The organism is Trinickia dinghuensis (genome assembly GCF_003367175.1).
GTDB lineage: Bacteria > Pseudomonadota > Gammaproteobacteria > Burkholderiales > Burkholderiaceae > Trinickia > Trinickia dinghuensis.
This window is the reverse complement of the sequence record NZ_QRGA01000019.1, coordinates 1-112738: the sequence shown is the minus strand read 5'-3', so window position 1 is coordinate 112738 and position 112738 is coordinate 1. Positions and strand designations below refer to the sequence as shown.

The 112738-nt window shown below is 63.6% G+C and carries 111 protein-coding genes, 1 tRNA gene and 2 pseudogenes (1 of these 114 cut by a window edge); 57 read left to right on the top strand and 57 right to left on the bottom strand.

The annotated features are described in order from the left end of the window. The 14 genes from hisD to tatC all read left to right on the top strand — a co-directional run. A protein-coding gene (hisD, locus tag DWV00_RS28500) for a histidinol dehydrogenase (RefSeq protein ID WP_115536973.1) crosses the window boundary here: on the top strand, nt 1-695 show its 3' portion. It extends 628 nt beyond the left edge of the window; 695 of the gene's 1323 nt are visible here — the last part of the coding sequence; its start codon lies beyond the left edge, outside the window; its stop codon occupies nt 693-695. A 9-nt stretch (nt 696-704) separates the two neighbouring features. Next, entirely contained in the window at nt 705-1775 is a 1071-nt protein-coding gene (hisC, locus tag DWV00_RS28495) for a histidinol-phosphate transaminase (RefSeq protein ID WP_115536972.1), read from the top strand. A 20-nt stretch (nt 1776-1795) separates the two neighbouring features. Next, a complete protein-coding gene (gene hisB / locus DWV00_RS28490) occupies nt 1796-2383 on the top strand; it encodes an imidazoleglycerol-phosphate dehydratase HisB (RefSeq protein WP_115536971.1) in 588 nt (195 codons plus the stop codon). A gap of 45 nt (nt 2384-2428) precedes the next feature. Further along, entirely contained in the window at nt 2429-3049 is a 621-nt protein-coding gene (locus DWV00_RS28485) for a MarC family protein (protein ID WP_115536970.1), read from the top strand. Between the two features lie 15 nt (nt 3050-3064). Then, nucleotides 3065-3703, top strand: coding sequence for an imidazole glycerol phosphate synthase subunit HisH (gene hisH / locus DWV00_RS28480; RefSeq protein WP_115536969.1), 639 nt, complete (start codon nt 3065-3067; stop codon nt 3701-3703). A gap of 167 nt (nt 3704-3870) precedes the next feature. After that, nucleotides 3871-4623 (top strand): 1-(5-phosphoribosyl)-5-[(5-phosphoribosylamino)methylideneamino]imidazole-4-carboxamide isomerase, encoded by a 753-nt coding sequence (hisA, locus tag DWV00_RS28475; protein ID WP_115536968.1) that lies wholly within the window; start codon nt 3871-3873, stop codon nt 4621-4623. A gap of 149 nt (nt 4624-4772) precedes the next feature. Then, nucleotides 4773-5546 carry an imidazole glycerol phosphate synthase subunit HisF gene (gene hisF / locus DWV00_RS28470; RefSeq protein WP_115536967.1) on the top strand — a complete coding sequence of 258 codons (774 nt, stop codon included), beginning with the start codon at nt 4773-4775 and terminating at the stop codon, nt 5544-5546. A gap of 82 nt (nt 5547-5628) precedes the next feature. After that, on the top strand, nt 5629-6039 hold the full coding sequence (hisI, locus tag DWV00_RS28465; RefSeq protein WP_115536966.1) for a phosphoribosyl-AMP cyclohydrolase: 411 nt from the start codon (nt 5629-5631) through the stop codon (nt 6037-6039). After that, a complete protein-coding gene (locus DWV00_RS28460; protein WP_115536965.1) occupies nt 6036-6401 on the top strand; it encodes a phosphoribosyl-ATP diphosphatase in 366 nt (121 codons plus the stop codon). The genes hisI and DWV00_RS28460 overlap by 4 nt, the downstream gene beginning before the upstream one ends. A gap of 57 nt (nt 6402-6458) precedes the next feature. Then, nucleotides 6459-6836: a DUF4870 family protein gene (locus tag DWV00_RS28455; RefSeq protein WP_115536964.1), complete on the top strand. Its 378-nt coding sequence runs from the start codon at nt 6459-6461 to the stop codon at nt 6834-6836. A gap of 43 nt (nt 6837-6879) precedes the next feature. Next, complete coding sequence (locus tag DWV00_RS28450; RefSeq protein WP_115536963.1) at nt 6880-7242, top strand: histidine triad nucleotide-binding protein; 363 nt, start codon at nt 6880-6882, stop codon at nt 7240-7242. A 117-nt stretch (nt 7243-7359) separates the two neighbouring features. Continuing rightward, a complete protein-coding gene (gene tatA, locus DWV00_RS28445; protein WP_115536962.1) occupies nt 7360-7608 on the top strand; it encodes a Sec-independent protein translocase subunit TatA in 249 nt (82 codons plus the stop codon). A 94-nt stretch (nt 7609-7702) separates the two neighbouring features. Then, the gene (gene tatB / locus DWV00_RS28440; protein WP_115536961.1) at nt 7703-8233 is read left to right on the top strand and encodes a Sec-independent protein translocase protein TatB; all 531 of its coding nucleotides are present in this window, start codon (nt 7703-7705) and stop codon (nt 8231-8233) included. A 99-nt stretch (nt 8234-8332) separates the two neighbouring features. Beyond that, nucleotides 8333-9115, top strand: coding sequence for a twin-arginine translocase subunit TatC (tatC, locus tag DWV00_RS28435; RefSeq protein WP_115536960.1), 783 nt, complete (start codon nt 8333-8335; stop codon nt 9113-9115). A 61-nt stretch (nt 9116-9176) separates the two neighbouring features. Here tatC and DWV00_RS28430 read toward each other — a convergent pair whose 3' ends face one another. Beyond that, nucleotides 9177-10406, bottom strand: coding sequence for a S1C family serine protease (locus DWV00_RS28430; RefSeq protein ID WP_115536959.1), 1230 nt, complete (start codon nt 10404-10406; stop codon nt 9177-9179). Nucleotides 10407-10425: 19 nt separating this feature from the next. Here DWV00_RS28430 and DWV00_RS28425 point away from each other — a divergent pair, with 19 nt between their 5' ends. From DWV00_RS28425 to DWV00_RS28385, 9 genes are all read left to right on the top strand, one after another. Further along, a complete protein-coding gene (locus tag DWV00_RS28425; RefSeq protein WP_115536958.1) occupies nt 10426-11172 on the top strand; it encodes a Nif3-like dinuclear metal center hexameric protein in 747 nt (248 codons plus the stop codon). Nucleotides 11173-11491: 319 nt separating this feature from the next. Beyond that, nucleotides 11492-12112: a ubiquinol-cytochrome c reductase iron-sulfur subunit gene (gene petA / locus DWV00_RS28420; RefSeq protein WP_115536957.1), complete on the top strand. Its 621-nt coding sequence runs from the start codon at nt 11492-11494 to the stop codon at nt 12110-12112. Further along, the gene (locus DWV00_RS28415) at nt 12113-13495 is read left to right on the top strand and encodes a cytochrome b (RefSeq protein WP_115536956.1); all 1383 of its coding nucleotides are present in this window, start codon (nt 12113-12115) and stop codon (nt 13493-13495) included. Nucleotides 13496-13517: 22 nt separating this feature from the next. Next, on the top strand, nt 13518-14285 hold the full coding sequence (locus tag DWV00_RS28410; RefSeq protein WP_115536955.1) for a cytochrome c1: 768 nt from the start codon (nt 13518-13520) through the stop codon (nt 14283-14285). 101 nt (nt 14286-14386) lie between these two features. Beyond that, nucleotides 14387-14998: a glutathione S-transferase N-terminal domain-containing protein gene (locus DWV00_RS28405; RefSeq protein WP_006052302.1), complete on the top strand. Its 612-nt coding sequence runs from the start codon at nt 14387-14389 to the stop codon at nt 14996-14998. A gap of 87 nt (nt 14999-15085) precedes the next feature. Continuing rightward, on the top strand, nt 15086-15595 hold the full coding sequence (locus DWV00_RS28400; protein ID WP_115536954.1) for a ClpXP protease specificity-enhancing factor: 510 nt from the start codon (nt 15086-15088) through the stop codon (nt 15593-15595). A 19-nt stretch (nt 15596-15614) separates the two neighbouring features. Further along, a tRNA-Thr gene (locus DWV00_RS28395) sits at nt 15615-15690 on the top strand. Nucleotides 15691-16286: 596 nt separating this feature from the next. Continuing rightward, nucleotides 16287-16556 carry an NHLP leader peptide family RiPP precursor gene (locus DWV00_RS28390; RefSeq protein ID WP_115536953.1) on the top strand — a complete coding sequence of 90 codons (270 nt, stop codon included), beginning with the start codon at nt 16287-16289 and terminating at the stop codon, nt 16554-16556. A gap of 78 nt (nt 16557-16634) precedes the next feature. Then, on the top strand, nt 16635-18890 hold the full coding sequence (locus DWV00_RS28385; RefSeq protein WP_115536952.1) for a TOMM precursor leader peptide-binding protein: 2256 nt from the start codon (nt 16635-16637) through the stop codon (nt 18888-18890). Nucleotides 18891-18905: 15 nt separating this feature from the next. Here the strand turns inward: DWV00_RS28385 and DWV00_RS28380 are convergent, their stop codons facing one another. From DWV00_RS28380 to DWV00_RS28355, 6 genes are read right to left on the bottom strand one after another with little or no spacing between them, the layout of a single operon-like run. Continuing rightward, a complete protein-coding gene (locus tag DWV00_RS28380; RefSeq protein ID WP_115536951.1) occupies nt 18906-19286 on the bottom strand; it encodes a zf-HC2 domain-containing protein in 381 nt (126 codons plus the stop codon). After that, entirely contained in the window at nt 19283-21532 is a 2250-nt protein-coding gene (locus DWV00_RS28375; RefSeq protein WP_115536950.1) for an NHLP bacteriocin export ABC transporter permease/ATPase subunit, read from the bottom strand. Before DWV00_RS28375 ends, DWV00_RS28380 begins: the two co-directional genes overlap by 4 nt. Next, a complete protein-coding gene (locus DWV00_RS28370; protein ID WP_115536949.1) occupies nt 21532-23760 on the bottom strand; it encodes an NHLP family bacteriocin export ABC transporter peptidase/permease/ATPase subunit in 2229 nt (742 codons plus the stop codon). Before DWV00_RS28370 ends, DWV00_RS28375 begins: the two co-directional genes overlap by 1 nt. Nucleotides 23761-23800: 40 nt before the next feature. Further along, nucleotides 23801-24799, bottom strand: a complete 999-nt coding sequence (locus DWV00_RS28365; protein WP_115536948.1) for an NHLP bacteriocin system secretion protein — start codon at nt 24797-24799, stop codon at nt 23801-23803. 60 nt (nt 24800-24859) lie between these two features. Further along, nucleotides 24860-25525 (bottom strand): RNA polymerase sigma factor, encoded by a 666-nt coding sequence (locus DWV00_RS28360; RefSeq protein ID WP_115536947.1) that lies wholly within the window; start codon nt 25523-25525, stop codon nt 24860-24862. A 15-nt stretch (nt 25526-25540) separates the two neighbouring features. Further along, nucleotides 25541-26956 (bottom strand): SagB family peptide dehydrogenase, encoded by a 1416-nt coding sequence (locus DWV00_RS28355; RefSeq protein ID WP_115536946.1) that lies wholly within the window; start codon nt 26954-26956, stop codon nt 25541-25543. 637 nt (nt 26957-27593) lie between these two features. Between DWV00_RS28355 and DWV00_RS28350 the strand changes: the two genes are divergently transcribed. Further along, nucleotides 27594-28052: a hypothetical protein gene (locus DWV00_RS28350; RefSeq protein WP_115536945.1), complete on the top strand. Its 459-nt coding sequence runs from the start codon at nt 27594-27596 to the stop codon at nt 28050-28052. Between the two features lie 423 nt (nt 28053-28475). Here DWV00_RS28350 and DWV00_RS28340 read toward each other — a convergent pair whose 3' ends face one another. Together DWV00_RS28340 and DWV00_RS28335 are read right to left on the bottom strand one after the other, a co-directional pair. Beyond that, on the bottom strand, nt 28476-28841 hold the full coding sequence (locus tag DWV00_RS28340; protein ID WP_115536944.1) for a helix-turn-helix domain-containing protein: 366 nt from the start codon (nt 28839-28841) through the stop codon (nt 28476-28478). Beyond that, complete coding sequence (locus DWV00_RS28335) at nt 28822-29223, bottom strand: type II toxin-antitoxin system RelE/ParE family toxin (RefSeq protein WP_115536943.1); 402 nt, start codon at nt 29221-29223, stop codon at nt 28822-28824. The genes DWV00_RS28340 and DWV00_RS28335 overlap by 20 nt, the downstream gene beginning before the upstream one ends. Nucleotides 29224-29955: 732 nt before the next feature. On the opposite strand from DWV00_RS28335, the pseudogene DWV00_RS28325 reads away from it, so the two are divergent. Further along, a pseudogene (locus DWV00_RS28325) lies at nt 29956-30248 on the top strand (addiction module antidote protein). Nucleotides 30249-30250: 2 nt separating this feature from the next. Here the strand turns inward: DWV00_RS28325 and DWV00_RS28320 are convergent. Beyond that, entirely contained in the window at nt 30251-32227 is a 1977-nt protein-coding gene (locus DWV00_RS28320) for a sensor histidine kinase (protein WP_115536942.1), read from the bottom strand. A gap of 86 nt (nt 32228-32313) precedes the next feature. Then, a complete protein-coding gene (gene trhA / locus DWV00_RS28315; RefSeq protein ID WP_115536941.1) occupies nt 32314-32934 on the bottom strand; it encodes a PAQR family membrane homeostasis protein TrhA in 621 nt (206 codons plus the stop codon). 119 nt (nt 32935-33053) lie between these two features. Here trhA and DWV00_RS28310 point away from each other — a divergent pair, with 119 nt between their 5' ends. Then, on the top strand, nt 33054-33470 hold the full coding sequence (locus DWV00_RS28310; RefSeq protein ID WP_147297996.1) for a hypothetical protein: 417 nt from the start codon (nt 33054-33056) through the stop codon (nt 33468-33470). Nucleotides 33471-33993: 523 nt separating this feature from the next. Here DWV00_RS28310 and DWV00_RS28305 read toward each other — a convergent pair. Then, nucleotides 33994-34449: a hypothetical protein gene (locus tag DWV00_RS28305; RefSeq protein WP_147297995.1), complete on the bottom strand. Its 456-nt coding sequence runs from the start codon at nt 34447-34449 to the stop codon at nt 33994-33996. Nucleotides 34450-34962: 513 nt separating this feature from the next. Here DWV00_RS28305 and DWV00_RS28300 point away from each other — a divergent pair. From DWV00_RS28300 to DWV00_RS28290, 3 genes are all read left to right on the top strand, one after another. Beyond that, a complete protein-coding gene (locus DWV00_RS28300) occupies nt 34963-35274 on the top strand; it encodes a hypothetical protein (RefSeq protein ID WP_147297994.1) in 312 nt (103 codons plus the stop codon). Between the two features lie 308 nt (nt 35275-35582). Beyond that, nucleotides 35583-35861, top strand: a complete 279-nt coding sequence (locus DWV00_RS35140; protein ID WP_115536937.1) for a Tox-REase-5 domain-containing protein — start codon at nt 35583-35585, stop codon at nt 35859-35861. Further along, nucleotides 35797-36576 (top strand): Imm52 family immunity protein, encoded by a 780-nt coding sequence (locus DWV00_RS28290; RefSeq protein WP_245965072.1) that lies wholly within the window; start codon nt 35797-35799, stop codon nt 36574-36576. Before DWV00_RS35140 ends, DWV00_RS28290 begins: the two co-directional genes overlap by 65 nt. Before the next feature lie 56 nt (nt 36577-36632). Here the strand turns inward: DWV00_RS28290 and DWV00_RS28285 are convergent, their stop codons facing one another. The 7 genes and pseudogenes from DWV00_RS28285 to DWV00_RS28255 form a co-directional block, all read right to left on the bottom strand. After that, entirely contained in the window at nt 36633-37631 is a 999-nt protein-coding gene (locus DWV00_RS28285; protein ID WP_181885614.1) for an autotransporter outer membrane beta-barrel domain-containing protein, read from the bottom strand. Then, nucleotides 37630-37845 (bottom strand): annotated as a pseudogene (locus DWV00_RS35135) (hypothetical protein); the annotation flags it as partial. The gene DWV00_RS28285 and the pseudogene DWV00_RS35135, both read right to left, overlap by 2 nt. A 75-nt stretch (nt 37846-37920) precedes the next feature. Beyond that, nucleotides 37921-38052, bottom strand: coding sequence for a hypothetical protein (locus DWV00_RS35130; protein WP_115536934.1), 132 nt, complete (start codon nt 38050-38052; stop codon nt 37921-37923). A 102-nt stretch (nt 38053-38154) separates the two neighbouring features. Beyond that, complete coding sequence (locus tag DWV00_RS28270) at nt 38155-39153, bottom strand: alpha/beta fold hydrolase (protein ID WP_115536933.1); 999 nt, start codon at nt 39151-39153, stop codon at nt 38155-38157. A gap of 46 nt (nt 39154-39199) precedes the next feature. Then, nucleotides 39200-40546 (bottom strand): MFS transporter, encoded by a 1347-nt coding sequence (locus tag DWV00_RS28265; protein ID WP_115536932.1) that lies wholly within the window; start codon nt 40544-40546, stop codon nt 39200-39202. Beyond that, nucleotides 40534-41586, bottom strand: a complete 1053-nt coding sequence (locus tag DWV00_RS28260; RefSeq protein WP_115537039.1) for an alpha/beta hydrolase — start codon at nt 41584-41586, stop codon at nt 40534-40536. Before DWV00_RS28260 ends, DWV00_RS28265 begins: the two co-directional genes overlap by 13 nt. A gap of 121 nt (nt 41587-41707) precedes the next feature. Continuing rightward, nucleotides 41708-42763, bottom strand: a complete 1056-nt coding sequence (locus DWV00_RS28255) for a porin (protein ID WP_115536931.1) — start codon at nt 42761-42763, stop codon at nt 41708-41710. A gap of 209 nt (nt 42764-42972) precedes the next feature. Here DWV00_RS28255 and DWV00_RS28250 point away from each other — a divergent pair, with 209 nt between their 5' ends. Beyond that, nucleotides 42973-43890 carry a LysR family transcriptional regulator gene (locus DWV00_RS28250; RefSeq protein ID WP_115536930.1) on the top strand — a complete coding sequence of 306 codons (918 nt, stop codon included), beginning with the start codon at nt 42973-42975 and terminating at the stop codon, nt 43888-43890. 148 nt (nt 43891-44038) lie between these two features. Here the strand turns inward: DWV00_RS28250 and DWV00_RS33810 are convergent, their stop codons facing one another. Both DWV00_RS33810 and DWV00_RS28240 read right to left on the bottom strand, forming a co-directional pair. Next, nucleotides 44039-44242 carry a hypothetical protein gene (locus tag DWV00_RS33810; protein ID WP_147297993.1) on the bottom strand — a complete coding sequence of 68 codons (204 nt, stop codon included), beginning with the start codon at nt 44240-44242 and terminating at the stop codon, nt 44039-44041. A 763-nt stretch (nt 44243-45005) separates the two neighbouring features. After that, nucleotides 45006-45983, bottom strand: a complete 978-nt coding sequence (locus tag DWV00_RS28240; protein WP_115536928.1) for an NAD-dependent epimerase/dehydratase family protein — start codon at nt 45981-45983, stop codon at nt 45006-45008. Between the two features lie 101 nt (nt 45984-46084). Here DWV00_RS28240 and DWV00_RS28235 point away from each other — a divergent pair, with 101 nt between their 5' ends. Further along, nucleotides 46085-46975, top strand: coding sequence for a LysR family transcriptional regulator (locus tag DWV00_RS28235; RefSeq protein WP_115536927.1), 891 nt, complete (start codon nt 46085-46087; stop codon nt 46973-46975). A 39-nt stretch (nt 46976-47014) separates the two neighbouring features. Here DWV00_RS28235 and DWV00_RS28230 read toward each other — a convergent pair whose 3' ends face one another. From DWV00_RS28230 to flhD, 3 genes are all read right to left on the bottom strand, one after another. Continuing rightward, nucleotides 47015-47821: an alpha/beta fold hydrolase gene (locus tag DWV00_RS28230; RefSeq protein WP_115536926.1), complete on the bottom strand. Its 807-nt coding sequence runs from the start codon at nt 47819-47821 to the stop codon at nt 47015-47017. A gap of 223 nt (nt 47822-48044) precedes the next feature. Then, a complete protein-coding gene (gene flhC, locus DWV00_RS28225) occupies nt 48045-48578 on the bottom strand; it encodes a flagellar transcriptional regulator FlhC (protein ID WP_115536925.1) in 534 nt (177 codons plus the stop codon). 16 nt (nt 48579-48594) lie between these two features. After that, entirely contained in the window at nt 48595-48912 is a 318-nt protein-coding gene (flhD, locus tag DWV00_RS28220; protein WP_115537038.1) for a flagellar transcriptional regulator FlhD, read from the bottom strand. Nucleotides 48913-49278: 366 nt separating this feature from the next. On the opposite strand from flhD, the gene DWV00_RS28210 reads away from it, so the two are divergent. From DWV00_RS28210 to DWV00_RS28195, 4 genes are all read left to right on the top strand, one after another. Beyond that, a complete protein-coding gene (locus DWV00_RS28210) occupies nt 49279-50277 on the top strand; it encodes a phosphoribosyltransferase (RefSeq protein ID WP_115536923.1) in 999 nt (332 codons plus the stop codon). Between the two features lie 205 nt (nt 50278-50482). Further along, a complete protein-coding gene (locus DWV00_RS28205; protein ID WP_115536922.1) occupies nt 50483-50890 on the top strand; it encodes a heme-binding protein in 408 nt (135 codons plus the stop codon). Between the two features lie 43 nt (nt 50891-50933). After that, on the top strand, nt 50934-53111 hold the full coding sequence (locus DWV00_RS28200) for a malate synthase G (RefSeq protein WP_115537037.1): 2178 nt from the start codon (nt 50934-50936) through the stop codon (nt 53109-53111). Between the two features lie 193 nt (nt 53112-53304). Further along, nucleotides 53305-54957 (top strand): L-lactate permease, encoded by a 1653-nt coding sequence (locus DWV00_RS28195; RefSeq protein ID WP_115536921.1) that lies wholly within the window; start codon nt 53305-53307, stop codon nt 54955-54957. Nucleotides 54958-55041: 84 nt separating this feature from the next. Here the strand turns inward: DWV00_RS28195 and DWV00_RS28190 are convergent, their stop codons facing one another. Together DWV00_RS28190 and DWV00_RS28185 are read right to left on the bottom strand one after the other, a co-directional pair. Further along, nucleotides 55042-55575, bottom strand: a complete 534-nt coding sequence (locus tag DWV00_RS28190; protein ID WP_115536920.1) for a DUF1566 domain-containing protein — start codon at nt 55573-55575, stop codon at nt 55042-55044. Nucleotides 55576-55728: 153 nt separating this feature from the next. Next, nucleotides 55729-56238 (bottom strand): Lcl C-terminal domain-containing protein, encoded by a 510-nt coding sequence (locus DWV00_RS28185; RefSeq protein ID WP_115536919.1) that lies wholly within the window; start codon nt 56236-56238, stop codon nt 55729-55731. Nucleotides 56239-56696: 458 nt separating this feature from the next. Between DWV00_RS28185 and DWV00_RS28180 the strand changes: the two genes are divergently transcribed. Both DWV00_RS28180 and DWV00_RS28175 read left to right on the top strand, forming a co-directional pair. After that, a complete protein-coding gene (locus DWV00_RS28180) occupies nt 56697-58550 on the top strand; it encodes a putative bifunctional diguanylate cyclase/phosphodiesterase (protein WP_181885613.1) in 1854 nt (617 codons plus the stop codon). 227 nt (nt 58551-58777) lie between these two features. Further along, nucleotides 58778-59917: a methyltransferase gene (locus DWV00_RS28175; protein ID WP_115536917.1), complete on the top strand. Its 1140-nt coding sequence runs from the start codon at nt 58778-58780 to the stop codon at nt 59915-59917. A 106-nt stretch (nt 59918-60023) separates the two neighbouring features. On the opposite strand, the gene DWV00_RS28170 is transcribed toward DWV00_RS28175, so the two are convergent. Further along, complete coding sequence (locus DWV00_RS28170; protein ID WP_115536916.1) at nt 60024-60347, bottom strand: DNA-binding protein; 324 nt, start codon at nt 60345-60347, stop codon at nt 60024-60026. Between the two features lie 344 nt (nt 60348-60691). On the opposite strand from DWV00_RS28170, the gene DWV00_RS28165 reads away from it, so the two are divergent. After that, nucleotides 60692-61528 (top strand): class I SAM-dependent methyltransferase, encoded by an 837-nt coding sequence (locus tag DWV00_RS28165; protein WP_115536915.1) that lies wholly within the window; start codon nt 60692-60694, stop codon nt 61526-61528. On the opposite strand, the gene DWV00_RS28160 is transcribed toward DWV00_RS28165, so the two are convergent. Both DWV00_RS28160 and DWV00_RS28155 read right to left on the bottom strand, forming a co-directional pair. Then, on the bottom strand, nt 61525-62157 hold the full coding sequence (locus tag DWV00_RS28160) for a DUF1415 domain-containing protein (RefSeq protein ID WP_115536914.1): 633 nt from the start codon (nt 62155-62157) through the stop codon (nt 61525-61527). The genes DWV00_RS28165 and DWV00_RS28160 overlap by 4 nt on opposite strands. 80 nt (nt 62158-62237) lie before the next feature. Continuing rightward, the gene (locus DWV00_RS28155) at nt 62238-62900 is read right to left on the bottom strand and encodes a TetR/AcrR family transcriptional regulator (RefSeq protein WP_115536913.1); all 663 of its coding nucleotides are present in this window, start codon (nt 62898-62900) and stop codon (nt 62238-62240) included. Nucleotides 62901-63168: 268 nt separating this feature from the next. Between DWV00_RS28155 and DWV00_RS28150 the strand changes: the two genes are divergently transcribed. Beyond that, nucleotides 63169-64458 carry an MFS transporter gene (locus DWV00_RS28150; protein ID WP_115537036.1) on the top strand — a complete coding sequence of 430 codons (1290 nt, stop codon included), beginning with the start codon at nt 63169-63171 and terminating at the stop codon, nt 64456-64458. 72 nt (nt 64459-64530) lie between these two features. Here DWV00_RS28150 and DWV00_RS28145 read toward each other — a convergent pair whose 3' ends face one another. Next, the gene (locus DWV00_RS28145; protein WP_115536912.1) at nt 64531-66003 is read right to left on the bottom strand and encodes an MFS transporter; all 1473 of its coding nucleotides are present in this window, start codon (nt 66001-66003) and stop codon (nt 64531-64533) included. A gap of 192 nt (nt 66004-66195) precedes the next feature. Between DWV00_RS28145 and DWV00_RS28140 the strand changes: the two genes are divergently transcribed. Continuing rightward, a complete protein-coding gene (locus DWV00_RS28140; protein WP_115537035.1) occupies nt 66196-67446 on the top strand; it encodes an Hsp70 family protein in 1251 nt (416 codons plus the stop codon). A 190-nt stretch (nt 67447-67636) separates the two neighbouring features. On the opposite strand, the gene DWV00_RS28135 is transcribed toward DWV00_RS28140, so the two are convergent. Then, a complete protein-coding gene (locus DWV00_RS28135; protein ID WP_102610995.1) occupies nt 67637-67840 on the bottom strand; it encodes a cold-shock protein in 204 nt (67 codons plus the stop codon). Nucleotides 67841-68283: 443 nt separating this feature from the next. On the opposite strand from DWV00_RS28135, the gene DWV00_RS28130 reads away from it, so the two are divergent. Beyond that, nucleotides 68284-69876, top strand: a complete 1593-nt coding sequence (locus DWV00_RS28130) for an APC family permease (protein ID WP_115536911.1) — start codon at nt 68284-68286, stop codon at nt 69874-69876. Between the two features lie 169 nt (nt 69877-70045). Here DWV00_RS28130 and DWV00_RS28125 read toward each other — a convergent pair whose 3' ends face one another. The 9 genes from DWV00_RS28125 to hemA form a co-directional block, all read right to left on the bottom strand. Beyond that, nucleotides 70046-70372 carry a hypothetical protein gene (locus DWV00_RS28125; RefSeq protein WP_115536910.1) on the bottom strand — a complete coding sequence of 109 codons (327 nt, stop codon included), beginning with the start codon at nt 70370-70372 and terminating at the stop codon, nt 70046-70048. Between the two features lie 49 nt (nt 70373-70421). Continuing rightward, complete coding sequence (locus DWV00_RS28120) at nt 70422-71456, bottom strand: lipid II-degrading bacteriocin (RefSeq protein ID WP_181885612.1); 1035 nt, start codon at nt 71454-71456, stop codon at nt 70422-70424. A gap of 347 nt (nt 71457-71803) precedes the next feature. Then, nucleotides 71804-72586 (bottom strand): DODA-type extradiol aromatic ring-opening family dioxygenase, encoded by a 783-nt coding sequence (locus DWV00_RS28115; RefSeq protein ID WP_115536908.1) that lies wholly within the window; start codon nt 72584-72586, stop codon nt 71804-71806. Between the two features lie 154 nt (nt 72587-72740). Further along, nucleotides 72741-73337 (bottom strand): UbiX family flavin prenyltransferase, encoded by a 597-nt coding sequence (locus DWV00_RS28110; RefSeq protein WP_115536907.1) that lies wholly within the window; start codon nt 73335-73337, stop codon nt 72741-72743. Nucleotides 73338-73398: 61 nt separating this feature from the next. Further along, nucleotides 73399-73710, bottom strand: a complete 312-nt coding sequence (grxD, locus tag DWV00_RS28105; protein WP_115536906.1) for a Grx4 family monothiol glutaredoxin — start codon at nt 73708-73710, stop codon at nt 73399-73401. An 85-nt stretch (nt 73711-73795) separates the two neighbouring features. Next, the gene (locus DWV00_RS28100) at nt 73796-75883 is read right to left on the bottom strand and encodes a hybrid sensor histidine kinase/response regulator (RefSeq protein WP_181885611.1); all 2088 of its coding nucleotides are present in this window, start codon (nt 75881-75883) and stop codon (nt 73796-73798) included. 168 nt (nt 75884-76051) lie between these two features. After that, nucleotides 76052-76921, bottom strand: a complete 870-nt coding sequence (prmC, locus tag DWV00_RS28095) for a peptide chain release factor N(5)-glutamine methyltransferase (RefSeq protein WP_115536904.1) — start codon at nt 76919-76921, stop codon at nt 76052-76054. An 82-nt stretch (nt 76922-77003) separates the two neighbouring features. Then, nucleotides 77004-78086: a peptide chain release factor 1 gene (gene prfA, locus DWV00_RS28090; RefSeq protein ID WP_115536903.1), complete on the bottom strand. Its 1083-nt coding sequence runs from the start codon at nt 78084-78086 to the stop codon at nt 77004-77006. A gap of 83 nt (nt 78087-78169) precedes the next feature. After that, on the bottom strand, nt 78170-79465 hold the full coding sequence (gene hemA, locus DWV00_RS28085) for a glutamyl-tRNA reductase (protein ID WP_115536902.1): 1296 nt from the start codon (nt 79463-79465) through the stop codon (nt 78170-78172). Nucleotides 79466-79845: 380 nt separating this feature from the next. Between hemA and DWV00_RS28080 the strand changes: the two genes are divergently transcribed. The 3 genes from DWV00_RS28080 to DWV00_RS28070 are packed head-to-tail and all read left to right on the top strand — an operon-like array spanning nt 79846 to nt 82632. Continuing rightward, nucleotides 79846-80100, top strand: coding sequence for a hypothetical protein (locus tag DWV00_RS28080; RefSeq protein ID WP_115537034.1), 255 nt, complete (start codon nt 79846-79848; stop codon nt 80098-80100). 15 nt (nt 80101-80115) lie between these two features. Continuing rightward, on the top strand, nt 80116-81954 hold the full coding sequence (locus tag DWV00_RS28075; protein ID WP_115536901.1) for an aminopeptidase P family protein: 1839 nt from the start codon (nt 80116-80118) through the stop codon (nt 81952-81954). 48 nt (nt 81955-82002) lie between these two features. Continuing rightward, nucleotides 82003-82632 carry an HAD family hydrolase gene (locus DWV00_RS28070; protein ID WP_115536900.1) on the top strand — a complete coding sequence of 210 codons (630 nt, stop codon included), beginning with the start codon at nt 82003-82005 and terminating at the stop codon, nt 82630-82632. 166 nt (nt 82633-82798) lie between these two features. Here the strand turns inward: DWV00_RS28070 and ettA are convergent, their stop codons facing one another. Next, nucleotides 82799-84466, bottom strand: coding sequence for an energy-dependent translational throttle protein EttA (gene ettA / locus DWV00_RS28065; protein ID WP_115536899.1), 1668 nt, complete (start codon nt 84464-84466; stop codon nt 82799-82801). A 234-nt stretch (nt 84467-84700) separates the two neighbouring features. Between ettA and DWV00_RS28060 the strand changes: the two genes are divergently transcribed. Genes DWV00_RS28060 through DWV00_RS35005 form a run of 3 tightly spaced genes read left to right on the top strand, consistent with a single transcriptional unit; the run spans nt 84701 to nt 85856 of the window. Then, nucleotides 84701-85192, top strand: a complete 492-nt coding sequence (locus DWV00_RS28060; RefSeq protein ID WP_245965070.1) for a hypothetical protein — start codon at nt 84701-84703, stop codon at nt 85190-85192. Between the two features lie 2 nt (nt 85193-85194). After that, nucleotides 85195-85413, top strand: a complete 219-nt coding sequence (locus DWV00_RS28055) for a hypothetical protein (protein ID WP_115536897.1) — start codon at nt 85195-85197, stop codon at nt 85411-85413. Further along, nucleotides 85332-85856 (top strand): lysozyme inhibitor LprI family protein, encoded by a 525-nt coding sequence (locus tag DWV00_RS35005; protein WP_425452849.1) that lies wholly within the window; start codon nt 85332-85334, stop codon nt 85854-85856. Before DWV00_RS28055 ends, DWV00_RS35005 begins: the two co-directional genes overlap by 82 nt. Before the next feature lie 105 nt (nt 85857-85961). On the opposite strand, the gene DWV00_RS28045 is transcribed toward DWV00_RS35005, so the two are convergent. Continuing rightward, entirely contained in the window at nt 85962-86588 is a 627-nt protein-coding gene (locus DWV00_RS28045; protein WP_115536895.1) for a TetR/AcrR family transcriptional regulator, read from the bottom strand. Nucleotides 86589-86687: 99 nt separating this feature from the next. Between DWV00_RS28045 and DWV00_RS28040 the strand changes: the two genes are divergently transcribed. Continuing rightward, nucleotides 86688-87977 carry a glycosyltransferase gene (locus DWV00_RS28040; protein WP_115536894.1) on the top strand — a complete coding sequence of 430 codons (1290 nt, stop codon included), beginning with the start codon at nt 86688-86690 and terminating at the stop codon, nt 87975-87977. Here the strand turns inward: DWV00_RS28040 and DWV00_RS35125 are convergent. Further along, nucleotides 87937-88188 carry a type II toxin-antitoxin system PrlF family antitoxin gene (locus DWV00_RS35125; RefSeq protein WP_181885610.1) on the bottom strand — a complete coding sequence of 84 codons (252 nt, stop codon included), beginning with the start codon at nt 88186-88188 and terminating at the stop codon, nt 87937-87939. The two genes, DWV00_RS28040 and DWV00_RS35125, sit on opposite strands and share 41 nt — an antisense overlap. Before the next feature lie 26 nt (nt 88189-88214). After that, entirely contained in the window at nt 88215-89309 is a 1095-nt protein-coding gene (ychF, locus tag DWV00_RS28030) for a redox-regulated ATPase YchF (RefSeq protein ID WP_115536892.1), read from the bottom strand. Nucleotides 89310-89539: 230 nt separating this feature from the next. Here ychF and DWV00_RS28025 point away from each other — a divergent pair, with 230 nt between their 5' ends. The 6 genes from DWV00_RS28025 to DWV00_RS28000 all read left to right on the top strand — a co-directional run bounded on the left by DWV00_RS28025 (nt 89540) and on the right by DWV00_RS28000 (nt 96333). Further along, a complete protein-coding gene (locus tag DWV00_RS28025) occupies nt 89540-91114 on the top strand; it encodes a sensor domain-containing diguanylate cyclase (RefSeq protein ID WP_115536891.1) in 1575 nt (524 codons plus the stop codon). 187 nt (nt 91115-91301) lie between these two features. Then, on the top strand, nt 91302-91613 hold the full coding sequence (locus DWV00_RS28020) for a cupin domain-containing protein (RefSeq protein ID WP_115536890.1): 312 nt from the start codon (nt 91302-91304) through the stop codon (nt 91611-91613). A gap of 49 nt (nt 91614-91662) precedes the next feature. Further along, complete coding sequence (locus tag DWV00_RS28015) at nt 91663-92835, top strand: UbiH/UbiF family hydroxylase (RefSeq protein ID WP_115536889.1); 1173 nt, start codon at nt 91663-91665, stop codon at nt 92833-92835. Nucleotides 92836-92893: 58 nt separating this feature from the next. Next, a complete protein-coding gene (locus DWV00_RS28010) occupies nt 92894-93622 on the top strand; it encodes a DsbC family protein (RefSeq protein WP_115536888.1) in 729 nt (242 codons plus the stop codon). A gap of 56 nt (nt 93623-93678) precedes the next feature. After that, nucleotides 93679-95520 (top strand): M61 family metallopeptidase, encoded by a 1842-nt coding sequence (locus tag DWV00_RS28005; RefSeq protein ID WP_115536887.1) that lies wholly within the window; start codon nt 93679-93681, stop codon nt 95518-95520. Between the two features lie 213 nt (nt 95521-95733). Then, nucleotides 95734-96333, top strand: a complete 600-nt coding sequence (locus tag DWV00_RS28000; protein WP_115536886.1) for an FMN-dependent NADH-azoreductase — start codon at nt 95734-95736, stop codon at nt 96331-96333. Nucleotides 96334-96419: 86 nt separating this feature from the next. Here the strand turns inward: DWV00_RS28000 and DWV00_RS27995 are convergent, their stop codons facing one another. The 8 genes from DWV00_RS27995 to rpe form a co-directional block, all read right to left on the bottom strand. Then, on the bottom strand, nt 96420-97283 hold the full coding sequence (locus tag DWV00_RS27995) for a uracil-DNA glycosylase (RefSeq protein ID WP_115536885.1): 864 nt from the start codon (nt 97281-97283) through the stop codon (nt 96420-96422). Between the two features lie 53 nt (nt 97284-97336). After that, a complete protein-coding gene (locus tag DWV00_RS27990; RefSeq protein WP_115536884.1) occupies nt 97337-97963 on the bottom strand; it encodes a CYTH domain-containing protein in 627 nt (208 codons plus the stop codon). 54 nt (nt 97964-98017) lie between these two features. Further along, nucleotides 98018-98803, bottom strand: a complete 786-nt coding sequence (gene trpC / locus DWV00_RS27985) for an indole-3-glycerol phosphate synthase TrpC (protein ID WP_115536883.1) — start codon at nt 98801-98803, stop codon at nt 98018-98020. A gap of 80 nt (nt 98804-98883) precedes the next feature. Continuing rightward, nucleotides 98884-99915 (bottom strand): anthranilate phosphoribosyltransferase, encoded by a 1032-nt coding sequence (gene trpD / locus DWV00_RS27980; protein ID WP_115536882.1) that lies wholly within the window; start codon nt 99913-99915, stop codon nt 98884-98886. A 19-nt stretch (nt 99916-99934) separates the two neighbouring features. Further along, complete coding sequence (locus tag DWV00_RS27975) at nt 99935-100519, bottom strand: aminodeoxychorismate/anthranilate synthase component II (RefSeq protein ID WP_115536881.1); 585 nt, start codon at nt 100517-100519, stop codon at nt 99935-99937. A 13-nt stretch (nt 100520-100532) separates the two neighbouring features. Next, complete coding sequence (trpE, locus tag DWV00_RS27970) at nt 100533-102026, bottom strand: anthranilate synthase component I (protein WP_115536880.1); 1494 nt, start codon at nt 102024-102026, stop codon at nt 100533-100535. Between the two features lie 303 nt (nt 102027-102329). Then, complete coding sequence (locus DWV00_RS27965) at nt 102330-103106, bottom strand: phosphoglycolate phosphatase (RefSeq protein ID WP_115536879.1); 777 nt, start codon at nt 103104-103106, stop codon at nt 102330-102332. Continuing rightward, entirely contained in the window at nt 103103-103798 is a 696-nt protein-coding gene (gene rpe, locus DWV00_RS27960) for a ribulose-phosphate 3-epimerase (RefSeq protein WP_115536878.1), read from the bottom strand. Before rpe ends, DWV00_RS27965 begins: the two co-directional genes overlap by 4 nt. A gap of 196 nt (nt 103799-103994) precedes the next feature. Between rpe and apaG the strand changes: the two genes are divergently transcribed. Then, nucleotides 103995-104369, top strand: coding sequence for a Co2+/Mg2+ efflux protein ApaG (apaG, locus tag DWV00_RS27955; protein ID WP_115536877.1), 375 nt, complete (start codon nt 103995-103997; stop codon nt 104367-104369). A gap of 171 nt (nt 104370-104540) precedes the next feature. Continuing rightward, nucleotides 104541-105767, top strand: a complete 1227-nt coding sequence (mltA, locus tag DWV00_RS27950) for a murein transglycosylase A (RefSeq protein ID WP_115536876.1) — start codon at nt 104541-104543, stop codon at nt 105765-105767. Between the two features lie 148 nt (nt 105768-105915). Here the strand turns inward: mltA and paaK are convergent, their stop codons facing one another. The 5 genes from paaK to paaN form a co-directional block, all read right to left on the bottom strand. Next, nucleotides 105916-107214: a phenylacetate--CoA ligase PaaK gene (gene paaK / locus DWV00_RS27945; RefSeq protein WP_115536875.1), complete on the bottom strand. Its 1299-nt coding sequence runs from the start codon at nt 107212-107214 to the stop codon at nt 105916-105918. Between the two features lie 134 nt (nt 107215-107348). Then, nucleotides 107349-107828, bottom strand: coding sequence for a hydroxyphenylacetyl-CoA thioesterase PaaI (gene paaI, locus DWV00_RS27940; RefSeq protein WP_115536874.1), 480 nt, complete (start codon nt 107826-107828; stop codon nt 107349-107351). Nucleotide 107829: 1 nt separating this feature from the next. After that, nucleotides 107830-108624, bottom strand: a complete 795-nt coding sequence (gene paaG, locus DWV00_RS27935; protein WP_115536873.1) for a 2-(1,2-epoxy-1,2-dihydrophenyl)acetyl-CoA isomerase PaaG — start codon at nt 108622-108624, stop codon at nt 107830-107832. Between the two features lie 65 nt (nt 108625-108689). Continuing rightward, nucleotides 108690-109892, bottom strand: coding sequence for a 3-oxoadipyl-CoA thiolase (pcaF, locus tag DWV00_RS27930; RefSeq protein WP_115536872.1), 1203 nt, complete (start codon nt 109890-109892; stop codon nt 108690-108692). Between the two features lie 115 nt (nt 109893-110007). Beyond that, on the bottom strand, nt 110008-111699 hold the full coding sequence (gene paaN / locus DWV00_RS27925) for a phenylacetic acid degradation protein PaaN (protein ID WP_115536871.1): 1692 nt from the start codon (nt 111697-111699) through the stop codon (nt 110008-110010). Nucleotides 111700-111861: 162 nt separating this feature from the next. Between paaN and DWV00_RS27920 the strand changes: the two genes are divergently transcribed. Continuing rightward, nucleotides 111862-112638, top strand: coding sequence for an enoyl-CoA hydratase (locus DWV00_RS27920; RefSeq protein ID WP_115536870.1), 777 nt, complete (start codon nt 111862-111864; stop codon nt 112636-112638). The last annotated feature ends 100 nt before the right edge of the window (nt 112639-112738 follow it).

The window sequence follows — 112738 nt, the reverse complement described above, 5'->3', positions numbered from 1 at the left end:
CGCTGCCGGCCGTGGACAAGATCTGCGGCCCCGGCAACGCCTACGTGGCGGCGGCCAAGCGGCGCGTGTTCGGCACGGTCGGCATCGACATGATCGCCGGCCCGTCGGAGATACTCGTGCTTTGCGACGGCACGACGGACCCGCGCTGGGTCGCGATGGATCTGTTCTCGCAGGCCGAGCACGACGAACTGGCCCAGTCGATCCTGCTGTGCCCCGACCAAGCGTTCATCTCCCGCGTGGAAGACGCGATCAAAGACCTGCTGCCGACGATGCCGCGCCGCGATGTCATCGAGCGCTCGCTCGTCGATCGCGGGGCGCTGATCAAGGTCCGCGACATGGCTGAAGCCTGCGCGATCGCCAATCAGATCGCGCCCGAACACTTGGAGATTTCCGCGCTCGATCCGCATCAGTGGGCGAAGGAGATTCGCCATGCCGGTGCCATCTTCCTGGGCCGCTACACGAGCGAGAGCCTCGGCGATTACTGCGCCGGGCCGAACCACGTCTTGCCGACATCGCGCACGGCGCGCTTCTCGTCGCCGCTCGGCGTGTACGATTTCTTCAAGCGTTCCAGCGTGATCGAAGTGAGCGCGGAAGGCGCGCAGACGCTCGGCGAGATCGCGGCCGAACTCGCTTACGGCGAAGGGCTGCCCGCGCACGCGCGCAGTGCCGAATATCGGATGAAGCAGGGTAACTGAGGCTTGGCGATGACGAAACCCGCAGACATCATTCGTCCCGACGTGCTGTCGATGACGACCTACGCCGTCCCCGACGCGACGGGCTTCGTGAAGCTCGACGCGATGGAGAACCCGTACACGCTGCCCGAGCCGCTCGCTGCCCGGCTGGGCGAGGTGCTGGCCGGCGTCGCGCTCAACCGCTACCCGCTGCCGCGGCCGGCCGCGCTCGGCGACAAGCTGAAGGCGGTCATGGGCGCGCCGAGCGGGGCCGACGTGTTGCTCGGCAACGGCTCGGACGAGCTCATCAGCATGATCGCCGTCGCCTGCGCGAAGCCGGGCGCCAAGCTGCTCGCGCCGACGCCGGGCTTCGTCATGTACCAGATGTCGGCAAAATTCGCCCAGCTCGAGTTCGTCGGCGTCCCGCATCGCGCCGATCTGACGCTCGACGTCGAGGCGATGCTCGCCGCGATCGCCGAGCACAAGCCGGCCATCGTCTACCTGCCTTACCCGAACAATCCCACGGGGACGCTGTACTCGGATGCCGACATCGAGCGCGTCGTCGCTGCCGCGACGGGAAGTCTCGTCGTCATCGACGAGGCCTATCAGCCGTTCGCCCAGAAGAGCTGGATCGGCCGCGTGCTCGACTACGACAACGTCGTCGTCATGCGTACGGTGTCGAAGCTGGGGCTGGCCGGGATCCGGCTCGGCTACCTCGTCGGCGCGCGAGCCTGGCTCGACGAGTTCGATAAAGTGCGCCCACCGTACAACGTGAACGTGCTGACGCAGGCGGCGGCCGAATTCATCCTCGACCACGTCGACGTGCTCGAGGCGCAAGCCGCCGAGTTGCGCGCCGAGCGGGCGAAATTGGCGCAAGCGGTAGGGGCGTTGCCGGGTGCGACGGTGTTCCCGAGCGCGGCCAACTTCCTGCTCGTGCGCGTGCCCGATGCCGATGCCGCGTTCCGCGCGCTGCTAAATGCCAAGGTTTTGGTCAAAAACGTGGGTAAAATGCACCCATTGCTGTCTAATTGCTTGCGTTTGACTGTCGGCGCGCCCGGCGAAAACGCACAAATGCTGGCGGTGCTCCAGCAGGCGCTGAATTAAAAGTCATTTTGAGGAATTCCATGCGTGTAGCGGAAGTGTTTCGCGATACCAGCGAGACGAAGATCCGTGTGAAGATCGATCTCGACGGCACCGGCCGGCAAAAGCTGGCGACGGGCGTGCCGTTTCTCGACCACATGCTCGATCAGATTGCCCGTCACGGGCTGATCGACCTCGACATCGAGGCGCATGGCGATTTGCACATCGACGATCACCATACCGTCGAGGATACGGGCATCACGCTCGGGATGGCGGTCGCGAAGGCGATCGGCGACAAAAAAGGCATTCGCCGCTACGGCCATGCCTATGTGCCGCTCGACGAAGCGCTCTCGCGCGTCGTCATCGATTTTTCGGGCCGTCCGGGGCTCGAGTTCCACGTCCCGTTCACGCGGGCACGGATCGGCACGTTCGACGTCGATTTGTCGATCGAGTTTTTCCGCGGCTTCGTCAATCACGCGGGCGTGACGCTGCACATCGATAATTTGCGCGGCATCAACGCGCACCATCAGATGGAAACGGTGTTCAAGGCGTTCGGCCGCGCGCTGCGCATGGCCGTCGAGCTCGACGAGCGTGCGGCGGGGCAGATTCCGTCGACGAAGGGAAGTCTCTAAGCCCCTAGAACGGACCGGCGCGCCCACGGTGGGTGCCGGCTTGCGATGGATCTTCTCAAATCGTTCATTTCACTGCTGGCGCTGATCAATCCCGTCGGCGCGGTGCCGTTCTTCCTGAGTCTCACGTCGGAGCATTCCGACGCGGAGCGGCGGCGCACGATCCGGATCGCCTCGATTTCGGTGTTTTGCGTGATCGCGATCACGACGCTGTTCGGCCAGCAGATCATCAGCTTTTTTGGGATTTCGGTCGGTTCGCTCGAGGTCGGCGGCGGCATCATCATGCTGCTGATGGCCGTGAACATGCTGAACGCGCAGGTTGGCAACACGCGCTCGACGGCAGAGGAGCGCGACGAGGCCGAATCGAAGAACAGCATCGCGGTCGTGCCGCTCGCGATTCCGCTGCTGACGGGCCCCGGCACGATCAGCACGGTGATCGTCTATTCGGCGAGCGCGCCGCACTGGTTCGACCGGATCTGGCTCGTCGTGATCGGCGCGGCGATCGCGGTCATCTGTTTCGGCGCGCTCAGGCTGGCCGATCCGATCGCCCGCTGGGTGGGCCAGACGGGGATCAACATCGGCACGCGGCTCATGGGTTTGATGTTGTCGGCGCTGGCGGTGGAGTTCATCGTCGACGGATTGAAGGCGTTGCTGCCTAACTTGCGCTGAAAAGCGCTGCTTGAGATGAAAAAGATTGCGATTGTGGATTACGGGATGGGCAACCTGCGCTCGGTGTATCAAGCGCTGAAGAAGGCCGCACCCGAAGTGGACGTGGCGATCGTCGATCGTCCCGAAGGGATTCGCGAGGCCGAGCGCGTCGTGCTGCCGGGGCAGGGGGCGATGCCCGACTGCATGCGCTGCCTCGGCGAATCGGGCTTGCAGGAAGCGGTGCTCGAAGCGTCGCGCGCGAAGCCTTTGATGGGCGTGTGCGTCGGCGAGCAGATGCTGTTCGACTGGAGCGAAGAGGGTTCGACGCCGGGTCTCGGCCTGCTGCCGGGCAAGGTCTTGCGCTTCGAGCTCGAAGGCAAGCTCCAGGACGACGGCTCGCGCTTCAAGGTGCCGCAGATGGGCTGGAACCGCGTGCGGCAAACGCGCGCCCACCCGCTGTGGTCCGGCGTGCCGGACGGCGCGTTCTTCTACTTCGTCCACAGCTACTATGTCGCGCCTGAAAACCGTGAACACACGGCCGGCGAGACCGACTACGGCACGACGTTTACATCGGCCGTGGCACGCGAGAATATCTTCGCAACCCAGTTTCACCCGGAAAAGAGCGCTGACACCGGGCTGCGCGTGTACCGCAATTTCGTCGATTGGAACCCCTGAACGAGATGCGGGCCGCCTGCGCATCGGTCCTATCCGGACGGTAAGCGGGCGGAGCACTGTAAGACTTGTACTAAACTAAGCGACACGGCTATTCGGCGTCGGGTGCCATGGTGTGCCCGGAGCCGGCGGCTACCGACTTTCAACCTCCCAGATTTCACGCGATTGCTATGCTGCTGATTCCCGCCATCGACCTCAAGGACGGTCAGTGTGTGCGCCTTAAACAAGGCGATATGGACCAGGCGACGATATTTTCCGAGGATCCCGCGGCAATGGCCCGCCATTGGGTCGATCGGGGCGCACGACGGCTGCATCTCGTCGACCTGAACGGCGCGTTTGCGGGCAAGCCGAAGAACGAAGAGGCGATCCGCGCCATCATCGACGAAGTCGGGCGCGAGATCCCGGTCCAGCTCGGCGGCGGTATCCGCGATCTGGAGACGATCGAGCGTTATCTGGACGACGGCCTGTCCTACGTCATCATCGGCACGGCCGCGGTGAAGAACCCGGGCTTCCTGCAGGATGCCTGCACCGCGTTCGGCGGCCATATCATCGTCGGCCTCGATGCCAAGGACGGCAAGGTCGCAACCGACGGCTGGAGCAAGCTTACGGGCCATGAAGTCGTCGACCTGGCGCAAAAGTTCGAGGACTACGGCTGCGAGTCGATCATCTATACGGACATCGGCCGCGACGGGATGCTGCAGGGCGTCAATATCGAGGCGACGGTGCGGCTTGCCCGTGCCGTGAAGATTCCCGTGATCGCGAGCGGCGGGCTGTCGAATCTGGCCGACATCGAGGCGCTTTGCGAAGTCGAGAACGACGGCGTCGAGGGCGTCATTTGCGGGCGCGCGATCTATTCGGGCGATCTCGATTTCACCGCGGCGCAAACGCGGGCGGACGCGCTGCGCGAATCGGACGACGCCTGAAAGCCGCGGCGCGCCCGTGCCGCGGCGCACGGGCGGCCCGGTCCGTCGGCAAGGGACGGCGCGGCCATGCGGCCACGGCGTCTCCTCCGTCACGACATTACGCCGTCTGCTTTGCGGCAGGCGGCCCATTTAGCGGCATTTGCACCACCATGGCTCTAGCTAAACGCATCATCCCCTGCCTGGACGTGACCGCCGGCCGCGTCGTCAAAGGCGTCAATTTCGTGGAGCTGCGCGATGCCGGCGATCCCGTCGAAATCGCGCGCCGCTACGACGAGCAAGGCGCCGACGAGCTGACGTTCCTCGACATCACGGCCACGTCCGATCAACGCGACCTGATCCTGCCGATCATCGAGGCGGTGGCGGCGCAAGTGTTCATCCCGCTGACGGTGGGCGGCGGCGTGCGCGCGGTCGAAGACGTGCGGCGGCTGCTGAACGCGGGCGCGGACAAGATCAGCATGAACTCGTCCGCCGTCGCGCGGCCGGAGCTCGTGCGCGAGGCCGCGCAGAAATACGGCTCGCAGTGCATCGTCGTCGCGATCGATGCCAAGCGCGTCTCGGGCGAAGGCGAGCCGGCGCGCTGGGAGGTCTTCACGCACGGCGGCCGCAAGGCGACGGGGCTCGATGCCGTGGCCTGGGCCAAGCAGATGGCCGAATACGGCGCCGGCGAAATTCTGCTGACCAGCATGGATCGCGACGGCACGAAAAGCGGGTTCGATCTCGCGCTCACGCGCGCCGTGTCGGACGCCGTGCCCGTGCCCGTGATCGCGTCGGGCGGTGTCGGGTCGCTGAAGGATCTGGCCGACGGCATCCTCGACGGCCATGCCGATGCCGTGCTGGCCGCGAGCATCTTCCACTACGGCGAACATACGGTCGGCGAAGCGAAGCGCTTCATGGCCGATCGTGGTATCTCAGTGAGGCAGTGATGAAACGACCCCCACGGTCACTTCGTTCTCTGCCCCCCGGGGGGGCTCAGCCTCCCTTGGGGCGGCCCGGCGGGAGGCTGCGATGAACGCACCCGCCGAAAAACCTTGGCTCGACAAAGTCCAATGGGACGCCAACGGGCTCGTGCCGGTCATCGCGCAGGAAGCGACGACGGGCGACGTGCTCATGTTCGCGTGGATGAATCGCGAGGCGCTGGCCAAGACGATCGAGACGGGCCGCGCCGTCTACTTTTCGCGCTCGCGCCAGCGCTTGTGGTTCAAGGGCGAGGAATCCGGCCACGTGCAGCACGTGCGCGAAGTGCGGCTCGACTGCGACGAAGACGTCGTCTTGCTCAAGATCGAGCAGGTGTCGGGCATCGCCTGCCACACCGGGCGGCATTCCTGCTTTTTCCAGAAATTCGAAGGCACGGCCGACGAAGGCGACTGGATCGCCGTCGATCCCGTGCTGAAAGACCCTGAACAGATCTACCGATGACTCAACCCACGCAAGACACGCTGCTGCGGCTCGCCGCCATCATCGACAGCCGCAAGGGCGGCGATCCCGAGGTTTCGTACGTTTCGCGCCTGTTTCACAAGGGTGACGACGCCGTGCTGAAGAAGATCGGCGAGGAAGCGACGGAGGTCGTGCTCGCCGCGAAGGACGTGCGCCAGGGCGGCGCGCCGGCCGCGCTGGTCGGCGAAGTGGCCGATCTCTGGTTTCACTGCCTGGTTATGCTGTCGCACTACGATCTGAGCCCCGCGGACGTCATCGCCGAACTCGAGCGGCGCGAAGGGATGTCGGGCATCGAGGAAAAGGCGCTGCGCAAGCGTCGCGAGCGTGAGGAAAACGGCGGCTGAGCCGTAGCGGCCCCTGAGCGGGCCGCATTCATATTGCCTAACGCATAGAGGGTGAAGATGAACCAGCGACCGGATAACCCCGTCACCTACCCGACGCCCCGCGCCGGCGGCGATATCCGCACGCTCACGCATATTCTCTACGGGCTCTATGCGCTGCAGTGGTTCACGGGCGGCATCACGATCGTCGTCGCGATCATCATCGCCTACTTGAAGCGCGACGATGCCGCGGGCACGCCGTATGAAGCGCACCTGACGTGGCTGATCCGCACGTTCTGGATCGGGCTCGCCGGTTATATCATCGGCGGCGTGCTCGTCTTCGTCGTCATCGGCTTCGCGGTGCTCACGGCCGTATCGATCTGGATGCTGTACCGTATCGTCAAGGGCTGGCTGTACTTGTACGAGAACAAGCCGCTCGAGCCGCGGGCGTGGTTTTGACGGCGCCGCGCGGCCGCGTATTCGCTTCGCCACCAGGAAGACCATGAGTCACGACAACTGCCTTTTTTGCAAGATCGCCTCGGGCGAAATCCCGAGCACGAAGGTTCACGAAGACGAAGACTTCGTCGCGTTCAAGGACATCCACCCGGCAGCGGATACGCATGTCCTCGTGATTCCTCGAAAACATGTCGAAACCCTGTCCAATTGCACCCAAAGCGATGCGCCGCTGCTTGGTAAAATGATGATTCTGGTGGCGCGGCTGGCCGATGAACTCGGCTGCGCGTACACCGGCGGCGATACGGGGTTCCGAACGGTCATCAATACGGGGCCGGGAGGCGGGCAGGAGGTCTACCACTTGCATGCGCATATTCTCGCCGGTCCGCGTCCGTGGAAGCGGATGGGTTAAGGCGCGGCGCGCTCCACTGCCGCATCGATCGACAGGGAGCGCAAGCGTTCCGATTACGGTCGCAAGGCCGGTATTTTTGTCGTCGCACCAAGCGACGGCAAGGTTTGGGAGGTTTTCATGGGTTCATTCAGCATTTGGCACTGGTTGATCGTGCTTTTGATCGTGGCACTCGTGTTCGGTACGAAGCGCCTGCGCAGCATCGGCAGCGATTTGGGCAGCGCGGTGAAGGGCTTCAAAGAGGGCATGAAGGACTCGGATAATCCGTCCACGCCGGCTCAGCCCGACGCCGAGCGCCGCGAGCTGCCGCGCTCGAACACGATCGATGTCGAGGCGAAGGAAAAATCGCGCTCGAACGATTACCGCTGAAAGGACGCCGCGCGAGCCGCGGCGCAGGCGTGAATCGACGCAACCGAACATCCGCACAATCGCATAACCGTTAATGGACGACTAGGCCACCTACATGCTCGATCTCGGACTGACGAAGATGGCGCTGATCGGCGTGGTGGCGCTCGTCGTGCTCGGCCCCGAGCGTCTGCCGCGCGTTGCGCGCACGGCGGGCGCGCTGTTCGGCCGCGCTCAGCGGTACATCAACGACGTGAAGGCCGAGGTGACGCGCGAGATCGAACTCGACGCGCTGCGCCAGATGAAGACCGAATTCGAGTCGGCCGCGCGCAATGTCGAGAACTCGATTCACGACAACTTGCGCAAGCACGAAACGGAGTTGAACGAAGCCTTCCGGGGCGGTACGTCGACGTCCCCGAGCATTGCGGGCGGGGCGACCGGGGAGGATTCGGCGGGCGACGGTACTGCGTCTCCATGGCGCACCACGGCACCGCCCACGGTCAAACGCGTCAGCTGGCGCACCAAGCGCTCGGCCGCGCCCGTCTGGTACAAGCGCACCGTCGGCCGCCGCGCGCACGTGCAATCGGGCGCCGCGCGCGTGGCGCGGCATACGCCCGCCAGCCTGCGCAAGCAGCGGCGCTTTCTTTGATCCGCCGATGATCGCGCTGTGTTCGTTCGACGCTAATCGACGGCTTCCCACTTCCGATCTTTCGACGCACCGCGCGTCGATCTCACTAAGAGGGCCGGCGTGAGCGACCCCCAGCACAAGCAGGACGAAGGCACAGAAGAGTCGTTCATCTCGCATCTCGTCGAGCTGCGCGACCGCATCATCAAGGCGGGCGCCGCCGTCATCATCGTCTTTCTCGGGCTCGTCTATTGGGCGACCGACATCTTCAGGCTGCTCGCGCGGCCGTTGATGGAGAACCTGCCGAAGGGCGGGCGGATGATCGTCACCGACGTCACGGGTTCGTTCTTCGTCCCCATCAAGGTGACGATGCTCGTCGCGCTCGTCATCGCACTGCCGATCGTGCTCTACCAGATTTGGGCGTTCGTCGCGCCGGGGCTCTATCAGCACGAAAAGAAGCTCGTCGCGCCGCTCGTCGGCAGCAGCTATCTCTTGTTCCTGTGCGGGATGTCGTTCGCGTACTTCGTCGTGTTTCCGACGATCTTCCGCGTCATGGCGCATTACAACGCGCCACTGAACGTGCAGATGTCGACCGATATCGACAATTACCTGAGTTTCGTGCTGTCGATGTTCTTAGCGTTCGGGGTCACGTTCGAGGTCCCGATCATCGTCGTGCTGCTCGTGCGCATGGGCGTCGTCACGCTCAAGAAGCTGCGCAGCATCCGGCCGTATGTGGTGGTGGGGGCGTTCATCGTTGCCGCTGTGGTTACGCCGCCCGACGTTTTTTCGCAGCTGATCCTCGCGCTGCCGCTGATCATCCTCTACGAAACGGGGATCATTGCCGCCCGGCTGATCGTCGGCAAGGACCGTCCAGTCGCCGAGGAAGAAGAGGGCGCCGCGGGCTAAGGGCACCTGCGCGGGCCGGCCAACGCGGCCCGACCTAGGCTGCCCCACCTACGCGGCCCGCTCATTCCTGCTGCTGCGTGTCGCCGCCCTCGTCCTGATTGTTGTCCGTCCCCTTCGGCGGCGGCGGGCGCTTGCCGATCGTCACGACGAGATCCATTTCCTTCTTCTTGCGCATCAGCTTGACCTTCGCCTGCGTGCCGGGCTTGATCTGCGCGATCACGTTCAAGAGCCGCGTCGTGTCGGTGATTTCCTCGCCGTTCACCTCGAGCAGGACGTCGCCGGGCTTGATGCCCGCCTTGTCGGCCGGGCCGCCCTGGAGCACGCCCGCGACGATCGTGCCGCGCTGCTCGAGCCCGAACGACTCGGCGATCGCCGGCGTGACGTCCTGCGGCTCGACGCCGATCCAGCCGCGCGTGACGGACCCCGTCGTGATGATGCTTTCCAGCACGCTGCGCGCCGTCGAGACCGGAATCGCGAAGCCGATGCCGAGCGAGCCGCCCGAGCGCGAGTAGATCGCCGTGTTGATCCCGAGCAGATTGCCGTGGACGTCGACGAGGGCGCCGCCCGAGTTGCCCGGATTGATCGGCGCGTCGGTCTGAATGAAGTTCTCGAACGTGTTGATGCCGAGGTGATTGCGCCCGAGCGCGCTGATGATGCCCATCGTGACCGTTTGCCCGACGCCGAACGGGTTCCCGATGGCGAGCACGACGTCGCCCACGCGCACTTGATCCATGCGGCCGAGCGTGATCGACGGCAGGTTCGTCATGTTGATTTTGAGCACGGCCAGATCCGTCTCGGGATCGACACCGATCACCTTGGCGTTCGTGCGGCGGCCGTCGGCCAGGGCGACTTCGATTTCATCCGCCCCGTCCACGACATGTTCGTTCGTTAGAATGTAGCCTTCCGAGCTGACGATCACGCCCGAGCCGAGGTTCGTCGCGGTTTCGTCCTCGGGCTGCTCTTGCTGCTGCTGGTTTTTAGGATTGCCGAAGAAATAACGAAACAGCGGATCCTTTGCATGCGGATTCGGCGGCGCCGATCCGGCCTTGCCCGAGAACACGTTGACGACGGCCGGCATGGCTTTTTGCGCGGCATCGGCATAGGAGGCCGTGGCCGGCCCCGAACCGGATCCCGGCGCCACCTCGCGCAGCGCGACGATCGGAGAGGCCAGCTGTTTGCCGAATTGCCCCTGATGCTGCAGCCACTGAGGCTTGAGCGTCGCCACAATGAACAGAACGGCGAGCAGCACCGTCACCGCTTGGGCGAAGAGCATCCAGAAGCGTCTAAGCATTTGAAGAATCGAGGTTTCTATGGATCGGATCGAACTTGAATTGTACTTGAACGACATGCTCGACATCGCTCGTTTCAAGGACTACAGCCCGAACGGCCTGCAAGTGGAAGGCCGGCGCCGCATCGACAAGATCGCGACGGGCGTGACCGCCTCGCTCGCGTTCCTGGAAGCCGCGGCCGATTGGGGGGCGGACGCCGTCCTCGTTCACCACGGCTACTTCTGGCGCAACGAAGCGCCGCAGATCACGGGCCGCAAGTACCGGCGCATCAAGCAGCTGATCGATAACGAGATCAACCTGTTCGCCTATCACCTGCCGCTCGACGATCATCCGGAGCTCGGCAACAACGCTCAACTCGGCGCGCGGCTCGGGCTGATCGGCGAGGCCCGCTTCGGCGCCGATTCCTTGGGCTGGATGACGACGCTGCCGATGCCGGTCACGCTCGCGCACTTCGCCGCCCAGGTCGAGCATACGCTCGGACGCACACCGCTGATGCTCGGCGATCCCGATGTCGAATTGCGCCGCATCGCCTGGTGCACGGGCGGGGCGCAAAGCTACTTCGAGGCGGCCATCGACGCAGGCGCGGACGTCTACCTGACGGGCGAAATCTCGGAGCAGATCACACACATCGCGGCGGAAAGCGGCGTCGCTTTCCTTGCTGCGGGGCATCATGCGACCGAGCGTTACGGGGTGCAGGCGCTCGGTGCACACCTGTCGGAGCGCTTCGATATTGAGCATCTATTTATCGATATCGATAATCCGGTGTGACGCAGTGCCGCAATTCATCGGAATTGCGGGTGATTTTGTGTGTTTTGAATGACACGCATCAATCGACACCGCAATAAGCATGCCGTGTCGGCCGGAGTTAGCGCTTTAGCGCATACTCCGGGCCCATGCAAAACTAAAGGAAACACTTAACGAGAAAGCGACAAAAAGCCGCACCGGTTGGGTCCGGGGAAACCCTTAAGAATCAACGCTTCGCACGGTTTTTGTCGGACGGCTCTTGTAAATGCCGACTCCATTCGAGCAAACTAGCGGCGGTGGTGAAAAGCGGTGACCGAAATCCAACTCAGAAGTGGGGCGTGTGATGCGAGATAAAGAAGATGAACGCGTCGACAGCAGCCGCCGTACCTGGCTGATTACGACGTCCGCAGTAGGCGGCTGTGGAGCGGTTGCCGCCGTAATACCTTTCGTGGACTCCTTAGAGCCATCGGCGAAGGCCAAGGCGGCCGGCGCACCCGTGGAAGTCGACATCTCCAAATTGGAGCCCGGCCAGTTGATGACCGTCGCCTGGCGCGGCAAGCCGGTCTGGATTCTGAACCGCACGCCGGACATGCTGGCCGACGTGAAGAAGGCCGATTCCGAAGTGGTCGATCCGAAGTCCGAGAATCCGTTCTCGATGCCGATGCCGAAGTACGCCCTGAACGAGTACCGGTCGCGCGAGGATCATCAGAACATCCTCGTCGTCGTGGCGGTCTGCACGCACTTGGGCTGCACGCCTACGCCCCGTTTCACCCCCGGCCCTCAGGCCAACCTTCCCGACAACTGGCCCGGCGGCTTCCTGTGCCCCTGCCACGGCTCCACCTACGATCTGGACGGCCGCGTCTTCAAGGACAAACCCGCCCCGCAGAACCTCGACGTTCCCCGCTACATGTTCACGACGCCTACGACGATCGTGATCGGCAAAGACGAAGAAGGAGAGGCGTAAATGGCGACAACGGAAAAGCAGGTGGAAACGACGGGTCTTGCCGGCTGGATCGACCGGCGGTTCCCGATGACGTCGACGTGGAAGGCGCATCTGTCCGAGTACTACGCGCCGAAGAACTTCAACTTCTGGTACTTCTTCGGCTCGCTCGCGCTGCTGGTGCTCGTGAACCAGATCGTCACGGGCATCTTCCTGACGATGAACTACAAGCCCGACTCGCAGCTCGCGTTCGCGTCGGTCGAGTACATCATGCGCGAGGTGCCGTGGGGCTGGCTGATCCGCTACATGCATTCGACGGGCGCGTCGATGTTCTTCGTCGTCGTCTATCTGCACATGTTCCGCGGGCTCATGTACGGCTCGTACCGCAAGCCGCGCGAACTCGTCTGGATCTTCGGCTGCGCGATCTTTCTGTGCCTGATGGCCGAGGCGTTCTTCGGCTACCTGCTGCCTTGGGGCCAGATGTCGTACTGGGGCGCCCAGGTGATCGTGAACTTGTTCTCGGCGATCCCGTTCGTCGGCCCGGATCTGTCGCTCTGGATTCGTGGCGACTACGTCGTGTCCGACATCACGCTGAATCGGTTCTTCGCGTTTCACGTGATCGCCATTCCGCTGGTGTTGCTCGGGCTCGTGTTCGTGCACATCGTCGCGCTGCACGAAGTGGGGTCGAACAACCCCGACGGCATCGAAATCAAGGCCAAGAAGGATGCGAACGGCAAGCCGCTCGACGGCATCCCGTTCCACCCCTTCTACTCGGTGCATGATTTCTTCGGCGTGTGCGTGTTCTTGATGGTCTTCTCGGCGATTCTGTTCTTCGCGCCGGAGATGGGCGGCTACTTCCTCGAATCGAACAACTTCATTCCCGCGAACCCGCTGCAGACCCCTCCCGAGATCGCGCCGGTCTGGTATTTCACGGCGTTCTACGCGATGCTGCGCGCGACGACGGATCCGTTCAAGATCGTGCTGATGATTGTCGTCGGCCTGTTGGGGCTGCTGGCGCTGGCGCGAGCGCGAGGGAAATGGCGCATCGGCCTGCCGGTCCTGGCTGCGCTGCTGATCGTCTTCATGGCGTTCACCGAAGCCAAATTCTGGGGCGTCGTGGTGATGGGCTCGGCGGTGATCTCGCTGTTTTTCCTGCCGTGGCTCGATCGCAGCCCGGTGAAGTCGATCCGCTACCGGCCGTTCTTCCACAAAGTGTTCTATGGGATCTTCGTGCTGGCGTTTCTGACGCTGGCGTTTTTGGGGACGAAACCGCCTTCGCCGGCGGCGACGCTGATCGCCCAGATCTGCGCGCTGGTCTACTTCGCGTTCTTCCTGGGCATGCCGTTCTGGACCCGGCTCGGTACGTTCAAAGAGCCGCCCGAGCGTGTCCGGTTCAAGCCCCATTAACCGCGAGCGAGGACAACACGATATGAACACTTGGCTGACTAAGCTCGCGCGAATCGGCGGGGCGAGCGTGGCACTGGCGTTGGCGGTGGCGATGGCACCGGCCCATGCGGACGAGGATTTTCAGCTCGATCGTGCGCCCAATAACACGCACGATATCGCTTCGTTGCAGCATGGAGCGCAATTGTTTGTAAACTATTGCTTGAACTGCCATAGCGCGAAGCTGATGCGGTACAGCGCGCTGGAGCAGATCGGCATTTCCCAGAAGGAAATCGAGCAGAATCTGTTGTTCACGACCGACAAGGTCGGCAACCCGATGACGGTGGCGATGCGCCCGGACGACGCGAAGACGTGGTTCGGCGTGACGCCGCCCGATTTGTCGGTGGAGGCGCGGGCGCGCGGGAGCGACTGGCTCTACACGTACCTGCGCAGCTTCTACCGCGACGATACGCGGCCGACGGGGTGGAACAACATGGTGTTCAACAACGTCAGCATGCCGAACGTGCTGTGGCAATTGCAGGGCATACGTACGGTCAAATTCGAGGACGTGAAGGATCTGGAAACCGGAGAGAAGACGCATCAGTTCGTCGGCTTCGAAACCGTAAAACCGGGGACGATGTCTCGGGTAGATTATGATGCTGCCGTGGCGGATCTGGTCGCGTACCTGACTTGGATGTCCGAGCCGACCCAGCAGACCCGCCGGCAGCTTGGCGTGTTCGTGCTGATTTTCCTGGGCGTACTGACGTTTTTCGCCTGGAGGCTCAACGCATCGTACTGGAAAGACGTCCAATAAACACGCCGTGACACGGTGTGGGGCCGGCGCAAGGGAGTTCCCGCCAAACGGGCGGGCGCTCCGGCGAGCTGGCCCTTCAGCTTTTTGAGGAAACTTTAGACATGATGGTTTTGTATTCCGGCACAACTTGCCCGTTTTCCCAGCGTTGCCGGCTGGTGTTGTTCGAAAAGGGCATGGACTTCGAGATTCGCGACGTCGACCTGTTCAACAAGCCGGAAGACATCGCCGTGATGAATCCGTACGGTCAGGTGCCGATTCTGGTCGAGCGTGACCTGATCTTGTACGAATCGAACATCATCAACGAGTACATCGACGAGCGCTTCCCGCATCCGCAACTGATGCCGGCCGATCCGGTGCAGCGTGCGCGTGCGCGCTTGTTCCTGCTCAACTTCGAGAAGGAGTTGTTCGTTCACGTCGGCACGCTCGAGAACGAGAAGGGCAAGGCCGCGGAAAAGAATCATGAGAAGGCGCGTCTGGCGATCCGCGATCGGCTGACGCAATTGGCGCCGATCTTCTTGAAGAACAAGTACATGCTCGGCGAAGAGTTCTCGATGCTCGACGTGGCGATCGCCCCGCTGCTGTGGCGCCTCGACCACTACGGGATCGAGTTGTCGAAGAATGCCGCGCCGCTGATGAAGTACGCCGAGCGTATCTTCAGCCGGCCGGCGTATATCGAGGCGCTGACGCCCTCGGAAAAGGTGATGCGCCGGTAAGTCGAGTTCGGAGGCGCCGCTCGTGCTCCATGCGCTTGTTGCAGCATTGCATGGGCGGCGCTGCCGAGCTTCGTATGAGGACAGTTGATGCAAGAAATTTCGACTAAGCCTTATCTGCTGCGTGCGTTGTACGAATGGTGCACGGACAACGGCTATACGCCGCATATCGCGGTGCGCGTGGATAACCAGACACGCGTGCCGCGTCAGTTCGTGCATAACGACGAGATCGTGTTGAACATCAGCTTCGAGGCGACGAGCCAGTTGCAGATGGGCAACGAATGGATCGAGTTCAGCGCGCGGTTTTCGGGCAAGGTGCATAAGATCGAAGTGCAGGTGACGAACGTGCTGGCGATCTATGCGCGCGAGAACGGGCAGGGCATGGCATTTCCCGTCGAGCCCGCGACGGGCGCCGCGCAAAGCGGGCCTGTGGCGAGCAGCGAGGTTCAGGAAGCGGCCGATTCCGAATCCGACGCAACGTTGCCGCGCGAGAGCGCGCCGCGTGCGCCGGAGGGAAGCGGCGATGCTAACCGTCCGCGCACCGACGACGACGGCGGTAAGGGCGGCGGCGGTAAAGGTCACCTCAAAGTCGTGAAATGAAGTAGAATCGCCGACTCACGCCGGCTTAGCTCATCTGGTAGAGCAGTTGATTTGTAATCATCAGGTGGCGGGTTCGAGTCCTGCAGCCGGCACCATATGCGATAAACGGGTTACGCGATGTTTGCGTAGCCCGTTTTTTTTTGCGCGGATGTGACTAGCGCCGGTCGTTGCGAACCTCGGTGAGTCGCGCTTCGTCCTCCTCCTCCAGCATGACCGCATACGTGCTGAATTCCTCGGCTTTCGCCGCGAACGCTTCCCGCAGGTATGTCCTCGCTTCGCGGAGCGTGTCTTTACAACTCACAGCGGATAGCCTCGCTTAGTCGATCCGGCGGTATCGCTCGTGAGGGCGGCCCCAATGATGGAGCGACCGGCCTATGTAGCGCGTTTGTGCTACAGCAAGCCACGCCTCACGTCTCTATACTCGTGCGCGTCTTAAAAATCAAAATCCACGGGGTAGGGAATCATGCACCACGCACATTGCATGGTGGGGAGCCGGCCGCCGCTCGAGTCGAGCATGGCTTCCTAAGTCCTGATAAGAAAACAAAAAATTGACGGACCAAGATCATGTTCAACGCGAAACGCTTCGCCCCCACAGACGTTTTTGCGTAGTTCCAAGATCTTTTTTGCGCCGCCCGTTACTCACGAAACGCCAACCCAAGTTTTACCAACCCAGAAGGAAAAGGAGCACATCATGAATGACCAACGCGCTAAAGAAATGGGAAAGATCATCGCCAAATGCTGGGCGGACGATGCATTCAAACAGAAGCTGCTGGCCGACCCGGTGGCGACGCTTACGGCCGAAGGCGTGGCGGTGCCTGCCGGCGTGACCGTCAAGGCGGTTGAAGATACGGCACAGACTCTCAATCTGGTCATTCCCGCTAGTCCGACGGAACTGAGCGACGAGCAACTGGACGTCGTGGCTGGCGGCGGTTTCTGCTTCGCCACCTTTCCGTGTCGATAAGAGCACGCTGGGCGCATGCGCGTCCAGCATCCTGATTTCCCGCTCAGTGCTAGCCTCGATCGTCTTTTGCGAAGCCTCATGATTAAAGTGCCTACCTACAAAGCCCATCTTCACGCGGCATCCATCTCGGGAGAGGGGGCGCTGATACTCTCGGAAGACAATATCTGGGCCTTGACCGGCACGCCTTACGAAAAAATCGTTCCGTTGATCGACGGCCATCGCAGTACCGATGAGATCGTCGACGCCCTGGCCGGCGCGGTCGATGCGGCCAGGGTGTACTACGCCATCGGCCAATTGCACGAGCAAGGGCATGTGGTGGAAGCCACGCCGGAGATTGAGCCCTCCGTCGCGGCGTTCTGGCAGGCTGCGGGTGTCGACGCCGCTTCGGCGCAGGCGGCGTTGCAGGGGAAATCGGTGGCGCTGCGCAGCCTCGGCATGGCGGATGTCGCCGGCTTGCGCGCCGCGCTCGATGCGATGTCGATTCCCGTGGCGCCGCCCGAGCACGCCGATTTGCTGGTCGTGCTGACGGACGATTATCTTCGCCCCGAACTGGCCGCTATCAATGCCGATGCCTTGCAGGCAAACCAGCCGTGGCTGCTCGCGCGCGTGACGGGGCCGGAATTGTGGCTGGGCCCTTTGTTCGAGCCCGGCCAAGGCGCATGCTGGGCATGCCTGCGCCAGCGTCTGGCGCGCAATCGTATCGGACACGGCTTCGTCGCGCAGAAAGACCCGCTGTCGCTTTTTCCGCTGACCGCGCAAAGCATGCTGCCGACCACCCAGGCCGCCGCGTCGAGCATGGCGGCCACCGCGGCGGCGCAGTTTCTGGCGGGCGTCGCCACCGGATTGCGCGACAGCATGCGCAGTTTGCGTTGGAGCGGGTTCGTCCCGCACGCGCACGCCCTCGTGCGCCATCCGTATTGCCCGGCTTGCGGCTCGGCGGACGAGCCTACCTTGCAGGCTTTGCGACTCAGCCCCGGGACCGCCGGCTTCGTGCGGGATGGCGGCCATCGCAGCGTGGCGCCGGAAGAGACGCTGAAGAAATACGAACACCTGATCAGTCCGATTACCGGTGTGGTGTCGCGATTGGAGCCGGTCTCGAGTGCGGATGGGATCGCCCACGTCTACATGGCGGGCCACAACAGCGCCGTCAAACTCGAACACGTGCAGCAGCTCAAGCAGGGTTTGCGCAGCGCCAGCGCGGGCAAGGGCGTATCGGAAACCCAAGCCAAGACCAGTGCATTGTGCGAGGCCATCGAGCGCTACAGCGGCGAATTCACCGGCACCGAATTGCGCCGTACGTGCGCCTTCAGCGATTGGAAAGAAGGCGAGGCAATTCATCCTCGCGACATCATGTTTTACAGTCAACGCCAGTATGCCGAGCGCGCTGTCTGGAACGCCAAGCACTCGCATTTCAATAACGTTCCCGAGTGGCTGGACGACGATGTGGCCATCGATTGGACGCCGCTGTGGTCGCTCACGGCACAGCGCCACAAGTATGTGCCGACGCAACTGGCCTATTATCAGGCGCCGGCAAAAGACGGTGACCCTCGCTTTTACAGCGCCGGGTGCTCGAACGGGAACGCATCCGGCAATACGCTGGAAGAGGCGATCTTGCAGGGGTTCTTCGAACTGGTGGAACGCGATGCGGTGGCGCTTTGGTGGTACAACCGGCTATCGAGGCCGGGGGTGGACATCGCGTCTTTCCGCGAGCCTTTCTTGCTGCGAATGCAAGAACACTACCGCCAGCGATATCAACGCCGGATCTGGGCCCTGGACGTGACTTCCGACTTGGGGATTCCCGCTTTTGTCGCGGTGTCGAAGTTGGCGGAGGGCGAACCGGAACAGATCCTGTTCGGCCTGGGCTGTCATCTGGATGCGCGCATTGCTTTGCAGCGCGCCTTCGCTGAAATGAATCAGATGATCGGGTTGGCCGACGCCGCCAATGCGATGGAGGGGGCGGCCCTGCACGCGCAGGACACGGATCTCTTGAACTGGCTGAATCACGCCACCACGGCCAATCAGCCGTACATGGCGGCCGACCCCGAGCAACGGCTTAAGTGCCTAGGCGACTATCCAGTGCAGCACAGTGGCGAATTCCTGCAGGACATCCATCATTGCCGCGGCATCGTCGAAAGCAAGGGGATGGAAATGCTGGTCTTGAACCAGACCCGGCCCGATATCGGCATGCCCGTCGCCAAGGTGGTGGTGCCCGGGCTGAGGCATTTCTGGGCGCGCTTCGCGCCGGGTCGCTTGTACGACGTGCCGGTGCGGATGGGGTGGCTCGACAAGCCGCTACCCGAAGAAGCGCTCAATCCGATTCCCATCTTCATTTGAGCGATTGCCGAGGCGCTATTTCTTGGTGACGGGCCAATCCGGCGGTATCGCCGTGCCGGCGGCCGACAACCATTCCAGTTCCTGATCGGTCAAATCGCGGCTGCCGTCGGGGTTCGACGAATAGGTCGGGAGGCCTTGCAGGCGCTCGACGATGCGTTGAATCAGCGGATCATCGAGCGACTGAGACGTTGCCTGCGCCTTCTCCAGCGCCGCCGATTCGGTGTCTCGCAGTGCTTTGAGCAACGCATCGTCCTTCATCAGCTTCGCCGCATCCTCCCGGCATTCACGGCACGCAAGCAGATGGGCTTCCATCGATGCCGGATCCGCAGCAAGCGGTGCGCCGTCGAGTTGATCGCAAACCAGCGCCAGAAATGTCTCGCACGAGATATCGTTCACAGTTGCTGTCTCTTTGCCAGTGCTGCGAAATGGCCGTTCAAGGCGATTAGCGCGTCGTAACTTCCCGTCTCGACCACCTTGCCAGCATCGATGACGACGATACGATCTGCTTGCCGAATAGTCGATAGCCGGTGCGCGATCACGATGCGGGTGGCGCCCAGCCGGCCGATGCTTTCTGTCACGATGGCCTGGGTCTGGTTGTCGAGTGCGCTGGTGGCTTCGTCGAACAGCAGCACGGCGGGCCGGTTGACCAGCGCCCTGGCGATCATCAAGCGCTGACGCTGGCCGCCCGAAATCGTATTCATGCCTTCGGCGATCACCGTATGCATGCCCATGGGCATGGCGCGGATATCCTCATCCATGCCCGCCATGCGCGCCGCTTCCCAGGCTTGGTCCAGGGTTCGGGGCGCGGAACCGACGATGTTCGTGAAAATATCGCCCGGCATCAACTTGCCGTTTTGCAGCACCACGCCGAGTTGCCGGCGCACCGATCCGGCATCCAGCCCCGCGAGGTCCTGCCCGTCGTAATAGACCGCCCCCGATGCCGGCTGTTCGAAACCCAGCAAGAGCCTGAACAGCGTCGACTTACCGGAGCCGGACGGCCCGACCACGGCAACGAATTCGCCCTGGGACACGTGCAGGGAAATGTCATCGAGGACCGGCGGGCCTTCCTTGGCATAACTGAACGTGACTCGGCTGATGTCGATGTTACCTTGCAGCGGGCCGGCTTGCGCTTGCGAGGCTTGTTCTTCGGGCGAGGTGAGGAGGATTGGCCGGGCGCGTTCGTACAACGGTATCGCGCCGAGCGATTCGGTCAGTGCGGCGGCTAGTGCCAGCGTTGCCGTGAGGCATTGGATGAAGGCCGTGTTGAAGGCGACGAACAGACCGGTGGTGACGTCGCCGCGGAACCACGTGATGGCCGCGAACAGCGTGCCGGAGGCGATGACGACGAAGCTGGCATTGAATACTTCAAGGACGTTGCCGAGTGCGCGCACGGCCATGCCGAGCTGTTTTTGGCGGGTGAAGTCCCTTGCCCACAAGACGAAGGCGCGGTTTTCCGCGCCACCGACGCGCAGCTTGCCGATGCCGCCCAAGATCTGCAACACCCGGCTCGCGACGGTACCCTGCAAGGCGAACAGGCGCCGCTCGATCCGCAGCCGCCAGAGATTGAAGCCGACCGTCACCAGCACGACGAGCGCCACCAGTGCGGTCGCGACCAGCCCCAATTGCCAGCTCAACACGAACATGTAGATGAAGCTGAACAAGCCGAACATCCAGCTCAGCACCGCGGACTGGGTGGCATGAGAGATCAGTTGCAAGATGCTGTTGATCGACAGCGCGCGCTGCGCCAGGTCGCCGGCCGCGTAGTTCCGGAAGAACGGCGCGGGCAGGCTGATCAGACGCTCGATGATGGCCGATTCGGCGGCCACGCTCAGACGTCCCTCGATACGGAGGGCAGACCAGCCCCGCACTAGTTCGAACGCGGCCACGCCCAAGGTCGCCGTGATCAGCAACAGCACCAACTGCACCAGTTCGCTGCTGCGCGCATCCGGAACGACGTGGTCCACCAGCACGCCGGTCGCCAATGGCGTGAACAGCGCCAGCAGTCCGCCCAGCAACCCGCAAGCGATCACGGTCAAGCGGTCCTTGCGCGTGCCGACGAGCCCGAAGCGCAACAGATCCAGCAGGCCGACGGCGCGGGCCGGAAACGTGCGGAAGAACATCCAGGCGTGTGGCTCCAGCCCGGCCGCGCTGGTCGCGTCGAGCCGGCTCACTCGGCCGCTTTCCAAATCTTCGATGCGGTAGCCGCCGCCCGATTGCGGCAGCAGCGCGACCGGCCGTCCGCCGTCCTTGAGACTACCCAGCAAGGGGCCGGCATCTTCCTGCCACCAGTGTCCGCCTTCGAGCTTGACCTTGCGTGTGGCGACACGGGCTTGCCGGGCGAGTTGCCGCAAGCTGTCGAATGCGTCGAGCGCGGGATCGACGGCCTTGAAGGTGGTCTGCACGCCGCTTGCCGCCAGCACGCGCGCCAACGTGGCGGCCAATACCGTCTCCGGACCGCCGTCCGCCGACGCAGGCGGGGTACCGGCATCGAGCAGGGCGGCCATCGCGCCCAGTGCGCGGTTCAGATTGCGTTCATCGGTGCGCTGGTGACGTTGCAGGGCCAGCGCATCGGGATCGCCGCCGAGGTCCGCTTCTACCGAGCGTGCGGGTTCGGCTAGGGTGTCCGTGGTGGTATCCGACATCAAGCGCTCCTGATGAGCTTGCTGTATGCACCGTTGCCGGCGAGCAGCGCTTCGTGCGTGCCGCGTTCGACGATACGGCCGTGCTCCATGACGATGATTTCGTCGGCATCGCGCACCGTCGACAATCGATGCGCGATGATGAGGCAAGCGCAGCCGCGCGCGCGGATATTGGCGTCGATCGTCATTTCGGTTAGCGGGTCCAGGGCCGAGGTGGCTTCGTCCAGCACCAGAATGCGGGGCCCCGCCGCCAGCGCTCGCGCGATGTCCAGCCGCTGGATCTGTCCGCCGCTGAATCCGGCGCCGGCCTCGCCGACGCCGCTGTCGTAGCCGTCGGGCCGGCCGACGATCGCGTCGTGGATCAGCGCGTCGCGGGCCGCCTGGATCATGTCGGCTTGTGGCAGCGTCGAATCCCACAGTGTCAGGTTGTCGCGCACACTGCCTTCGAACAGATAGGGTTCCTGCTCGACCCCGGCCAGCGAGCCGACCAGCACCGGCCGCGGCACCTGATGGCGCGGCACGCCGTCGAACAAGACCTCGCCGGACCAAGGGTGATTCAGCCCCAGGACGATGCGGGCCACGGTCGACTTGCCGCTGCCCGAGCCGCCCACCAACGCTACGCGCCGTCCCGGCGCCAGGCTCAGGTTGAAATCCTCGATCAGCGCGGGCTCCAGCCGGCTGTAGCCGAAGCTGATGTTGCGCAGCTCCAGATGGCCCCGCAATTTGGCATGGGCCGTCGCCGTGGTGTCCGTGGCCGGCGTGGCCTGCGTGGGCTCCGCGAAATCGCGATCCATGGGGTAGCGCATGACGTCGCTCAATCTGGCCATGTCGCCCTTGGCTTCCTGGTACTTGCCGGCGAGCGTCATCAACTTGCTCACGGGTGTCGTGAGGCTGGTCATGAGGCTTTGGAATGCCACCAGCGTGCCGATGGACATCGCCCCGGCGATGACCTGCGCGCCGCCCAAACCGAGAACGGCGACGCCGATCAGTGCGTTGAGCAAGCCCGGCAATGCCGACAGCAGGCGGGTGTGGAATTCCAGCCGTTGTTCGGTGTTGTTGACCTTGGCCCGGTAGCCGGTCCAGCGCGCGAAAAAGTCGTTTTCGGCACCGCTGGCCTTGATGGTTTCGATCGTCTGGATGCCACCTATCGTGGCCGCCATGAGTTTGCCGCGATCTTGCAACAACAGCATGTTGCCGTCCGTGCGCAGCCGGTCGATCGCCTTGAGGGCGATCAGGTTGAGCGCCGTCAGTGCCACGCCTACCAATGTCAGGCTCCAGTCGTAAGTCAGCATGACCGCGAGGTAGAAGACCAGCATCACCGTGTTGACGGCGTTGGTGGCCAGCTCGCCCGACAACAGCTGCGCCACGCGGTCGTTGGCTTCGACGCGCTGGCTGATGTCGCCCGCGTGACGCTGCGAGAAGAACTCGAGCGGCAGCCGCAGGATGTGCCAGAAAAAGGTGCTGGAGCCCGTCACCGACAAATGCGTTTCCAGCCGCAGCAGATACTTTTGCTGCAGCCAGGTCAGCACACCGCGCACCGCGGCGGTGCCGGCCATGCCGATCAGCAGCGGTTTGATCCATCCGTTCATGCGGCCGATCAGGTAGTTGTCGACGAAGACTTTCGAAAACACCGGGACGAGCACGCCGGGAACGACCAGCGCCAGGCTGGCCAGCATCACGAACCACAGCGCGCTCTTGACGTGGCTCAGTCGCACGACCAGGGCCTTGAGTATGCCGGGCATGCGTCCGCTGGGCACGAAGTCGGGGCCGCGGTCGAACAGCAACGTCACTCCGGTGAAGGCTTTTTCGAATGCCTCGTAGGTGACTTGGCGCGGGCCGCCGGCCGGGTCGTTGAGGTAGACGCCGCGCTTGCCGAAACCTTCGAGCACGACGAAATGATTGAAATTCCAGAACAGGATCGCGGGAAGTTTTTGCTTGCGCAAATCGGCGATCTCGAGGCGTGCGCCGCGCGCGGTCAGACCGTAGGTGCGCGCGGCCTTGACCACGCTGCTGGCCTTAGCGCCGTCGCGGGACACGCCGCAAGCGATGCGCAGTTCTTCCAGCGGCACGTACTTCTCATGAAAACCCAGCACGATGCCCAGCGCGGCGGCGCCGCATTCCACCGCCTCCATTTGCAGGACGGTGGGCGTACGCACCCGGGCGGCGGCGTCGGCTGTGTTGCCGGGGCCGCGCAAGTTGGCGCACGAGGCGAGGAAGGATCTTAGCGGCATGAGCTTGCGTCGTTTATCGTTTGCGCGGCATGCGCGAGGCTCACAGGCCGCCGGCTCGTTTGAGTAGCGGGATGACCAAGCTGATCGGCTTCTGGACTTCGACGGTGACGCTCGCCGAGGCCAGCGTGCCGCTGTTGAGGTCCAACTCGCTCGCGGCGCGCGACGACCAGCGATATCCGCTTCGGGTCGTGGCGTCCGGGATCAGATCCACCGTGACGGCAACCGGGGGGCCGTCGCTCGACAGTTGGCGCACCAGGCCCGGATTGTCGACGACGGCGAGCATGCCGCGCTCCGTGGAGGGATACTTGGACACCGACCTGACCTTGCCGGCCAGGTAACCGTAGCGCTCCTTGCGCGCCGTGGCCGGCGATAGTTGAACGGCCATGCCGGGGCGGATCGCCGCGGCTTCGCTGCGCGGCGGTACGTAGATCAGCGCTTCGAGTGAACGCTGCGCGCCTTCCACCGACAGCAAGGGCTGATTGGCGGCGACGACGTCGCCCTGATTGGCCAAGACTTCCACCACGACGCCGTCGTACGGGCTGACCACCTTATCGTTCAACGACAACTGGGCCGTCACGTCATCGAGACGATGCCGTGCGCTTAGTATCCGAGCGTCGAATTCAGGGATGAGCGGGTCGGAAGGTTGGCGCTTTTCCATGCCGTCGCGCTCCATTTCAAGTTGTCGCAGCTCCGTGCGCGCGGCATCGCGCTGATGGGTCAAGAGCGGTTGAGCGATGCCGGCGAGCACTTGCCCCTTGTGGACGGCTTGTCCGGGCTGCAAACCGTCGAATGCCGTCAGCACGCCGCCGCCGGTCGCGACGATGTTGTAGGTGCCGCCCTGGCGAATGAGGAGGCCTTGTCCTTGGATCGTGCTGGGCAGGGAGCCGAGCAGGCTCCACGAGAAGACGGCGACGAGCACCAGGCCTAGGATGAGCAGAGCGATCCAGGCGCGCGGCCGGGTGATCCGGATAACCTGGTCCAACTGCTCTGGCGAGGCCAGGTTCTGCAGGGCGGCATCACGAAACAAGGGGCTGGGCATGATGCGGTTACCGGGAAATGGCGTTGGATGAGGGAAGGCCGGATGAGTCTTTACGCATGGCTAATCGATGTGGCCGTGATATTCGAGGGTGCCGCGCAAGAGCCGCCGTGCCCGGTTCAGACGGCTTTTGAGCGTGCCGATGGGGATCGCGAGCAGGACCGCTGCTTGGTCGTAGGGGATGTCGTCCAGTGCGATCAGTGTTAGGGGCAACCGCAACTCGGCGGGCAATTGTCCGAGCGCAACCAGCACGGCGAGATAGCGGCTGCTGTCGGCAAAGGCTCGCTCCGGGTCGAGGCCAATGCCGATGGCCGTGGCTTCGTCCTGCTCGCTAAGTGTGCCGTGGACATGCCGAAGATGCGGACTGCGGTTCGCATGGTTGCGCGCGAGATTGAAGGCGATGCCGATCAACCAAGTCGAGAATTTCGCTTCGGCCCGCCAGCTCGGCAGCTTCAGATAGGCCTGGACAAAGGTCTCCTGCGTCAGGTCGGCCACGTCGTCCGGCTGCTGGGTATGGCGCAGCAAAAAGCGCCTCACCCGGGGCTGGTAGCGGATCACGAGTTCGGTGAACCGGTCCCTGCCGCCATTCAATACTTCGGCGATACAGGCCGAGTCGGCTGCCTCGTCATCAAACGAAGTCGAACCTCGGGCGCTCGCCCCGGACGCTCGCGCAGGGCCATCGGCGGCAACTTCCTCGGTCGTTGCGGGAGAAGCGAGCATGACATTCATTTTTGCCCGGCCCGCTCAGGACAGCTTGCGCGGTTGGCCGGAAAGCATGAATTCGCCGACGGACGACTCCTCGAAAGCGTCGAGACCCGTCGCACGCGCGAATGTGTCCGGGCTGCCGGCGCCCAAGGCGCAGGGGGCCAGCCCGAGCGCCGTGGCGACCAGATACATTTGCTGGTACATCACGCCGACGTGTTTCAGCGTGGCAGCGTAGGCCATGCCCTGGTATTTCCAGGCCATGCGATTGAAGCGGGAGGCCAGGACAATCAAAATGTCGGGCGTGTCTTGCCTGCCGGACGCGATTCTGGCGTGGCCGAGCAGCGTAACCTGCGATTGAGTAGGACTGCTGACGAATTCCAGTTCGTGATCGAGCGGGGCATAACGATACATCGCTGGCGTCAGGCCTTGGCATCGATGCACGATCAAATAGAGCTCCAACTCGTGCATGCCGCCGCCGCCCGCGCAGGGGCGAAGCGTCCTTTCGTATTCTTGCGGGCGGCCGGGGGTGGCCGGGATATGGGACTGGATACGGGCCACATGCCAGAGAAACGCGCTGAGTTGATCGATCTCCAGCGCTTGCTCGCCATTTTCTCTGACCGAACGCCGGCTTTCCAGCACCTCGAAAAAATCGGCATGCCGCGGCTGCACAGGCCCCAGAACGATTCGTTGCCCAACGCCTGCCGGTTTGATGACAGGAGAGCGCGGAGGCGTATCGAAAAAGCGCGGCCTGGCGCCGAAGACCGGGGTGTCGTGAGTACGCGAACGAGTATGGAACAACCGGTCGTGAAAATCCTGGAGCTGAAGTGCCGGATTGCTATCCTCGGCGATCGAGCCGTCGGCATCGCACGGAAAGACCGCACGCACGTGTCTTAGCAACCAGATGAAACTGGCTGCGGTTTGCTGTGTCATGCCAGGCGTGGCGGCTGACAGCGAGTCGATCGTCTGCGGCAGTGCCAACATGCCGATCCAAGCCGTCATGCGGCTATCGAAAAGCGACAAGCTTGCGTGGCCGAGACTGCATTCCAGCAGGGCGCTATCGCCCGCGCGGCGCAGCCAGGCAAATCGTGAAAGGCGAAATGCGGCGGAGCTGTCTTCCGGCGGTAGGAGTTCAAAGCCGGGCGCTGCAGGTTCCAGGCAGGCGAGCGAGGCAGCGCCCGCCGTCAGCGTGAAGGTGAGAAATCCTCTGGCCGCCAGCCGTTCGAGCAATCGCAGCAACCGGGCTTCATCCGCATCGCGATTGCCGGCGACGATCTGAGCGATCAAGCCGTCGCGCGTTCCCCCGCCGTCCGCTAAGGCAGCCAGCAGCGCATCTTGATCGGGTTGAATGGCATGACAGCGTATTGCCGAGCCGTCGGCATTGACGATCAATCGGTCTTGGCCGTCATCACGTGTCTCCACGTGCTGGCGCAGATGAAGGCGGTAGTCGCTCCACATGATTGTCACTACCCCGCCCTTCGAGGCTTGCCGCGAATGTCCATTCCCCGTTCCATCTTGGATTTTTCAGCCCTATTTGTTGACGCGAACGGGCTCTAAATTGAATGTGCGCGAATATATTTCCGCTGGCGGATCTCGTCTGTAGCGCAAACGCGCTACAGACGCTGTTCCCTATCCGTCGTAGTTGCCAAGGCGTCATGCGGCGGCGATCGACCGGCGCCGTCCTGCCGCGGCGAGCGCGTAGATCGCCACGCCCGGCACCATATGCTGTTTCGACGGCTTTCAAAGTCGTCCGAAATCTTCCGGATTGCTGACCATGTACTCAGACAAGTCTGTTCTGTTGCATGGGCATAGCATCGGCCTCTCATCCATTCTCGATGCACGAACGGCCTGCACTTCATAAACTTAGATGGCTGATCGACGTTATGCCGTCGCAGGAATGAGCGACCGGAAGTCGATCTTCATGCCCAGGAACTGAGAGAGCCGACAATGGCAAAAGCAAACGACAAAAAAAGGCAGGTGCAAATGACACAAGGAATCTATCGTCGACGGGGCCGGGCGTCGGGCCCTGGTAGGCCTAATCAGGGATAGTGCTGCGGCGACAGCGTGAATCCGCACCTTTCCAGGGGGCGGGCCAATGACGCGGTACCTGCTTGCAGCGTGCTTGTTTGCCGCTAGTGCTAGCGGGTTTGCCTCACCAACAGCTGGCGCCGCCGCCGGCTTTTACGGGGTGTGGCATGTCGATTCCATTGTTGGGTTCGGCGAAGTGTCCGTCAGCAATGATGAGCTACGCCGTCTTGTCGGGCAGCAGGTCGTCATAACGAAAGACAGCCTGAAAATTGGAGGCGACGACTGCACGGTCGATGAGATGCGGGCTTCCGAGCAGGATACAACCTCATTGCTGCTCCGCGAATACAAAGCGGGACCCAAAGATGCCGGTCTTTCGGCTCGTACGCTTGTGCTCGACGCCGAGCCATGCGGCTATGTGTTCCGTCGCGGCAAGGGCATCGTGGTTTATCAAGATGGGGCCTTTTACCGCGCAAGCCGTACAAAGCAGACGCCTGGACGGGGCTTACTGCAGACACCGATGCGATAGACGGGCCTCGCGATGTTTGCGTGGCTCGTTTGTTTTGGGAGGCCGCGTGGCGCGACATTGTTCGACTTGCCTGCGTAACCGGGACCTTCCGTCAGGCTGATTTCGTCAACGAAATAAAATTTGCTTTGCTTGCGTCGGTAGAGTGCTCGAATTGATTTCTCATGCCCACTAGGCGACATTTGACATGACCGAACTGCGCAAGATCTTCGAAACCGGAGCGTCAGCGATGGCCACGACTATTACGCGGTATGACGTTGCCGACCATTTGCGCAACGACGCTTCGGTTAGGCTGCATCACAGCACGGCGCCGACCACGGCGACTGAGAATCCAGGCGCGAGCTGTACAGGTTGCCGTAAAGATCGGCGCCAGAATGAAGAAAGTTGGGACAATATGCGCGTCCTCGTTCGGCGAGTGTGCCGCGATTACGCTGTCGCTCTGGTTGCCCGGGGTGAACGCCGCGCTCGAGTGGCAGAGCGGGTTGGCGCTTTTTCTTCGGCTAGATGGTCAATGATCACCGGCGGACGATTCGGAAACTGCGCCACCAGTTCCAGTTTTCCACCCATGCCTTCGATGTAGCGCCGTAGGGTCGAAAGCAGCATGTCGCTACGTTGTTCGAGGCGCGAAATGGTGTCCTGCCCGACGCCTAGAGCCTGGGCCAAATCGACCTGGGTTTTCTCGACCGCCTGTCGCAAGTCCTTCAAGGAGGCGAGTTCCTGCGCACGTCGCTCGATTTTCGCGCGACGTGCTGCGGGCAGTGCTGCCATCACCTCATCGAGCTTTTTTGCCATGCTTGCTCTCCGTTCCTTTCTCTGCTGCGAGCGAGGCTAGATGCTCATTGAACCGGCCATCGGCCACGGTAATCAGCCGCTTGTAAAACCGCTTCTGGTCAGCGCCGCCCTTGTCGCCACCTACCAATAAAATCGCCTGTCGTTTGGGGTCGAAAGCGAAGGCAACGCGCCAGACACCGTTATCCCAACCGAAGCGCAGCTCCTTCATGTTGGCGTGTTGAGAGCCTTTGAGGCTATCAACGGTCGGTCGGCCAAGATTCGGGCCAAACTCACCAAGCAACGTCGCGTGCGCTAGCAGTTCATCCTGCAAACCCTCGGGCAGTGCTTGGAACTCTGCGTCGAATGCGTCGTGAAACAGCACCGCCCAGGTCATGTTAGCCATTATGTATCAAAAGCAATATGTATTCAATGTCATATGGCTTAAAAGTCATATGTAATCAGGGCCATATTATGAGAATGAATCCGCAGCCTGCTTCGGCTCGAAGTCGATACCAGCTTCTCTGAGCATCCAGGCCTCGATGCGTGTGTGCCACTTGCGCAGTAAGTCGAGCGGGCGGTGGTGGCAGAGCTTTTCTGCCAGAGCGCTGGGCTTGCGTCCGTGAATTTGGGCGACAACTTCAGCGGGCACTTCTAGCCATTCGGCGAGCGTGCCGAACGAGCGGCATAGCCCTTGGCGGCGCATCACGTGCGGCGGGCTTGCGGCGTCAATAGCCGCTTCATGTGCGAAGCGCGATTCTTCGAAGTGTCCGCTCTCAGATCCGGTTCTAGGGTAACTGTGTCAACGTTGATGGGCACAGTGTTTTCGTGTATCCCTTATGTTCTATGGGTTTGAGGCGGTTTTCGGTATCCGAGTCAACGTCGATAATTATGAGATTTCAATGATTTGTAATCATCGGCTGGCGGGCTCGAGTCCTGCAGCCACCACATGCGATAGACGGCCCGCTCGATGTTTGTGTTGGCCCGTTTGCATTTTGGCGGCAGCGTCGCGGCCTTCCGTCCGGCTGATTTCGTCAACGAAACAGCGTTCGCTTCGCTTGCGTCGGTAGAGTGCTCGAATTGATTGCTGTAGCCACTAGGCTATATTCGACATAACGGAACTGCCGGAGCGTTGATTATGGCCACGACGACTACGCGGTACGACGTTGCCGACCTCTTGCGCAACAAAGAGGAAATGCGCGTGTACATTGAAGCCGCGTTCGAAGAAGCGGGCGACGACGCGGCATTCATTGCTAGGGCGCTTGGTGATGTAGCGCGCGCGGCATGACGCAGATTGCGCGCGATGCGGGGCTTTCGCGAGAGAGTCTGTACAAGGCCTTATCTGGCGAGCGAAGCCTCGACTTTTCCACCATGCTCAAAGTGCTGCGCTCGCTCGGGCTCCGGTTGCATCCTGAGCCGCTGTCCGCTTGATCCTAAACCGCCCGGACCTCGCGCTCCAGCGGCAGCCATAGCGTGAAGCGCGTCCCCCGCGGCCCCGACACCCAATCGACGCTGCCATTGATCGCCTGAGCCCTGCGTCGCTGGTTGTTCAGGCCGTGTCCTTTGCCGGCCGCTAGGGCACTCGCCACGTCGAAGCCGTGTCCGTTGTCCTCGACGATGACCCGCACGCCGTCCGCGAGTTCGGCGGTACTCACGCGGATCTCGCTGGCGCGCGTGTGACGAAGAATGTTGGCGATGCTTTCCTGCACGATCCGCAGGACATGCAGCGCACTGGAAGGATCGAGCCATTTCAGCGGCGGCAGTTTCACCACTTCCCACCGCAAGGCGACGCCCGTGCCGTCCAGACGAGGTTCGAGCCGAAAGCGCAGTGCTGCGAGCAACAGCAGCAGGTCCGACTCTGTCGGCTCCATCGAGTCGATGGTCAGCTTCAGGTCGTCCAGGCAACTCCTGAGAACATGCGAGATTTCGGCGTGGCCCAGTGTTCCATGCTCCACCGAGCGAATTGCACTGATCAGCGATCCGCCGAGTCCGTCGTGCATATCCTGCATCAGGCGTTGCCGCTCTTCGCTGATCGTTTGCTGCCGCTCCGCTTCGCGCAGTCGCTGATGGCTCAACTCGAGTTCGACTTCGCGTTCGTTCAGGCGTTGTGCAAGGTTCGCATTGGCCTCTTCGACTTCGGCGATGGCACGCACATAGCGCCGGTACATCAGGACACCGAAAACGCCAAACGTGATGGCATTGGTGTAGGCCCCGAAATACCATCCCTCCGGGTTGACGAAGTTGTTCTGCAGCAGCCAATCGGACACCCCGAGCAGCGTACAGACGCCGACGCCGATCGCCACGAATACGCCCTCATTGGACCGGCGCCAAGAAATAATGCCCCCCACCAACCCGACGCTCGCGCCCATCAGTGCCGCAATCGGGTAAATCAGCGGGGTGACCTTCGGCGTGTTCGGCAATACCGCCAGCATCGGTAGCGTCAACACGCCGATGCCGGCCGTTACCGCCGTTATGGACCGTGTGAACCACGTGACCGGGCGACCGTGCAATTGGCGCAGGAAGAAGTGCACGACGAGAACGAGCCACAGCAGGGAGTTCACCGTTAGCCAAGCGAACCAGTCGTTGGCGATCGGGACATCCAAGTAAAAGTGCAGACTCCGCAGGAACGAGGTGACGGCGAGGTTGAAAAACAGTAGGTAGCTTGTCTCGCGACTGCGCTGCAGCCAGACGAACAGAGCGAAAATTCCCACTAAGAGAAACGCCGCGCTGAATATCGCCGGCAGTTCCTGCTGCAGCCATCGGCGCACATGGTAGCGACCCTTCAGCGCAGCGACCGGCCCCAGCCAAAGGGACGACACGGCGACCTGCGTGCCGCGCGTGTGTTCAATTCGAACGAGGATCTCTTTCACCGGCGCGTCGGTCGGATGCCGGTGCATCACGACCCACAGGGGAGTACGGGTACTGTTCCACAGCGGACCTTGTTCTTGCGCTTGGAACACCAGCTGGTCGTTGACGTACACCGCGATGGTGCCGTCCGTTTTGATGCGGGCACCGTATATTGCGAGGTGATCGGCCCGGCTGGGCAGTCCGCTTACTGACAGCCTCAGCCAGGTAATGTGACTCGCGGTCGCCTTCGTCGTACGGGCTTGGTGCACCAGAGCGATGGATCGGGCCAGCGGCAGCGTCACGTGCCGCCATTCATTCGGCAGGGAATCGCTGTCGAGCGTGGACGGCGGCGCGCTGAAGCCTGGGGTGTCTTCCACCTGCCAGTCGGCTTGTGTCAGGTGCAGGCTTGCCGTCGGTGGCTGCTCGCTGCTGACCTCCGAGTAGAAGAGGCCCACGATGATCAGCAACACTAACGAAAAGACGAACACCGCGTTGGCGACTAGCGGCACGGGGCGGTACGTCGAGGCTGCCTTCGTTATCGTGGCGGCATACTTGTCATGCATGGTCAAACTCTAGAAGGCAAATGCGGTGGGCGCGATGACACGCCGTCATCCCGATGCAGTCAGGCGCAAGGACTAGCCGCTGTGCCTCAAGCTACATACCGCGCCACGCTCACGAATTGGCATAGGCTGCCGGCCAGCACGAACAGATGCCAGATGCCATGCCCGTGGCGGATGCGTTCGTCGTTGATGAAGAAGTAGATGCCGGCGCTATAGATAACGCCGCCCATCACGAGCCAGGCTGTTCCCGCCGGGGGCAGCGCATGGATCAGCGGGTGAATCGCGACAAGCGCGAGCCAGCCCATCAGCACGTACAACGTCATCGAGAGGATGCGGGTGCGCCGCCCGAGTGTGAGCTCTTGCACGATGCCGAACACGGCAAGTCCCCAGCTCACGCCAAACAGCGACCACCCCCACGGCCCGCGCAGCGTGACGAGCGTGAACGGCGTGTAGCTGCCTGCGATCAGCAAATAGATCGCCGAGTGATCGCATTTCTGAAGAATGGCTTTCAGTCGCGGGCCTCGCACGCTGTGATAAAGCGTCGAGATCCCGTATAGCGCGCACAGCATCGCACCGTATACGCTGAAGCTCACCACCTTGTATGCGTCGCCGTCGAGGGCGCCGATCGTCACTAGCGTGGAAAGCCCTGCTATCGACAGTACTGCACCGACAAGATGGGTAATGCTGTTGAAACGCTCACCGACATGCATGACACGATTCCCCGGCGCGGCCTTTTAAGATAAATAGGAGAGATGATACCGATCCGGAGAGGAATGCTGTGGTTGATCGTAGTTTCGGGGCGGACGGGTTCGGACGAATGGCGCGACGCATGCTTGCGGCGTTCCTTCTCGCCGCTAGTGCTAGCGGGTTTGCCTCGTCGACCGTTGGCACCGCCGCAAGCTTTTACGGAGCGTGGCATGTCGATTCCATTGTTGGGTACGGCGAGGTGTCCGTCAGCGATGATGAACTGCGCCGTCTTGTCGGGCAGCAGGTCGTCATCTCGAAAGACAGCCTGAAGATTGGAAGCGACGACTGTTCGGTTAACGAAATGCAGGCATCCGAGCAGGATATAACCTCGCTGCTGCTCCGCGAATACAAGGCGGGGCGCAAGGATGCGGGCCTTTCGGCCCGTACGCTGGCGCTCAATGCCGAACCATGCGGTTACGTATTCCGTAGCGGCAAGGGCATCGTGGTCTATCAGGACGGAGCCTTTTATCGCGCGAGCCGTGCAAAGCGGGCTTATTGACGCTGGACAAGGTCCGTCGACGCGAAGCTTCTGTTTCGCGGACTAGCGACCGTCCTCTGGCCGAAGCAACGGCGATTTTCGGCGGTATGTTTTTAACCGAATGTGGCGGGGCCGGGGGGGACTGTTCGGAGGTGGCGGCTAACAGTCGATGCTTCAGATACGTTTTTCAGAAAAAGTTCGTGCGCCGAAGTACCCGCTCAAGCAGCTCCGCTTCTCGCTCGGCCGCCGCTTTGCGGGATCGATCCAACGCGTTGGGCATCCGCAAAATTTTTGCACCTTCAGCGCAACAAGCTGGTCGGGTTTCCCCTTCGAGCGTGCCCTCAGTCGCAACAGTGGCAGACTCTTGCGATGGTTCGAAATTCAACGACAGCTGCTTATCTCGATCCCCCGGTTGATGCTCAGTATTCATCAGTCTCGTGGGCTCCGTCTGCTGAGAGCACAGAACTGGCTGACGGCGTCTGCGGCTGGCCGAATTGTAGAGTACGGACCGCCATAGATTCAAGGGTGGGAATCGCTTCCAGTGTTATCGCGGCCACAGGATAAGCGGGTCGCGCCTCATTTTTCCAGTTCTTGCGTCCTTGCGTCCGCCGTCATGGGCTGAGAAGAACTTGAGAAATCGGGACGGGGCTACGCCATCGAATGGAAGAATCCGAAACGCGTTTCCGTGTTTCTGTCGAAGATCGTTTCCTGCTTCGATTAGTTCTTTTGTCGAGCAATTGATTTTTTTGAGATTTGCGATTGATCTGATTTCGTCGCTGAGTCGTATGATGGAGACATGCTGATATTGATAATCAGTGCCCTCGAGAAGTTGCTTGAACGTCTTGGCCACGTCATGCAGTGGAGTACCCATCGGACCGCAAAGTACGATGACAATCTCCGCAGTGCGCGATTTATCTAACGCATGCTGATCGTTAAAGCCAATTTTTCCGCCTTTCGGTTGCGCTGTCGCCTGAACTACTTCCAGATTCGCTTTGGACATGGTCTTCCCCCCCCCCGCATGGGTCTGTGTTTTTACGTATACGATAGTCTTAAACCAACGATATGTCTCGATCAGGAGCGCCCGGAGGCCGGTAGCTCCATCCCTGTCAAAAAGTGCTCGTAGTACGCCGATGCAAGTCGGCCCGGAATTCACAATCTTCTTGGCCGCCGCGAAGGTACGCTGATTTCTGGCAAAAAATCGGACGCAATCACCGTTGAACTTGGCGAGGTACAAGGCTGCGCTGTGTACGTCATCCGCGGCCGATTCAAGCCGGCTGCACTCGAGTAGCCTTCCGTTAGACTGATTTTTTTGGGGAGATGACCTTCACTTTGCTTACTTCGGCAGAATGATCGGCCGACCACAGCAATAGCCGGCCTCGCTGCGGTTGCACGTTTGTCGCGCGGGCGATCCATTGAGTTGTCGCGTATGCGTCGACATCTGCAACTGTGGGAGCGGCTCCCATCTCGATTTATGCTAGAGCACACAGCCCAGCCGCAAGCTGCAGTTTCAACCATGAAAGAGCAAGAGAGTGCTTTTGTCACATCTCTTCGAGATAGGATCGTCTATGCATACCCGAAGCTAGGCGCCGATCCGACATTACTCCATCGTCTCGCGAGAGCATATAGCGAAGCTAAACGTATCGGCCTTACCCAAGATGATGTAATCGGGGATTTCTTGCGGCTCGAGGCGCTGTTACCGAGTTTTTATCGTCGGCCCGAAATCTCTCAGTGGCTCGGGAAGGAGGGCGATTCGGCTGACGACCGTTTCCAAGACATGCTGGAGCTGGCTCTCAAGAGATTCGAACAAGGCCAGGAGGGTAACTGATGACGGAGCTTCGTCCCGTTGGACTCGAATTAGCGGGTGCTCTGATTGCAGTACTGCTCGCTGTTCTTGGTGATGCCGTTCGCGGAGTCCTTGATCGAACGTCAACCAACTCCGACAGCCTCGACGATGAACGTGCGAAGTCGCGATCGACTGGGCGCGTATTACCGATGTCGCGAGAATCCCCAGAACAGTGCCCACCAGCGCGTGGCCACCTAATAACGTGCCGATGGTCCATGTCCCCGATTTCGCGCGACTATCAGTTCAGGGTGACCGGGTTTGCGCCAACTACTGAATGAAAATTCGAAACAATTGAATTTGGTGGATTCCGTCTGAGGGAATGTCGCTTGCAAGAAGCGAAGGCAAGAGACACTCAATTTTTTGATTTGAAAACTAGACAGCCAAAATGGTTTTTTTCGATTTCAGGGCTAGTGGACACAATGAGGCAAGCCCGCAAGCAAAGCGCTGTCGCTCGAGATAATCCACCAACGAAGTTGACGTGGTATTTCATGCAACCCATTCCTCATGAGTATTTCGCTGGCCGTTTTGTGGACGAAGATCTCTCAATCGAATGCGTGTTTTATCCTTGATATGCAAATTACCTTGATTTTTCAACTGCCGCTGAAAGCGACCCTCCCTTCTCAGGAGAAGCATCTTGGCGATCTCTGGAGGGTTGCAAAGCTGTTCGAGCCGCTAGGGTTCCCGATCGAAAAATGGTACCCGTCCGCTTCGACGCCGAAAATTTCTCTTGCGAACCCCGCCTTCGACCAAAGCGGCCCAACTCCGATCGCGCTAGCGATGCTTCGCGCCAAAGATGAAAAGGATAAGACGATCGACTACCGGATAACGGCTGTCTGGAACGGAGCGACGAAGGGGCGCTGTGCGGCGTTCTCCAGTTCATTGTCATCGGACGTCGATCTACCAAGATGCGTATTTAACCTTCAGTTTGAGCGGGTTGCAGAACTTGACGATTCGAAGACGATGCAACAATTTGTGCACGGCCTAGTCGACATCTGGCCCACCGCTTCTCAAATCAGAGTCGGCCCGCTCCGGTACTACACCGCGCACAAGGTATTCGCCAAAAGGCCGGGGGCAGGCTGGATGCTCTATCTCGCAACGGCAATCACGGCTGTGGAGTTGCCGGAAGCAGCAGAACTGGTACCGGTCACGGAAGGTGACAAGCAGAAAGGCACGATCATCATTAGTGTCGCCGACGAGCTTTTCACCGTGGACAACCCGGAGCACGTGAAGATCGCGAATGCGATAGAAGTCCGGTTGGCGGATCAAGATCTACTGCCTCGCTAGCGGTCCGCACGTGCGCGCATTTAGCGCCCAGGTACAACGTGGTGCTCGCGCGCCGTTCAGAACCGGTAATTCAACTGCACATGGACCATCGAGCCCTCACGGAATTGCGTCGAGGCCTCGCCCGAAACGGACCATGACTGGCCGATCTGGGCTCGCACGCCGGTGCCGAGCGACACGATGTCCCGCGCGAGCGGCGCGCCAGGCGCCGCGAACGCAGTGCCGTCTTGGGCGAACACCGTCACTGTCCGCGTCCTACCCGCCAACTCGCGCGCGTAGTCCAAATCCAAGTGTACGTTCACGGGTTTGTCGGCTGTACCGAACGCATGCATGAGCGTCAGCCCAACATAGGGCTGCGCGCTATGAACCGTATCCGCGCCGACGGCAAGATTTTGTCCGCCGCTGCCCGATTCGGTGAAGCCTTGCCCATGCAGCCAGGCCCAATGCAGACCGGCACGCGGCTCCAGGACCGTATTGCCGCCGAGTGGGAGAGGCAGCCCCGCCTGCGCTTTGCCGCTCAACGCTTGCAGCCAATTGCTGCCTTCGGGCGTACTGTTCGAGCCCGCGCCGAACGGCCGCTTTTCGCTGGCCCAGCCGGAGCCATAGCCGAACACGGCCGATGCGTCGATCGGACCGAGCATGCGGCTGCCATAGGCAGCGAAGCGTATGGTGTCGAGCTTGCCTGTGTCCGGCGTCGAGCTTTCGCCGATGTCGTCGTGTTCGTAGCCGATCGCGCCGCCGATGAGCGTGCGATCGCCGACGTGGTGATCGAAGTCGGCGGCAAAGCCGTAGCGATGCGCGCCGAACGCCGAAGCCGTGCCGCTGCCGTCCGCGCGTGCGTAGCCGTCGGTGAGCGTTGCCCACATTCCGTCATGCGCGCCCGCGCCGGCCGAGGCGGGCGCGGTGGCCAGGCGGTCGAGCAGCGCCGCGTCGAATGCCTGCGCGTCCAGCGCCGCGGCCGGGCCAAGTGCCGTGTAGATGCTGGTGTCGACGGGGGCGATCGTCGTTGCGGTACTGGGCGCCTCCGAAGCTGACAGTCGTGCCGTAGGCCGTCCCACCGCTGCTGACGAACTGATCGGTGCCGCTGCCGAGCGTCGTGGCGCTGGCAACACCCGTGGAGAGAACGAACTGAATGCCGCCTACGAGTGTCGTGCTGACGGCCGAGCCCTGATACACGTCCTGTTCGGCGGTGGAGCCGCTCATGACGGTGTTCGTGGCCGATCCGCTGTCGACTTCCTGGAAGCCGGAATTGTTGACGGTGGTGTTGCTGAGCGAGCCGCCGACGGCATATTGGGCGCCCCCGCTGTTGACCGTCGTGACGGCGGCACTACCGCCGGCGTAGACGCCTTACTGCCCGAAGGCGTTGATGGTCGTGGTGCTCGCCGCGCCGCCTGAACTGACGGTTTGCGTCGCACCGTTCAGTGTCGTCGACGTCGCCGTTCCGCCGGCTGTGACCCAGCAGCCTCGACCACGACCCATGGCGTCGGCCGAACCGATGTATGCCGTACTTGCGGCGATGGGTGAGCGGTTTCACGTCTAGGCTGCTCGATGTCGACAAATGCCGGCAATGCCCTTTCCGCTTTAACCGAACAGCACTGCCAAGCCGCACGGCGAGGTAAAGATGCCTTTCCCGTCATGGCCGAAACCGTCGACGATCAACGTCCGGTGATCCAATGACGGATGCCGCATCCGCATATAGCGCTCGTAAGCCAGCCCTCGCTGCAAACGATGGGCTCCCTGGGTCTGTGCAGCGCATGATTTATCGAGCGCGGGATGGGCGGGGTCGCAATCGTCGCTGCCGAGCAGCACGGTGACGCTGCGGCGTGCATACGCATATTCGAGTGCCTGTGCCGAAGTATTGGTCGCCATTTCACGCGCATAAGCGGGCAACCGGTTCAATCCATATTTCCAGTCGTTGAAACCGGGACAACGCGCGGCATCGAATGGCGCGAATTCACCGTCCGCGGTTGGGCGCAATTCGTCGAAATACACATACGATGACGGATTCGCAATGACGTAGCGCAGCGCGATGCCTTGATCCGTCATCCGCGATTCCCCGCGCGTGACGACCGCATAACGCTGCACGACCTGCCCGCCGCCCGAATGCCCCGCGATAACGACCGTCTCGAGCGACGGAAATCGATCGCGCCGAGCGAGCCGCTCCAGGATCGCGTCGAGCACGTCGAACGAACTTAGCGGCGCCGGCCCCAACGCGCCGTCGCCGCCCATCCACCCGATCCACTCCCAGTGCATCGTATCGGGTGCAAGCCCATGCGCCGCGACGTCCGCCGCGGCGAGAAACTGCGGCACGATGAGCAGCGTGTCTTCCGCGTCGCCGCCCGCCGCGGCCCGCGCTTGTCGCGCGAGTTCGAAATACGCGTCGGCGTTGCGCAGGCGGCCGTGAATCACGATCACCACGCGCCGGACCTTAGGCTGCGCGATGCCCCAGTCGCACGAAACATATAGCGGAGCGACGCCGCTGCCCACCGAAGTCGTGACAGCGAGCCGATCGGGGGCGACCGCGGCGACGGGGCGCTCGTTCGGCGCGCGTTCGTCGTCGGGGCGAAATAGCTGGGTCATGCAAGGCCTGTCGAACGTGGATGAATCGTTGCTGTTACTTTTACTGTCACTGCGTCGCGGCCGAGCCTTCCTGCGCGAGCGGCACGGGATCTCGTCCGGACTTCGTGAAGAAGACCATCGCGAGCGAGACGACGCCGGCCACGATCAAATAGAAAGCAGGCGTATAACTGCTGCCGGTCCAATGCGTGAGCGACGTGATCGTGAGCGGCGCGAGGCCGCCGAACAGCGTCACGGCCACGTTGTACGAGAGCGCGACGCCCGTCGAGCGGTTGCGCACGGGGAACAACGTGGCGAGCATGCCCGGATGCGAGCCCGACATGGCGGCAAGAAAGAGCGTGGACACCATCTGCGCGATGAACAAATGCGCAGGCGAGGGCGAGGCGATGACGAAGCCGAACAGCGGGTACGCCACGATGATCCATGCGATCACGACCGGGTAGAAGAGCCGGTAGGCACCGTAGCGGTCGCACAGCTTGCCCGCCAGCGGGAACAATCCCAGATTGAGTACGCCGGAGACGAAGGCCCCGACGAGCGCGGTCGAGAGCGGCAGGTGCAGTTGACGTTCCGCGTAGAGCGGCAAGTACGAATGCCACGCATAGTTCGTTGCCGCGCCGACGATGATGATGCCCATCGCGCAGATGACGGCGTCGGTGTTCTCGCGAAAGAACGCGCGAACGGTCTGCCGTTGGGTTGTGCTGGCATGCTCGCGTAGTTGGGAAAACTCGGGCGATTCCGCAACGCGATGGCGAATATAAAAGCCGATTGGGCCGGCGAGCGAGCCCATCAGAAACGGCACGCGCCAGCCCCAGGCGACGAGCTGGGCATGCGTGAGATGAGTGGTCAGCAGCCAGCCGGTACCCGACGACAGCAGCAGGGCGAAAGATTGCGCCGACATGTTGAAACTGCCGTAGAACATCTTTTTGCCGGGCGGTGCGTACTCGACGAGCATCGCCGAGGCGGTGGCGAATTGACCGCCGACCGACATGCCCTGCAGCAGCCGAGCGAGCACGATGAGCAGTGGCGCGGCGATCCCGATCGTCGCGTACGAGGGCGTCAATCCCATCAGCAGCGTGCTGGCCGCCATCGTGACGATCAGCACCGCCAGCGCACGCCGGCGGCCGGCGCGGTCGGCATAGATGCCCAGCAAGATGCCGCCGATCGGTCGCACGAGGAAGCCGATGGCGAACGTGGCGAGCGTCAGCGAGATGGAGATGAACGGTTTGTCCGCGGGAAAGAACACTTGCGCGATGATCTTCGCGAAGTAGCCGTAGACGAGGAAGTCGAACCATTCGAGGCCGCTGCCGAGCACCGACGCTACGATCGCGCGGCGGACCATGCGCGGGCTCAGCGCGGGCGGGTTGTCGAGCGTGTGTGGCGCATTCATTGTTGGCATGATCCGGTTCCGAACATCGTTGCAAGCGCGCACGACGACGTGAGCATCCGCGCGCCATTGTGGCCTACGCCGGGTACCACGTGAAAATGTTGATTGAAGCCCTCGGGGTGGCGCGCTTGAAGGTAGTGGAAGTAGCTTTCCGCGCGCGCGACGCGTTGCGGCCCCTGTGCCTCGGCGGGACAACTGCGATCGAGTGCGGCTTGATTGGGGGCGTCGTCGTTGCCGCCGACGAGATACGTTACGCGGCGGCTAGCGTATGCGGCTTCCAACTGCTCGGGGCCGCGGTCGTTCACGTAGGGCGGGCGCTTGCGCATTCCGTATTTCCAATCGTCGAAGCTTGCGCATTGCGCTGCATCGAAGGGCGCGAAGCCGCCGTTCGCGCTGGGACGCGTATCGTCGAAATAGACGTACGACGACGGGCTCGAGACCAGATAGCTCACGTCGATGCCCTCTTGTGCGAGCGTCCGCAAGCCGTGCGACGCGACCGCATAGCGCTGCACGACTTGCGCGCCGCCCGAATGGCCGGCGAAGACGATCTGCTTTAGACGGGGGAAAAGATGCCGGTCCGCCAGGCGCGCGACGATCGCATCGAGCACCGCATACGAACTGATCGGTACGCTGCCTTCCGCGGGCTCGCCGCCCATCCAGCCGTTCTCGTTCCAATGCAGCATGTCCGCGGGTAGATCGTGCGCGCTCATATCGAGCGTTGCGAGAAACTGCGGCGCGATCATGAGCGTCGTGGCCGGATCCGCCCCGGCCGCGTCGCGGGCATGCAACGCCGTTCGATAGTAGACGTCCGCATTGCGCAGCTTGCCGTGAATGACGATGACCGCTCGCTCGATGCGCGGCTGCGGGACGTTCCAGTCGGCCGACAGATACAGGGGAAACTGCGCTGCCCCCTGCGGCGTGTCGAGCCGCAAGCGCGTGGGCGCGATCACCGCGACCGGGTGCAGGTGCGGTGCGTACACATGCTGCGCCAGTGCGGTGGTGGGCAGTGCGAGGAACGGCAACGCGACGATCGGTAACGTGCCTCCCGCCATCACGATCGCGGCTGCGCATCGTAGCCTTTTACGCAGCGTGTTGGCGCACGCGCGCCTGATTGGATTCATCGAAGCACTCCCGAGTCGCCCTTGCATGCCGTTGTCCTTCATCATGCGCCGATCAGAATCGATGACGAATACCGACCGTAACGGCGGTCTGGTTCGCCCAGAACGCCGTATCGTCGGTGACGCCGACCGGTGTGAAGGAGCCGTTCCCATTGTGCGTCGCGGCCGCGTATGCGACGGTCGCGTAGACGTCCGTGCGCTTCGAAAGCGCATAGTCGCCGCTGACGACCCCCATGATCGCATTCGACACGCCGCTCGTCTTGTTGCTCTGGTAGTAGGCGGCCGTCGTCAACTGGAATGCCGGCGTGAAGCGATAACGCATCCCGCCGAACCACAGCGCCGCCGAGACCGTCGCGCCCTTGGTCGGATTCTCCAGGAAGTGTTCGTAGCCGCCCATCAAGATGGCGCTGCCGATCTGGTCGCGCACCGACAGGCTCCAATTGCGCGACTTCGTCCATGTGCCCGCCGTCGTGACCGCGCCGTTGCGATAGTCGTAGGCGAGGGCGGCCGACAGGTTGCCGATCGCATACTGCAAGCCGGCGCCGTAGGCCGCGTTGCTCTGGAACGAGCCCGCCGTGCCGCCGAAGCTGTAGTCGGCGATGGCCTTCAGGCCGCCGAATTGACCGACGTACTTCACTGAGTTGTTGAGCCGCGCCTTGTAGGAGATGTCGTCGGAAGAGCCCGTGGTCGGAAACCAGGTGTAGTGCGGCGAATAGCCCATCGGATCGTATTGCTCGAGGATGTCGTACATCGCCGTGTACTGCAGGCCGGCGGAAAGCGATCCGAGCGATGCCTTCGACACGCCGACGGCCGCCGTTCGATTGAACAGCACGCCCGACGTCGTATTGGTGCCGTCGTTGCTGTTGAAGCCCGCCTCCAGTTGGAAGAACGTCGTATAGCCGCCGCCGAGGTCTTCGGTGCCGCGAAAGCCGAAGCGCGAATTGCTGAGGCCGCCCGAGGTCTCGCGCACCAAGGTGCCGCCGCTCGCATTGGCGTGATTGACGAATTCGATGTTCGTGTCGATCAGGCCGTAGAGCGTGACCGACGATTGCGCGTGCGCGGTGAGGCTGGCCGCGCCGACAACGGCAGCGACGACGTATTGCTTTTTCATTAGTGTCTCCGATCCATGCAAGCCGAGGTGTGGTTGTTATCCGTGATGGCCCGCGGCTGGCGGCGGTCGATCCCGGTTTTTATCGCGATGGGCCAGATCGTAGGTTCGAAGGTGGTAAATGTAAAATACCTATTTCAAAAGCTATCCATATTTTATAAATATGGGAAATTCGCATCGAACCGCGCACAGAGTCATCATGGAGACGAACGATGGAATTGCGGCACCTGCGTTACTTCCTGGTCGTTGCCGAGGAGGGGCAGTTCACGCGTGCGGCGTCTCGCCTTGCGATGCAGCAGCCGCCGTTGTCGCAGCAGATTCGCCTGCTCGAGGAGGAGATCGGCTTCGAACTGTTCGAGCGCTTGCCGCGCGGCGTCGTGCTGACCCCAGCCGGCAAGGCGTTCGCGCAGGATGCGCAGCGCATCATCGACGGCCTTCAGCAATCGGTGGAGCGCGCGGCCAGAATCGCGCGCGGCGAACTAGGCACGATCTTGATCGGGCTCACGAGCTCAGCGAGTTTTCATCCGCTGACCACGGAAGCGATTCGCGAATTCCGGCGGTTGCATCCCGACGTCGGCATCGATTTGGTCGAACTGAACGCGGCCGAAATCAACGAGCGGCTCGCGGGGGGGCTCGTTCACGTGGCATTCCTGCGCAAGCCGGTCGAGCTGCCGCCGGGGTTGTCGTTCGAAGTGCTCGAGGAAGAGCCGATGGTTGTCGCCTTGCCTGAGGACCATCCGACATTGGCCGGCAAACAAGGCCGGCAAGCGGATATCGCGCTTCGCGCGCTCGCCGACGAGCCGTTCATCCTCGTGCGCCGCCCGGGCGCACCAGGCATGTACGCGGACATCCTGACCGTGTGCCGCGAGGCGGGGTTCTCGCCGAACGTCGTGCGCGAGGTGCCGCGGATGCTTTCGGGGATCAAGCTCGTGTCGACGGGGATCGGCATTGCGCTCGTGCCTGCGTCGATGCAGCGGTACAACCAAGCGGGCGTGGTGTACCGCCGGCTGAAGAAGCCCCACGTGTTGACGGCACCATTGACGCTGAGCTTTCCCACGACGCAGCAAAATGGCGCCGCTAGCCGCTTCGTCGAATTCGTGTTGGGGCAGTTTCGGCAGCGTCCGAAGTGACAGCGTTGCGCGCGGGGCAGAGCGACTGAGCCGGACGTTTCCGCCTTAGCCACCGTTTCGTAGACTGACGCGTCTGAACCGCACGAATTCGGCAGGTGAATATGGGCTATTTCGTAACTGCAACACCATCTTGCGCGTTGGTCGCGCCTCAATAGCGCAGTGGCCGGAGCGTCTTCGGATCGTTGAAATTGCTGAACTCGACGCCGATCCGGTGCGTCTGGCCGAGCCACAGCGCGGCATACGTCGCACTCGCCGCGTCGTCGTAGTGCATGAACTTGTGTTCACGGCCATCGGCGTCGTAAAGAAATACGCCGTAGCACTCCGCCGCGGCCGCCTCGGAGGTCTTTTTCATGCCATGGACCGCCACACGCCGAACCTCGGATGGCAATGGGTCCACGCATCCGCTGCCGCGAAGCAAGTCGTGTGGAAACGGTGCGATGGGCCGATGCGCGAGATGTCGCTTATCGTCCTCGATACGGGGGAGCGCTTGCACATGAGGCGCGCGCTCGCCATGCGCAACCGCCGGCGCATCGCCTGCACCGTGCGGGGCAGGCGCGCGAACCGGCCGCGGCGCGAACATCGGACGTTTGCGGCGCGCAGGCAGGAGCCGCTGCAGGTCGACGCTGACGCTGACGGCGCGCGCGGCAGCCGGCGCGTCTGCCGGCCTTGTCGAAGCCGATTCAGGCATGCCTTCGTCGCAACGCTGTCGCCGCTCGATGCCGACAGAGTTCGAGGGTGCGCCCTCGCTGGTCTCGTCGAATTGCGCGTCCATTTATCCCATTTTGGTGTTATAGGACTGAATGATATCGATGCGCATCTTGCAATAATTGGCAGCGATTCTTTCAAGCCGTCGATTATAGTGACCGTGAGATGCTATTCGGTTGGCCGTATCGTATCACTATGTCGGACGGAAATTGATTAGAAACGAATGGGGTGATGTATTTTGAGGGATCCGGTGGATAGACATAATCGTCTATCTACGCATTTTTACTTGCGAGTGTGAAATTAAGCTGTAATGAACGAGACGGATAATAATCGCCTCCGATACGAATCCGATGCCGCCGAGGTGACGATGAACGCCGGAGACGGCGGGCGCCCGAAAGGGCGCCGGGCCTTCAGGACAAGCAACCCACGCCTTTCAGCGTCGCTTCGACGGCAACGTCGAGCGGGGTGTGAGGTTCGCCGCCGAGCACTTCGTTGATCCGCGCATTGCTCAGTTGCACCGGCACGCGCCACAGATAGCGCATCTCCATCAGTTCGCGCAGCGTCGGAACGAACGGCGACGCGAGCCGCACGAGCCACCACGGGAAGCGGCGCAGGCGCGGGCGCATGCCGTGGCGTTCGGCGACGGCTCGGATTGCGTGCGCCATCTGCGTTCCATCCTCGTCCCAATGTCCGGCCATGTGGAAGGTGGCGAACGGGTCGAGCGTTTCACGGCGTTCGATGAGCGAGAGCATTGTGCGCGCGACGTCGGGCACGTAGGACCACGCGTGGCCCACGCCCGGCCGTCCGGGAATACTCACGGCCTTGACCGGGCGTCCACCGGTGACGAGCCCCTGCGAGAACCAGCTGTTGCCGATGTGCGGGCCGAAGAAGTCGCCGGCGCGAACGACGATCGTTCGCACGCCGCGTGCCGTCGCCGCTTGCAGCCTGCGCTCGAGTTCCACGCGGATCGCGCCCTTGCGCGTCGACGGCCGTTGCGGCGAATCCTCCTTCAGCAGCGGAAACGCGTCGGGTCCGTAGTTGTAGACCGTCCCGGGCAACACGATCGTTGCGCCCACCGCTTGCGCGGCCGCGATCGTGTTGTCGACCATCGGCAGCACGAGTTCGGACCAGCGCCGATATCCGGGCGGATTGACGCCGTGGACGATCACGCTGCAGCCGCGCGCGGCCGCGACGACGGATTCGCGGTCCATGGCGTCGCCGTTTATCCAGACGATGCCGTCGCGCTCGCCCTCGGCGCCGGGCCGGCGCGTGAGCGCCTTGACTTCCCAGCCCGCATCGCGCAGTTGGCGCGCCAGTTCGCTGCCGATTCCGCCCGTCGCGCCCAGCACCAGTGCGCGCTTGTCCTGCAATGCTTGCGTCGTTTCCATCGCGTCTCTCCAAGGAAGGGGGTGTTTCGATGGAGGCATTCTGGTGCGCTTCTTGATATAAAGGAATTGGCAAGCATGATCGATCGGCTATACATTTATGTATGGCTACCAATCTGAACTGGGAACTCTATCGGACCTTTCTCGCCGTGCTGACGGAGGGTTCGCTGTCCGGCGCGGCACGCGCGCTCGATATCACGCAGCCAACCGCCGGGCGTCACATCGCGGCGCTCGAGGCCGCGTTCGGGCAGACGCTCTTCACGCGTTCGCAGTCGGGGCTGCTGCCGACCGAGGCTGCGCTCGAGCTACGCGGTTATGCGGCCGCGCTGCAAAGCACGGCCGCGGCGCTCGAGCGGGCGGCGGCCAGCCATGGGCGCGGCGTGGCAGGCGTCGTGCGCGTATCGGCCAGCGACGTCATCGGCATCGAGGTGCTGCCGCCCCTCATCGCCGAGCTGCGCCGCGCGCATCCCGGGCTCGTGATCGAACTGGTCCCGACCGATCGCCTGCAAGACGTGCTGCAGCGCGAGGTCGACATCGCGGTTCGCATGGCCGAGCCGTCGCAGGAGGCGCTCATCGCCCGCAAAATCGGCGACGTTCAACTGGGGATGTACGCACGAGCCGATTACATCGAGGCGCACGGTGCGCCCGCGACGTTGGCCGAGCTTTCGATGCACTCGCTGATCGGGTTCGACGAGGTGACGCCGTTTCTGCGCGAGGCCGGCAAAGCGTTCCCGCTCTGGAAGCGCGAAACGTTCGCACTGCGCACCGACAGCAATATCGCGCAGCTTGCGCTGCTTCGCGCGGGCTGCGGAATCGGCATGTGCCAGACGGGAATCGCCCGGCGCGACCGGCTCGTGCGGCTGCTGCCCGACGCGATCGCGCTGAAGCTGCAAACTTGGGTGGTGATGCACGAGGACTTGCGCGCCAGCGCGCGCTGCAAGGCGACGTTCGACGCGCTGGTGCGAGGGTTGCAGGCGTACGTCGCCGCCGGCTGAGCGGCGGCGCATACCGGCCACGCGTCGATTACGGGCCGATCACGCGCGCAGAAAGTCCCCAATGTCCGCGTGCAATCGATCCATGTGCGTGTAGAGCAACCCGTGCGGCGCGCCGGGGTAGATCTTCAGCTTGCATCCCCGGATCAACTCCGACGACGGCAGACCGCCGAGTTCGAGCGGCACCGAGCGGTCGCGGTCGCCGTGCACGATCAGTGCCGGGACGTCGATGCGGCGCATCTCATCTCTGAAGTCGGTCTCCGCCATTGCCCGGCTGCAAGCGAGCACGACGGGCACCGACGCTTGCAGCAGCGACGTCGTGCCCCACTTGATCATCGCCGGCGAGGTTTCGGGGATGAAGAACGGCGCCGCCGCGCCGGCTACCCAGCTCGGATAATCGCGGCGCCACAGGGCCCACAGTGCTTCGAATTGTTCGCGCGGCACGCCGGCCGGGTTGTTCTCGGTCAGCAAAAGCATCGGCGTGGTCGGCGCGAGCATGACGATGCGGGCCACCCGCCCGCTGCCATGCCGGCTCAGGTAGCGGACGATATCCCCGCTTCCCATCGAGTGCGAGACGAGCGTGATCTCTTTCAGGTCGAGCGTGTCGATCAACTGCGCTAGATCGTCGGCGAACGTGTCGAAGTCGTAGCCGCGCGGGCTCCGGTCCGACCGGCCGTGCCCGCGGCGATCGAGGCTGATGCAGCGCATTCCGCGTTCGCCGAATTCGGCGAACTGGTAGTCCCACATCGAGGTGCCGCAAGCCATCGCGCTGACGAACACCATCGGGGCGCCGCTGCCCCACTCGCACCAATAAAGCTGCGTTCCGTCGCCGGTCGTCATGAAGGGCATATCCGTTCTCCTTGGGTTGTCGATGCGTTGACAGGCATCGTAGGAGGAGCGGAGGGCGAAATCGATTACCTCCGAGGTCAAGAGCGCTCGGAGGAATTCGGGGGAATTCGGGGGAACTAGGATGAACTGGGCGGGACGCGGGCGGCGGGCCTGCGTTCGGGCGGTAGCGGCTGGTGCAGGGCGGCCGGCAGGCCGCTGCGTGGCGCCGGCCCGCGTGGCGCCGTTAGTGCACGGCTTCCAGCGTCTTCGCTTTCTTGCCGGCCCGCGACGGCGGCTGGCACATCACGCAGGCCTTCGCGCGCGGCAGGTCGTGCTTGTACGAGACGAACTTGCCCTTGCAGCGGCAGCATTGATGCATCTCGAGGATGCCGCCGTTGAAGAAGCGCACGAGGGTCCAGGCACGCGTCAGATCCAGATGCACGTCGAGGCCCGTGCTCGTGCAGTGCTCGCGATAGAGGCGATAGCCTTTCGTCAGCGCGTCGACGTGCGAGCAGCGTGCTTCCTGCTTCAGGAACGAGTACGTGTGATAGAACAGCGACGCGTGAATGTTGGCCTGCCAGGTCATGTACCAGTCCGCGGACGAGGGCAGCATGCCCTTCGGCGGCGATTCGGATTTGACTTCGCGGTACAGGCGAATGAGCCGCTCGCGCGAGAGCGAGAGTTCCGACTCGAGTACCTGCATGCGGGCGCCCAGTTCGATCAGGGCAACGGCGCGCGAGACTTCTTGAGCTTCTTCGATCAGGCTGATCTTCGGCATGGCGTCTCTCTCGGGCTTAGGCGAATTGGCGGGCAGGCTGCGCGGCAAGCAGGATCGCCGCGTGCGTGGCGGTGGCGTCGAGGCCCTTTTCGGCCATCGTCAGCGCCTTCAGCATTTCCGCATCCTGGAAGCGGAAGTCGCAGACGATGTCTTCCGCTTGCGCGACCTTGATCGTCTGTGCGGGCGTGAGCATGTGGATCAAGTCGGCCATTTGCGCGGACAAACCGAGCTTGAACAGCCCCTCCGCGTAGTCCTCGTTGAGCATGTGCTGCGCAAGCATCAGATACGACAGGTTGATTTCGCGTATCGATTCGAGCACTTCACGATCGTCCACACTAGCCTCCGCAGCCGGGAAAACGGGTTTTGCATGCGTCGGGATCGAGCCGCTTTTCAAGCTGTGCGGCGTGGTGCATGCGATGGATGGAAGTATTGTTCAGATCGTTGCCGGCTCCAATCAGCGGCGTCGGAACATGATGTCGTCCGCGCCGAGGCATTTGTCAGCGTTTTCCTACGCGCCCTGGCACGCGAGCGGGGCGAAGCGGTTTTTGAAAGATGTGCGTAAGCTTCGTGTGGGGTTGCCGCACGAGCGGCGTGAGCGGCGCGTCCGCGCGGTTCGATGGACGGCGGCGCGCCTATTGGCAATAATGAGGTGCCCGGCGCTCACCTTTTAGTCGCATAGGGCCGGAAATCCATCTTCGCAATGCACAAACCGATACTTGCGCTGACCTACGATCGGATCGACCAATGGATCGCCTCGCTGCAGCCCGATCTGGCTGCCGAGGGATTCGCGTGCGCGGTCGGGATTCTGCGCGGCGGCGGGCCGCTCGCACTGATGGTGTCGCACGCCGTGGGGGTGCCGGCGGCATTCTTGCGCTACGAGCGGGCCACGCGCGCGGTCGCATGGGATTCTTCGATTCCACTGCCGCCCCCCGGCAGCAAGGTGCTCGTCTGCGAGGACATCGCCGGCGCCGGCAACACGCTCGACGATTGCGTCGCTTTCCTGCGCGGCCATGGGCTCGAGGTCAAGACGCTCGTGGCCGCCTTCGACGATTTGAGCCGGATGCGGCCCGATTACGGCATCGATGCGCGCGGCTATTTCGTGCTGTTCCCCTGGGAGCGCCACGCCTACACCGACGGGTATCGCGAGGCCTGGCAGCGCACGCGCGCGGGCATGGACGGGGCGATCGGCGAGGATCACGAGTTCGCGGTCTACGCGATCGATCTCGACGGCATCCTGTTGCCCGATGTCGCACCGCAACATTACGAGGCCGATCTGGCCGCCGCTCTGGCCGAGCGCGACGCGCTTTTACCGTTCGAGCGGTTGCCCGGCATCGACTTTACCCGCGTCAAGGCGATCGTGACGGGCCGTCCGGAGATGGACCGCCCTCGCACGCTCGATTGGCTGGCGCGGCACGGATTTCACGGGCCTTCCCTCGTCATGCGCGACACCGCCCGCTACGGCGACCGTCCGCACGAGGTGGCGGCCCATAAGGCGCGGGCGGCGGTCGCGCTGTCGTGTACCCATTTCGTCGAAAGCGATCCGGTGCAGTCCATCCACATCGCGCAGTTCGCGCCGCTCATGCGCGTCGTCTGGTGGGATGCGTTCCAGGGCGCGGGCCAGCTCGTTTCGGCTCATCGGTGGGAGACGGCTGCCGGCGGGCCCATGCTCGCGCGGCCGCAAGCACTGCCGGCCGCTTAGCACTCGCCGCGCCGGCGCGGCCGGCCGCGAGGGCATGGGGCCGGAACGGTTTTACGGCTGGACCGATTGGCATCTATGCTGTGGATCAGCAGATCGGTATTCGTTCACGCAACCTACGGGCAAGCGCAAGCTTGCGACAATGAACTCGACGCGGTGCACCGCGCCGACGTCGCACCTTCCTTTGACCTTTGAGAGAGAGCTGACGATGCAAACCAAATCCGTACTTGGTCTCGCCGAAGCAAACAAGATCATCGACACCGCACGCGCCGAAGCCGAGAAGCACGGCTGGAACGTGGCGATTGCGCTGGTCGACGACGGCGGACACCCGCTCGCGCTGACGCGCCTGGACGGCGCCTCGCCGCTCAGCGCCTACATCGCGATCGAAAAGGCGCGCACCGCGGCGCTAGGCCGCCGCGATTCGAAAGCCTATGAGGACATGATCAACGGCGGGCGCACCGCGTTTCTGAGCGCTCCGCTGATTCAAGGCGCACTCGAGGGCGGCGTGCCGGTCGTAGTCGGCGGGCACGTCGTCGGAGCAGTGGGCGTTTCCGGCGTCAAGTCCGAACAGGACGCGCATGTGGCGCGGACCGCCGCCCAAAGCATCGAGGGGTAGCCGGGAGCCGATTTCCAACAAACGAAGCAACCGCATCATGAATCTGACCGACCACAATGGGCTGAGTGTCGATCCGGCACTCAGCCGTTTCATCGAACATGAGGCAATGCCGGGCACGGGCATCGAGGCGCAGGCCTTCTGGCAAGGCTTCGCCGCGATCGTGCACGAGCTTGCCCCGAAAAACCGGGCGCTGCTGGCCGAGCGCGATCGCCTGCAGACGGCGCTCGACGAATGGCATCGCACGCATCCTGGCCCCATTCGAGATCTGCCGGCCTACCGAGCGTTCCTCCAAGAGATCGGCTATCTCGCCGTGCCGCCCGCCGAGGTGAAAATCGGCACGGCCGGCGTCGATGTCGAGATCGCCGAGCAGGCGGGGCCGCAGCTCGTCGTGCCGCTGTCGAATGCGCGCTATGCCCTGAACGCGGCGAACGCGCGCTGGGGCAGCCTCTACGACGCGCTATACGGCACCGACGCGCTGCCCGAAGACGACGGGGCCGCGCGCGCGGGCGGCTACAACCCGGTGCGCGGTGCGCGCGTCATCGGCTACGCGCGTGCGTTTCTCGATCGGGCGGCGCCGCTCGAAGGCGCGTCGCACCGCGACGCGATGGCCTATGCGGTGCGCGACGGCGGCCTCGTCGTCCGCACGAAAGCCGGGGAGGCGCGCCTTGCCGAGCCGGCTCAATTCATCGGCTATCGTGGCGAGCGCGATGCGCCGACGGCCGTTCTGCTCAAGCATCACGGGCTGCACGTCGAGATCCAGATCGATGCGGACGCACCGATCGGCAAGACCGATCCGGCTCATGTGAACGACGTCGTGCTCGAGGCTGCCGTCACGACGATCATCGACTGCGAGGATTCGGTCGCGGCCGTCGATGCCGAGGACAAGGTCTTGCTTTATCGCAATTGGCTCGGGCTCATGCAAGGCACGCTCGAGGAGCAGGTCAGCAAGGCCGGCAAGACGTTCGCGCGGCGCTTGAACGACGACCGCACTTACCATGCGCCCGACGGCGGCACGGTGACGCTGCACGGCCGCTCGCTGCTGTTCGTGCGCAACGTCGGCCATTTGATGACGACGAGCGCGGTGCTCGACCGCGATGGGCACGAGATTCCCGAGGGCATTCTCGACGCCGTCGTCACGACGCTGTGCGCGCTGCACGATCGGAAAAACCGCCGCAATTCGCGCGAGGGCGCGATCTACATCGTCAAGCCGAAGATGCACGGGCCGGCCGAGGCCGCATTCGCCGACGAGCTGTTTGGCCGGGTCGAGCGCTTGTACGGCCTGCCTGCGCAGACGATCAAGATCGGCATCATGGACGAGGAGCGCCGCACGAGCGTCAATCTTTCGGCCTCGATCGCCGCGGCGGCGGGGCGGGTCGCCTTCATCAACACGGGGTTTCTCGACCGCACGGGCGACGAAATGCACTCGGCGATGGAAGCGGGGCCGATGCTGCGCAAGGGCGACATGAAGCGTTCGGCCTGGATCACGGCTTACGAGCGTAACAACGTGCTCGTGGGCTTGGCGTGCGGGTTGCGGGGACGCGCCCAGATCGGCAAGGGCATGTGGGCGATGCCCGATCTCATGCACGCGATGCTCGAGCAAAAGGGCGCGCAGCTGCGCGCGGGAGCGAACACCGCCTGGGTGCCGTCGCCGACCGCCGCCACGCTGCACGCGCTCCATTATCACGAAGTCGACGTGCAGGCCGTGCAGCGTTCGCTGGAAACGACGCTCGACTATGCGAGCGAGCGCGATGCGCTGCTCGACGGGTTGCTGACGGTGCCGGTGGTCGAGCGTGCGCAGTGGTCGCAGGAGGACATCCGCCGCGAGATCGAGAACAACGCGCAAGGCATCCTCGGCTATGTCGTACGGTGGATCGATCAGGGCGTGGGCTGCTCGAAGGTGCCCGATATTCACAACGTGGGATTGATGGAGGACCGGGCCACGTTGCGCATTTCGAGCCAGCACATTGCCAATTGGCTGCGCCATGGGGTCGTCGCGCCCGAGTTCGTCAAGGAAACATTCGAGCGGATGGTGCGCGTGGTCGACGAGCAAAACGCCGGCGATCCGAATTACCGCCCGATGGCGCCCGATTACTCGGCGTCGTTCGCGTTCCGAGCGGCCTGCGCGCTGGCGTTCGAAGGCCGGGCCCAGCCGAGCGGCTATACGGAGCCGCTGCTTCACCGGTTCCGGCTCGAGTTCAAGCGCCATTTGGCGGGCGGGTAAAGGAGAGAAGGCCGGAAACGGGCTGCGCGCCGCTCGGGGCGGCGGCGCACAGCCCGTGTCGCGCGGTCGCGCAAGCATGGCGACGGTGCGACACGTAGCGCAGTGTTGCCCCGCCGACGGAACGATGCCGCGGATCGGAATGAGCTAACGGGTATCGATGTCCGTCCGACAACGACAACTCTAAGGAGACAGCATGGATCCAACCGTGGCGCTTCCACCCGGTACGTTGTACGCGCAACCGCTTACCCCCGTCGGACATTCCCTCTTGCTCTCGTTTCTCGTCGCCGCGCTGCCGATCGCGGCGGCGCTGATCATGCTCGGCGTCTTGCGCCGTCCGGCGTGGCAAGCCTCGCTCGCCGGCCTGATCGTCGGGCTGATCGCGGCGATCGCGGTTTGGGGCATGCCGGCCGGCCTCGCTTTCAATGCCGTCGGCGCCGGCATGGCGCTCGCGCTCATCCCCGTGATGTGGATCGTGTTCAATGCGCTGCTGCTCTACAACATCGCCGTCACGACGGGACGTTTCGATCAGTTCCGGCAATGGATGCTCGATAACCTGCCCGACGATCGGCGTCTCGTCCTGCTCGTCGTCGCGTTCTCGTTCGGGTGCTTGCTCGAAGGGATCTCGGGTTTCGGCACGCCGGTCGCGATCACGAGCGCGCTCCTGATCGCACTCGGCTTTCCCGCGCTCGAAGCGTTGACGTTTACGCTGATCTTCAATACGGCGCCCGTCGCGTTCGGCGCGCTGGGGGTGCCGATCACGGTGCTCGGTGCCGTCACGTCGCTGCATCCCGCGACGCTCGGCGCCATGGTCGGCCGTCAACTGCCGTTCTTCGCGCTGTTGCTGCCGTTCTACGTCGTCGGCTTTTACGGCGGCATCCGCTCGGTCGGCAAGCTGTGGCCCGCGCTGCTCGTTTCGGGCGGCAGCTTCGCGCTCGCGCAGTTCGTCACGTCGAACTACCTCGGCTATCAATTGACCGACGTGCTGTCGTCGCTGACCTCGCTCATCGTGACGATCGCCTTCCTCAAAGTGTGGCGGCCCGAGCCCGACGCGCATTTCGCGATCGCCCGCGGCGGCGACACGTTGACGGGTGCCGGCGCCGCGCAACAAAGGGCGGGGTGGGGCGGCTGGCTGCCGTGGATCGTCGTGTCCGTCGTCGTGATCGTATGGGTGCACGCCAACATCGCGTCGATCGGCGACATGAAGATCAAGTGGCCGGGGCTGCACAACGCGGTCTATGTCTCGCTGTATCACAAGTCGTACGCGGCGATCTGGGACTTCCAGCCGCTCGGCACCGGCACGGCGATTCTCCTATCGGCGATCGTCACGGCGGTGTGGTCGCGGATGCGCGTCGGCGATTTCTTCTCGTGCGTGGCGGTGACCTGGCGGCAAACGCGCATCGCGATCGCGACCGTCATGATGATCGTCGGCCTCGGGTACTTGCTCAACTATTCGGGTATGAGCTACACGCTCGGCACGGGCGTTGCGGCGACGGGGGCGCTGTTTCCGCTGGTCTCGGCCTCGCTCGGCTGGATCGCGGTGTTCCTTTCGGGCAGCGATACGTCGGGCAATGCGCTGTTCGGCAACCTGCAGGTCGTGGCCGCGCGGCAACTGGGCTTCGACCCGGTGCTGATGGCCGCGACGAACTCGTCGGGCGGCGTGATGGGCAAGATGATCTCGCCGCAAAATATCGCGACGGGCGTCTCGACGACTGACCTCAAAGGCCAAGAGGGCGTTGTGTTCGCTCGCACCTTCTGGCATAGCGTGTTCTTGATGCTGCTGCTCGGCGTGCTCGTGTTCCTGCAGCAGCATGTGCTGACTTGGATGATTCCGGCCGCCCAGCAGTAGGGAACAAGGGCGCCGCGTTTGCTCGCGTTACGCGGGTGCGGCGCCCTCGTGCGGGGGCGAGCCGGCGAGTGAAACGCGTGCTCGTTAGGCCGCCGCTTCGCCGCCGGCCACCGGCATCGTGCGAACGGGCCGGGCGCGGGCCTTCAGCGCCTTGAGGAGTTTCGCCAGTTCGATCTCGCCGAAATTGCGCACGTAAGCCGTCAAGCTCGAGTGCTCGGTGCTCGACCAGTACCACTCGCCGGCATCGAATCGATCGCGGATCGTTTGGTATCCGACATCGAGCTCGCGTCGCGACGGGAGGTAAAAATCCTTGTGCCCGTCTTTCTCGTATTGGGATGCGAACTTAGCCGCCTCGTGGTCGTGGGAGTCGAGACTGCATTCGGCTAAATGCTTGGTATTCGCTTTGCCGTCGCGGGGATCGAGCGCACCGCTTTCCGTCCCGCCGAAGCCGCCCCACTGCACGTCGACTGCCTCGTCGGCAGCGAAGATCAAAAAGCGCGGCTGCGTGCCGACGTAGTCGGGCACGATGCCGGCGTAGATGCCGCCTTGCCCTTCCCAATACTGGCCTATCGCGGGTGCGTCGGACAACGTCAGGCGCTGTGTCGTCGTTTCGGTCATGGCTCGTCTTCCTCGTTCATGAGCCCGCTGCCGGATGCGGGCGGTCGATCGGCGAGAAGCGATGTTGACGCGGCACGGCTTTGCCCACGCGTTTCTCCTCGCTTTTAGGACGAAGGGGAAGCGCTCGCGCCGCGCCGGCTACATGAAGGCGCGTTACGCGGAGTCGGACACGAAAATTTTTCTGACCGCGCGGGCGCGTCCGGCGAACGATTTGAACGACGTGCCGAGCGGATACCCGTTGAAATTGGCTCCCTGCGCGTTGTCGGCCGTTTCCTCGGTGCTCGACCAATACCATTCCGATCGTGAGAATTGATCCGGCAGCGAGGCGGCGGCCATTTCGAGTTCGCACTGCGCGGGCAGATAGAAATCGGCGTGCCCGTCCTTTTCGTAGTTGGCGGCCCAGCGTGCGGCCGGGTGCCTGTGACGGCAGTGCGTCAGCGTGTTGGTGTTGGCTTGGCCGTCGCTCTTGCTTCTCGCGTCGTCGTCTGGGATACCGTACGGACCCCATTTGATATCGACGGCTTCGTCCGTCGACAGCACGAGGTGATAGGGCGACGTGCCCGTGTAGTCCGGCATGATTCCTGCGTAGATTCCTCCTTGTCCTTCCCAGTATTCGCCCACGCGAGGCGTACCGGCGACCGGATGCCGTGCGAACTCGATCATCGTTCGTACTCCTTACTTTTTACGGTTCAAGAGATCGTCGACTGATCGAGTAGGAAATTCCTTCCGATGACGGGGAGGGCGAAGTGCGTAGCGAGGCGTGCGCGCCAGACGGAACGGCCTTCCCTTGAGTCGCTGCGAAACGTCGATGGTGGAGATGCACCTTCGTTCGCCGACGGTGCGCCATGCGCGGATTTGCGTATTGACGTATTTGCGGTTGGTACGATGACTGCAGCATGGTGCGCGGCGGATGATGCACTGTTCTGCGCGCGCATGATCTTTTGTCTAAACTTTTAGGACGAATGGCCGTTAGAACAAGGACCACATCGTTCCGATGTGGTGCGGCGCCAAGCCGGCGCCCATGCGCAGCACTTTGATCGACTATGCACTATGAGTCGCCACGACTGACTGCAGCCCCGAACGCGTACCGCGGGGAAAGCCCGCGCAAAGGCGCCGGGTTCGTGCGCCGCATTTACGTGCTGCGGCTTTTCGGCTTTGCGGTCGGTTTCTTTCCGCTGCTGATTTTGCTGCATTCGCAGCATGCGCACGCATGGGCGATCGCCGCCATCGCGGCTGTCTGTTTCGTCTGGCCGCATCTGGCGTATCTGCATGCGCGTAGCGCTCCGCAACCCTTGCTGCGCGAGCGCTGGAACTTCATGGTCGATTCGATCAGCGGCGGCTGGTTCATCGCGGCCGTGCATTACGCGCCGATCGCCACCGTCGTCGTTTTCCTCATGTTCACGATCGACAACATGGCGGCCGGCGGATGGCGGCTTTTCGGCTATGGCCTTCTCGCAATGGCCTTCGGTGCCGGCACGGGGATGCTCGTATTCGGCGCCTACGTCGAGCCTGCCATGACGCTGCATGCGGCGCTCGCCTGGGTCCCCGTGGTGCTCGGCTATCCGCTCGTGCTCGCGAAGACCACGTACGGCGTCTACATGAAGCTGACCGAACGCTCGACCCGCTTGCGCGATTTGAGCGAACGCGACAGTCTCACCGGCTTGTCGAACCGGATGACGGTCACCGCGAAGCTGCAAGCGATGATGACGCCCGCGCGGCACCTCCACGTTCTGTTCATCGATCTGGACGCATTCAAGACCGTCAACGATGCGCTCGGGCACAACATCGGCGATCGCCTGCTCGTCGAAGTGGCGGCGCGGCTCGAGGCCTGCGCGCGGCCCGGCGATCTCGTCGCGCGCTACGGCGGCGACGAGTTCGTCATGGTCCGCGAGCTGCGCGGCGACGAGCCGTACCAGGCGCTGGCCGGCGCGGTGCTGGAAGCACTCGCGGAGCCGATCGTCGTGGCCGGGCACGAACTCGTCGCCGGCGCGAGCATCGGCATCAGCATGTTTCCCGAAGACGGCGACGACGCCGAAGCGCTGATCCGTGCCGCCGACATGGCGATGTATGTCGCCAAGGGCCGCGGGCGCAACTGCTTCGAGTTCTATCGCCACCGCATGCGCAGCGATGCGGACGCGCGGCTGAAGTTGTCGGGGCGTCTCAGGAAAGCGATCGAGGGCGGCAAGCTGCATTTGAACTTTCAGCCGCAAGTGGATATGCGTACCGGTGAAGTGCGGGGCCTGGAAGCACTCGTGCGCTGGCGCGACGACGATCACGGGATGATGAATCCCGCCGATTTCGTCGCGGTGGCGGAGGCGTCGGGGCTCGTGTCGCAGCTCGGCGAATGGGTGCTGCGCGCCGCGTGCGAACAGGCGGCGGCGTGGCGCGAGTTGCAGGCCAAGCCGATTCCGATCTCGGTCAACGTATCGCCGCTGCAATTGCTGCGTGCCGATATCGTCACGACGTTCCAGCGCGTCATCCAAGAAACGGGCATGGACCCGACGCTCCTCGAACTCGAGGTGACCGAGACGGCGCTGATGAAGAACCCGGAGGCGTCTGCGCGCCGGCTCGTCGAATTCCGCCGCCTCGGCGTGCGGGTGGCGATCGACGATTTCGGCATGGGCTATTCGAGCCTCGGGCAACTGCGTGCGCTGCCCGTGGACCGCATCAAGATCGACCGCGCGTTCGTGCGCGGTATCGGCGAGGGCGACTCGGGGGCGATTGCAACCGCCGTCGTGACGCTGGCCAATGCATTTGAGCTTTCCGTCATCGCTGAAGGGGTCGAAACGCTCGCCCAGCGCGCGTTCCTCATCGACCTCGGCTGCGTCGAAGCACAGGGCTTTCTGTTCAGCAAGCCGCTCGATGCCGACGCGGCGACGCGTCTGTTGCTGCAGGGCGCCGTCTTGCAGCTTCCCCAGGGCGTCGAGCACGGCCGCGGCAAGCGGCGCGGCGTAGCGGCCGCATCAAGCGCGTAGTTCCTCGAAGTGGCGGCTTCCGCGCGATCGATGCAGGATCGGACGGGGACGCTCTCCGGCGTCGTGGGAGCGTTCAAGGGTTGACGGGATTCGATCCGGATTCGATCCGGATTCGACTCGGGGCCGGCTCTCGAACGCGGCGACGCTGCAAAAGCGAGGTATCGTGTCGGCTTGCCGGGCGGGCGTGTCGTTCGCCCGCCCCTCCGAGCCTTTTCGTTACCCGCTTCGTGACTACCGATCCGACCGTACCCGTCATCCATTGGACCGACGGCGACCTTGAACTCAGCGCGCGCTGGCGCTCCGAAGCCGGCGCCGCGCCGCCGCGGCGCGTCGTCCTAGCCGACGACCGCATGACCGCCGATGCGGCCTATCGCCAAGCCAGCGAGGGCGTCGCGCTCTTGTGGCGCGGCGATTTTCAAAACGCGCGCCAACTCATGCAGGCCATGGCGCGTCGAATCGACCGCAAGAAGCACAAGAGCCCGGCTTCTCCGCTCGATGCGTTCAACGCGCATCGACAGGCTCAGGCACAACGCGCACGCACGCTCGGCATGGTATTGATTCCGCTCGATGCCGATTATTCGATCCCGCTGCGCCGCGCCCCCGACGTGAAGCAGGCCTGCGCCGAGGTATACGGCGAGGGCGACGCCGGAGGCGCATCGTCCGTCGTCTCGCTGCGTGAATTGCAGGGGCTGGTCGGCGCGCACGAGTGGCGCAAGAAGGGCATCGAAATCGCCGCGCTCGGCGCGCGCATCCACCCGTACTACGGCGTGTTCTCGCCGGTGCGCGGCGAGTACATCGAACTCGTCGCGCGCGCGCCGCTGCCATCGCGCTCGCTCGCGTTCGATATCGGTACGGGCACGGGCGTGCTCGCGGCCGTGCTGGCCAAGCGCGGCGTCGAGCGCATCGTCGCCACGGACGCGGACGCCCGCGCGCTCGCCTGCGCACGCGAAAACGTCGCCCGCCTCGATTTGACCGAGCAGGTTCAGGTGTGCGAGGCCGATCTGTTTCCGCCGGGGCGCGCGCCGCTTGTCGTCTGCAATCCGCCTTGGCTGCCGGCGCGGCCCAGTTCACCGATCGAGCGTGCCGTCTACGATCCCGACAGCCGCATGCTGCGCGGGTTTCTGGATGGCCTCGCCGCGCATCTCGAGCCCGGCGGCGAAGGATGGCTGATCTTGTCCGATTTCGCCGAGCATTTGGGATTGCGCTCGCGCGAGGCGCTGCAGGCCATGATCGATGCGGCGGGATTGAAGGTGATCGGCCGGGACGACATCCGGCCGGTTCATCCGAAGGCGGCGGATCCGTCCGATCCGCTTTATCGTGCCCGAGCGGCCGAAGTGACTTCCTTGTGGCGGCTCGGGGCGAAGTGACGGGGGAAGCAACGAGAACAACGGGAGTAACCGGAGTAACAGGAGTAACGGGATACGGACCGCGAGGCCGATCGCCTCGCGGGACTCGCATATTGGGACGGCACGCTCAGCCCGGATAGGCCTCGTCGACTTTCAAACCGGCGAGCTTGAAGATGACGCGCAATGTCTGCGGGCGGATGTCGCGCCTCGATGCGAGCGTCGTCAGGATGAAGTCGACGACTTTCGCATACTTGAGCAGCGTGAGGAGTGCCTCGAGACCGGGGTCCGTATCGCGCATCGACTCGGCGAGCCGTAGCATTTCCACCGAAATGTCGCGCGCCATCTCGAGTTCCAGTTGCTGCTTTTCCGACCAGCCCGTGGGCGGCGTAAGGAGATTGGCGAGCATCGCTTGAAACTTTTGCTCCGCGTCTCCGTTGGGTATCGTAGCCATCGCTGTCGTCCTTTCGTCAACTTTGCTTCTTCGCCGTCCATGTGCCGGGGCAGCCGCGCTGGGCTCCACCGCCGCGACGTAACGTTCGTTACGTAACGCGTCGGCACGCGAACGAGCCTGCCGCGCGCCGCCTGCGGCGCCGCGGCCCGTGCCGTGCCGCGCTCCAGCGCGAATGCGGGCTGCACCGCCCGGACGGGAAAAAATTCGGTCCGCGCGTCCATGCACAAATCGTTCCCGCGCACTTTCCAGCGTCTCACGCGCTTTTCGGTAAACTGACGCGATTGTTTTTATGCTTCTGTAGGCTGTCGCACGCTCGCGGCGACTTGTCCGGGAGGCGTCCCACCATGTCGAACAAGACTTACGAAATTCGCCCCAACCAATCGGTCGAGCTGCTCAAGGAGCTTCATATCCTGACGCGCGACGGCAAGATGAATCAAGACAGCCGCCGCAAGCTCAAGCAGGTCTATCACCTGTTCCAATTCATCGAGCCGCTGCTTGCCGAAGTCGTGCGCGATCGAGGCGCCGTCACGCTCGTCGATCACGGCGCCGGCAAGTCTTACCTTGGTTTTATCCTCTACGATCTTTTTTTCAAGGCGCTGCCGCCCGGTACCGGTTCGCGTATCTACGGAATCGAAACGCGCGCCGAACTCGTCGATAAATCGACGGCGCTGGCGGTGCGGCTCGGCTTCGAGGCGATGTCGTTTCTGAACGTGTCGGTGGCCGATTCGATCGCCCTGGCGCAGTTGCCGGAGACCATCGACGTCGTCACGGCGCTGCACGCCTGCGATACGGCGACCGACGACGCCATCCGCTTCGCGCTGGAAAAGCGCGCGCGCCACATGGTGCTCGTGCCGTGTTGCCAAGCGGAGGTGGCGGGTGTGCTCAGACGAAACAAGGGCAAGTCGCTCGGCAGCGCGCTCACCGAGATCTATCGTCATCCGCTGCATACGCGCGAATTCGGCAGCCAGATCACGAACGTCCTGCGCTGCCTGCAATTAGAGGCGCATGGCTATCAAGTGACGGTGACGGAACTTGTCGGCTGGGAGCATTCGATGAAAAACGAACTCATCGTGGCCCAGTACAAGGATCTGCCGCGCAAGCGGCCCGCCGAGCGCTTGACCGAGGTGCTCGATACGTTCGGGCTCGATTCACTGCGCGAGCGGTTTTTTACGACGGTTTAATCGGACGAAGGCCTGGGCGTGGCCGGGCCGGCCGGCTCGCCCGAGCTTGCCGGCACTTGCTCTTGCATCCATTTACGCCAGCCTTCGTGGCCGAGGCGGCGCATCGTTTCCTGATTGCGCTCGTAGATGTCGGCGGCATCGGGAAAGGCTTGCGTCGCGCGCTCGACGCTCGATTCGCGCAGCAAATGGAGGATCGGGTAGGGCGCGCGGTTCGTGTAGTTCTCGATGTCCTCGGGCTCGGTGCCCTCGAACTGGTAGTGCGGATGAAAACTCGCGATCTGCAGTTCGCCGTCGAGTCGAAGCTGTCCGAGCAGCCGCTCGGCGAAGAACAGCGCGTCGTTGAATTCGAGGAAATCGGCGAATGCGTGCGGGAAGATCAAAAGCGTCGTGTCGACGCATTCGGGATCGGCCTCCGTCAGCGCCCGAAGTTCAGCCTCCAACACAGTCAGTACGCCTTCGAGATCGGGCGCTTCGCTAACGACGTAGCGAATCTGCTGCTTCGTGTGAACGGCCTTCGCGAACGGGCAGAGATTGAGGCCGATCACCGCACGGGTGAGCCAATGCCGCGTGGCGGCGAGGATTTCGTCGGCGGCGGCCGGCGGCGCCGCGCTATCGCTGGGTTCGTGCATGGCGGCGGTGAAGGTGAGATGTCGGCTCGGTTCGATGCGGGTGCATGCGCGGGCGCGGGCGCGGCGCGAAGAGCGGCATTTTACGCGTCGGCGCGTTTGCCGCATGCCGCCGCAACGAGCATCGCGGCCACGCGTGGTGCCGCCAGGATCGGGCCGCATCCGGGCCCGAACGTCTGGCTGGCCGCATAGATCCCTTCGATCAGCAAGGCGAGCGCATCGGCGAGGCCAGCCGGATCGTCGGCGCCCGCGGCCGTCGTCAGTTCGGTGAGCCGCTCGCTCAGTTCGGCCTTGTTGCGCGCCACGATCTCGCGCGCCGGGTGCGTCGGATCGGGAAATTCCGCCGCGACGTTGACGAACGGGCAGCCGCGATAGCCCTCGCGCGATGCGCGCTGCGTCAGATCCTCGAAGTACTGGGCGATCTGGCGCACCGGCTCACCCGGGTGCATGCCGATGCTTTTGTCGAAGTTCGCGAAAAAACTCTCGTTCGTCTGTTCGAGGTAGGCCTCGATCAGTTCGTCCTTCGACGAGAACTGCCGGTACAGACTCATCTTGTTGACGCCGGCGCGCTCGACGACGGCGTCGACGCCCACCGCGCGCACCCCTTCCTGGTAGAAGAGTTCTCCCGCCGCACGCAGCAGCAACTCCTGCGCCGTGGCGGCGTCGGTGTGGGGACGCGTGCGCGAGGCGGCCGCTTTGGCCCTCGGGGCACGGGTAGGAGAGATCTCGGCGTATTTCTCTTTCATTGCGAACTGTCCGGTTTGACGGAGCGCGATTGTGCCGCCTGCCGCCCGATCGTCCAAGACTACGAATTGACCTGCTTGACATGTTACCGATCGGTAACTAGCATTGCAACTCACACTTGTGACTGATCTGTCACAAGTGTGGTGCAGCAACCATCAACAATCGACCGGGCGTCCCGCCGAATTGGCTGGCTACGCACCGGCGTGCAACGTTCACCACGTGCACCGACACGCCGTCAGGGGCGGCGGACGCGCTTAAACGAGAATGCCGATGAACTGGATTGCAACGAGAATGAACGGGCGGGCGCACTACGGCTGGGTCGTCGCCGCCGTGGTGTTCCTGGTATTGCTCGCCGCCGCCGGCACACGCGCGACGCCGAGCGTGCTGATGGTGCCGCTCGAACATCAATTGGGCTGGAGCCGCGCGACGATTTCGCTGGCGATTTCGGTCAATATCGCGCTGTACGGGCTCACCGGTCCGTTCGCGGCCGCTTCGATGCAGCGCTTCGGGGTGCGGCCCACGCTCATGGCGGCGCTGGTGCTGATGGCCGGCGGTGTCGCGTTGTCGTCGATGATGACGGCGCCGTGGGAAATGATCCTGATTTGGGGCGTGATGGTCGGCAGCGCGACCGGCGTCGCGGCGCTGACGCTCTCGGCAACGGTCGTGAACCGCTGGTTCGTCGAGCGTCGCGGGCTCGTCATGGGCGTGCTGACGGCCAGCTCGGCCACCGGCCAGCTCGTGTTTCTGCCGATGCTGGCCTCGGTGGCCGAGCATCATGGCTGGCGGCCCGTCGTGCTGATCGTGGCCGTTTGCGCGGCGGTCGTGCTGCCGCTCGTTGTGTTCTTGCTGCCCGAGCGGCCGGCGAGCGTCGGCCTGCGGCCCTATGGCGAACCCCATGATGCGCCGCGCACCGATGCCCATGCCCCGCAAAATCCGCTCGCGATCGCGTTCGGGACGCTGGCGTCGGCAAGCAAATCGCGCGACTTCTGGCTGCTCTTCTTCAGTTTCTTCATTTGCGGCGCGAGCACGAACGGCTATGTGGGCACGCACTTGATCGCCATGTGCGGCGACTACGGGCTCAGCGAAGTACAAGGCGCGTCGCTGCTGGCCGCCATGGGCGTCTTCGACCTGTTCGGCACGACGCTCTCGGGCTGGCTGTCCGACCGCTTCAACAGCCGTATCCTGCTGTTCTGGTATTACGGGCTGCGCGGGCTCTCGCTGATCTATCTGCCGCACGCGTTCGGCATCGATTTCTTCGGCCTGCCTTTGTTCGCCGCCTTCTACGGGCTCGATTGGATCGCGACGGTGCCGCCGACGGTGCGCCTGACGAACGACGCATTCGGCAAGGACTCGGCGCTCGTGGTGTTCGGCTGGGTGGTCGCGGGCCATCAACTCGGGGCGGCGTTCGCCGCGTACGGCGCGGGACTGCTGCGCTCGAGCCTCGGTACGTATACGGTCGCGTCGATGATCTCGGGCGGGTTGTGCTTGGTCGCCTCGATGCTCGTGCTGCGCATTCACCGCCGCGGTTCGGTGCCGGCTGTCACGGCGACGGCGGCTTAACCGGCCCAGCAGCGGTAATACGCACCTGCACGGACTGCACGAACCTGCACTGCCGGGGTGGCGCTGCGCGTGTCAGGGTTCCTCGCGCAGCGCAGAAAGCGGCGTCGCGACCTGCTCGAGCGATTTGCGCTCGGCATCGACGCCCCACACGGCCGCGATCGCCGCCGCGGCCAGCATCAATCCGGAGCCGACGAGATAGCCTTCGAATACGGCACCGCGCTGCTGGGTATCGATCAGCCGGCCGAAGAACGCGGGGCCCGCGATGCCGCCGAGCGCCGTGCCGAACGCGTAGAACACGGCGATCGCGAGCGCGCGAATTTCGAGCGGGAACGATTCGCTCACCGTCAAATAGGCGGAACTGGCCGCGGCCGACGCGAAGAAGAAAATCACCATCCAGGCTACCGTCTGCTCTTTGACGGTCAGCACGCCTTTCGCGAACAGATAGCCGCTGCCGATCAACAACAGGCCGGACAGTGCGTAGGTGAGCGCGATCATCGTGCGCCGGCCGACGGCATCGAACGCATGCCCCAGCACGATCGGGCCGAGAAAATTCCCTAATGCGAACGGCAGCAGGTACCAGCCGACTTCGCCGCCGGGCACATGATAGAAATCGGTCAGCACCAGGGCATAGGTGAAGAAGATCGCGTTGTAGAAGAAGGCCTGCGCCGTCATCAAAGAGAGGCCGACGAGCGAGCGGCGCCGGTGCGTGACGAACAGCGCTTCGAACACTTCGCTAAACGGCGTGCTCTCGCGGCGCGCGAACCGCAGCGTGTGCAATTCGTCGGACAACGGCCGGCTGCCCACACGGCGAAAGCGCGCTTCGATGTCTTCGACCACGCTTTTCGCTTGCTCCGGCTCGTTGTGCGTGAGCAGCCAGCGCGGGCTTTCCGGCACCCAGACGCGCATGAACACGATCACGAGCGCGAGTGCGGCGCCGATGAAAAAGCAGGCGCGCCAGCCGAAGTCGCCTGGGACGACATGCGGATCGAGCAGGACGAGCGAGCCGCCGGCGCCTAGAGCTGCCCCGATCCAGAATGTTCCGTTGATGCCGAGGTCCGTCCAGCCGCGCACGCGCGCGGGCGTGAATTCCTGGATCGTCGAATTGATCGCCGCATATTCGCCGCCGATGCCGGCACCGGTCAAAAAGCGCAGCGCCGCGAAGCTCGCGAAATTCCAAGACAGCGCCGTGGCGGCCGTCGCGACGAGATACAGCCCGAGGGTCGCGAAAAACAGTTTGCGTCGCCCGAGCCGGTCGGTGAGCCAGCCGAAGATGAGGGCGCCGAGCACCGCCCCGGCGATGTAAGCGCTGCCGGCCAGACCGATGTCGGCGTCGGTCAAATGCAAGGCTGGGCTCGATTTGAGCGCTCCGGCCACGGCCCCGGCCAATGTCACTTCGAGCCCGTCGAGCAGCCAGGTGATGCCGAGGGCGACTACTATCAGCGTATGAAAGCGCCCCCAGGGCAGGCGATCGAGCCGCGAGGGCAAATCGGTTTCGATGATGCTCCCGCTCGAAGCGGGGCGGGGCGCCGCGGTCTTCAGGCTCATCTCGACTATTCTCCTGATGGATGCGGTGATGGCCGGGCCGTTTTCAAGCGGCGGGCCGCCCGCGTGCGGCGCAAGCCGTGTGCCAGCTGCCGGGTGTCACGGGGATCGGATGGCGCACCGATTGCTCCTACCGGGGAGTTGTGTTAAAAAGCGCTCCCTTCTGTTCGCATAAAGCGAGTTGCGATGCAAGCGATGCCCTATTGTGCGATCGACTTCGGTACGTCCAACTCCGCCGTGGCGTTGCCGCGCGGCGAGACGATGATGCTGGCGCCCGTCGAGGGCGCACATACGACGCTGCCGACAGCCGTCTTCTTCAATACCGACGAACATACGCGTGCCTTCGGCCGCGCGGCGCTGGCGGAATACATCGACGGCTTCGACGGCCGCTTGATGCGCTCGCTCAAGAGTATCCTCGGTTCGCCGCTGGCGGAGACCGCGACGGATCTCGGCGACGGCAGCGCGATCAAGTACACGGAAATCATTGGGATTTTCGTCGCCTTCCTGAAGCGGCAAGCCGAAGCCTGCGCGGGCGTATCGATCGACCGCGTGGTGCTGGGGCGGCCAGTCTTCTTCGTCGACGACGATCCGCGCGCCGACCGCTTGGCTCAGCAGCAGCTCGAAACGGCGGCACGCGGCGCCGGCCTGAAGGAGATTCACTTCCAGTACGAGCCGATCGCGGCCGCATTCGACTACGAATCGCGCTTGCAGGAAGAAGCGCTCGTGCTCGTTGCCGACATCGGCGGCGGCACCTCGGATTTTTCTCTCGTCCGGGTCGGGCCCGAGCGGATGAAGCGGATCGAGCGCAAGGACGACGTGCTCGCGCATTACGGCGTGCACGTGGCCGGGACCGACTTCGACCGACGCGTGGAACTCGAGACGATCTTGCTGGAGCTCGGCTACCGGTCGCTCGATCCCGAGGGCCGCGAGGTGCCGAACCGGATCTACTTCGACCTGGCCACGTGGCACCTGATCAATACGATCTACGGCGGCAAGCGCGCCGGCGAGCTTGCGCTGATGCGGCATTTGTATCCCGACGTGCGGCACCACGAGCGGCTCATGCGCGTGGTCGAGCGCCGGCTCGGCCATGCGCTAGCGGCGCGGGCGGAAGAGGCGAAAATCGGGGTGGCGGCCGGCGGACAGACGTCGATCGACCTCGATGACGTCGAAGCCGATTTGCGTATCGCGTTCGACGAAGCGGGGCTGATCGCCGCCGGCGCCGACGAGGCGCGCCGCATTGCCGATGCGGCACGGGAGACGGCCAAGGCGGCCGGCGTGGCGCTCGGCGACGTCGACGCGCTTTACTTCACGGGCGGAACGACCGGCCTGCACTTCCTCACGAACGCGCTGTGCGCGGCGTTTCCCGATGCCAAGCCCGTATTCGGCGATCGGCTCGCCAGCGTCGCGGCGGGGCTCGGGATTCACGCCCAGCGCCTTTTTGCCTAGCGCTGACTAGCGCATCCGCCATTACGCCATTCCGCGATTGGGCGATTGCCATTGCCCGACTTCGCCGTTCCTCAATCGCCGCAGAAAGACAAAACCCCGCACGTGGCGGGGTTTTTTGTTCGCGAAACGCGATGCGCTTCGCTGCGTACGAGCTTCGAAGCGACTCAGTGCTCCGAAGCGCTCAAGCGCCTTACAGCGGCTTGATGTTCGCGGCTTGCTTGCCCTTGGGGCCCGTCTTTACTTCGAAAGACACTTTCTGATTTTCTTGCAGCGTCTTGAAGCCTTCGACGCGGATTTCCGAGAAGTGCGCGAAGAGATCTTCGCCGCCGCCGTCGGGGGTGATGAAGCCAAAGCCCTTAGCGTCGTTGAACCACTTGACGGTACCGGTTTCCATATTACAAATTCCTAAATTGGGTGAAAAAGGCCGAAGCCTGGGAGCGCACGAAAATCAAGGAAGGATAAGAGGACAACCGGAGTACCTGATGGGGGCGACCTACGAAAGACCAATCAACACTCGCCACTTGAATTCCTGCTCCATCTTTATACGGTGAATCGAGGCCATGGTCAACACAATTTCGCGCCGCAGCATCGTCTTTCGACTGACTAGACGAACCACCCTCTTACAAATCTTTCATTTCATGGGGATTTTTTTTCTTGGTGACCGATCAATTTGCACCAATTAAGTGATTGCAACCGGTAAACTACCCGCCGCGCGATGTGGTTGCGCCAAGTTGCGGTTCCCCCCTCGCCGCAGTGCCCGCATCGGTTGCACGTTTCTTGCAGAATCGGCGCGTATCCCCCACCCGCGCGCCATTCGTATATCCCCAAGGAGAGGTTGTGAAAAGTTCTATTCAACGGAACATCGGGCCGTTTGCGCTGATGCTCACCGGTCTGGGCTCGATCATCGGGTCCGGCTGGCTGTTCGGTGCGTGGAAGGCGGCCAAGATCGCCGGGCCCGCGGCGGTGTGCGCATGGATCATCGGCGCCGTCGTGATTCTCGCCATTGCGCTCACCTATGCCGAACTGGGCGCCATGTTCCCGGAGTCGGGCGGCATGGTGCGCTACGCGCGCTATTCGCACGGCGCGCTCGTCGGCTTCATCAGCGCTTGGGCGAATTGGATCGCCATCGTGTCGGTGATTCCGATCGAGGCCGAAGCGTCGATTCAATACATGAGCACCTGGCCCTACAGCTGGGCGCATGCGCTGTTCGTGAACGGGTCGCTGGCGCCGCCGGGCCTGTTCCTCTCGGCCCTGCTCGTGATCGTCTACTTCATGCTCAACTACTGGGGCGTGAAATTGTTCGCCCGTGCGAACACGACCATCACGGTGTTCAAGTTCATCATTCCGGGCGCCACCATCCTTGGGCTGATGGCATCGGGCTTCCATAGCCAAAACTTCGGCACCTCGACCACGTTCGCGCCGTACGGCTGGTCGGCCGTGTTCACGGCGGTGGCGACGAGCGGCATCGTGTTCAGCTTCAACGGCTTCCAAAGCCCGGTCAACCTGGCCGGCGAAGCGCGCAACCCGTCGAAGAGCGTGCCGTTCGCGGTCATCGGCTCGATCCTGCTCGCGCTCGTGATCTACGTGCTGCTGCAAATCGCTTATATCGGCGCGGTCAACCCGGCCGACGTCGTGAAGGGCTGGAGCCATTTCAACTTCGCTTCGCCGTTCGCCGAGCTTGCCCTTGCGCTGAACCTGAACTGGCTGGCGATCCTGCTCTACGTGGACGCGTTCGTCAGCCCGAGCGGCACCGGCACGACCTACATGGCGACGACGACGCGCATGATCTACGCGATGGAGCGCAACAACACGCTGCCGAAGATGTTCGGCAATGTGCACCCGTTCTACGGCGTGCCGCGCAACGCGATGTGGTTCAACCTCATCGTCTCGTTCATCTTCATGTTCTTCTTCCGCGGCTGGAGTTCGCTGGCCGCCGTCATCTCGGTGGCGACCGTCATTTCGTATCTGACGGGCCCGATCAGCTTGATGGCGCTGCGCCGCACGGCAACGGACGTCGACCGTCCGCTGAAGCTGCCGCTGATGAAGCTGATCGCGCCGTTCGCGTTCGTCTGCGCGTCGCTCGTGCTCTATTGGGCGAAGTGGCCGCTCACGGGCGAGATCATTCTCCTGATGGTCGTCGCGCTGCCGGTCTACTTCTATTACCAGGCGAAGGCCGGCTTCGGCGGCTGGGGTGCGGATCTGAAGGCCGCTTGGTGGCTCGTCGCCTATCTGCCGACGATGGCCGTGCTGTCGGTCATCGGCAGCAAGCAGTTCGGGGGCATGAACGTCCTGCCCTACGGCTGGGACATGCTCGTCGTCGCGCTGGTCGCGCTCGGTTTCTACTTTTGGGGTGTGAAGTCGGGCTATCGCACGAACTATCTCAATGAGCGCGAGTCCGAGGAAGACCTTCTCGAAGGCGTCGGCGTTTAATGTGCCGCGCCGCCCGCGGTTAGATTTGAATTAGCGCGGGTGAGATGCAAAAAATAAGGCCCGTCTGACGAGAGTCAGACGGGCCTTTGTTCTGAATGGCCAACGAACTGCTAAGGCGAAGCATTACGCCTTCAAACGGTAACCGAGAGCGGCGTCGGACGCGGTCATCTCACTTAAGGGCGCCGGTTATCTCGATTCCGCCATGGCAGTCAACCATAGCTTCGTACCTAGTGGAGTTCACACGAAACGGCACCATCCACCAGTTGGTCGTATTGTCGTAGTGCGCGTCGTCTTCGAAGACGACCTTGTTTGTGGGTTTATTGTTGGCCTTAAGATAGTCGGCGATATGTTTCTTCGTAACTTCATATGGCTGGGTCGGGCACGATCCAGTGTCCCCGTCGTAGTGCCTAAAAACGATCGCAAACAGCAGAAATACGCTTGCCGCAACAGGCATCAGCGAGGTGGCGAGCACAATGCCGAGAGTCCTTAATTTCACAGGTTTCTCTTCGAAAAAAGGAATTCCGAGAACGAAATGACGCCACGTCCTACCTGGGGCCGGAAAACGATATTGAACCGGATCCGGAGAATTTGATGGTGTAATCAGTGTGTCCGAAAAGATCGCCGATCGCTCGGAGGAAATCCGTCATTTGCTCCTGCGGGAACGGTCGATGTGATCGATCTGCATTAAAAACGTCAGGTAGCAATGTGTATGAATCATTGAATGCATAGGTTCCTGCTTGATCGATATTCAATGTGCCGGTTACTTGACCGCTGATGCGCCCAATAACACCCGCCGCCCAGAGATCTTTGGTGCCATGAGCGAATAAATTCGTGCTGAAGCTCGCATCAATGGCATAAGATCCCGGGCCCATCGACAGGTTGTTTACGATATTCTTAATTGGTGAGAAATCGTTCAATCCCATTGATAGATTGAGGGATGGTATATCGATTGTTCTATCTGCACCGTTGCCGTTGATCCAGTAGTGAATTGCCGCGATCGGCATAAAAGGATTGCCATAAAACTTGAACTCGGATATCGGGGTATTCGCGTGTTGAGAAAAATATAATCCGTACATCATCGTGATATTTGACGATTGCGCAGGAAGGAGCCCGTATGAGTTCGCACCTATGAGCTGACTGTAACCACCATTGGCAAGCCACTGCGTGAAGGCGCCTAGAGATCTAATTTGACCCCAAACATATTCGGCTGAGCGACCGCTTAATCCCTTGAAAAACTCGTCCATGGTCGCAATGGGATCGCCGCCCTCCGCCATCTTGAAAACTCTTTTTCCATTCGCAACGACCTTCGCGCCGATGTCGTGAACAGAGAATGGAGGTGCGCCTTTCGGCGGCATCGGTGCAGAGGAGGCCGCCATATCGATACCGTAAAAAGCATCGCCGGTGGGTGGTGATCCGTATACGTTTATGGTGGGGAGTGATGCGATTGGCGGATCAGCGAAGGCGCGTTTCGGGCCAAAAAACGATAAAGCTGATGCGGACAATCCCCCTAAGGCAAGAGCGCGCCGAGATCGATTCAATTCGTCGTTAGATGCCGTGTTATTTTTCGTGGTTTTATGCATTTTTGTTTCCTCCCGATCGGTTGTGAAGTGATTTTGTGCTTCAGGTGGACGCGTTTCGTCATAGGTAACGAACGAGTGATTTTGGTTCCACCGAGTACAGGGGGAATGATTTATGACGTGCATTTAAAAAATGCGCGATAAGTCGAGCGGCGGAGATGAGGCGATGTTCGTCGTCGCCTTGGGAAAGATCCGAGCGTCAGTGCGGTTGGATTCTGGCCGCCGAGCGCGTTGTCTTAGCGACGTTGGTTGGCCCAGCTTCTTGTTGCCGGTGTGGTGTCGCGCCCGTCTAGAGGTGCGGGCGCGACCGCGGTGCGATGGTGGTACGCAAAAAAACTGCGGCGAACTGATTAATGCAGAAATAAGTAATTCGTCATCGCCAGCGCTCGCTGATACGTTCCTAGCGATTGAATCTCCAGCGCGTAATCGTCGCTGGCCGCGCCGAGCGAGGCGAACACGGGCAGCAAATGCTCGTCGGTCGGATGCATGTAGGCCGCGTGCGGCGCGCGGCGGCGATAGTCGAGCAATGACTCGACATCACGTTCCGCCAGGCGTGCCTCGAACCAATCGGTGAATTCGGCTACGCGTGGGTCGCCATCGCCGGGTTTTGCGCCGAAGTCGGCCGCGCGCAGATTATGTGTGATCTGGCCCGACCCAATGATGAGTACGCCATCGTCCGCCAAAGGCCGCAGCGCGCGCCCCACCGCGTAGTGATGCGCCGGATCGCGATGCGGCTGAATCGACAGCTGCGCCACGGGCAGGTCGGCTTCCGGATACATCAACAGCAACGGCACCCAAGCGCCGTGGTCCAGCCCGTGGGGCAGCGTTTGGGTCGGAATGTTCGCCGTGCCGAGCAAAGCCGCGGCTTGGCGAGCCACCTCGGGCGCACCGGGCGCGCGGTAATGCAGTTCGTAAAGCGCGCGCGGAAAGCCGTAGAAATCGTGGATCGTCTCGGGCGCCTCGGCCGTGCTGGCGACGGGCATGTCCGTGCCCCAATGCGCCGAGAGAATCAAGATGGCGCGCGGGCGCGGCAGGCGGGCACCCAGCGTGGCGAATTCCCCCGACGGCATTGTGGGATCGATCGGCAGCGTCGGCGCGCCGTGAGACAGGAAAAGCGAAGGCAAACGTGACATGGCAGGAGATCGCGCGGGCGCGACCGGCATCGGTAAATGTGATGACTGACTATATTCCGCCGAGCGCAGGCGATAAACCCATGTTCAGGAAACGGACCGTGTCACCGCAGTAGCGAATGCGCACCGTGCTGGCTCGGCTCGGCGTTGCGTGTGTTTACGCTTCGCCGCGCAGCCCCGGCCAAGCCGCGGCCAGCGCCGGGCCGAGCGCGAACATGTCGAGGACGCGCGCCACGGTGTCGTCCACCATCTCGTCGATCGATGCAGGGCGGTTGTAGAACGCGGGCAGGGGAGGGAAAACGACGCCGCCCATTTCGGTCACGGCCGTCATATTGCGCAGATGCGCCAGATTCAGCGGCGTCTCGCGTGCCAGCAGCACAAGGCGCCGGCGCTCCTTCAACGTGACGTCCGCCGCGCGCGCGATCAGATTGTCGGAAAGGCCGTGAGCGATGCTCGCCAGCGTCCTCATCGAACATGGCGCGACGATCATGCCGTCCGTCGCAAACGAGCCCGACGCGATGCTTGCGCCGACGTCGCGCACGCTATGGACGACGTCGGCCAGCGGATGGACGTCGTCCTTCGTCAAACTCAGTTCGTGCTGGAGATTGAGCCAGCCGGCGCTCGAGACGACGAGATGCGACTCGAGCCCCTCGACACGCCGCATTCTTTCGAGCAGGCGTACGCCGTAGATCGCACCCGTGGCGCCGGTGATCGCGACGATCAGCCGGCGCGGCGGCACACTGGCGGAAGACATGGCTAAAGCATAAGAGCAGGCGGCGCGGCCGGCGACCGGCCGGCCCACACCCGCACGCGGCTCAGGCCGCGGCGAACAACTGCTGCAGTTCGCCCGACTGGTACATCTCCATCATGATGTCCGAGCCGCCGACGAATTCGCCCTTCACGTAGAGCTGAGGGATCGTGGGCCAGTTCGAGAATTCCTTGATGCCCTGGCGGATTTCCTCGTCTTCGAGCACGTTGACCGTCTTGAACTGGTCGACGCCGCATGCCTTCAGGATTTGGATGGCGCGGCCCGAGAAACCGCACATCGGAAACTGCGCGTTGCCCTTCATGAACAGGACGACGGCGTTTTCGTCGATAACTTGCTTGATGCGTTGTTGCGTATCCATGACTGACCTTGTGTCTGCGCGTCGCGCGCGAAACGGAAAATATAGAGCGGAATGATAGCGGATTTCGGGCCAGCGAGCCGGAGCGCTACCTGGGCCCACCCGGCGAGCCGGCCAGCATCCGGCTCAGCTTGTCCGCCAGGTCCGCGTACGTGAACGGTTTCGGCAGCAGGTTGATGCCGGGATCGAGCCGGCCATGGTGGACGATTGCATTGCGCGCGTAGCCCGTCGTGAACAGCACCGGCAGCTCGGGCCGGCTCGTGTGCACGGCGTCGGCCAACTGTCGCCCGTTCATGCCGCCGGGCAGCCCGACGTCCGTGAACAACAGGCGGATTTCGGGCCGCTCGCCGACGAGACGCAGCGCGCTCGCTCCGTCCTCCGCCAGCACGACGCGGTAGCCGAGTTCGCGCAGCATGTCGCTCGTTGCCGTGCGGACGCTTTCGTCGTCTTCGACGACCAGAATCGTTTCGCCGACACGGCTGGCCGGCACGGGCCGGAGGTCGGCCTGTTCGTCGCAGGCGACGTCGCCCGCGAGGCGCGGCAGGAACAGTTTGACCGTCGTGCCTTCCCCGGTCTCGCTGTAGATGCGCACATGCCCGCCCGATTGCTTGACGAAGCCGTAGATCTGGCTGAGCCCGAGCCCCGTGCCGTGACCCACTTCCTTCGTCGTGAAAAACGGCTCCATCGCGCGCTCGAGGACGTCCTTCGTCATGCCCGAGCCCGTGTCGCTGACGGCGATCATGACGTATTGCCCGGCGTCGAGCCCGTCGAATCGCGCAACATACGACGGGTCGAGTACGCAATTGGCCGTCTCGATCGTGAGCTTGCCGCCGCCGGGCATTGCGTCGCGCGCGTTGACGGCGAGATTGAGCAGCGCGCTCTCGAGTTGGTTCGCATCGACCGATACCCGCCAGAGGTCGGCCGCGTTGACGGCTTCTATCGAGATCGCTTCGCCGAGCGTGCGGCGCAGCAGATCGGACATGCCGGCCATGAGCTTGCCGACGTCGGTCGGCTTGGCGTCGAGCGCCTGGCGGCGCGAAAACGCGAGCAGGCGCCGCGTCAGGTTGGCGGCGCGCTCGGCGCCGCGCAGCGCGTTGTCGACGAAGCGCATCATGTCGGCGCCTTGCGGCAGCTGCTCGGCATTGGCGACGCGCCGCTGGAGCCCTTCGAGGCTGCCGATCACGACTTGCAGCAGGTTGTTGAAATCGTGCGCGATGCCGCCCGTCAACTGGCCGACGGCTTCCATCTTCTGCGACTGTCGCAATTGCGCTTCCACATTGCGCTTTTCGGTCAGATCGCGTGTGACTTTGGCAAAGCCGATCACCTCGCCCTCCGAGCCGACGATCGCATCGATCAGCACATTGGCCCAAAAGCGCGAGCCGTCCTTGCGCACGCGCCAGCCTTCGCCCTCGAACTTGCCCGTGCGCGCGGCACGGGACAGGACCGACTGCGGCACGCCGCTGCGGCGATCTTCTTCCGTGTAGAAGCGCGAGAAGTGCTGCCCGATGATTTCTTCGGACCGATAGCCCTTGATGCGCTGCGCGCCGGCATTCCAGCTCGTCACGTAGCCGTCGACGTCGAGCATGAAAATCGCGTAGTCGACCACGCTGTCGACGAGCAGGCGAAACCGCTGCTCGGTTTCGTCGAGCCGAACCGATGCTTCGCGTCCGCGATGTGCCTCGTCGCGGCTTTCGCGCAGATCGGCTTCGTTACGGCGCTGCTGGGTGGCTTCGTGCGCTTCGAGCAGGACGAACGCGACCTGTCCGGCATCGTCGCGCACCGGGCGCAAGGCCGCGTCGAGTACGACGGGCGGTTTCCCGGGCTCGGCCGCCGGCAGCGGTAGATCGAAGCGGGCCGTTTTGCCTGCCGCGACGCCCGCTATGGCTTGCCGCAGCGCTTCGTGCGCGCCCGGTTGCACTCCCGCGCTCGGGAATGCGTCGAGAAGCGGCCGGCCGATCAGATCGGTTCGCGGCAGCAACAGCGAGCCGAGGCCATCGCCGCTACGACTGCACTCGAGCACCGTACCTTCCGGGCTGAGCAGCGCGACGAACGCCGACATCTGTTCGAGCGCGATGCGCGCGAGCTTGCCTTGCATGACTTCGGACGACTCGTCCGGGTGGATCTTGGTACCGCGAACGGTCAAACGTTTGCCGAAGGGCGGTAAGGGAAGCTTCACCGTGGGCTCCGCTGGAAGTTCGATTGAGGTACGCGTGCACCACGTGCGGTCCCGCGCGCAGGCGAACATAAATCATAACAGTACGTACAGTGCGTCAATCGGTTTCGAATTTCATGTCGATTCCGGCCATGGAAACGTCGTGCGCGACTTGCGCCCAAGCGCGGAACGTCAGGCTCGCGCACCGCCCGTCGTGCGCTCGATCCCGGCCAAGTCTTGAAGCGACCTGACGTTCTCGAAGCCGGATGCCGCCAACAATGCGCGTACCGCAGCCGATTGATCGTAGCCGTGTTCGAACCACAAGTGGCCGCCGGCGGCCAAAAATGGGCCTGATCCGGCAACGATGGCCCGAATCGCAGTGAGTCCGTCCGATTCGTCCGTCAGTGCGCCTCTCGGTTCGAAGCGCAGGTCTCCTTCGTCGAGATGCGGATCGCTGGCCGCGATGTAGGGCGGGTTGCTGACGATCGTATCGAATTCGGGCGCGGGCTGGGACGAAGACGCCAGTGCGCCATACCAGTCGCCCCGCAGCCACGTGATGGGGCCGCCGGGGCGGGCCGGATCGAGCAGCTTGGCGGCGTTGCGCGCGGCGACGGCCAGCGCGGCTGCCGAACGGTCGACGGCCCAAACGCGGGCGTCGGGCCGAGCCGATGCAATGGCTACCGCGATCGCGCCGCTGCCCGTGCCGAGATCGAGTATGCGCGGGTGAGGGATCGATGCGATCGCATCGAGCGCTGTCTCGACCAGCAGCTCCGTTTCGGGGCGCGGGATCAATACGTCGGACGTGACTTCGAACGCAAGGCCGTAGAACTCCCGCACGCCGACGATCTGGGCAACCGGCACGCCTGCGATGCGCCTCGCTTCGAGCGCGTGAAACGCGGCCAACGCCTCGGCACCGAGCGGCTCGTTGCTTCGGGTGATGAGTTCCGTGCGCCGCCACCCCAGCGCATGACACAGCAGCACGCGCGCTTCGAGCATGGGCAGCGGGGAGGCGCGCAGCAAGTCGCCGACGGTGGCGAGCGGTGTGGCAGGGCCGGACGTCATGGGATAAGGCGAAGTCGGTCGTTGCGTGGGTGCGGCTGAAAAGGAGGCGAACGAAGCAAACGAAGCAAACTTGGGCGGTGCGTCAATCGGCGTCGCCTAGCGAGGCCAGCAACTCCGCCTGATGCTCGCTGACGAGCGCCGCGATCAGTTCGTCGAGATCGCCATCCATCATCGCTTCGAGCTTATAGAGCGTCAGGTTGATCCGGTGGTCGGTCAGCCGCCCTTGCGGGAAGTTGTAGGTGCGGATGCGCTCGGAGCGGTCGCCCGAGCCGACCAAACTCTTGCGCGTGGCCGCTTCCTTGGCGTGCTGCTCCTGGTACTGCTTGTCCTTGATGCGCGCGGCGAGCACCTTCAGCGCCCGGTCCTTGTTCTTGTGCTGAGAACGGTCGTCCTGGCATTCGACGACGATCCCCGTCGGCAAGTGCGTCACGCGCACGGCCGAATCGGTCTTGTTGATGTGCTGCCCGCCCGCGCCCGACGCGCGGAACGTATCGATCCGCAAGTCGGCGGGATTGATTTCGACTTCGCCGATCTCGTCGGCTTCGGGCATCACCGCCACCGTGCAGGCGGACGTGTGGATGCGGCCTTGCGTTTCCGTGGCCGGCACGCGCTGAACGCGGTGCCCGCCCGACTCGAACTTGAGCCGCGAATAGGCGCCCTGGCCCGCGATGCGCACGATCACTTCCTTGTAGCCGCCCAGATCGGACGCGCTCTCCGACATCATCTCGATCTGCCAGCGCTGGCGTTCGGCAAAGCGCAGATACATGCGCAGCAGGTCGCCCGCGAACAGCGCCGATTCGTCCCCGCCCGTGCCGGCACGGATTTCGAGGAAGATGTTGCGCTCGTCGTTCGGATCCTTCGGGAGCAGCATCTTGCGCAAGTCTTCCTCGAACTGCGCCATCTTGTCGCGCGACGCGCGCACTTCCTCTTCGGCGAACTCGCGCATCGACGCGTCCGAGAGCAGTTCCTGCGCCGTCGCGGCATCGGTGCGGGCCTGGCGCCAGTGCCCGTAATGCTCGACGACGGGGCCGATTTCGGCGTGCTCGCGCGTGAGCTTGCGGTACTGATCGAGATTGGCCGTCACGTCGGCGCGGCTCAGCAGGTCGTTCAGTTCGGCCAGCCGCGTCGTCAGCTGGTCGAGCTTGTGTTGCATGCTCGTTTTCATGTGCGGAGCGAGGCTCCCCGGAAAGAATGTGGAAGGATCAAGCGAGAGAGGGCGTGCAAGCGCGCCCGGGGCGGGGAGCGCCGCTAATGCTCGGACGAATCGGAGCGTTTGGCGTGCCCGTAGAAGCCGCCGAGCAATTCGACGAGCGTCGCGCGCTCATTGCTGCTCGCGCGGTTGAGCGCGTGGGTCGGGCCGTGGATCAGCTTGTTCGTCAGCGATTGCGAGAGCGCTTCGAGCACGGCGGCGGGATCGTCGCCGCGCGAAAGCATCTTCATCGCGCGCTCGAGTTCGACGCGGCGCAGCGCATCGGCCTGGGTATGCATGTGACGGATCACGGGCACGACACTGCGGGTGTCGAGCCATTGCATGAAGCTCTGCACGCGCGTTTCGATGATCGCCTCGGCCTGCGCGACGGCGGCTTGGCGCGAGGCGTTGCCCTCGCGCACGATCGCGCCGAGATCGTCGACCGTGTAGAGGAAAACGTCCTGCAGCTCGGCGACTTCGGGTTCGATGTCGCGCGGCACGGCCAGATCGACCATGAAGATCGGGCGGCGGCGGCGTGCCTTGATCGCGCGCTCGACGGCGCCGAGGCCGATGATCGGCAGCGTCGATGCCGTGCACGAGACGATGATGTCGAACTCGTGCATGCGGGCGGGCAGATCGGAGAGCGGCATCGCGTGCCCTCCGACGCGTTCGGCGAGCTTGGCGCCGCGCTCGATCGTGCGGTTGGCGATGACGAGCTCGCGCGGCTCCTGCGCCGCGAAGTGCGTGGCGCACAGTTCGATCATTTCGCCCGCGCCGATGAAGAGCACGCGCTGGCTGGAGATCTTGTCGAAGATGCGCTGGGCGAGCCTGACGGCCGCCGCGGCCATCGACACCGATTGCGCCCCGACTGCCGTGTTGCCGCGCACTTCCTTCGCGACGGCGAACGTGCGCTGAAAGAGCTGGTTCAGATAGGTGCCCAGCGCGCCGGCCTCGGAGGCCGAGCGCACGGCATTCTTCATCTGTCCGAGGATCTGCGTTTCGCCGAGCACCATCGAGTCGAGGCCCGAGGCGACCCGGAACGCGTGCCGGACGGCTTCCGACTGGGGCAGTGCGTAGACGTGCGGCGCGAGTTCATCCACGGACAGCCCATGGTAGCTCGACAGCCACTGCAGCGCGGATTCGCGCGCGGCGCGGTCATCCGTGGCGCAGTAGAGCTCGGTTCGGTTGCAGGTGGACAGAATCGCGGCTTCGGGGGCGGCCAGCGAGGAACGCGACTGCCACAAGCCCTGGAAGGCATCGAGCGCCGGCTTCAACTGATCGAGCGGAAACGCCACGCGCTCGCGCAATGCGACAGGCGCGGTGTGGTGATTGATTCCGATCGTGAGCAGTTGCATACGTGGGGTGCCATGGCCACCCGTGCTTGCGGACGGCGCTGATATTTCAGCCGGTTATTATAACGGTTCCGTCCCGAGGCTCGCTGAGCGCGTGTGCGCCGGCGAGCGCCCGAAAAATCGAGCGGGGCCGGCGGCGAGCGCCCACTGTCTCGAACTTGCCGCGTTCCCGCATTCGCCCGCTTCGCCCGTGCGGGCGGGTGTTTGGCGCTTGATGGCGGACGACGACCCGCGCGACACGTCTATGGCCCCAATAGCTGGCACGCCGTGTCCCGTCGGATCTCCTTAAATAGAGACAATAAGAGACTCACCATGCGATTTGGCGGTTTTCTTCGCGGCCCCGCGCGCCGCGGCGAAGTGACGTGCGGCGTCGGGAGACGCTGATGGGCTGGCCAGGCATCATCGTCCTCGGGCTCGCCGTCGCCTTGGCGGGCTGGGGGCTTCATCCGCTGCGCCGGACAAGCCGAGCGGGCCTGCCCATAGCCTTGATAGCCGGTATCGTCGCCGTTGCCGCCGCCAAGATGGCGGGTGACGTGTCGGGTCTTTTCCATGATGGCGAGACGCTCGAATGGCCCGTCTGCACGGGCCTCGCGTTGCTTGCCGTCGCCGTGGCGGTCGGTCTCGCGCCCCGCCGATGAACACAGGTGTTTGCAATGAACGATCGTCTTTCTCCTAACGCCGGGCTCGTTGCCGGCGACGGCTCGATCTCCGGACGGCTGGCCCGCCTGCGCGAAGCGATGGCGCGCGCGGGGCTCGCCGCCTATGTCGTACCGTCGTCGGACCCGCATTTGTCGGAGTATTTGCCGCAGCGCTGGCAGGCGCGCAAATGGCTGTCGGGCTTTACCGGCTCGGCCGGCACGCTCGTCGTCACGCTTGATTTCGCCGGCGTTTGGGCTGACAGCCGTTACTGGGTCCAGGCCCAAGCGCAGCTCGCCGGAACCGGCGTCGAACTCATGAAACTGTCCGGCGGCCCGCAGGGGCAGGGCCATGTCGACTGGCTCGCCCAGCGGCTTGCTGCCGGCGAACGCGCCGGGGTGGACGGCGCCGTGCTCGGTCTTGCGGCCGCGCGGACGCTTTCCGATGCGCTCGGCGCGCGCGGGATCGGGCTCGTGACCGACCTCGACCTGCTCGACACGGTCTGGACCGATCGGCCTGCGTTGCCCGCGAGCCCGGTCTACGAACATGCGCCGGCGGACGCTTGCGTCGCCCGGCCCGACAAGCTCGCGCTCGTGCGGGCGGCGATGCGCGAATCCGCGGCGCAGTGGCATTTCATCTCGACGCTCGACGACGTGGCTTGGCTCACCAACCTGCGCGGCGCGGACGTCAACTTCAATCCTGTGTTCGTCTCGCATGTGCTCGTGGGTCTCGACGAGGCGACGCTCTTCGTCGGCGAAGGCAAGGTCTCCGCCGCGATCGCCGAGGCCTTGGCTCGCGACGGCATCCGCGTCGCGCCCTACGAGCAAGCCCGGGCGGCGCTCGCGGCGCTGCCCGCCGGCTCGACGCTCCTGATCGACCCGCGGCGCGTGACGCTCGGCTTGCGCGAGGCTGTGCCGGCGGCCGTGAGTGTCGTCGAAGCGGTGAACCCGTCGACGTTCGCCAAATCGCGCAAAACGTCCGACGAAGCCGAGCGGGTACGCCGGACGATGGAGGAGGACGGTGCGGCGCTCGCCGAGTTCTTCACCTGGTTCGAAGAGGCGCTCGGCCGCCGCGAGCCGATCACCGAGTTGACGATCGACGAAAAGCTGACGGCCGAGCGCGCGCGCCGGCCCGGCTTCATCTCGCCTAGCTTCGCGACGATTGCCGGTTTCAACGGGAACGGCGCGATGCCGCACTATCGCGCGACAGCGGCTGCCCACGCGAAGATCGAAGGCGACGGCCTCTTGCTCATCGATTCGGGCGGCCAATACGTGACGGGGACAACCGATATCACGCGCGTCGTGCCAGTCGGCACGGTCAGCGAAGCCCAAAAGCGTGATTTCACGATCGTTCTCAAGGGCATGATTGCGTTGTCGCGGGCGCGCTTTCCGCGCGGTATCCGCAGCCCGATGCTCGATGCGATCGCGCGTGCGCCGATCTGGGAGGCCGGGATCGACTACGGCCACGGCACCGGGCACGGGGTCGGCTATTTCCTGAACGTGCACGAAGGCCCTCAGGTGATTGCGCACTACGCGCCGGCCGAGCCATACACGGCGATGGAAGAGGGCATGATCACGTCGGTCGAGCCTGGTGTCTATCGGCCGGATCAGTGGGGTGTGCGGATCGAGAACTTGGTGCTGAATCGTGCAGACGGAGACACCGAGTTCGGCTCGTTCCTCGCCTTCGAGACGCTGACGCTGTGTCCAATCGACACGCGCTGCGTGATGCCGTCGCTACTGCGCGAGGACGAGCGCGAGTGGCTGAACGCGTATCACGAGACGGTGCGGGAGCGCGTGGCGCCGCTCGTCGACGGTGCGGCGAAGGCGTGGCTCGAGGCGCGCACGCAGGCAATTTGACGTTATGCCGATGCTGACAAGGCTGTTGAACCTCAAAAAGGAAATCGCATGAAACCGAAGGTCGTCGTCTTCGATTTCGGCGGGGTGCTCATCGACTGGAACCCCGACTATCTCTATAGCAAGCTGATTCCGGATGCGGACGAACGTCGCCGCTTCCTCACGGAAGTCTGCACGATGGATTGGGTGGTGAGGCAAGACGGCGGCCAATCGATCGCGTCGGGTAACGAGGAGCTGATTGCCCGCTTTCCGCATGAAGCCGAGCGGATTCGCGCGTTCTACGGCCGGTGGACGGAAATGATCCGGGGCGTTTTCGCGGACAGCGTCGCGCTCGTCGACAAACTCGAGACCGCCGGCGTGCCGTTGTTCGGGCTCACGAATTGGTCGCACGAGACCTTCCCGTACGCATGGGAGAAATTCGATGTATTGCGCCGCTTTCGGGACATCGTCGTTTCGGGGCGCGTCAAGCTCGTCAAACCCGATCCGCGCATCTATGCCGAGACGTTCTCCCGCATCGACCGCCATTTGCCTGGCATTGCCCCGGGTGAGATCGTCTTCATCGACGACAACATCAAGAACGCCCATGCGGCCGCCGCAGCCGGGTGGCACGGCATCCATCACACGAGTGCCGCGGCGACCGAAGCGAAGCTGCGTGACTTGGGGCTGACGTTCGGCCAGTGAGGCTGAGGCCGAGGCTGCGCCCACGTGTGTGCGGTCGGCCTAGTTGGCCGATCGGCCGCGCCGGCAACGAAAAAGCGCCCCGCGGGGCGCTTTTTCAATGGCAGCGATGTAAGCCGATCCGCGGCGAGCCGAACGGTTCGCCATGCCGCGGTGCGCGATCCCTCGATCAGCGCGTGATCGGCTTGTAGCGCAGGCGCTTGGGCTTCGCGCCTTCTTCGCCGAGCCGCTTGCGCTTGTCGGCTTCGTACTCCTGGTAGTTGCCGTCGAAAAACACGGCTTGCGAGTCGCCTTCGAATGCCAGGATGTGCGTGGCGATGCGGTCGAGGAACCAGCGATCGTGCGAGATCACCATCACCGAGCCCGCGAATTCGAGCAGGGCGTCTTCGAGCGCGCGCAGCGTTTCGACGTCGAGATCGTTCGACGGCTCGTCGAGCAGCAGCATGTTGCCGCCGGCGATCAGCGTCTTGGCCAGGTGCAGACGGCCGCGCTCGCCGCCCGACAGATTGCCGACGTTCTTCTGCTGATCCGAGCCCTTGAAGTTGAAGCGGCCGATATAGGCGCGCGAGGGCGTTTCGTACTTGCCGACCGTCAGGACGTCGGCGCCGCCCGAGATCTCCTCGAACACCGTCTTGCTGCCGTCGAGCGCGTCGCGGCTTTGGTCGACATAGGCGAGCTTGACCGTCGGCCCCATCACGATTTCGCCCGAATCGGGCGTCTCGCGGCCCGTCAACATGCGGAACAGCGTCGACTTGCCGGCGCCGTTCGGACCGATGATGCCGACGATCGCGCCCGCCGGAATCTTGAAGCTGAGATCGTCGATGAGCAGACGGTCGCCGTAGGCCTTGCTGACGTTCTTGAACTCGACGACTTCATTGCCGAGACGTTCGCCGGCCGGAATGAAGATTTCCTGCGTCTCGTTGCGCTTCTGGTAATCCTGGCTCGACAGTTCCTCGAAGCGGGCGATACGCGCCTTCGATTTCGCCTGGCGTCCTTTCGGGTTCTGGCGGACCCATTCGAGTTCTTTCTTGATTGCCTTTTGGCGTGCCGACTCGGACGCTTCTTCCTGCTTCAGGCGCTCTTCCTTCTGATCGAGCCAGCTGCTGTAGTTGCCCTTCCAGGGGATGCCGTGGCCGCGGTCGAGTTCGAGAATCCACTCGGCCGCGTTGTCGAGGAAGTAGCGATCGTGGGTGACGGCGACGACCGTGCCCGGGAAGCGCGTGAGGAACTGCTCGAGCCATTCGACCGATTCGGCGTCGAGGTGGTTGGTCGGCTCGTCGAGCAGCAGCATGTCGGGCTTTTCGAGCAAGAGCTTGCACAGCGCGACGCGGCGTTTTTCGCCGCCGGAGAGGTGCGCGATCTTCGCGTCCCAGGCCGGCAGGCGCAGCGCGTCGGCGGCGACTTCGAGCTGCTGCTCGGGGCTGCCGCCGTCGCTGGCGGCGAGAATGGCTTCGTACTTCGCTTGCTCGGCCGCGAGCGCGTCGAAGTCGGCATCGGGTTCGGCGTAGGCCGCGTAGATTTCGTCGAGCTTTTTCTGTGCTTGGAATACGTCGCCGAGACCGTCCTCGACGGCTTCGCGCACCGTTTTTTCGGGATCGAGCTGCGGTTCTTGCGGCAGGTAGCCGATGTTCAGGTTCGGCATCGGTGTCGCTTCGCCTTCGATGTCGCGATCGACGCCGGCCATGATGCGGATGAGCGTGGACTTGCCCGAGCCGTTGAGGCCGAGCACGCCGATCTTCGCACCGGGGAAGAAAGATAGCGAGATGTCTTTCAGGATCTGACGCTTGGGCGGCACGATTTTGCCGACCCGGTTCATGGTTAAGACGTATTGGGCCATTTGCGTGAGTGAACGGAACGAGCCGCCGCCCAGGGATGCGGGGCGGCGTGCGGGTGAATGGAGGCGGAACGAGGAAGCCGGTTACCGCTTGCGACGCGGTATTTTAGCAATCGGGGCGGAGGTGGGTGGCGGATCTGCGTTTGGACAGCCGATAGGCGGACAGTAGGTGAACACCCTAGGCTCGAGTGATATGCTCTCGAACGCACCGAATCGATGTCAGCCTACGGTGCGGTAATGAACAAAAAACATGAGAGAGGGCATATGGGCCAAACCTGCGCAGCCGGGTTCTATCCGGCTTTCAAAGTCAATATGGAAGCGATCGGCTTGACGGCGCCGTCGAACCTGTTCGCTACACAAACGAGTACGCTCGGCGTAATCGGTCAGCTTGCGGGCGTCGTCCAGACCATGGGCATGAAGGTTACGCTACGAGAGCTTGTCGGCGCGGGCACGGTCGTGGAAAAACTGTCCTACCTCGGCGCGCTATACGGCGCCTACTACTTGGGCGGCATGATCGGCAGTCTCTGGGTCGCGGGCGATTCGTTCTATACCTGCAAAAACGGCCCGGCTGCAGCGGCGCAGATGCATCAAGCGATTTTCGCGTCCGGCATCGCACCATTTTCGCCGTCGATGCAGTTATTCCTGATGAACCACCCAGAACTGTTTGACTTGTCGTCGCAGCAACGCAAGACGTACGGGATGCGCGCACGCTCGGGCGCGGGGTTGTAGTGATGAAAGCCTGGCTCATCGACCGAGGATTGTTGTTGCTGTGCGCGGTAGGGTTTGTCGGTGGTGTGATCTTTCTATCGCGATGGATAGGCAATGACAACGTGTATTCCGCCGTCGTGACTATCACCGCGGTCGGGCTATGGTTTCGGGTTGCTCGGTTGACGAAGCTGTTGCGCCAACACGGCATCAATCCGGACGAAGACGCGAAGCTGGAGAGATGAGCCAAGCCTGTCCCCTCGCCAGTCGGCTCGTTCTCGGAGTGCTCGCGTTGATATCGGCCCACGCATTCGCAGATCAGACGCCGGCTGACGAGATCTCCTCTCGTAGCGGATTGCCTGCGAGCGAGGTCAGCGCGTTGCTGGCCGACTGTGATTCGAGTCAGACCAGCATGAATTTCTGCGCATGGCGCGACCAGCTCGTTGCAGAGCGGGAATTGCAACGGATCGTCGAAGAGCGAGAAGCGGAACATCCCGAGCGGAAAGCGGCGCTCGATTCGCGGATTGCGAAATGGACGAAGGCGCGCGACGCCTCGTGCAAGATGTCGGCGCGTACGGAGTGGGGCAGCGGATCGATGCGATCAGCCGCGCAGGCAATTTGCGCGACTGCGGCGACGAAAAAGAAGATGAAAGAGCTATCGATGATGGGCAGCCGCAAACCGTCCTGATCGGTGAGCGTCGGCTTTACAAGTCTCTATGCGAAGCGATGCCCCGTTTTTAGCCTCACAGACGGGCCGAATGTCAGTGCGAGGTCTCGCGCGTACATGTGGCGATCAGGTGCGCTGCACGGCTCCGTCCATGAACAGCGCCACCATCTGTGCGAACTCCTTGCGCAGCACGATTGTCGGCTCCATCAGCCAGCGCATCAGCGTGCCAAGGTACAGGTGGTGGAACCACGTTGTTAGCTGCTTGGTGGAGCAGCGATCGGATAGTTCTCCGGAGGCTTGCGCCTCGGCGATCAGCATGTACCAGAGCTGGGCGATGTCGCCGCGGTCGGGGTCGGCTTGCGTCGATGCCTGCGGCGATGCCTCGCCCAACGACAGGAAACGGTGGCGAAGGTAAGCGGCAAGGTGCTCGGGATGTCTTCCGCACCAGTCGGCCGACGCGTCGAGTTCAGCCGATACGCGCGCGACGAAGCCATTTCTGCGCTGTAGTTCCGGAGCGAGCCGCTCGAGATCGTGCTTCAACTCGGCTTCGAGCCAATGCGCGAGCAGCGCCTCCTTCGTGGGAAAGTGGTTATAGAGCGTGCGCTTGGCCACGTCGGCCTCGACCGCAATCTGCTCCATCGTGACGCTGCCGTACGGCTGCGTCTCGAACAGTCGTCCGGCCACGCTCACCAGATGAGCGACCATCTGCAAGCGCTTACGCTCCCGGCGCCCCGGTTCCTCGACAGTTGTCATGCGCGATATTCTCTGAAAGAATGCACGTTGTGCATTAATATACGACGTATTCTTTTGTGTTCAATGGCGCGGCCCGCGAAAGCAGGCCGACGACGAAGCATGAAATTTACCGTAGCGACGTATGGGACAGAAGGCGATACGCGGCCGCTCGCCGCACTTTGTCGTGCGCTGATCGACGCGGGGCACGAGACGCACTTGTTGGCAGACCGTGCGACGTTGCATGCGGCGCATGCGCTAGAGGTGCCGTGCACGCCGCTCTCCGGCGACATCCAGCAAGCGTTGGCGCCAGATGAAGCGCTGGGTGCAGTCGTCGGCAAACGCGGCAACGCGCAGGCGGCGGTGAAGGCGCTCGCTTCGATCGCGAATGCCAACACCACAGCCTGGATGCGCGAGGTGCTGGCAGTCGCTGACGGCAGCGACGCCATCATTTGGTCTGCTCTCGCTTCGTTCGTCGGGTTGTCGATCGGCGAGCGTTTGCGCATTCCCGCGATCGGCGCGTCGATGATTCCGATCACGCCGACGCGCGAGTTTGCTTCGCCGTTTTTGCGGCCCAGCATTGTGCCGGGCTTTCTGAACCGGGCGAGCCACCCGTTAGTCAACAACGCGATCTGGCGCGCGTTCCGCGGAGCGACGAACAAGGCGCGAGTCGATGTGTGCTCGCTGCCGCTGCGCAGGCGTAACTGGACCGATCATCCGGTTCTGTATGGGGTTTCCCGCGCATTGCTGCCGCAGCCGGCCGATTGGCCCGAGCACGCGCTCGTGTGCGGGCAATGGACATTGCCCGCTGGCGATGACGCCAATTGGACGCCTTCGGATTCACTGGTGGCCTTTCTCGAAGCCGGCGAACCACCGATTTATATCGGCTTCGGCAGCATGGCCGGATTCGATAGCGATCGCCTGACGAATGCGTTGATCGAGGCGGTCGACGGACGCCGGGCACTGTTCTATCCGGGGTGGAGCGGCGTTGACACATCGAGTTTGCCGTCGAACTTTTGCGTCATCGGCAATACGCCGCATACGTGGTTGTTTCCGCGCGTGTCGCTCGTGGTGCATCACGGCGGCGCGGGGACGACGCATTCGGCGACGCGCGCGGGCAAGCCGTCGGTCGTCGTGCCGTTCGCGGGCGATCAGTTCTTTTGGGCAGATCGGCTGCATCGGCTCGGTGTTGCAGCGCCAGCGGTCGACGGCAACGCACCTACGGCGGCGACCTTCGCGCGCGCTATCGAGTTCGCGTCACGGAGTGCCACGCGAGCGCGGGCCGAGGAGTTGGGTGTTGCGATGCGGGAGGAGGACGGATTGCACACGGCCGTTGCCGCCATCGAGCGCTTGGCGGCCGCGGGGCACGAACTCAGGGCCGTGGGGATTTGTCCGGTGAATGCGCATGCTTAGCGCCACATGCGGACAAGCACACCTTTGAATCGTCCAATGAAAGAGAGACGTCAAGGTCGATCTCGACGCCCGCCGTCAGTGCCCGCACGCGTCGCACAAACGTCGGCGTAAATGAGTGAAGCATCTCCGGACGTTCTTCGATGTCGCGAGCAAGGAAGGCCAGGAACGGGCCGAAAGCCCGGTGTTCCTGGTTATCAGCGGGAGAGCACACGGCGGTTTCCCAATAATTGAGATCGCTCAGACGTTAAACAAGAAATTCATGACGTCGCCGTCATGCACGACGTATTCCTTGCCTTCCGCCCGCATCTTCCCGGCTTCCTTCGCGCCTTGCTCGCCCTTGAATGCGACGTAATCGTCAAACGAAATCGTCTGCGCACGAATGAACCCGCGCTCGAAATCGGTGTGGATCACCCCGGCCGCTTGCGGCGCCGTATCGCCGATATGGATCGTCCACGCGCGCACTTCCTTCACGCCCGCCGTGAAATACGTCTGCAGGCCGAGCAGCTTGAAGCCCGCGCGGATCACGCGGTTCAGGCCCGGCTCGTCCATGCCCATGTCGGCCAGGAAGACTTCCTTGTCTTCATCGGCCAGATCGGCGATTTCCGCTTCGATCGCCGCACACACAGCGACGACCGGCGCCTTTTCAGCCTCCGCATACTTGCGCACCGCCTCGAGATGCGGATTGTTCTCGAACCCGTCGTCCTTGACGTTCGCCACGTACATCGTCGGCTTGGCCGTGATGAGACAGAACGGCTTGAGCAGCGCTTCTTCATCTTCCGTCAGATCCAGCGCTCGAATCGGCTTGGCGGCGTCGAGCTGTGCCCGCGCCTTCTCCAGCACGGCGGCGAGCTTGACCGCTTCCTTGTCGTTGCCCGACTTGGCGGCCTTCGCATAACGCGTCAGCGACTTTTCGACGGTCGCCAAATCGGCAAGCGCGAGTTCCGTGTTGATGACCTCGATGTCCGACAGCGGATCGACCTTGCCGGCCACGTGGATGACGTTCTCGTCCTCGAAACAGCGCACGACGTGCGTGATCGCGTCGGTTTCGCGGATGTTCGCGAGGAACTGGTTGCCGAGGCCTTCGCCCTTGCTCGCGCCCGCCACCAGACCGGCGATGTCGACGAATTCGACAACGGCCGGCACGATGCGCTCGGGTTTGACGATTTCGGAGAGCGCATTGAGCCGCGCATCGGGCACTTCAACGACGCCGACGTTCGGCTCGATCGTGCAGAACGGGTAGTTCTCGGCGGCGATGCCCGCTTTGGTCAGCGCATTGAACAGGGTGGACTTGCCGACGTTGGGCAAGCCGACGATGCCGCATTTGAGGCTCATGGGAAAACCTTGGAACTCGAAAGGTTGCAATTGTATCGCGTTCGGAGACCCGGCCCGTCGCCGGAAGGCCGGGTTCGCGCGCAATGAGGAAGGTGCAGGTCCTCGGCCCCGGACCCGGGCGGAGGAGGCGGCGGGCTCGGAGATTGCGCGTGCGGCGATCTTCCGATGCTACACTTCGTCGCGTGTGCACCTAGATGCACCGGCAGTCGTCTTTCGATCATGGGACCGGCATGCAAGGAACTGGCGACGACATTCCGACCGCTCAAATTAGCTACCACGGCACTTCCTGGCAGCGACTACGGCTGAACTTGCTGACCCCGACCGCGATCGTCGTCGGGGCGTTCGTCATCGCCTGTTTCATGGTTACGCTGTGCGGCGTGGTGGTCTATCAGTCGCGCGCGGACGCTCTGGAACGCGCGCGGGAGACGTCGCGCAACATCGCTTTGGTTGCCGAGCGCGACATCGAGCGGAATTTCGAGCTGTACGCGCTCTCGCTGCAGGCCGTCATCGACGGCGTCCGCGACCCCGAAATCATGGCGCTCGCGCCCCGCTTGCGGCGCGAGGCATTGTTCGATCGCGCCGTCTCGGCCAGCTATCTCGGCTCCGTGCTGGTGCTCGACCCAACCGGCCAAGTCATCCTCGATTCGCTCAGCGATACCGCTCCCGATTTCAATTTCAGCGACCGGCGATATTTCACGATCCAACGGGATAACCCAAATGTCGGGCTCTATGTCAGCGATCCCTATTTCTCGCGGCTGCGCGGCCGCTCGCCGAGCATCGCGCTCACTCGCCGGATTTCCAAGCCGGACGGCTCGTTCGGCGGAATCGTGCTGGTGGCGGTCCAGCTTGCCTATTTCCACGATCTCTTTTCCGGGCTGCAACTCGGTCCCCACGGCTCCATGGCGCTGATCGGCGAAGATGGCGTCATGGTGATGCGCCAGCCTTACGATCCGGCCGTCGTCGGCCGAAACATCAGCAATGCGAGTACCTTCCGGAAATTCCTCACGGCGCCGGAAGGCAGCTTCACCGATACGGCTTCGATCGACGGAATTCGAAGGCTCTACTACTTCAAGCACCTGCGCCATCTTCCGCTCATCATCATGGTCGCGGAGGGCGAGACCGACATCTACGCGGCATGGACGCGGCGCGCGCTCATCATCGGCTATTTGATGGCAGCGTTCGCGGTGGCCTTCGTCGGGCTGGCGTTCATACTGGCCGCGCAATTGCGCCACCGGATGCGCGCGGAAAGCGAATTGGCGCTGCTCGCGCGTACCGACGGGCTCACCGGCTTGAACAACCGCCGCACGCTCGGCGAAATTCTCGATCAGGAATGGCGCCGGGCACGGCGCACCCGTAGCGTGTTCTCGCTGCTGTTCGTCGATGTGGACTGTTTCAAGGCCTACAACGATTTCTACGGCCACCAAGCCGGCGACGACGCGCTCGCCGCGGTCGCCAAGTGCATCGGCGAGAACATCCGCCGTCCGGCGGACAGCGCCGCCCGCTATGGGGGCGAGGAGTTTCTCGTCGTGCTGCCGGATACGTCGCCGCCGGGCGCGGTGGCCATCGCCGAAAACATCCGGACGGCCATCAGCAATCTCGGCATCGTGCACGCGGCGAGCGAGTACGGGCGGGTGACGGCGAGCATCGGCGCGGCCGCGTGGACGCCCGAGATCGATGGCGACGTGACCGAGGTGATTCGCGCGGCGGATCGGGCGCTGTACGACGCGAAGGCGACCGGCCGCAACCGAGTCGCGGTGTGCTATGCGCAGCCGGCGCTGGCGCCCGCCGATGGGGTGAACCCTTAAAGAAGGGAGAACCCTCGAGTTCTTTTTGCGGTTCGCTGCGCGTGGCCGGGCGTTTTGCCGCATTCGGCCTCCGCCGTCCGGGCCTGGCAGGATTTGATTCCATGTTGTCCCGAAAGGTGATTTCGGCTAGACGCGGCTTGACCCACAATGAGCGCCGGGAAATCGCCATGTCATTCGGGGGCTGGAAATGAAATTTATCGAAGGCCGCGCCTTCACGGGAGAGCGCCCTTGGGCCGCGCTCGATATCGCCAACATGAACGGCATCACGGTGCGGCTGCACTGGACCGACGAACCCTACGACTGGCACGTCAACGACGGCGAGGAAGTGTTCGCGGTGATGGACGGGCAGGTGCGCATGGACTATCGCGAAAACGGCCGCGCTCACTCGGTGCTCATGAACGCGGGCGACATCTTTTTCGCCGCGGTCGGCACGGAGCACGTCGCGCATCCGGTCGGCGAGGCGCGCGTGCTCGTGATCGAAAAGGAAGGCAGCATCTGAGGGGAAGGCAGCATCTGACGAAAGGCGAGCCCGGCTATAATCGCCCATCATGACCGCCCATCATCAGACGTTCCACGTTGCCGTCGTCGGCGGCGGCCTCGTCGGCAAAAGCGCCGCGCTCGCGCTGGCTCAAGCGGGGCTGCGCGTCGCGCTCGTCGCGCAGCCGGCCGCGCCGCGTCCGGCCGACTTACCGTTCGACGCGCGCATCTACGCGCTCTCCGCCAGTTCGCAAGCGCTGCTCGAGCGGCTGCGTATCTGGCAGGCCCTCGATCACGATCGGCTCGCGCCCGTCTACGACATGCGCGTATTCGGCGACGCGCTCGCCGAACTGCATTTCTCGGCATTCCAATCCGCCGTGCCGCAGCTCGCCTGGATCGCCGAGTCGTCGTTGATCGAACAGGCGCTCGATGCCGCGCTGCGGTTCCAGCCGCAGGTGAGCTGGCTCGATACGCGCGCTCAAGGGCTCGACGTGAAGCCGGATGCGGCTTGCCTCGCGCTCGCGAACGGCCAAGTGCTCGAAGCCGACCTCGTGGTCGGCGCGGACGGCGCGCATTCATGGGTGCGCGCCCAGATCGGCGCGCACGTGACGCGGCGCGACTACCGGCAAACGGGCGTCGTGGCGAACTTCAAGGCCGAAAAGCCGCACGGCGAGACCGCCTACCAATGGTTCGTCGAGGGTGAGATCGTCGCGCTGCTGCCGCTGCCCGATTCCCACGTGTCGCTGGTCTGGTCGGCGCAGGCCGATCACGCGCGCGAGTTGCTTGCTCTCGCGCCCGCGCAGCTCGAGGCGGCTGTCGAACAGGTCACGCACGGCCGTCTCGGCGAGCTCGAATGCGTCGGGCCCGCGCACGGATTTCCGCTGGCGCGGCAGTCGGTCGATCGGCTGATCGCGCCGCGCGTCGCGCTCGTCGGCGATGCCGCCCATCTGATTCATCCGCTCGCCGGCCAGGGCATGAATCTTGGCCTGCGCGACGTCGCCGCGCTCGCCGATGTCATGGCCAAGAAAGAGCCGTTTCGCGATCTCGGCGATCTCGTGTTGTTGCGCCGCTATGAACGCGCGCGACGCGAGGACATTGGCGCATTGACGCTCGCGACGGACGGTTTGCAGCGCATGTTTTCCGTACCCGGCACGCTCGCGCGGTCGGTGCGCAACGCCGGAATGGCGTTCGTCGGCGCGCAGCCGTTCGTCAAGCGCTGGCTCGTTTCGGCCGCGCTGGGATAATCGACCCAACACCGTACACGTACATGTATTCGTACACGCACCCGTAAGGACATTCATCATGCCCATCGCCATGCGAATCGCTGCCTGCGCGGCGCTTGCCGCCGCCGTCGCGCTCGGCTGCACGGCCCACGCCGACCAAACGACCGACAAGCTGAAGTCGACTTTGCAAGCGCGTCTTCCCGAAATCACGATCAAGAGCATTTCGAAGGCGCCCATCGCCGGGCTCTACGAGGTCAATCTGGGCACCCAGATGGTCTACACCGACGCAAGCGGCGATTACGTGATCGCCGGCGACCTCGTCGATACCAAGACGCGCAGCAACCTGAGCGAGGCGCACCTGGCCGAACTGAACAAGGTCGACTTCGCGACTCTTCCGCTCGATCGCGCCGTCAAGGTCGTCAAAGGCAACGGCAGCCGCCGCATCGCCGTCTTCTCCGATCCGAACTGCCCGTATTGCAAGCAGCTCGAAACGACGCTGAAGTCCGTCGACAACGTGACCGTCTATACGTTCTTGTATCCGGTGCTGTCGCCCGATTCGCTGGTGAAGTCAAAGGCGATCTGGTGCTCGGCCGATCGCGGGAAGGCATGGGAGGCGTGGATGATCGACCGTCAGCCGCCGGCCAGCCCCGCGGGGAATTGCGACACGTCCGTGCTGGACAAGAACCTCGCGTTGGGGCATAGCCTGAACGTGACCGGCACGCCGACGATCTTCTTGTCCGACGGCCATCGACTGCCCGGCGCCGTGTCCGCGAGCGCGCTCAACGAGGCGCTGGCGAGCGCGCACTGAGGCGCTCGATCCCGATTCTTGTTTCAACGACTCTGCCCGAGATATTGCGCCAATTGATGAAGCCGACCCGCTACGCGATCGTCCCCAAGAACCCCTCCGCCCACCTGTTCGAAGTCACGCTGACGCTGGCCGATCCCGACCCGGCCGGCCAGCGGTTCACGTTGCCCACGTGGATTCCCGGCAGCTACCTCGTTCGCGAGTTCGCCCGCAACATCGTGACGCTTAGCGCGTTCAACGAGGCGGGGCGCAAGGTGCGTATCGAGAAGACCGACAAGCAGACGTGGCAGGCCGCGCCCGTGAAGGGCGGCGTGCTGACGCTGCGCTACGAGGTCTATGCCTGGGACATGTCGGTGCGCACGGCGCACTTGGACGATACGACGGGTTTTTTCAACGGATCGAGCGTGTTCTTGCTGCCTGTGGGCCGCGAGGAAGCCGCCTGCGCCGTCGACATTCAAAAGCCGGCGGGCTCGGGGTACGCCGATTGGCGCGTGGCGACGGCTTTGCCGGAAGTGCGCGGCACGAAGCGCTACGGTTTCGGCGAGTACCGCGCGCAGAACTATGACGAGCTGATCGATCATCCGGTTACGCTCGGGCGATTCGCGCTCGCCACGTTCAAGGCGCATGGCGTGCCGCACGACATCGTCATCGCGGGGCGTACTGTCTCGGTCGACATGAGCCGGCTCGCGAACGATTTGAAGCGCATCTGCGAAACCCAGATCGCGCTGTTCGAACCGCGTACGAAAAAAGCGCCCGTCGACCGCTACGTGTTCATGACGCAGGCCGTCAGCGACGGGTACGGCGGGCTCGAGCATCGGGCGTCGACCGCGCTCATCTGCAATCGCGCCGATCTGCCCGTTCTCGGGCGGCCCGAGATGTCGGAGGGTTATCAGACGTATCTCGGCTTGTGCAGCCACGAGTACTTCCACACGTGGAACGTCAAGCGGATCAAGCCCGCCGCATTCGCGCCGTACGATCTTTCGCGCGAAAACTACACGTCGCTGCTGTGGCTGTTCGAAGGTTTCACGTCGTACTACGACGACCTGATGCTCGTGCGCAGCGGCGCGATCACGGAAGCCGACTATTACGCGCTGGTCGGCAAGACGCTCGGCGGCGTGCTGCGCGGCAGCGGCCGTCTGAAGCAGAGCGTCGCCGAAAGCTCGTTCGACGCCTGGATCAAGTATTACCGCCAGGACGAGAACGCGCCGAACGCGATCGTCAGCTACTACCAGAAGGGCTCGCTTGTTGCGTTGGCGTTCGATCTCGCGATTCGCGCGCGCACCGATCACCGCAAATCGCTCGACGACGTCATGCGGCTGCTTTGGCAGCGCTACGGCCGACAGTTCTACAGCGGCAAGATGGCCGGCGTGGCTGAGGACGAAGTGGCGGCGCTGATTGCCGAAGCGACGGGCGTCGAACTCGGGCCGTTGTTCGAGGAGGCGGTCCACGGTACGCGCGACCTGCCGCTCGAGGCGCTGCTCGAGCCGTTCGGCGTGACGCTCGAGCCGCAACTGAGCGGCGGCAACGGTCAGGCCGCGCCAGGCGCGGCCGATGGCAAGGCGGGCGGCAAGCCGTCGCTCGGCGCGCGTCTGCGGGCCGGCGCCGACTGCACGCTGGCGGCCGTGCACGACGGTAGCGCGGCGCAGAAGGCGGGCCTCTCGGCCGGCGACGTGCTGATCGCCGTCGATGGCCTGCGCGTGACGGGTTCGAATCTCGATACGCTGCTCTCGCGCTATCTCCCGGGGGCGACCGTCGAAATTCATGCGTTCCGGCGCGACGAGCTGCGCGTCGCGCGCGTCAAGCTCGACGGGCCCGAGGTGGCGCGCTACAAGCTGGTTGCCGCCGAGGAGAAGCGCGGGGCGCCGGCGCGGCGCGCACGCGAGCGCTGGCTGCGCGGCTGATAGGCTGATAGGCTGATGGCAGGCGGCTCGGGGGGCTCCATTTCCTGGTTTCCTGCCGTTTTCGCCGATCCGCGCCCGGTAGGGGCGGATCGACGCCCCCAATCGTTCTATTGCTGCAACAATCCGTCCTCTTTACCCTACTTTTTCCGCGTCGGGCCAACCACGACAATGGCTTCACTCGCGCAGAACTGCGCTACCCACTTGGAGCCCGACATGACGACCATCCTTCAACTGAACTCCGCCGCCCGTTCGCAAGGCGCGAACTCGACGCTGCTGGCCAATGAACTGGCCGCGAAGCTGCAGCAAGCGAATCCGGGCGCGAAGCTCGTGCTGCGCGACTTGCAGGCCGACGCGCTGCCCCACCTCGACGACGCCGTGCTCGGCGCGTTCTTCACGCCGGCCGAGCAGCGCACGCCGGGGCAAGCGGCGATCGCCGCGCGCAGCGATGCACTGATCGATGAGTTGCAAGCCGCGGACGTGATCATCATCGGCGCACCGATGTACAACTTTGGCATCTCGTCGCAGCTGAAGACGTATTTCGACTGGATCGCCCGCGCCGGCGTGACGTTCCGCTATACGGCGAACGGCCCCGAAGGTCTCGTGAAGGGGAAGAAGGTTTACGTCGTCGCCGCGCGCGGTGGTAAGTATGCGGGTACGCCGGCCGACAGCCATACGCCGCACCTGAAGACGTTTCTCGGCTTCATCGGCATCACCGACGTCGAGTTCATCTATGCGGAAGGCCTGAACATGGGCCCGGACGCAGCGGGCGCCGCGCTCGCTTCGGCCCGCGAAGCGATTGCTGCTGCCGCCTAAACGCTGAAATCGTCGTACCAGGGTCTGCTATTGGCCTGAGCAGGACATCAGTCGCGCTGCCTTCCGGGCAGCGCGATTTTTTGCTTTCAGGCGTCCGCGGTTTCGGGCAGCCGCCAATCGATGGGCGCGCGGCCGTTCTCGACGAGATATTCGTTGGCGAGCCGGAAGTGCCCGCAGCCGAGAAAGCCGCGGTGCGCCGACAGCGGCGACGGGTGCGGCGCCTCCAGCACGCAATGCGGCCGTGCGTCGAGCAGCGCGCGCTTGGCCTGTGCGTGTGCGCCCCAGAGCATGAAGACGAGATGCTCGTGCCGGTGGGCCAGCTCGTGGATCAGCGTGTCGGTGCAGGCTTCCCAGCCGTGCTTCGCATGGCTGGCCGCCTTGGCTTGCTCGACCGTCAGCACGGTGTTGAGCAGCAGCACGCCTTGCCGCGCCCAGGCGTCGAGGCACCCATGCGCGGGCATGACGTAACCGAACTCGGCGGCGATTTCCTTGAAGATGTTGCGTAGCGAAGGCGGCGGCCGCACGGGCGACGGTACCGAAAACGCCAGACCGTGCGCTTGCGGGTGGCCCTTGTCGTCGCCGTGGTAGGGATCCTGGCCGACGATGACGACCTTGACGTCGCCGGGGCTCGTCGATCGCAGCGCGCGGAAGACGTCGGCCGGGTAGACCGTCTTGCCTGCGTCGATCTGCGCGTCGACGAACGTGCAAAGCGGACGATAGGCATGGCCTTCGAGGAAGGCGCGCAGGTGCTCGCGCCACGCGGGCGGCAGGGTGGCGAATTGCGATTCGAGCGGGCCGGCGAGCCCCTGCGGGACGTTGGACTCGTGTGATCCGAACAGCGCCTTCGGTGCGGTGATGCCTTTAGTGACGCCTTTAGGCGCTTCGGTCCCTTGATCCTCGGACCGCTTCGACAGGTTCGCCGCCGGCACGACTGCCGCCTCGTCCGCCATATCGAACAGCGACCTTTGTGCCGCGTCGCTCGCAGCCCGACCCTTCTTCGTTTTCACCGCGCACACAGCCGATAACCCCGTTGTGCCTTGTTGACGTTCTCGGGTGCCAGCCCCGGCACCGCGGCCGACAACTGGCCTGTCAGCGCCTGCAGCGAGCGCTCGTCGCCCCGCAGCAGTTCGATTTCGACTTCGCTGATCGCTTCCCGGCGCGTCTGCCCGCCTACCGTGGCCGTGACTTCGCCACGGTCGATGGCGGCCTCGATGTGCGCGCCGTCGAGCTCCAGACGCCAAAGGCGCCGAACGAACACCGTCCGAAAACGCTCGCCGAGTTCGGGGGCCGCGGTGCGCAGCGCGGCGAGCGCCGCCTCGTCGTCGCAGGCCGCAGCGAGCGTGTCGAATTCGAGCGCTTCCTTCGCGACGGCCGTTTCCCACTCGTGACGGCTATGCAGCCCACCCGAGGCCGTGCCCGCCGCCTTCAGCGTCTGCAGCCAACCGTCGGGGGTCTTGCGCAGCCGCAGGGCGATCTTCGCGCCGGCAAGCGCGAGAGAAGCGGTATCGAAGTAGAGGTTCACGAGCGGGACGTCGCGCCCGGGCGTGCCGGCGATGCCGGTCAAGAAGCGATCGGCCGCGTCGACCCGATCGGGCGGCAGCGTCAATTTGATTTCGCGTTCGATGCCCATGCTCAATTGCGTGTAGTCGTATAGCCGTGTAGCCGTGTAGCCGTGCGGCCGGGTTCAGAAAAACATCTGCGACAGGGCGGCGCCCGGTTCGTCGGCGCGCATGAACGCCTCGCCGACGAGGAACGTGTGGACGCCGTTCGCGCGCATGCGTTCGACGTCGGCGCGCGCCAAGATGCCCGATTCGGTGACGACGATGCGATCGTCGGGTAGCGCGTCCAGCATACCGAGCGTCGTGTCGAGCGAGGTTTCGAACGTGCGCAGATTCCGGTTGTTGATGCCGATGAGCGGCGTCTTGAGCGTCAGTGCCTGCGTCAGTTCGGCCCGATCGTGCACTTCGACGAGCACCGCCAGCCCGAGCGAATGCGCGAGCGCCTCGAGTTCTTGCATTTCGTCGAGCGAGAGCGCGGCCGCGATCAGCAAGATCGCGTCGGCACCCATGGCGCGCGCTTCGACGACTTGGTACGGATCGACGATGAAGTCCTTGCGCAGCACGGGCAGGCTGCAGGCGGCGCGGGCCGCTTCGAGATAAGCGGCGCTGCCTTGGAAGAACTGCACGTCGGTCAGCACGGACAGGCACGCCGCGCCGCCTTTCTCGTACGAGCGCGCGATATCGGCGGGCACGAAGTGTTCGCGCAGCACGCCTTTGGATGGGCTTGCCTTTTTGACTTCGGCGATGACGGCGGCCGCCCCGGCCGCGTGCTTGGCGCGCAGCGCGCCGACGAAGTCGCGCAGATCGCGCGACGATGCCGCGAGGCGCAACTCGTCGAGCGGCGCGCTCCGTTGAGCCGCGCGCACTTCTTCGCGTTTGACCGCGATGATCCGTTCGAGAATGTCGCTCATGGACGAAGCCCTTCTTGCTGGTCGGTGGTTTCGATGATGTGTTTCCGGTGCAGTACGCCGATGCCTGCCGGCATCAGGCGTCAATGCTTGAATTGCTGCGTGAAGCGTACGAGTTCGTCGACCTTCGCGCGCGCGCGGCCGGACGCGATCGTTTCCCGCGCGATTTCGATGCCGTCCGCGATCGATGCGACGATGTTCGCCGCGTACAGCGCCGTACCCGCGTTGAGCGTGACGATCTCGCGCGCCACGCCGGGTTGGTTGTCGAGCGCTTGGAGCAGAATCGTCTTCGATTCGTTCGCATCCGCCACTTTCAGCGACCGGTTCGACACCATCTGCAGACCGAAGTCCTCGGGGTGGATCTCGTACTCGTGCACCTGGCCGTCGCGCAGTTCGCCGACGAGCGTGGCCGCACCCAGCGAGACTTCGTCCATGCCGTCCTTGCCGTAGACGACGAGCACGTGCTTCGCGCCGAGGCGCTGCATCACGCGCACCTGGATGCCGACGAGGTCCTGGTGAAACACGCCCATCAATTGATTGGGCGCGCCGGCCGGGTTCGTGAGCGGCCCGAGGATGTTGAAGATCGTGCGCACGCCCAGCTCGCGCCGCACCGGCGCGATGTTCTTCATCGCGGGATGGTGATTGGGCGCGAACATGAAGCCCATGCCGGTCTCGGCGATCGATGCGGCGACCTGCTCGGGCTGCAGATCGATGTTCACGCCGAGCGCTTCGAGCACGTCGGCGCTGCCCGACTTGCTCGATACGCCGCGGCCGCCGTGCTTGGCGACCTTGGCGCCCGCCCCGGCGACGACGAACATCGTCGTCGTCGAGATGTTGAAGGTATTGGCGCCGTCGCCGCCGGTGCCGACGATGTCGACGAAGTTGGCGTTGTCGGGCACCTCGACATGACGCGCGAACTCGCGCATGACGGTGGCCGCGGCCGCGATTTCGCCGATCGTTTCCTTCTTCACGCGCAAGCCGGTGATGATCGCCGCGGCCATCACGGGCGACATGTCGCCGCGCATGATGAGCCGCATCAAGTGCAGCATCTCGTCGTGGAAGATCTCGCGGTGCTCGATCGTGCGCTGCAGTGCTTCTTGCGGGGTGATGGTCATGGCTGCGCCTTTCCTTTCGTCAAGCGGCTTGTTTCGCCTTCGTTCCGTTCAGGAAGTTCTCGAGCAGCGCGTGGCCGTGCTCGGACAGGATCGATTCGGGATGGAACTGCACGCCTTCGACGGCGAGCGTCTTGTGGCGCACGCCCATGATCTCGCCGTCCTCGGTCCAGGCCGAGACTTCGAGACAATCAGGCAGCGATTCGCGCTCGATCGCGAGCGAGTGGTAGCGCGTCACGTCGAAGTGCTTGGGCAGATTGGCGAATACACCCTTGCCGTCGGTTTCGATGCGGCTCACCTTGCCGTGCATGATCGTCTGCGCACGCACGACGCGGCCGCCGAATGCTTCGCCGATCGCCTGATGGCCGAGGCAGACGCCGAGGATCGGAAGCTTACCGGCGAATTGCCGCAGCACGTCGAGCGTGATGCCGGCGTGTTGCGGATTGCTCGGGCCCGGCGAGAGGCAGATGCGCTCGGGATTCATCGCCGCGATTTGCTCGAGCGTGATTTCGTCGTTGCGATAGGTGTGCACGTCCTCGCCGAGTTCGCCGAAATACTGCACGAGGTTGTAGGTGAACGAATCGTAGTTGTCGATCATCAGCAACATGATGTATCTCCGCTCAAAAATCGCTGTCGAGGCCGTCTTGCACTTGCTCGGCGGCGCGCAGCACGGCGCGCGCCTTGTTCTCGGTTTCTTGCCATTCCGATTCGGGCACCGAATCGGCGACGACGCCCGCCGCCGCTTGCACGTACAGATTGCCGTTGTGGATGAGCCCCGTCCGGATCGCGATGGCCAAGTCCATTTCGCCCGTGAACGACAGATATCCGACCGCGCCGCCGTACAGACCGCGCTTGACGGGTTCGAGCTCGTCGATCAATTCCATCGCGCGCACCTTCGGCGCGCCCGAGAGCGTGCCGGCCGGGAACGTCGCGCGCAGCACGTCGAAGTTCGTCGTGCCGGGCTTGAGCTTGCCTTCGACCGAGCTGACGATGTGCTGCACGTGCGAGTATTTTTCGATGACCATTTTATCGGTGACGGCGACCGAGCCCGTCTGCGCGATGCGGCCGACGTCGTTGCGCGCGAGATCGATCAGCATCACGTGCTCCGCGATTTCCTTCGGATCGTTCAGCAGTTCCGTCGCGAGCTCGGCATCGCGCTCGGGCGTATTGCCGCGCGGACGGGTTCCGGCGAGCGGCCGAATCGTGACGATCCGATCCTCGCCGCGCTTTTCCTGGCGCACGAGAATTTCCGGCGACGCGCCGACCACGTGGAATTCGCCGAAGTTGTAGTAATACATGTACGGCGACGGATTGAGCGAGCGCAGCGCGCGATAGAGCGAAAGCGGGTTGTCGCGGTACGGCTTGATCAGGCGCTGGCCGACTTGCACCTGCATGAGTTCGCCCGCGGCGATGTATTCCTTCGCGCGGCGCACGGCATTGAGGTAGTCGTCGCGCGCGAATTCGCGGTAGATCTCCGTGCGCACGCTCGGCGAGGTCACCGGCGGCTGCACGGTCGTGCGCAAGCGCTGACGCAGCTCGCGCAGCCGCTGCTTGGCGCGCGCGTAGGCTTCGGGCGCAGTCGGATCGGCGTAGATGACCAGATAGAGCTTGCCGGCCAGATTGTCGATGACCGCCACTTCCTCGGTCAGCAGCAATTGAATGTCGGGCAGGCCAAGATCGTCGGGCGGTGCGGTGTGCGCGAGCTTCTTCTCGATGTAGCGGACGGCGTCGTACCCGAAGTACCCGGCGAGGCCGCCGGCAAAGCGCGGCAGTCCGGGGCGCTGAGCGACCTTGAACCGTGCCTGGAACTGCTGGATGAACTCGAACGGATCGCCTTCGTGTGTTTCGACGACTTGGCCGTCGCGCACCACTTCATTGACGCCGTTTTTCGTGAGGACGAGCGTGCGTGCCGGCAGGCCGATGAACGAATAGCGGCCGAACCGTTCGCCGCCGACGACCGATTCGAGCAGGAACGAGTTCGCTCCGCCGCGTTCGGGCTGGGCTAGCTTCAGGTAAAGGGAAAGCGGCGTCTCGAGATCGGCGAGCGCTTCGGCGATCAGCGGAATGCGGTTGTAACCCTCGTTGGCGAGGGACTGAAACTCGAGTTCGGTCATGTTCCGATCCTGTTCGAATGGCCGACGCAGACGTTGCTCGCTAACGAGCGAAGCCTTGCAGGCGGCAAGCCTTGAGCGCACGGTCGCAGCGACGAATGCGAAAAACGCGCGGGTGCGATCGTTCGGGCGATACGGCGAATAGTGCGCGAATGCGCGGCGAAATCAAAAAACGGCGCCGAAGACAAGCTTCAGCGTACCTCGAAAGAGGTTAGCGCGACGAGCGACGCCAGGGCCAGGCTCCCCGGTCGATGCTGCTCGGACTCCGTTTTTTGTTCAGAAACATGAGTGGATGACTTTAGGTCGTCAGCAATTGATCGATTGATCCGTTGCGCCGGAGCCGGACGGAGGATTCACGATGAACCCCGCAGCCTCGAGCAACGTGGCGACTATACCATCCGAATTTATCGTTTGTATAGCTTTGCCGTGGTTGTAGCCGTACGGCACCGTCAACGTGGCCATGCCCGCCGCGCGGCCCGCCAGCGCGTCGTTCTCGGAGTCGCCGATCGCCACGGCCTCGCTTGGCTCGACACCCATTGCGTGGCACGCCGCGAGCATCGGCAGCGGGTCCGGCTTTTTGCGCGCGAGGCTGTCGCCGCCGAGAATCACCGAGAAGTAGCGCGCGAGCCCGTATTGTTCGAGCAGCGCGACGGCGAAGCGATGGGGCTTGTTCGTCACGCAAGCCAGCCGCACACCGGCTTGCGCGAGGGCGGCGAGGCCAGATTCCACGTCCGGATAAAGCCGCGTGTGGCGGCCATTGACCTCGGCGTAGTGGGCTTGATAGCGATCGAGCGCGCCGGCGAAACGCGCGCTGGTTTCCTCAGCCGAAAACCGCGCGGCCAGCACGCTGCGAACCAGATGCTCGGAACCTTTCCCGACATAGCCGACGACTTCCTCGCGCGAGACAGGCTGCGCGCCGAGATCGCCGAGCATGCCGTTCAGGCTGGCCGTGAAATCGTCGGCCGTATCGACCATCGTGCCGTCCAGATCGATGACGGCGGCCTTCAAGCGTTTCGCGTTCGCGGGCTCGGCTTGTTCGTCTTGTGCGGCGGCATGCCGGTTTGGGGCGGCGTTCGTGCTCATGCGCGTGCACCGGCCGTGGCGGTGGCGAGCTCGCGGCGCATTTCGTCGATGACGGCGCGATAGTCGGGCTTGCCGAAGATGGCCGAGCCGGCGACGAACGTGTCGGCACCGGCCGCCGCGATCTGCGCGATGTTCTCGACCTTCACGCCGCCGTCCACTTCGAGATGAATCTCGCGGCCCGTGCGCGCTTGATAGGCATCGATTCGCGCGCGCGCCTCGCGCAGCTTATTCAATGCCTCGGGAATGAACGACTGGCCGCCGAAGCCCGGATTGACCGACATGATCAGCACGAGGTCGACGCGGTCCATGACGTGATCGAGATAATTCAGCGGCGTGGCCGGGTTGAAGACGAGCCCGGCCTTGCAGCCGTGATCGCGGATCAGCGAGAGCGTGCGGTCGATATGGTCCGACCCTTCCGGATGAAAGCTGATGATGTTCGCGCCGGCCTTGGCGAAGTCGGGCACGATGCGATCGACGGGGCGCACCATGAGGTGAACGTCGATGGGCGCTTGCACGTGCGGTCGGATCGCTTCGCACACGAGCGGACCGATCGTGAGATTCGGGACGTAATGGTTGTCCATCACGTCGAAGTGAATCCAATCGGCGCCGGAGTCGATGACGTTGCGGACTTCTTCGCCGAGCCTTGCGAAGTCGGCGGAGAGAATGCTGGGAGCGATGCGAAATTGCGTCATGGCGAGAGAAACGAGATAGCCGAAGAAGGGCGGTTTAGGGCTGCTGAGGGTTGCACAGGGCCGCCGGGCGGAAAACTCGTATTTTACCGCGTCGGGCTCGCTCGTATTTCGCTACCGCCGTGGCGGTTGCGGCCGGGGTTCGCATCGATCAGAATGCGAAACCGGCAGCCGCGATCCTTCAGAGAACCCCATCACGATGAGCCAGTATCAATTCAGCGTGTCGGCGCAGACGCGCTATTTGCCCGAGCAGTCCGATCCGGAGCGCCGGCAGTATGCGTTCGCCTACACGCTTACGATCCGTAACACGGGCCAGGTGGCGGCGCAGCTGATCGCACGCCACTGGATCATCACCGATAGCGAGGGCCACGTGCAGGAGGTGAAAGGGCTCGGTGTGGTCGGCCATCAGCCGCTTCTGCAGCCGGGCGAGCAATTCGAGTACACGAGCTGGGCCGTGATCGAAACACCGGTCGGAACGATGCGCGGTGCTTACTTTTGCGTGGCCGACGACGGCGAGCGCTTCGATGCGCCCGTGCCCGAATTCGCGCTGCACATGCCTCGTACGCTGCATTGACGCACCGCGGGCGCGAAGCGTACGGCGCGGCAATGCAAGAAGATCTCTTCTCTTCCTTTCGCGGCTTATTTCCGAGCTTATGGACTCCGAACTTACCGGCGTGCTCCGCGATCGCCCGCGCTTGCCCCCGTCCGCCCGTCTTTCTTCCTACCCGACATCGTCCAGACGACGATGATCACGAGCAATGCCAAGGCGGCGAGCGCCTCGAGTGCGAAGATCAGCATCGGGTATTCGTTTAATAGAGCGGACATGGCGATTTCCATAAAGAGCGAACATTGTATGCGCATTCCCTCGTCGTTCCTCGGCCGGGTGGCCGCTCTCGCGGCAGCCGTGCTCCTGGCCGCGTGCGGCGGCGGAGCGATCGTGCGGCCCGCCGCCCCCCCGGGCGGTGTGCCTTCCGTGACGGGAGCGCTGTCGCCCGGCCGGCTCACGCAGGTTGCGTGGCAGCAGGTGCCGGGATGGGCCGACGATTCGCTGATCGGCGCGGCGGCCGCGCTGCGCGAGAATTGCCTGCGAGTCGGGCAACTGGCCAATTGGCGACGCGCTTGCGCGGCGGCATCGCAGCTCGACGATCTTGACGCCACCGCCACGCGCTCGTTCTTCGAAACGTATTTCACCCCCTTTCAGCTCGCCAACAGCGACGGATCGGTCGACGGTCTCGTCACCGGCTATTACGAGCCGCTGCTGCACGGCGCGCGTACTCGGCGTGGACCGTATCAATACCCGCTCTATCATTGGCCGTCCGGCTATCGGCCGGGCACGGCGCTGCCGCCGCGCGCCGAACTCGAACGCTCGGGCCTGCTTCAGGGCAACGAACTCGTCTGGGTCGACGACCCGATCGAAGCGTTCTTTTTGCAGGTGCAAGGGTCGGGACGCATCGTGCTCGACGATGGCGGTGTCATGCGCGTCGGATTCGGCGGCACGAATAACCAGCCTTATCGATCGATCGGCCGGTGGCTGCTCGATCACGGCGAGATCACGCCGGCCCAGGCTACGATGCAAGGCATCAAGGCCTGGGCGCGTGCGAATCCGGCGCGCTTGACGAGCCTGCTCGACGTGAATCCGCGATTCGTCTTCTTCCGCGACATGCCGCCGACACAGGCGGCATCGGACGGCGGCGACGGGCCGATCGGCGCGTTGGGCGTGCCGCTCACGCCGGAACGCTCCATCGCCGTCGATCCCTCGTCGATTCCGCTCGGCACGCCGGTGTTCTTGGCGACGACGCGGCCGTTCACGAATACGCCGATGAATCGGCTCGTGTTCGCTCAGGATACGGGCAGCGCGATTCGCGGGGGGGTGCGTGCCGATTACTTTTGGGGGCTGGGCGACGATGCCGGCGATCTGGCCGGCAAAATGAAGCAAGCCGGGCGGATGTGGCTGCTGCTGCCTAATTCGTGAGCTTTGTGGATGCGTGCGTAGCCGGCTGCGCGCATGGATTGAGTGCGGCTCGGCGAAGGTTGATGAGGCTTGGCGAGCGGCCGGCCAGTCATAGCCGGCCGCACCTAGGCGGCCCTAGCTTGGCGGCCCAGTCCCTTCGCGCCTAGCGTTAAACCGATCGTTTATCGACGACGCGCTTCGCCTTGCCGACCGATCGCTCGATGCCGTTCACCGGTAGAACGTTCACGACAGCCGTCACCCCGATCAGCGCTTTGATGTCATACGCCAGTGCGGTTTTCGCGGCCGCGAGTGCCGTGTCGTCGGCCCGCGTGTCGGGGCAGGGCTCGACGTTCAGGGTCATCACGTCGAGCGGTCCTTCCTTGGTGAGCACGATCTGGTAGTGCGGCGCCAGCGACGGCTGCTTGAGCAGCAACTCTTCGATCTGCGTCGGGAAGACGTTGACGCCGCGTATGATCATCATGTCGTCCGAGCGCCCCGTGATCTTTTCCATCCGGCGCATGGTGCGCGCGGTGCCGGGCAGCAAGCGCGTCAGGTCGCGCGTCCGATAGCGGATGATCGGCAACGCTTCTTTCGTGAGCGAGGTGAAGACGAGTTCGCCGAATTCGCCGTCGGGCAGCACTGCTCCCGTGATCGGATCGATGATCTCGGGGTAGAAGTGATCTTCCCAGATCGTCGGGCCGTCTTTCGTCTCGACGCATTCGGAGGCGACGCCCGGGCCGATCACTTCGGACAGGCCGTAGATATCGACCGCGTCGATACCCATGCGTACTTCGATGGCGCGGCGCATGTCGTTTGTCCAAGGCTCGGCACCGAAGATGCCGATGCGCAGCGAGCAGTGCGCCGGGTCGACGCCTTGCCGTTCGAGTTCATCGGCGATCGACAGCATGTAGCTCGGCGTCACCATGATGATGTCGGGCTTGAAATCCTGGATCAGCTGCACTTGCTTTTCAGTTTGGCCGCCGCCGAACGGGATCACCGTCAGGCCGGCACGTTCGGCACCGTAGTGCGCGCCGAGCCCGCCCGTGAATAGGCCGTAGCCGTAGCTGATGTGCACCTTGTCGCCGCGCCGGGCTCCGGCCGCGCGGATCGAACGCGCGACGAGATTGGCCCACGTGTCGATGTCCCGCGCCGTATACCCGACGACGGTCGGCTTGCCGGTGGTGCCCGACGATGCGTGGATGCGCGAGATTTTGTCCTGCGGTACGGCAAACATCCCGAACGGATAGTTGTCGCGCAAATCGCTTTTCGTCGTGAACGGGAAACGCGAGAGATCGGCCAGCGTTGTGAGGTCTTCCGGGCGCACGCCCGCCTCGTCGAACTTGCGTCGATAGACGACGGAGTTCTCGTAGGCGTGCTTGAGCGACCATTTGAGCCGTTCGAGCTGCAGGGCGGCGAGCTCGTCTCGGCTCGCGGTCTCGATCGGATCGAGCGGCAGCGCGGTGTTCATCGCATGTCTCCTATTTCATTAAAAAAATAGCTGCCTGCGGGCATGCGAACGCTGCCCGTCGCGTATGGCAAATGGCGTTTCGCGAGCAGCCGCTTGCGCCGGTGAGGTAGGCCCCGGCGCAAGCGGCTGCTGCGTCACGTGGGCGGAATCACGTGTCCCTTGATGTTCGCGGACTTGCCGCGGAACATCGCGACCGTTTCTCCGGCGCTATTGGTGACACGAATGTCGTATATCCCGGTGCGCCCGCTGAGCGTTTGCTCGACGGCCTCGGCGGTCAGAACGTCTCCACCGTGAACCGGGCGCAAGAATTCGATCGAGCATCCCGACGCGACCGTATTGACGTTGTACGAATTGCAGGCGAACGCGAATGTCGAATCGGCTAGCGTGAAAATGAGCCCGCCGTGGCAGATCGCGTGTCCGTTGAGGAAGTCTGCGCGCACGGTGGCGCGCATGCGCGCATAGCCGGGCCGTACTTCGGCGAGTTCGAAGCCGAGCGCTTGGCTGCAGGCATCCGAGTCGTACATAGCGTGTCCGACCGCGCGTGCCAGTTCGTCCGGCGACATCGATAGCGGGGTAGCGGCCGCGCGCGTTGCTTGCCAGTCTGAAGCCGACATCTCAACGCCCCTCGAAGCGCGGTGCGCGCTTCTGAATGAACGCTTGCACGCCTTCCGTGTAATCGTATGAATTGCCGAGTTCGCGCTGCAGATCGCGTTCGAGGTCGAGTTGCTGATCGAGCGTGTTCGTCGCGCTCGCACGCATGGCACGCTTGATGGCGGCAATGGCACGAGTGGGTTGCTGGGCCAGTTGGGCGGCGAGCGCTTTGGCGGAAGCGAGCAGTTCGGCGTCGTCGACGACCTGCCAGACGAGCCCCCAGCGCTCCGCCTGTTCGGCGCCGATCTTCTCTCCCGTGATGGCGAGGCCGAGCGCGCGCGCCATTCCAAGACGCTGCGGCAGAAATGCCGTGCCGCCCGAATCGGGGACGAGACCGATCTTGACGAACGATTGCGCGAAGCTGCTCGATCGAGCAGCGATCGCGATGTCGCAGGCGAGGGCGAGGTTCGCGCCTGCGCCGGCCGCAATGCCGTTCACGGCTGCGATGACGGGCAGCGGCAGTGCCTGGAGACGGCGCACGAGCGGATTGAAGTGTTCGTCGATCAGCGTGCCGAGGTCGGTCGATGCCCCCGGCTCGAAGCTCAGATCCGCGAGATCCTGGCCTGCGCAAAATCCGCGTCCCGCGCCCGTCAAAACGAGCGCGCGCACACCTGCTTCGACCGCCTCGTCCAGTGCGGCGCTCAATTCCTTATGCATCGCACGCGTGAAGCTGTTCAGCTTCTCGGGACGGTTCAGCGTCACCGTGGCAACGTGCGCGGCGGCGTCGATTTCGACGCGAATCGCTTCATATTGCTGCATTCAATCGTCTCCTCATTGGCTCCATCGCGCAGCCGGGGCGGAAATCGCCGGCTGCGCTTGGTCGGTTACACGCGCTCGATGGCGAGAGCGATGCCTTGGCCGACGCCGATGCACATCGTGCACAGCGCGTAGCGGCCGCCGGTGCGCTCGAGTTGATACAAGGCGGTGGTAATGAGCCGTGCGCCCGATGCGCCGAGCGGATGGCCGAGTGCAATCGCGCCGCCGTTCGGGTTGACGCGAGGGTCATCTTCGGCGACGCCGAGCATGCGCAATACCGCGAGGCCCTGCGAAGCGAATGCTTCGTTCAACTCGATGACGTCGAATTGCGAAAGCGACATCTCGAGCCGTTGCAGCAGCTTCTGAGTGGCCGGTGCCGGCCCGATGCCCATGATGCGCGGCTCGACGCCCGCCGTTGCCATGCCCATGACGCGTGCGCGCCGGCGCAGGCCGTACTGGGACGCCGCTTCGTCATTGGCGAGCAGCAGCGCGCAGGCGCCGTCGTTGACGCCCGATGCGTTTCCTGCCGTGACCGTCCCGTCTGGGCGCACGATGGCTTTGAGTTTGGCCAGCGCTTCGAGCGACGTTTCGCGCGGATGCTCGTCGCGTGCCACGATTAGCGGTTCGCCTTTCTTCTGCGCAATTTCGACGGCGGCGATCTCTTGCGCGAGCGAGCCGTCCTGCTGGGCGCGCGCCGCCTTCTGCTGGCTGCGCAGCGCGAAAGCGTCCTGATCCGCGCGGCTCACCGAAAACTGCGCCGCGACGTTTTCGCCGGTCTCGGGCATCGAATCGATGCCGTATTGCGCCTTCAGGCGGGCATTGACGAAACGCCAGCCGATCGTCGTATCGAAGATCTCGGCTTGCCGGGCAAAGGCGCTCGATGCCTTGCCCATCACGAACGGCGCGCGCGTCATGCTTTCCACGCCGCCCGCGATCATCAAGCGCGCCTCGCCGGCTTTGATCGCACGCGCGGCCGAGCCGACGGCATCCATGCCCGAACCGCAGAGCCGGTTGATCGTGGCGCCCGGCGCATCGGTCGGCAATCCGGCCAGCAGCGCGGCCATGCGTGCGACGTTGCGGTTGTCTTCGCCTGCTTGGTTCGCACATCCGTAGAGGATGTCGTCCAGCGTGCGCCAGTCGACGCCGGCGTTGCGCTCCATGAGCGCCTTGATGGGTACGGCCGCGAGATCGTCGGCTCGAACGTCCTTCAGTGCGCCGCCGTAGCGGCCGATCGGGGTGCGAATGGCATCGCAGATATAGGCATCGGTCATTGGATGACTTCCAGTGAACGGGGCCCCGCCAACACGACAGGGCCTATCGACTCAATATTAGGAGAGCCGGCGAACCGGCTCCATTCGGCCGGACGGACTATGCCGTTCGGCTGACTTACGCGGACTGCTCGCGCGGCGCAACATGGATCCGGCTTTGAACGACTCGGAAGCGATTCGCAACGAACGCGGCGTCGGTCAAAGCGGCGTTGGCCGCCGGGTTCGCGCCCGTGCCGTGGAAGTCGGAAAACGCCGCCGACTGATTCACGAACACGCCGCCGGTCAGGTTGATCGAAAGCGCAACGCCTCCGTCGATCGCCGCATCGTGCGCCGCTTCGATCGTCGCCTCGTCGGTGCTGTACACGGACAGTGTCAGCGCGCCGTGCCGCGCCGCGAGCGACGCGGCCAATTCGAGCGATTGCGCAGTCGAATCCGTGGCGATCACGAACGAGATCGGGCCGAACCATTCGCCGCTGAACTTCGCCGAATCTTTGGCGGCGTCGAACTGCAGCACGAGCGGCGTGCGCACGCGCGCTTGCGGGAAGGCGGGATGTTCGAGCGTTTGGCTGTCCGCGAGCACGTGGCCCAGCGAGCGCGCTTCGTCGATCCGGCGTGCGATGCCGTCGTTCTGGATCGCACCGATCAGTTCGACCGCTCGCGCCGGGTCGGCCACGAGCTTTTGCACGGCGCCGGCGATTGCCTGCGCCACTTCGTCGAAGCTAGCGTGGCCTTCGGCGGTGCGAATGCCGTCGCGAGGCACGTAAATGTTCTGCGGAGCCGTGCACATTTGGCCCGAGTACAGCGCAAGCGAAAAGGCGATATTGCGGACGGCGGCTTTCAGGTCGTCCGCCGAATCGACGACGATTTGGTTGACGCCGGCCTTTTCGGTGAACACTTGCGCTTGGTGTGCGTTGCGTTCGAGCCAGGTGCCGTTTTGCGTGCTACCCGTGAAGTCGATGAGCTTGATTTCCGGACGCAGTGCGATTTCCTGCACGAGCGGGCCGTCACCCGGCTCCGTGGCGAGCAGCGTGACCACGTTCGGATCGAATCCGGCTTCGCGCAACACGTCGCGAGCAATTCGGACGGTGATGGCGAGCGGCAAGATCGCTCCCGGGTGCGGCTTCACGATTACCGTGTTGCCCGTTGCGAGATCGGCAAACAGTCCCGGGTAGCCGTTCCACGTGGGGAACGTGCAGCAACCCAGCACGAGACCGATGCCTCGGGGCACGACCGTGTAGCGCTTGCGCATGGCCAGCGGCGGGTTCTTGCCTTGGGGCTTCTCCCAGTGCGCGCCAGCCGGCACGCGGCGCAGTTCGTCCCAAGCGTAGGCGACGGCCTCGAGCGCGCGGTCTTGCGCGTGTGGCCCGCCGGCTTGGAAGGCCATCATGAACGCCTGGCCGGTGGTGTGCATGACGCTGTAGGCGATCTCGAAGCTCGCGCGATTGAGCCGCGCGAGGATTTCGAGGCTCACGCCGGCCCATGCTTCCGGGCCGGCCTTGCGCCAGCTCCGTTCGGCCGCGGCGGCGGCGCCGATCAGCGCGTCGACGTCGGCCTTGGGGTAGCGAACGCCGAGCGCGAAGCCGAACGGCGATTGCTCGGCGCCGATCCAATCGCCGGTGCTCGGCTGGTCGAGCGGGAATTCGTGATCGAGATGCGCCTTGAAGGCTGCTTCGCCGTCCGCGTTACCGGTTTCCCCGTACACTTTGGGGCTCGGCATTTCTGCGAAAGGGCTCCAGTAGCCGCGCGAGGCGATGGCGTCGAGGGCGTTCTTCAGCGTGTCTTCGTGCTTCGCAAATAGAGGATGGGTCATAGCGAGACAAGGGGCAGGCCAGGCGTTGGTGGGAGCAGGCCGGTAATCAAAGGAGAGGCGTCGTATTAATTAACCGACCGACCGGTTGGTTGGCGAATGTTAGCATTGTTTCCGGGCGGGTGCGAAAGCTTTTCTTGCCCGGTCGATACCTAAGGAGGATGGATGAGCTACGAAAACATTCTGGTCGAAACGCGTGGGCGTGTCGGCCTCGTGACGTTGAACCGGCCGAAGGCGTTGAACGCGTTGAACGACGCGCTGATGGACGAACTCGGTGCTGCGCTCCAGGCGTTCGACGCCGACGAGAACATCGGCGCGATCGTCGTCACCGGCAGCGAAAAGGCGTTCGCGGCAGGTGCCGACATCGGCATGATGGCGACGTATACGTATATGGACGTCTACAAGGGCGACTACATCACGCGCAATTGGGAGACGGTGCGCACGATACGCAAGCCGATCATCGCGGCCGTGGCCGGCTTTGCGCTCGGCGGCGGGTGCGAGCTGGCCATGATGTGCGATATCGTCATCGCGGCCGATACGGCGAAATTCGGGCAGCCCGAAATCAAGCTCGGCGTGATGCCGGGCGCGGGCGGCTCGCAGCGGCTGCCGCGGGCCGTATCGAAGGCCAAGGCGATGGACATGTGCTTGACCGCGCGGTTCATGGACTCGGCCGAGGCGGAGCGGGCGGGGCTGGTGTCGCGGATCGTCCCGGCCGCCACACTGCTCGACGAGGCGCTGGCCGCGGCCGCGACGATCGCCGAGTTCCCGCTTCCGGCTGTCATGATGATCAAGGAGTCGGTGAACAGCGCCTACGAAACCACGCTTGCTGAAGGCATTCGTTTCGAGCGCCGGCTGTTCCACTCTTTGTTCGCGACGGAGGATCAAAAAGAGGGGATGGCCGCGTTCCTCGAAAAGCGCAAACCGGTGTTCAAGAACCGCTGACACAATCCCGTCAAATTTCGCTTGCACGACTCACGGAAGGCGCCTAGAATTGCGCCCTTTCGTGCAGTCAGTGTGACTGAACGAAGAGAAGCGGGGCCTT

Bases quoted from the DNA above. Each gene is read 5' to 3' on its own strand.
- DWV00_RS28290 (WP_245965072.1), top strand. From the start codon at position 35,797: ATGAGTATTTCGCTGGCCGTTTTGTGGACGAAGATCTCTCAATCGAAT.
- DWV00_RS28010 (WP_115536888.1), top strand. From the start codon at position 92,894: ATGCCCATCGCCATGCGAATCGCTGCCTGCGCGGCGCTTGCCGCCGCC.
- DWV00_RS28015 (WP_115536889.1), top strand. From the start codon at position 91,663: ATGACCGCCCATCATCAGACGTTCCACGTTGCCGTCGTCGGCGGCGGC.
- DWV00_RS28145 (WP_115536912.1), bottom strand. From the start codon at position 66,003: ATGAGCCTGAAGACCGCGGCGCCCCGCCCCGCTTCGAGCGGGAGCATC.
- DWV00_RS28075 (WP_115536901.1), top strand. From the start codon at position 80,116: ATGAACGATCGTCTTTCTCCTAACGCCGGGCTCGTTGCCGGCGACGGC.
- DWV00_RS28305 (WP_147297995.1), bottom strand. From the start codon at position 34,449: ATGTCCAAAGCGAATCTGGAAGTAGTTCAGGCGACAGCGCAACCGAAA.
- prmC (WP_115536904.1), bottom strand. From the start codon at position 76,921: ATGACGTCCGGCCCTGCCACACCGCTCGCCACCGTCGGCGACTTGCTG.
- DWV00_RS28060 (WP_245965070.1), top strand. From the start codon at position 84,701: ATGAACAAAAAACATGAGAGAGGGCATATGGGCCAAACCTGCGCAGCC.
- DWV00_RS28170 (WP_115536916.1), bottom strand. From the start codon at position 60,347: ATGGCTACGATACCCAACGGAGACGCGGAGCAAAAGTTTCAAGCGATG.
- hisB (WP_115536971.1), top strand. From the start codon at position 1,796: ATGCGTGTAGCGGAAGTGTTTCGCGATACCAGCGAGACGAAGATCCGT.
- tatB (WP_115536961.1), top strand. From the start codon at position 7,703: ATGCTCGATCTCGGACTGACGAAGATGGCGCTGATCGGCGTGGTGGCG.
- DWV00_RS27995 (WP_115536885.1), bottom strand. From the start codon at position 97,283: ATGGCGGACGAGGCGGCAGTCGTGCCGGCGGCGAACCTGTCGAAGCGG.
- DWV00_RS28190 (WP_115536920.1), bottom strand. From the start codon at position 55,575: ATGACCGAAACGACGACACAGCGCCTGACGTTGTCCGACGCACCCGCG.
- DWV00_RS28240 (WP_115536928.1), bottom strand. From the start codon at position 45,983: ATGGAAACGACGCAAGCATTGCAGGACAAGCGCGCACTGGTGCTGGGC.
- DWV00_RS28335 (WP_115536943.1), bottom strand. From the start codon at position 29,223: ATGGCTAACATGACCTGGGCGGTGCTGTTTCACGACGCATTCGACGCA.
- DWV00_RS28250 (WP_115536930.1), top strand. From the start codon at position 42,973: ATGGAATTGCGGCACCTGCGTTACTTCCTGGTCGTTGCCGAGGAGGGG.
- paaI (WP_115536874.1), bottom strand. From the start codon at position 107,828: ATGTCGGCTTCAGACTGGCAAGCAACGCGCGCGGCCGCTACCCCGCTA.
- hisA (WP_115536968.1), top strand. From the start codon at position 3,871: ATGCTGCTGATTCCCGCCATCGACCTCAAGGACGGTCAGTGTGTGCGC.
- DWV00_RS28160 (WP_115536914.1), bottom strand. From the start codon at position 62,157: ATGCACGAACCCAGCGATAGCGCGGCGCCGCCGGCCGCCGCCGACGAA.
- paaG (WP_115536873.1), bottom strand. From the start codon at position 108,624: ATGCAGCAATATGAAGCGATTCGCGTCGAAATCGACGCCGCCGCGCAC.
- DWV00_RS35130 (WP_115536934.1), bottom strand. From the start codon at position 38,052: ATGGGTCGTGGTCGAGGCTGCTGGGTCACAGCCGGCGGAACGGCGACG.
- paaN (WP_115536871.1), bottom strand. From the start codon at position 111,699: ATGACCCATCCTCTATTTGCGAAGCACGAAGACACGCTGAAGAACGCC.
- DWV00_RS28455 (WP_115536964.1), top strand. From the start codon at position 6,459: ATGAACCAGCGACCGGATAACCCCGTCACCTACCCGACGCCCCGCGCC.
- DWV00_RS28070 (WP_115536900.1), top strand. From the start codon at position 82,003: ATGAAACCGAAGGTCGTCGTCTTCGATTTCGGCGGGGTGCTCATCGAC.
- grxD (WP_115536906.1), bottom strand. From the start codon at position 73,710: ATGGATACGCAACAACGCATCAAGCAAGTTATCGACGAAAACGCCGTC.
- DWV00_RS28025 (WP_115536891.1), top strand. From the start codon at position 89,540: ATGCAAGGAACTGGCGACGACATTCCGACCGCTCAAATTAGCTACCAC.
- trpD (WP_115536882.1), bottom strand. From the start codon at position 99,915: ATGACCATCACCCCGCAAGAAGCACTGCAGCGCACGATCGAGCACCGC.
- DWV00_RS28140 (WP_115537035.1), top strand. From the start codon at position 66,196: ATGCCCTATTGTGCGATCGACTTCGGTACGTCCAACTCCGCCGTGGCG.
- DWV00_RS28370 (WP_115536949.1), bottom strand. From the start codon at position 23,760: ATGCCGCTAAGATCCTTCCTCGCCTCGTGCGCCAACTTGCGCGGCCCC.
- DWV00_RS28005 (WP_115536887.1), top strand. From the start codon at position 93,679: ATGAAGCCGACCCGCTACGCGATCGTCCCCAAGAACCCCTCCGCCCAC.
- DWV00_RS28000 (WP_115536886.1), top strand. From the start codon at position 95,734: ATGACGACCATCCTTCAACTGAACTCCGCCGCCCGTTCGCAAGGCGCG.
- hisH (WP_115536969.1), top strand. From the start codon at position 3,065: ATGAAAAAGATTGCGATTGTGGATTACGGGATGGGCAACCTGCGCTCG.
- DWV00_RS28195 (WP_115536921.1), top strand. From the start codon at position 53,305: ATGGATCCAACCGTGGCGCTTCCACCCGGTACGTTGTACGCGCAACCG.
- trhA (WP_115536941.1), bottom strand. From the start codon at position 32,934: ATGCATGTCGGTGAGCGTTTCAACAGCATTACCCATCTTGTCGGTGCA.
- DWV00_RS33810 (WP_147297993.1), bottom strand. From the start codon at position 44,242: ATGAAAAAGACCTCCGAGGCGGCCGCGGCGGAGTGCTACGGCGTATTT.
- DWV00_RS27990 (WP_115536884.1), bottom strand. From the start codon at position 97,963: ATGGGCATCGAACGCGAAATCAAATTGACGCTGCCGCCCGATCGGGTC.
- DWV00_RS28375 (WP_115536950.1), bottom strand. From the start codon at position 21,532: ATGTCGGATACCACCACGGACACCCTAGCCGAACCCGCACGCTCGGTA.
- rpe (WP_115536878.1), bottom strand. From the start codon at position 103,798: ATGACGCAATTTCGCATCGCTCCCAGCATTCTCTCCGCCGACTTCGCA.
- DWV00_RS27965 (WP_115536879.1), bottom strand. From the start codon at position 103,106: ATGAGCACGAACGCCGCCCCAAACCGGCATGCCGCCGCACAAGACGAA.
- apaG (WP_115536877.1), top strand. From the start codon at position 103,995: ATGAGCCAGTATCAATTCAGCGTGTCGGCGCAGACGCGCTATTTGCCC.
- mltA (WP_115536876.1), top strand. From the start codon at position 104,541: ATGATCACGAGCAATGCCAAGGCGGCGAGCGCCTCGAGTGCGAAGATC.
- DWV00_RS28365 (WP_115536948.1), bottom strand. From the start codon at position 24,799: ATGCCCAGCCCCTTGTTTCGTGATGCCGCCCTGCAGAACCTGGCCTCG.
- DWV00_RS35005 (WP_425452849.1), top strand. From the start codon at position 85,332: ATGGTTTCGGGTTGCTCGGTTGACGAAGCTGTTGCGCCAACACGGCAT.
- DWV00_RS28255 (WP_115536931.1), bottom strand. From the start codon at position 42,763: ATGAAAAAGCAATACGTCGTCGCTGCCGTTGTCGGCGCGGCCAGCCTC.
- trpC (WP_115536883.1), bottom strand. From the start codon at position 98,803: ATGAGCGACATTCTCGAACGGATCATCGCGGTCAAACGCGAAGAAGTG.
- hisF (WP_115536967.1), top strand. From the start codon at position 4,773: ATGGCTCTAGCTAAACGCATCATCCCCTGCCTGGACGTGACCGCCGGC.
- DWV00_RS28360 (WP_115536947.1), bottom strand. From the start codon at position 25,525: ATGAATGTCATGCTCGCTTCTCCCGCAACGACCGAGGAAGTTGCCGCC.
- petA (WP_115536957.1), top strand. From the start codon at position 11,492: ATGCGAGATAAAGAAGATGAACGCGTCGACAGCAGCCGCCGTACCTGG.
- DWV00_RS28040 (WP_115536894.1), top strand. From the start codon at position 86,688: ATGAAATTTACCGTAGCGACGTATGGGACAGAAGGCGATACGCGGCCG.
- hisC (WP_115536972.1), top strand. From the start codon at position 705: ATGACGAAACCCGCAGACATCATTCGTCCCGACGTGCTGTCGATGACG.
- hisI (WP_115536966.1), top strand. From the start codon at position 5,629: ATGAACGCACCCGCCGAAAAACCTTGGCTCGACAAAGTCCAATGGGAC.
- DWV00_RS28385 (WP_115536952.1), top strand. From the start codon at position 16,635: ATGATTAAAGTGCCTACCTACAAAGCCCATCTTCACGCGGCATCCATC.
- DWV00_RS28230 (WP_115536926.1), bottom strand. From the start codon at position 47,821: ATGCCCTTCATGACGACCGGCGACGGAACGCAGCTTTATTGGTGCGAG.
- DWV00_RS28235 (WP_115536927.1), top strand. From the start codon at position 46,085: ATGGCTACCAATCTGAACTGGGAACTCTATCGGACCTTTCTCGCCGTG.
- hemA (WP_115536902.1), bottom strand. From the start codon at position 79,465: ATGCAACTGCTCACGATCGGAATCAATCACCACACCGCGCCTGTCGCA.
- DWV00_RS28020 (WP_115536890.1), top strand. From the start codon at position 91,302: ATGAAATTTATCGAAGGCCGCGCCTTCACGGGAGAGCGCCCTTGGGCC.
- DWV00_RS28205 (WP_115536922.1), top strand. From the start codon at position 50,483: ATGCAAACCAAATCCGTACTTGGTCTCGCCGAAGCAAACAAGATCATC.
- DWV00_RS28055 (WP_115536897.1), top strand. From the start codon at position 85,195: ATGAAAGCCTGGCTCATCGACCGAGGATTGTTGTTGCTGTGCGCGGTA.
- tatA (WP_115536962.1), top strand. From the start codon at position 7,360: ATGGGTTCATTCAGCATTTGGCACTGGTTGATCGTGCTTTTGATCGTG.
- trpE (WP_115536880.1), bottom strand. From the start codon at position 102,026: ATGACCGAACTCGAGTTTCAGTCCCTCGCCAACGAGGGTTACAACCGC.
- pcaF (WP_115536872.1), bottom strand. From the start codon at position 109,892: ATGACCGATGCCTATATCTGCGATGCCATTCGCACCCCGATCGGCCGC.
- DWV00_RS28355 (WP_115536946.1), bottom strand. From the start codon at position 26,956: ATGTGGAGCGACTACCGCCTTCATCTGCGCCAGCACGTGGAGACACGT.
- DWV00_RS28110 (WP_115536907.1), bottom strand. From the start codon at position 73,337: ATGTCTTCCGCCAGTGTGCCGCCGCGCCGGCTGATCGTCGCGATCACC.
- DWV00_RS28425 (WP_115536958.1), top strand. From the start codon at position 10,426: ATGGATCGGATCGAACTTGAATTGTACTTGAACGACATGCTCGACATC.
- DWV00_RS28450 (WP_115536963.1), top strand. From the start codon at position 6,880: ATGAGTCACGACAACTGCCTTTTTTGCAAGATCGCCTCGGGCGAAATC.
- DWV00_RS28405 (WP_006052302.1), top strand. From the start codon at position 14,387: ATGATGGTTTTGTATTCCGGCACAACTTGCCCGTTTTCCCAGCGTTGC.
- DWV00_RS28185 (WP_115536919.1), bottom strand. From the start codon at position 56,238: ATGATCGAGTTCGCACGGCATCCGGTCGCCGGTACGCCTCGCGTGGGC.
- DWV00_RS28310 (WP_147297996.1), top strand. From the start codon at position 33,054: ATGCTTGCGGCGTTCCTTCTCGCCGCTAGTGCTAGCGGGTTTGCCTCG.
- DWV00_RS28430 (WP_115536959.1), bottom strand. From the start codon at position 10,406: ATGCTTAGACGCTTCTGGATGCTCTTCGCCCAAGCGGTGACGGTGCTG.
- DWV00_RS28485 (WP_115536970.1), top strand. From the start codon at position 2,429: ATGGATCTTCTCAAATCGTTCATTTCACTGCTGGCGCTGATCAATCCC.
- DWV00_RS28300 (WP_147297994.1), top strand. From the start codon at position 34,963: ATGAAAGAGCAAGAGAGTGCTTTTGTCACATCTCTTCGAGATAGGATC.
- DWV00_RS28120 (WP_181885612.1), bottom strand. From the start codon at position 71,456: ATGCATAAAACCACGAAAAATAACACGGCATCTAACGACGAATTGAAT.
- DWV00_RS28410 (WP_115536955.1), top strand. From the start codon at position 13,518: ATGAACACTTGGCTGACTAAGCTCGCGCGAATCGGCGGGGCGAGCGTG.
- DWV00_RS28045 (WP_115536895.1), bottom strand. From the start codon at position 86,588: ATGACAACTGTCGAGGAACCGGGGCGCCGGGAGCGTAAGCGCTTGCAG.
- DWV00_RS28320 (WP_115536942.1), bottom strand. From the start codon at position 32,227: ATGCATGACAAGTATGCCGCCACGATAACGAAGGCAGCCTCGACGTAC.
- flhC (WP_115536925.1), bottom strand. From the start codon at position 48,578: ATGCCGAAGATCAGCCTGATCGAAGAAGCTCAAGAAGTCTCGCGCGCC.
- DWV00_RS27975 (WP_115536881.1), bottom strand. From the start codon at position 100,519: ATGTTGCTGATGATCGACAACTACGATTCGTTCACCTACAACCTCGTG.
- DWV00_RS28400 (WP_115536954.1), top strand. From the start codon at position 15,086: ATGCAAGAAATTTCGACTAAGCCTTATCTGCTGCGTGCGTTGTACGAA.
- DWV00_RS28460 (WP_115536965.1), top strand. From the start codon at position 6,036: ATGACTCAACCCACGCAAGACACGCTGCTGCGGCTCGCCGCCATCATC.
- DWV00_RS27920 (WP_115536870.1), top strand. From the start codon at position 111,862: ATGAGCTACGAAAACATTCTGGTCGAAACGCGTGGGCGTGTCGGCCTC.
- paaK (WP_115536875.1), bottom strand. From the start codon at position 107,214: ATGAACACCGCGCTGCCGCTCGATCCGATCGAGACCGCGAGCCGAGAC.
- DWV00_RS28350 (WP_115536945.1), top strand. From the start codon at position 27,594: ATGACGCGGTACCTGCTTGCAGCGTGCTTGTTTGCCGCTAGTGCTAGC.
- DWV00_RS28115 (WP_115536908.1), bottom strand. From the start codon at position 72,586: ATGTCACGTTTGCCTTCGCTTTTCCTGTCTCACGGCGCGCCGACGCTG.
- prfA (WP_115536903.1), bottom strand. From the start codon at position 78,086: ATGAAAACGAGCATGCAACACAAGCTCGACCAGCTGACGACGCGGCTG.
- DWV00_RS28390 (WP_115536953.1), top strand. From the start codon at position 16,287: ATGAATGACCAACGCGCTAAAGAAATGGGAAAGATCATCGCCAAATGC.
- DWV00_RS28415 (WP_115536956.1), top strand. From the start codon at position 12,113: ATGGCGACAACGGAAAAGCAGGTGGAAACGACGGGTCTTGCCGGCTGG.
- DWV00_RS28265 (WP_115536932.1), bottom strand. From the start codon at position 40,546: ATGCCAACAATGAATGCGCCACACACGCTCGACAACCCGCCCGCGCTG.
- DWV00_RS28165 (WP_115536915.1), top strand. From the start codon at position 60,692: ATGTCGAACAAGACTTACGAAATTCGCCCCAACCAATCGGTCGAGCTG.
- DWV00_RS28260 (WP_115537039.1), bottom strand. From the start codon at position 41,586: ATGGCGGGAGGCACGTTACCGATCGTCGCGTTGCCGTTCCTCGCACTG.
- DWV00_RS28135 (WP_102610995.1), bottom strand. From the start codon at position 67,840: ATGGAAACCGGTACCGTCAAGTGGTTCAACGACGCTAAGGGCTTTGGC.
- DWV00_RS28270 (WP_115536933.1), bottom strand. From the start codon at position 39,153: ATGACCCAGCTATTTCGCCCCGACGACGAACGCGCGCCGAACGAGCGC.
- ettA (WP_115536899.1), bottom strand. From the start codon at position 84,466: ATGGCCCAATACGTCTTAACCATGAACCGGGTCGGCAAAATCGTGCCG.
- DWV00_RS28150 (WP_115537036.1), top strand. From the start codon at position 63,169: ATGAACTGGATTGCAACGAGAATGAACGGGCGGGCGCACTACGGCTGG.
- DWV00_RS28340 (WP_115536944.1), bottom strand. From the start codon at position 28,841: ATGGCAAAAAAGCTCGATGAGGTGATGGCAGCACTGCCCGCAGCACGT.
- ychF (WP_115536892.1), bottom strand. From the start codon at position 89,309: ATGAGCCTCAAATGCGGCATCGTCGGCTTGCCCAACGTCGGCAAGTCC.
- DWV00_RS28155 (WP_115536913.1), bottom strand. From the start codon at position 62,900: ATGAAAGAGAAATACGCCGAGATCTCTCCTACCCGTGCCCCGAGGGCC.
- DWV00_RS28210 (WP_115536923.1), top strand. From the start codon at position 49,279: ATGCACAAACCGATACTTGCGCTGACCTACGATCGGATCGACCAATGG.
- DWV00_RS28080 (WP_115537034.1), top strand. From the start codon at position 79,846: ATGGGCTGGCCAGGCATCATCGTCCTCGGGCTCGCCGTCGCCTTGGCG.